The organism is Bradyrhizobium sp. WSM2793, from assembly GCF_000379585.1.
GTDB lineage: Bacteria > Pseudomonadota > Alphaproteobacteria > Rhizobiales > Xanthobacteraceae > Bradyrhizobium.
The window spans coordinates 56,396-166,797 of sequence record NZ_KB902851.1 but is presented as its reverse complement, the minus strand read 5'-3'; the positions used below and the strand labels follow the sequence as shown (position 1 = coordinate 166,797).

115 protein-coding genes and 1 tRNA gene (2 of these 116 running past the window's edge) are annotated in these 110,402 nt (G+C 64.1%); 53 read left to right on the top strand and 63 right to left on the bottom strand.

Translation table 11 applies throughout. The annotated features are described in order from the left end of the window. The 7 genes from A3AS_RS0142815 to A3AS_RS0142785 form a co-directional block, all read right to left on the bottom strand. Nucleotides 1-266, bottom strand: the 5' end (the start) of a protein-coding gene (locus tag A3AS_RS0142815; RefSeq protein WP_018323546.1) for a ParA family protein. 613 nt of this gene lie to the left of the window's left edge; 266 of the gene's 879 nt are visible here — the first part of the coding sequence; its start codon is at nt 264-266; the stop codon falls past the left edge of the window. A 31-nt stretch (nt 267-297) separates the two neighbouring features. Then, nucleotides 298-930: a 16S rRNA (guanine(527)-N(7))-methyltransferase RsmG gene (rsmG, locus tag A3AS_RS0142810; RefSeq protein WP_245283418.1), complete on the bottom strand. Its 633-nt coding sequence runs from the start codon at nt 928-930 to the stop codon at nt 298-300. Between the two features lie 150 nt (nt 931-1,080). Continuing rightward, nucleotides 1,081-2,961 carry a tRNA uridine-5-carboxymethylaminomethyl(34) synthesis enzyme MnmG gene (gene mnmG / locus A3AS_RS0142805; protein ID WP_018323544.1) on the bottom strand — a complete coding sequence of 627 codons (1,881 nt, stop codon included), beginning with the start codon at nt 2,959-2,961 and terminating at the stop codon, nt 1,081-1,083. Nucleotides 2,962-3,460: 499 nt separating this feature from the next. Further along, on the bottom strand, nt 3,461-4,810 hold the full coding sequence (gene mnmE, locus A3AS_RS0142800; RefSeq protein WP_018323543.1) for a tRNA uridine-5-carboxymethylaminomethyl(34) synthesis GTPase MnmE: 1,350 nt from the start codon (nt 4,808-4,810) through the stop codon (nt 3,461-3,463). A 313-nt stretch (nt 4,811-5,123) separates the two neighbouring features. Continuing rightward, nucleotides 5,124-6,389, bottom strand: a complete 1,266-nt coding sequence (rho, locus tag A3AS_RS0142795; RefSeq protein WP_008133567.1) for a transcription termination factor Rho — start codon at nt 6,387-6,389, stop codon at nt 5,124-5,126. Between the two features lie 247 nt (nt 6,390-6,636). Further along, nucleotides 6,637-7,071 (bottom strand): protoporphyrinogen oxidase HemJ, encoded by a 435-nt coding sequence (hemJ, locus tag A3AS_RS0142790; RefSeq protein WP_018323542.1) that lies wholly within the window; start codon nt 7,069-7,071, stop codon nt 6,637-6,639. Nucleotides 7,072-7,248: 177 nt separating this feature from the next. Then, entirely contained in the window at nt 7,249-7,557 is a 309-nt protein-coding gene (locus tag A3AS_RS0142785) for a hypothetical protein (protein ID WP_245283417.1), read from the bottom strand. Here A3AS_RS0142785 and A3AS_RS0142780 point away from each other — a divergent pair. From A3AS_RS0142780 to dnaQ, 4 genes are read left to right on the top strand one after another with little or no spacing between them, the layout of a single operon-like run. Continuing rightward, complete coding sequence (locus tag A3AS_RS0142780) at nt 7,531-8,370, top strand: pyruvate, water dikinase regulatory protein (protein WP_018323540.1); 840 nt, start codon at nt 7,531-7,533, stop codon at nt 8,368-8,370. The genes A3AS_RS0142785 and A3AS_RS0142780 overlap by 27 nt on opposite strands. A gap of 8 nt (nt 8,371-8,378) precedes the next feature. Then, nucleotides 8,379-8,987: a nucleoside triphosphate pyrophosphatase gene (locus A3AS_RS0142775; protein ID WP_018323539.1), complete on the top strand. Its 609-nt coding sequence runs from the start codon at nt 8,379-8,381 to the stop codon at nt 8,985-8,987. A 23-nt stretch (nt 8,988-9,010) separates the two neighbouring features. Continuing rightward, complete coding sequence (gene coaE / locus A3AS_RS0142770) at nt 9,011-9,610, top strand: dephospho-CoA kinase (RefSeq protein ID WP_018323538.1); 600 nt, start codon at nt 9,011-9,013, stop codon at nt 9,608-9,610. Between the two features lie 55 nt (nt 9,611-9,665). Then, on the top strand, nt 9,666-10,379 hold the full coding sequence (gene dnaQ, locus A3AS_RS0142765) for a DNA polymerase III subunit epsilon (RefSeq protein ID WP_018323537.1): 714 nt from the start codon (nt 9,666-9,668) through the stop codon (nt 10,377-10,379). On the opposite strand, the gene secB is transcribed toward dnaQ, so the two are convergent. Then, a complete protein-coding gene (secB, locus tag A3AS_RS0142760) occupies nt 10,376-10,858 on the bottom strand; it encodes a protein-export chaperone SecB (protein ID WP_018323536.1) in 483 nt (160 codons plus the stop codon). The genes dnaQ and secB overlap by 4 nt on opposite strands. 411 nt (nt 10,859-11,269) lie before the next feature. On the opposite strand from secB, the gene A3AS_RS0142755 reads away from it, so the two are divergent. The 3 genes from A3AS_RS0142755 to A3AS_RS0142745 are packed head-to-tail and all read left to right on the top strand — an operon-like array spanning nt 11,270 to nt 14,080. Next, nucleotides 11,270-11,977, top strand: a complete 708-nt coding sequence (locus A3AS_RS0142755; RefSeq protein ID WP_018323535.1) for a Tim44/TimA family putative adaptor protein — start codon at nt 11,270-11,272, stop codon at nt 11,975-11,977. Then, entirely contained in the window at nt 11,955-13,493 is a 1,539-nt protein-coding gene (locus A3AS_RS0142750; protein ID WP_018323534.1) for a murein transglycosylase A, read from the top strand. The genes A3AS_RS0142755 and A3AS_RS0142750 overlap by 23 nt, the downstream gene beginning before the upstream one ends. Then, on the top strand, nt 13,490-14,080 hold the full coding sequence (locus A3AS_RS0142745) for a Smr/MutS family protein (protein WP_018323533.1): 591 nt from the start codon (nt 13,490-13,492) through the stop codon (nt 14,078-14,080). Before A3AS_RS0142750 ends, A3AS_RS0142745 begins: the two co-directional genes overlap by 4 nt. On the opposite strand, the gene A3AS_RS0142740 is transcribed toward A3AS_RS0142745, so the two are convergent. The 5 genes from A3AS_RS0142740 to hslV form a co-directional block, all read right to left on the bottom strand. After that, a complete protein-coding gene (locus tag A3AS_RS0142740; RefSeq protein WP_018323532.1) occupies nt 14,077-15,201 on the bottom strand; it encodes a hypothetical protein in 1,125 nt (374 codons plus the stop codon). The two genes, A3AS_RS0142745 and A3AS_RS0142740, sit on opposite strands and share 4 nt — an antisense overlap. 192 nt (nt 15,202-15,393) lie before the next feature. Continuing rightward, on the bottom strand, nt 15,394-16,698 hold the full coding sequence (hslU, locus tag A3AS_RS0142735) for an ATP-dependent protease ATPase subunit HslU (protein WP_018323531.1): 1,305 nt from the start codon (nt 16,696-16,698) through the stop codon (nt 15,394-15,396). 49 nt (nt 16,699-16,747) lie between these two features. After that, the gene (locus A3AS_RS0142730; RefSeq protein ID WP_018323530.1) at nt 16,748-17,365 is read right to left on the bottom strand and encodes a DUF2585 domain-containing protein; all 618 of its coding nucleotides are present in this window, start codon (nt 17,363-17,365) and stop codon (nt 16,748-16,750) included. Continuing rightward, entirely contained in the window at nt 17,362-17,844 is a 483-nt protein-coding gene (locus tag A3AS_RS0142725) for a GNAT family N-acetyltransferase (protein ID WP_018323529.1), read from the bottom strand. Before A3AS_RS0142725 ends, A3AS_RS0142730 begins: the two co-directional genes overlap by 4 nt. Nucleotides 17,845-17,847: 3 nt before the next feature. Next, the gene (hslV, locus tag A3AS_RS0142720) at nt 17,848-18,408 is read right to left on the bottom strand and encodes an ATP-dependent protease subunit HslV (RefSeq protein WP_018323528.1); all 561 of its coding nucleotides are present in this window, start codon (nt 18,406-18,408) and stop codon (nt 17,848-17,850) included. Between the two features lie 191 nt (nt 18,409-18,599). Between hslV and hisB the strand changes: the two genes are divergently transcribed. The 8 genes from hisB to A3AS_RS0142680 all read left to right on the top strand — a co-directional run bounded on the left by hisB (nt 18,600) and on the right by A3AS_RS0142680 (nt 23,852). Beyond that, nucleotides 18,600-19,193: an imidazoleglycerol-phosphate dehydratase HisB gene (gene hisB / locus A3AS_RS0142715; protein WP_018323527.1), complete on the top strand. Its 594-nt coding sequence runs from the start codon at nt 18,600-18,602 to the stop codon at nt 19,191-19,193. A 65-nt stretch (nt 19,194-19,258) separates the two neighbouring features. Then, a complete protein-coding gene (locus tag A3AS_RS0142710; RefSeq protein ID WP_018323526.1) occupies nt 19,259-19,789 on the top strand; it encodes a DUF2628 domain-containing protein in 531 nt (176 codons plus the stop codon). Then, nucleotides 19,786-20,436, top strand: coding sequence for an imidazole glycerol phosphate synthase subunit HisH (hisH, locus tag A3AS_RS0142705; protein ID WP_018323525.1), 651 nt, complete (start codon nt 19,786-19,788; stop codon nt 20,434-20,436). Before A3AS_RS0142710 ends, hisH begins: the two co-directional genes overlap by 4 nt. Nucleotides 20,437-20,602: 166 nt before the next feature. Further along, a complete protein-coding gene (hisA, locus tag A3AS_RS0142700; protein WP_018323524.1) occupies nt 20,603-21,340 on the top strand; it encodes a 1-(5-phosphoribosyl)-5-[(5-phosphoribosylamino)methylideneamino]imidazole-4-carboxamide isomerase in 738 nt (245 codons plus the stop codon). Nucleotides 21,341-21,343: 3 nt separating this feature from the next. Further along, complete coding sequence (hisF, locus tag A3AS_RS0142695) at nt 21,344-22,117, top strand: imidazole glycerol phosphate synthase subunit HisF (protein ID WP_018323523.1); 774 nt, start codon at nt 21,344-21,346, stop codon at nt 22,115-22,117. Between the two features lie 90 nt (nt 22,118-22,207). Continuing rightward, nucleotides 22,208-22,528, top strand: coding sequence for a phosphoribosyl-ATP diphosphatase (locus A3AS_RS0142690; RefSeq protein ID WP_018323522.1), 321 nt, complete (start codon nt 22,208-22,210; stop codon nt 22,526-22,528). 27 nt (nt 22,529-22,555) lie between these two features. Continuing rightward, the gene (gene coaA, locus A3AS_RS0142685) at nt 22,556-23,512 is read left to right on the top strand and encodes a type I pantothenate kinase (RefSeq protein ID WP_018323521.1); all 957 of its coding nucleotides are present in this window, start codon (nt 22,556-22,558) and stop codon (nt 23,510-23,512) included. Between the two features lie 100 nt (nt 23,513-23,612). Further along, on the top strand, nt 23,613-23,852 hold the full coding sequence (locus A3AS_RS0142680; RefSeq protein WP_026202945.1) for a hypothetical protein: 240 nt from the start codon (nt 23,613-23,615) through the stop codon (nt 23,850-23,852). Nucleotides 23,853-23,856: 4 nt separating this feature from the next. Here the strand turns inward: A3AS_RS0142680 and A3AS_RS0142675 are convergent, their stop codons facing one another. The 5 genes from A3AS_RS0142675 to A3AS_RS0142655 all read right to left on the bottom strand — a co-directional run bounded on the left by A3AS_RS0142675 (nt 23,857) and on the right by A3AS_RS0142655 (nt 30,371). Further along, nucleotides 23,857-24,915 (bottom strand): AI-2E family transporter, encoded by a 1,059-nt coding sequence (locus A3AS_RS0142675; RefSeq protein ID WP_026202944.1) that lies wholly within the window; start codon nt 24,913-24,915, stop codon nt 23,857-23,859. A 226-nt stretch (nt 24,916-25,141) separates the two neighbouring features. Beyond that, nucleotides 25,142-25,771: a histidine phosphatase family protein gene (locus tag A3AS_RS0142670; protein ID WP_018323519.1), complete on the bottom strand. Its 630-nt coding sequence runs from the start codon at nt 25,769-25,771 to the stop codon at nt 25,142-25,144. Nucleotides 25,772-25,875: 104 nt separating this feature from the next. Beyond that, complete coding sequence (locus tag A3AS_RS0142665; RefSeq protein WP_026202943.1) at nt 25,876-28,125, bottom strand: PAS domain-containing hybrid sensor histidine kinase/response regulator; 2,250 nt, start codon at nt 28,123-28,125, stop codon at nt 25,876-25,878. 124 nt (nt 28,126-28,249) lie between these two features. Continuing rightward, nucleotides 28,250-28,723 (bottom strand): hypothetical protein, encoded by a 474-nt coding sequence (locus A3AS_RS0142660; protein ID WP_018323517.1) that lies wholly within the window; start codon nt 28,721-28,723, stop codon nt 28,250-28,252. A 109-nt stretch (nt 28,724-28,832) separates the two neighbouring features. Further along, nucleotides 28,833-30,371 carry a YifB family Mg chelatase-like AAA ATPase gene (locus A3AS_RS0142655; RefSeq protein WP_018323516.1) on the bottom strand — a complete coding sequence of 513 codons (1,539 nt, stop codon included), beginning with the start codon at nt 30,369-30,371 and terminating at the stop codon, nt 28,833-28,835. Nucleotides 30,372-30,599: 228 nt separating this feature from the next. On the opposite strand from A3AS_RS0142655, the gene A3AS_RS0142650 reads away from it, so the two are divergent. Together A3AS_RS0142650 and A3AS_RS0142645 are read left to right on the top strand one after the other, a co-directional pair. Beyond that, the gene (locus tag A3AS_RS0142650) at nt 30,600-30,845 is read left to right on the top strand and encodes a PilZ domain-containing protein (protein WP_011083489.1); all 246 of its coding nucleotides are present in this window, start codon (nt 30,600-30,602) and stop codon (nt 30,843-30,845) included. 179 nt (nt 30,846-31,024) lie between these two features. Further along, nucleotides 31,025-31,798: a tetratricopeptide repeat protein gene (locus A3AS_RS0142645; protein ID WP_018323515.1), complete on the top strand. Its 774-nt coding sequence runs from the start codon at nt 31,025-31,027 to the stop codon at nt 31,796-31,798. A gap of 21 nt (nt 31,799-31,819) precedes the next feature. On the opposite strand, the gene A3AS_RS0142640 is transcribed toward A3AS_RS0142645, so the two are convergent. From A3AS_RS0142640 to rsmI, 7 genes are all read right to left on the bottom strand, one after another. Then, nucleotides 31,820-33,109 (bottom strand): AAA family ATPase, encoded by a 1,290-nt coding sequence (locus A3AS_RS0142640; RefSeq protein WP_018323514.1) that lies wholly within the window; start codon nt 33,107-33,109, stop codon nt 31,820-31,822. Further along, entirely contained in the window at nt 33,106-33,840 is a 735-nt protein-coding gene (locus A3AS_RS0142635) for a CpaD family pilus assembly protein (RefSeq protein ID WP_018323513.1), read from the bottom strand. The genes A3AS_RS0142640 and A3AS_RS0142635 overlap by 4 nt, the downstream gene beginning before the upstream one ends. A gap of 55 nt (nt 33,841-33,895) precedes the next feature. Further along, the gene (locus A3AS_RS0142630) at nt 33,896-35,413 is read right to left on the bottom strand and encodes a type II and III secretion system protein family protein (protein WP_018323512.1); all 1,518 of its coding nucleotides are present in this window, start codon (nt 35,411-35,413) and stop codon (nt 33,896-33,898) included. A gap of 13 nt (nt 35,414-35,426) precedes the next feature. Then, nucleotides 35,427-36,248, bottom strand: coding sequence for a Flp pilus assembly protein CpaB (gene cpaB, locus A3AS_RS0142625; protein ID WP_018323511.1), 822 nt, complete (start codon nt 36,246-36,248; stop codon nt 35,427-35,429). A 467-nt stretch (nt 36,249-36,715) separates the two neighbouring features. Beyond that, a complete protein-coding gene (gene gshB / locus A3AS_RS0142615; RefSeq protein ID WP_018323509.1) occupies nt 36,716-37,660 on the bottom strand; it encodes a glutathione synthase in 945 nt (314 codons plus the stop codon). A 10-nt stretch (nt 37,661-37,670) separates the two neighbouring features. Beyond that, on the bottom strand, nt 37,671-38,072 hold the full coding sequence (locus A3AS_RS0142610; RefSeq protein ID WP_018323508.1) for a YraN family protein: 402 nt from the start codon (nt 38,070-38,072) through the stop codon (nt 37,671-37,673). After that, the gene (rsmI, locus tag A3AS_RS0142605) at nt 38,059-39,009 is read right to left on the bottom strand and encodes a 16S rRNA (cytidine(1402)-2'-O)-methyltransferase (protein ID WP_018323507.1); all 951 of its coding nucleotides are present in this window, start codon (nt 39,007-39,009) and stop codon (nt 38,059-38,061) included. The genes A3AS_RS0142610 and rsmI overlap by 14 nt, the downstream gene beginning before the upstream one ends. Nucleotides 39,010-39,347: 338 nt before the next feature. On the opposite strand from rsmI, the gene A3AS_RS0142600 reads away from it, so the two are divergent. Then, entirely contained in the window at nt 39,348-40,580 is a 1,233-nt protein-coding gene (locus tag A3AS_RS0142600) for a penicillin-binding protein activator (protein WP_018323506.1), read from the top strand. 117 nt (nt 40,581-40,697) lie between these two features. On the opposite strand, the gene hemW is transcribed toward A3AS_RS0142600, so the two are convergent. From hemW to rph, 3 genes are read right to left on the bottom strand one after another with little or no spacing between them, the layout of a single operon-like run. Beyond that, a complete protein-coding gene (hemW, locus tag A3AS_RS0142595) occupies nt 40,698-41,882 on the bottom strand; it encodes a radical SAM family heme chaperone HemW (protein ID WP_018323505.1) in 1,185 nt (394 codons plus the stop codon). Between the two features lie 16 nt (nt 41,883-41,898). After that, entirely contained in the window at nt 41,899-42,534 is a 636-nt protein-coding gene (gene rdgB, locus A3AS_RS0142590) for an RdgB/HAM1 family non-canonical purine NTP pyrophosphatase (RefSeq protein WP_018323504.1), read from the bottom strand. Nucleotides 42,535-42,545: 11 nt separating this feature from the next. Further along, the gene (rph, locus tag A3AS_RS0142585) at nt 42,546-43,259 is read right to left on the bottom strand and encodes a ribonuclease PH (RefSeq protein ID WP_018323503.1); all 714 of its coding nucleotides are present in this window, start codon (nt 43,257-43,259) and stop codon (nt 42,546-42,548) included. 182 nt (nt 43,260-43,441) lie between these two features. On the opposite strand from rph, the gene hrcA reads away from it, so the two are divergent. Together hrcA and grpE are read left to right on the top strand one after the other, a co-directional pair. Beyond that, a complete protein-coding gene (hrcA, locus tag A3AS_RS0142580; protein WP_018323502.1) occupies nt 43,442-44,530 on the top strand; it encodes a heat-inducible transcriptional repressor HrcA in 1,089 nt (362 codons plus the stop codon). A gap of 96 nt (nt 44,531-44,626) precedes the next feature. Further along, the gene (grpE, locus tag A3AS_RS0142575) at nt 44,627-45,244 is read left to right on the top strand and encodes a nucleotide exchange factor GrpE (RefSeq protein WP_018323501.1); all 618 of its coding nucleotides are present in this window, start codon (nt 44,627-44,629) and stop codon (nt 45,242-45,244) included. Between the two features lie 148 nt (nt 45,245-45,392). Here grpE and pncA read toward each other — a convergent pair whose 3' ends face one another. Both pncA and A3AS_RS0142565 read right to left on the bottom strand, forming a co-directional pair. Continuing rightward, a complete protein-coding gene (gene pncA / locus A3AS_RS0142570; protein WP_018323500.1) occupies nt 45,393-46,115 on the bottom strand; it encodes a bifunctional nicotinamidase/pyrazinamidase in 723 nt (240 codons plus the stop codon). A gap of 266 nt (nt 46,116-46,381) precedes the next feature. Then, nucleotides 46,382-47,323 carry a hypothetical protein gene (locus A3AS_RS0142565; RefSeq protein WP_026202941.1) on the bottom strand — a complete coding sequence of 314 codons (942 nt, stop codon included), beginning with the start codon at nt 47,321-47,323 and terminating at the stop codon, nt 46,382-46,384. A 394-nt stretch (nt 47,324-47,717) separates the two neighbouring features. Here A3AS_RS0142565 and dnaK point away from each other — a divergent pair, with 394 nt between their 5' ends. The 8 genes from dnaK (at nt 47,718) to A3AS_RS0142525 (ending at nt 55,121) form a co-directional block, all read left to right on the top strand. After that, nucleotides 47,718-49,619 carry a molecular chaperone DnaK gene (dnaK, locus tag A3AS_RS0142560; RefSeq protein WP_018323498.1) on the top strand — a complete coding sequence of 634 codons (1,902 nt, stop codon included), beginning with the start codon at nt 47,718-47,720 and terminating at the stop codon, nt 49,617-49,619. A 245-nt stretch (nt 49,620-49,864) separates the two neighbouring features. After that, entirely contained in the window at nt 49,865-50,992 is a 1,128-nt protein-coding gene (gene dnaJ, locus A3AS_RS0142555; protein WP_018323497.1) for a molecular chaperone DnaJ, read from the top strand. Between the two features lie 85 nt (nt 50,993-51,077). Continuing rightward, on the top strand, nt 51,078-51,677 hold the full coding sequence (locus tag A3AS_RS0142550; RefSeq protein ID WP_018323496.1) for a class I SAM-dependent methyltransferase: 600 nt from the start codon (nt 51,078-51,080) through the stop codon (nt 51,675-51,677). 57 nt (nt 51,678-51,734) lie between these two features. Further along, nucleotides 51,735-52,313 (top strand): NADPH-dependent FMN reductase, encoded by a 579-nt coding sequence (locus tag A3AS_RS0142545; RefSeq protein WP_018323495.1) that lies wholly within the window; start codon nt 51,735-51,737, stop codon nt 52,311-52,313. Nucleotides 52,314-52,319: 6 nt separating this feature from the next. Then, the gene (gene pyrF / locus A3AS_RS0142540) at nt 52,320-53,030 is read left to right on the top strand and encodes an orotidine-5'-phosphate decarboxylase (protein ID WP_018323494.1); all 711 of its coding nucleotides are present in this window, start codon (nt 52,320-52,322) and stop codon (nt 53,028-53,030) included. A 23-nt stretch (nt 53,031-53,053) separates the two neighbouring features. Then, the gene (locus A3AS_RS0142535; RefSeq protein ID WP_018323493.1) at nt 53,054-53,365 is read left to right on the top strand and encodes a DUF1330 domain-containing protein; all 312 of its coding nucleotides are present in this window, start codon (nt 53,054-53,056) and stop codon (nt 53,363-53,365) included. 293 nt (nt 53,366-53,658) lie between these two features. Further along, nucleotides 53,659-54,474 carry a 4-hydroxy-tetrahydrodipicolinate reductase gene (gene dapB / locus A3AS_RS0142530; protein WP_026202940.1) on the top strand — a complete coding sequence of 272 codons (816 nt, stop codon included), beginning with the start codon at nt 53,659-53,661 and terminating at the stop codon, nt 54,472-54,474. A gap of 23 nt (nt 54,475-54,497) precedes the next feature. Then, nucleotides 54,498-55,121, top strand: a complete 624-nt coding sequence (locus tag A3AS_RS0142525) for a 2,3-bisphosphoglycerate-dependent phosphoglycerate mutase (RefSeq protein WP_018323491.1) — start codon at nt 54,498-54,500, stop codon at nt 55,119-55,121. 119 nt (nt 55,122-55,240) lie between these two features. On the opposite strand, the gene A3AS_RS0142520 is transcribed toward A3AS_RS0142525, so the two are convergent. Both A3AS_RS0142520 and A3AS_RS0142515 read right to left on the bottom strand, forming a co-directional pair. Next, nucleotides 55,241-56,137 carry a bifunctional helix-turn-helix domain-containing protein/methylated-DNA--[protein]-cysteine S-methyltransferase gene (locus A3AS_RS0142520; RefSeq protein WP_018323490.1) on the bottom strand — a complete coding sequence of 299 codons (897 nt, stop codon included), beginning with the start codon at nt 56,135-56,137 and terminating at the stop codon, nt 55,241-55,243. A 54-nt stretch (nt 56,138-56,191) separates the two neighbouring features. Further along, nucleotides 56,192-56,722, bottom strand: a complete 531-nt coding sequence (locus A3AS_RS0142515) for a DUF2244 domain-containing protein (RefSeq protein WP_026202939.1) — start codon at nt 56,720-56,722, stop codon at nt 56,192-56,194. A 22-nt stretch (nt 56,723-56,744) separates the two neighbouring features. Between A3AS_RS0142515 and nth the strand changes: the two genes are divergently transcribed. Genes nth through A3AS_RS0142500 form a run of 3 tightly spaced genes read left to right on the top strand, consistent with a single transcriptional unit; the run spans nt 56,745 to nt 60,280 of the window. Beyond that, nucleotides 56,745-57,494: an endonuclease III gene (gene nth, locus A3AS_RS0142510; RefSeq protein ID WP_026202938.1), complete on the top strand. Its 750-nt coding sequence runs from the start codon at nt 56,745-56,747 to the stop codon at nt 57,492-57,494. Nucleotides 57,495-57,528: 34 nt separating this feature from the next. After that, on the top strand, nt 57,529-58,665 hold the full coding sequence (locus A3AS_RS0142505; protein WP_018323488.1) for an HlyD family secretion protein: 1,137 nt from the start codon (nt 57,529-57,531) through the stop codon (nt 58,663-58,665). Next, entirely contained in the window at nt 58,652-60,280 is a 1,629-nt protein-coding gene (locus A3AS_RS0142500; protein ID WP_018323487.1) for an MFS transporter, read from the top strand. Before A3AS_RS0142505 ends, A3AS_RS0142500 begins: the two co-directional genes overlap by 14 nt. A 6-nt stretch (nt 60,281-60,286) precedes the next feature. On the opposite strand, the gene A3AS_RS0142495 is transcribed toward A3AS_RS0142500, so the two are convergent. The 3 genes from A3AS_RS0142495 to A3AS_RS0142485 form a co-directional block, all read right to left on the bottom strand. Continuing rightward, entirely contained in the window at nt 60,287-61,027 is a 741-nt protein-coding gene (locus tag A3AS_RS0142495; RefSeq protein WP_018323486.1) for a sulfate transporter family protein, read from the bottom strand. 301 nt (nt 61,028-61,328) lie between these two features. Beyond that, a complete protein-coding gene (gene nikR / locus A3AS_RS0142490) occupies nt 61,329-61,775 on the bottom strand; it encodes a nickel-responsive transcriptional regulator NikR (RefSeq protein ID WP_018323485.1) in 447 nt (148 codons plus the stop codon). Nucleotides 61,776-61,911: 136 nt separating this feature from the next. Continuing rightward, nucleotides 61,912-64,389: a heavy metal translocating P-type ATPase gene (locus A3AS_RS0142485; RefSeq protein WP_018323484.1), complete on the bottom strand. Its 2,478-nt coding sequence runs from the start codon at nt 64,387-64,389 to the stop codon at nt 61,912-61,914. 62 nt (nt 64,390-64,451) lie between these two features. On the opposite strand from A3AS_RS0142485, the gene A3AS_RS0142480 reads away from it, so the two are divergent. Continuing rightward, the gene (locus A3AS_RS0142480; protein WP_007598521.1) at nt 64,452-64,727 is read left to right on the top strand and encodes a metal-sensitive transcriptional regulator; all 276 of its coding nucleotides are present in this window, start codon (nt 64,452-64,454) and stop codon (nt 64,725-64,727) included. A 252-nt stretch (nt 64,728-64,979) separates the two neighbouring features. Here the strand turns inward: A3AS_RS0142480 and A3AS_RS0142475 are convergent, their stop codons facing one another. Then, a complete protein-coding gene (locus A3AS_RS0142475) occupies nt 64,980-65,957 on the bottom strand; it encodes a YiiX/YebB-like N1pC/P60 family cysteine hydrolase (protein WP_018323483.1) in 978 nt (325 codons plus the stop codon). 192 nt (nt 65,958-66,149) lie between these two features. On the opposite strand from A3AS_RS0142475, the gene A3AS_RS0142470 reads away from it, so the two are divergent. Continuing rightward, on the top strand, nt 66,150-67,538 hold the full coding sequence (locus A3AS_RS0142470) for an NAD(P)/FAD-dependent oxidoreductase (RefSeq protein ID WP_018323482.1): 1,389 nt from the start codon (nt 66,150-66,152) through the stop codon (nt 67,536-67,538). A 178-nt stretch (nt 67,539-67,716) separates the two neighbouring features. Here A3AS_RS0142470 and A3AS_RS0142465 read toward each other — a convergent pair whose 3' ends face one another. From A3AS_RS0142465 to pheS, 4 genes are all read right to left on the bottom strand, one after another. Next, complete coding sequence (locus A3AS_RS0142465) at nt 67,717-68,487, bottom strand: sulfite exporter TauE/SafE family protein (RefSeq protein WP_018323481.1); 771 nt, start codon at nt 68,485-68,487, stop codon at nt 67,717-67,719. 53 nt (nt 68,488-68,540) lie between these two features. Further along, nucleotides 68,541-70,949, bottom strand: a complete 2,409-nt coding sequence (gene pheT / locus A3AS_RS0142460; protein ID WP_018323480.1) for a phenylalanine--tRNA ligase subunit beta — start codon at nt 70,947-70,949, stop codon at nt 68,541-68,543. Beyond that, entirely contained in the window at nt 70,946-71,392 is a 447-nt protein-coding gene (locus tag A3AS_RS0142455; protein ID WP_026202937.1) for an endonuclease domain-containing protein, read from the bottom strand. The genes pheT and A3AS_RS0142455 overlap by 4 nt, the downstream gene beginning before the upstream one ends. A 221-nt stretch (nt 71,393-71,613) precedes the next feature. Next, complete coding sequence (gene pheS / locus A3AS_RS0142450; RefSeq protein WP_018323478.1) at nt 71,614-72,696, bottom strand: phenylalanine--tRNA ligase subunit alpha; 1,083 nt, start codon at nt 72,694-72,696, stop codon at nt 71,614-71,616. 142 nt (nt 72,697-72,838) lie between these two features. Between pheS and A3AS_RS0142445 the strand changes: the two genes are divergently transcribed. Next, nucleotides 72,839-73,258 carry a hypothetical protein gene (locus A3AS_RS0142445; protein ID WP_018323477.1) on the top strand — a complete coding sequence of 140 codons (420 nt, stop codon included), beginning with the start codon at nt 72,839-72,841 and terminating at the stop codon, nt 73,256-73,258. An 11-nt stretch (nt 73,259-73,269) separates the two neighbouring features. Here A3AS_RS0142445 and rplT read toward each other — a convergent pair whose 3' ends face one another. Together rplT and rpmI are read right to left on the bottom strand one after the other, a co-directional pair. Then, complete coding sequence (gene rplT, locus A3AS_RS0142440; RefSeq protein WP_018323476.1) at nt 73,270-73,629, bottom strand: 50S ribosomal protein L20; 360 nt, start codon at nt 73,627-73,629, stop codon at nt 73,270-73,272. Nucleotides 73,630-73,709: 80 nt separating this feature from the next. Next, nucleotides 73,710-73,910: a 50S ribosomal protein L35 gene (rpmI, locus tag A3AS_RS0142435; protein WP_008143958.1), complete on the bottom strand. Its 201-nt coding sequence runs from the start codon at nt 73,908-73,910 to the stop codon at nt 73,710-73,712. Between the two features lie 270 nt (nt 73,911-74,180). On the opposite strand from rpmI, the gene A3AS_RS0142430 reads away from it, so the two are divergent. After that, entirely contained in the window at nt 74,181-74,579 is a 399-nt protein-coding gene (locus tag A3AS_RS0142430) for a hypothetical protein (protein WP_026202936.1), read from the top strand. Between the two features lie 112 nt (nt 74,580-74,691). Here A3AS_RS0142430 and infC read toward each other — a convergent pair whose 3' ends face one another. After that, nucleotides 74,692-75,231 (bottom strand): translation initiation factor IF-3, encoded by a 540-nt coding sequence (infC, locus tag A3AS_RS0142425; protein ID WP_080670072.1) that lies wholly within the window; start codon nt 75,229-75,231, stop codon nt 74,692-74,694. Nucleotides 75,232-75,477: 246 nt separating this feature from the next. On the opposite strand from infC, the gene A3AS_RS0142420 reads away from it, so the two are divergent. After that, nucleotides 75,478-76,266 carry a carboxylesterase gene (locus A3AS_RS0142420; protein WP_018323474.1) on the top strand — a complete coding sequence of 263 codons (789 nt, stop codon included), beginning with the start codon at nt 75,478-75,480 and terminating at the stop codon, nt 76,264-76,266. Between the two features lie 28 nt (nt 76,267-76,294). Continuing rightward, the gene (locus A3AS_RS0142415) at nt 76,295-76,762 is read left to right on the top strand and encodes a nuclear transport factor 2 family protein (RefSeq protein ID WP_018323473.1); all 468 of its coding nucleotides are present in this window, start codon (nt 76,295-76,297) and stop codon (nt 76,760-76,762) included. Between the two features lie 102 nt (nt 76,763-76,864). Here the strand turns inward: A3AS_RS0142415 and A3AS_RS0142410 are convergent, their stop codons facing one another. The 3 genes from A3AS_RS0142410 to A3AS_RS0142400 form a co-directional block, all read right to left on the bottom strand. Then, nucleotides 76,865-77,662 (bottom strand): acyl-CoA thioesterase domain-containing protein, encoded by a 798-nt coding sequence (locus tag A3AS_RS0142410; RefSeq protein ID WP_026202934.1) that lies wholly within the window; start codon nt 77,660-77,662, stop codon nt 76,865-76,867. A gap of 200 nt (nt 77,663-77,862) precedes the next feature. Further along, on the bottom strand, nt 77,863-79,038 hold the full coding sequence (gene queG, locus A3AS_RS0142405; protein WP_018323472.1) for a tRNA epoxyqueuosine(34) reductase QueG: 1,176 nt from the start codon (nt 79,036-79,038) through the stop codon (nt 77,863-77,865). Beyond that, nucleotides 78,987-79,679, bottom strand: a complete 693-nt coding sequence (locus A3AS_RS0142400) for a glutathione S-transferase family protein (RefSeq protein WP_018323471.1) — start codon at nt 79,677-79,679, stop codon at nt 78,987-78,989. Before A3AS_RS0142400 ends, queG begins: the two co-directional genes overlap by 52 nt. A 169-nt stretch (nt 79,680-79,848) precedes the next feature. Here A3AS_RS0142400 and A3AS_RS0142395 point away from each other — a divergent pair, with 169 nt between their 5' ends. The 3 genes from A3AS_RS0142395 (at nt 79,849) to A3AS_RS0142385 (ending at nt 82,911) form a co-directional block, all read left to right on the top strand. Continuing rightward, the gene (locus A3AS_RS0142395) at nt 79,849-80,655 is read left to right on the top strand and encodes an undecaprenyl-diphosphate phosphatase (protein WP_018323470.1); all 807 of its coding nucleotides are present in this window, start codon (nt 79,849-79,851) and stop codon (nt 80,653-80,655) included. Nucleotides 80,656-80,841: 186 nt separating this feature from the next. Beyond that, nucleotides 80,842-82,167: an FAD-binding oxidoreductase gene (locus tag A3AS_RS0142390; RefSeq protein ID WP_018323469.1), complete on the top strand. Its 1,326-nt coding sequence runs from the start codon at nt 80,842-80,844 to the stop codon at nt 82,165-82,167. A gap of 3 nt (nt 82,168-82,170) precedes the next feature. After that, on the top strand, nt 82,171-82,911 hold the full coding sequence (locus A3AS_RS0142385) for an SDR family oxidoreductase (protein ID WP_018323468.1): 741 nt from the start codon (nt 82,171-82,173) through the stop codon (nt 82,909-82,911). 137 nt (nt 82,912-83,048) lie between these two features. On the opposite strand, the gene A3AS_RS0142380 is transcribed toward A3AS_RS0142385, so the two are convergent. After that, nucleotides 83,049-84,014, bottom strand: coding sequence for a complex I NDUFA9 subunit family protein (locus A3AS_RS0142380; RefSeq protein ID WP_018323467.1), 966 nt, complete (start codon nt 84,012-84,014; stop codon nt 83,049-83,051). A gap of 151 nt (nt 84,015-84,165) precedes the next feature. Between A3AS_RS0142380 and A3AS_RS0142375 the strand changes: the two genes are divergently transcribed. Both A3AS_RS0142375 and A3AS_RS0142370 read left to right on the top strand, forming a co-directional pair. Next, nucleotides 84,166-84,252, top strand: a tRNA-Leu gene (locus tag A3AS_RS0142375). 88 nt (nt 84,253-84,340) lie between these two features. Further along, complete coding sequence (locus tag A3AS_RS0142370) at nt 84,341-85,999, top strand: tyrosine-type recombinase/integrase (RefSeq protein WP_245283416.1); 1,659 nt, start codon at nt 84,341-84,343, stop codon at nt 85,997-85,999. Between the two features lie 275 nt (nt 86,000-86,274). Here the strand turns inward: A3AS_RS0142370 and A3AS_RS0142365 are convergent, their stop codons facing one another. The 3 genes from A3AS_RS0142365 to A3AS_RS0142355 form a co-directional block, all read right to left on the bottom strand. Continuing rightward, on the bottom strand, nt 86,275-86,532 hold the full coding sequence (locus tag A3AS_RS0142365) for a hypothetical protein (RefSeq protein WP_018323465.1): 258 nt from the start codon (nt 86,530-86,532) through the stop codon (nt 86,275-86,277). 381 nt (nt 86,533-86,913) lie between these two features. Next, nucleotides 86,914-87,099: a hypothetical protein gene (locus A3AS_RS0142360; RefSeq protein WP_018323464.1), complete on the bottom strand. Its 186-nt coding sequence runs from the start codon at nt 87,097-87,099 to the stop codon at nt 86,914-86,916. 328 nt (nt 87,100-87,427) lie between these two features. After that, complete coding sequence (locus tag A3AS_RS0142355; RefSeq protein ID WP_026202932.1) at nt 87,428-87,856, bottom strand: hypothetical protein; 429 nt, start codon at nt 87,854-87,856, stop codon at nt 87,428-87,430. Between the two features lie 110 nt (nt 87,857-87,966). Between A3AS_RS0142355 and A3AS_RS0142350 the strand changes: the two genes are divergently transcribed. Then, the gene (locus A3AS_RS0142350) at nt 87,967-88,209 is read left to right on the top strand and encodes a helix-turn-helix domain-containing protein (RefSeq protein WP_018323462.1); all 243 of its coding nucleotides are present in this window, start codon (nt 87,967-87,969) and stop codon (nt 88,207-88,209) included. Between the two features lie 465 nt (nt 88,210-88,674). Here the strand turns inward: A3AS_RS0142350 and A3AS_RS0142345 are convergent, their stop codons facing one another. From A3AS_RS0142345 to A3AS_RS0142310, 8 genes are all read right to left on the bottom strand, one after another. After that, on the bottom strand, nt 88,675-89,928 hold the full coding sequence (locus A3AS_RS0142345) for a hypothetical protein (protein WP_245283415.1): 1,254 nt from the start codon (nt 89,926-89,928) through the stop codon (nt 88,675-88,677). Between the two features lie 130 nt (nt 89,929-90,058). Beyond that, a complete protein-coding gene (locus A3AS_RS0142340) occupies nt 90,059-90,685 on the bottom strand; it encodes a hypothetical protein (protein ID WP_245283414.1) in 627 nt (208 codons plus the stop codon). A gap of 97 nt (nt 90,686-90,782) precedes the next feature. After that, a complete protein-coding gene (locus A3AS_RS0142335; protein ID WP_157644530.1) occupies nt 90,783-91,679 on the bottom strand; it encodes a hypothetical protein in 897 nt (298 codons plus the stop codon). Then, complete coding sequence (locus A3AS_RS0142330) at nt 91,628-92,317, bottom strand: recombinase family protein (protein WP_018323458.1); 690 nt, start codon at nt 92,315-92,317, stop codon at nt 91,628-91,630. The genes A3AS_RS0142335 and A3AS_RS0142330 overlap by 52 nt, the downstream gene beginning before the upstream one ends. A 380-nt stretch (nt 92,318-92,697) precedes the next feature. Further along, nucleotides 92,698-93,288, bottom strand: a complete 591-nt coding sequence (locus tag A3AS_RS0142325; RefSeq protein ID WP_018323457.1) for a hypothetical protein — start codon at nt 93,286-93,288, stop codon at nt 92,698-92,700. Nucleotides 93,289-93,296: 8 nt separating this feature from the next. Then, the gene (locus A3AS_RS0142320; protein WP_018323456.1) at nt 93,297-93,821 is read right to left on the bottom strand and encodes a hypothetical protein; all 525 of its coding nucleotides are present in this window, start codon (nt 93,819-93,821) and stop codon (nt 93,297-93,299) included. Next, on the bottom strand, nt 93,808-94,644 hold the full coding sequence (locus A3AS_RS0142315; RefSeq protein ID WP_018323455.1) for a TIGR04255 family protein: 837 nt from the start codon (nt 94,642-94,644) through the stop codon (nt 93,808-93,810). The genes A3AS_RS0142320 and A3AS_RS0142315 overlap by 14 nt, the downstream gene beginning before the upstream one ends. Before the next feature lie 424 nt (nt 94,645-95,068). Then, nucleotides 95,069-96,340, bottom strand: a complete 1,272-nt coding sequence (locus A3AS_RS0142310) for an MFS transporter (protein WP_018323454.1) — start codon at nt 96,338-96,340, stop codon at nt 95,069-95,071. 296 nt (nt 96,341-96,636) lie between these two features. Between A3AS_RS0142310 and A3AS_RS0142305 the strand changes: the two genes are divergently transcribed. The 10 genes from A3AS_RS0142305 (at nt 96,637) to A3AS_RS0142260 (ending at nt 107,596) form a co-directional block, all read left to right on the top strand. After that, nucleotides 96,637-97,941, top strand: coding sequence for a UbiA family prenyltransferase (locus A3AS_RS0142305; protein ID WP_063707658.1), 1,305 nt, complete (start codon nt 96,637-96,639; stop codon nt 97,939-97,941). Nucleotides 97,942-98,044: 103 nt separating this feature from the next. After that, complete coding sequence (locus tag A3AS_RS0142300) at nt 98,045-98,659, top strand: ribonuclease D (protein WP_018323452.1); 615 nt, start codon at nt 98,045-98,047, stop codon at nt 98,657-98,659. A 174-nt stretch (nt 98,660-98,833) separates the two neighbouring features. Further along, nucleotides 98,834-99,568, top strand: a complete 735-nt coding sequence (gene lptC, locus A3AS_RS0142295; protein ID WP_018323451.1) for an LPS export ABC transporter periplasmic protein LptC — start codon at nt 98,834-98,836, stop codon at nt 99,566-99,568. Nucleotides 99,569-99,572: 4 nt separating this feature from the next. Then, nucleotides 99,573-100,283 carry an LptA/OstA family protein gene (locus A3AS_RS0142290; protein WP_018323450.1) on the top strand — a complete coding sequence of 237 codons (711 nt, stop codon included), beginning with the start codon at nt 99,573-99,575 and terminating at the stop codon, nt 100,281-100,283. 223 nt (nt 100,284-100,506) lie between these two features. Beyond that, nucleotides 100,507-101,514, top strand: coding sequence for an LPS export ABC transporter ATP-binding protein (gene lptB / locus A3AS_RS0142285; protein ID WP_018323449.1), 1,008 nt, complete (start codon nt 100,507-100,509; stop codon nt 101,512-101,514). Nucleotides 101,515-101,603: 89 nt separating this feature from the next. Continuing rightward, the gene (gene rpoN, locus A3AS_RS0142280; protein ID WP_018323448.1) at nt 101,604-103,232 is read left to right on the top strand and encodes an RNA polymerase factor sigma-54; all 1,629 of its coding nucleotides are present in this window, start codon (nt 101,604-101,606) and stop codon (nt 103,230-103,232) included. A gap of 201 nt (nt 103,233-103,433) precedes the next feature. Beyond that, nucleotides 103,434-104,060: a ribosome hibernation-promoting factor, HPF/YfiA family gene (hpf, locus tag A3AS_RS0142275; protein ID WP_018323447.1), complete on the top strand. Its 627-nt coding sequence runs from the start codon at nt 103,434-103,436 to the stop codon at nt 104,058-104,060. Between the two features lie 231 nt (nt 104,061-104,291). Continuing rightward, nucleotides 104,292-104,753, top strand: coding sequence for a PTS IIA-like nitrogen regulatory protein PtsN (gene ptsN, locus A3AS_RS0142270; protein ID WP_008141251.1), 462 nt, complete (start codon nt 104,292-104,294; stop codon nt 104,751-104,753). 490 nt (nt 104,754-105,243) lie between these two features. Beyond that, nucleotides 105,244-106,560 (top strand): O-antigen ligase, encoded by a 1,317-nt coding sequence (locus A3AS_RS0142265; RefSeq protein ID WP_018323446.1) that lies wholly within the window; start codon nt 105,244-105,246, stop codon nt 106,558-106,560. A gap of 13 nt (nt 106,561-106,573) precedes the next feature. Further along, nucleotides 106,574-107,596, top strand: coding sequence for a glycoside hydrolase family 5 protein (locus A3AS_RS0142260; RefSeq protein WP_018323445.1), 1,023 nt, complete (start codon nt 106,574-106,576; stop codon nt 107,594-107,596). A 233-nt stretch (nt 107,597-107,829) separates the two neighbouring features. Here the strand turns inward: A3AS_RS0142260 and A3AS_RS0142255 are convergent, their stop codons facing one another. From A3AS_RS0142255 to A3AS_RS0142235, 5 genes are all read right to left on the bottom strand, one after another. Further along, nucleotides 107,830-108,324, bottom strand: coding sequence for a type II toxin-antitoxin system VapC family toxin (locus A3AS_RS0142255; RefSeq protein ID WP_018323444.1), 495 nt, complete (start codon nt 108,322-108,324; stop codon nt 107,830-107,832). After that, nucleotides 108,321-108,614 (bottom strand): type II toxin-antitoxin system Phd/YefM family antitoxin, encoded by a 294-nt coding sequence (locus A3AS_RS0142250; protein WP_018323443.1) that lies wholly within the window; start codon nt 108,612-108,614, stop codon nt 108,321-108,323. Before A3AS_RS0142250 ends, A3AS_RS0142255 begins: the two co-directional genes overlap by 4 nt. Before the next feature lie 119 nt (nt 108,615-108,733). Further along, nucleotides 108,734-109,006, bottom strand: coding sequence for a DUF1150 domain-containing protein (locus A3AS_RS0142245; RefSeq protein ID WP_007598581.1), 273 nt, complete (start codon nt 109,004-109,006; stop codon nt 108,734-108,736). 50 nt (nt 109,007-109,056) lie between these two features. Next, entirely contained in the window at nt 109,057-109,482 is a 426-nt protein-coding gene (locus tag A3AS_RS0142240; RefSeq protein ID WP_018323442.1) for an Hsp20 family protein, read from the bottom strand. 261 nt (nt 109,483-109,743) lie between these two features. Continuing rightward, nucleotides 109,744-110,402, bottom strand: partial view of a sn-glycerol-3-phosphate import ATP-binding protein UgpC gene (locus A3AS_RS0142235; protein WP_018323441.1) — the 3' portion only. Its footprint extends 427 nt past the window's final position; the window shows 659 of its 1,086 coding nt (coding positions 428-1,086); the start codon falls outside the window, past its right edge — the gene reads right to left on this strand; its stop codon occupies nt 109,744-109,746.

Genomic DNA, 110,402 nt, shown 5'->3' with positions numbered 1-110,402 from the left:
ACGTCATAGGTCGAGCATGAGCGGTTGCGGCGATCGATGCCGAGGCCGGTCGAGGCGTTGCCCTGCGGATCGAGATCGACGATCAGGACGCGCTCGCCGATCGCAGCGAGCGCCGTGCCGAGGTTGATCGCTGTGGTTGTTTTTCCCACACCGCCCTTCTGATTCGCCAGCGCCAGGATGCGCGGATGGCCGTGCGGCACCTCGCTGGTCGGTTCCTGGGTCGGTTCCTGGGTCTGCTCTTGCTGCGGCTCGTCAATCACGGTCATCGAAATTTTCCCCACTCAACCCCTGAGCGCCTCAGCTGCGCCGTTCGGCGGCATCGAGCTCCACGATCCAGCCGTCACCCGTGCGGCTTGGGTGGAGCCGAGGCTCGATATTCCAATATTTAGCGGCTTCGGTCAATTCAGCCTCTACATCTTGACCCTTAGGAAATAACGCCTTTGCGCCCTGGCGCATCAGCGGCTCCGCAAAGCCGATGAGTTGATGTAGCGGAGCCAGCGCACGCGCGGTGACGCAATCGACGGGGCCGGTGATTCTATCCACATTATCCCCGATCTCAGCGAGATGTACGACTCCTGGAGATGTGGTGACGCGAATTGCTTCGCGCAGAAACGCCGCCTTCTTGGCGATTCGCTCAACGAGATGAACTTTCGCGCCCGGCGACGCCGCCATGGCGCAGGCCAGGACGACGCCGGGAAAACCGCCGCCACTGCCGAGATCGGCCCAGCGCTTTGCGGCGGGCGCGAGATCGACGAGCTGGAGCGAATCGGCGATGTGCCGGGTCCAGAGGTTTGGCAGGGTCGAGGGCGCGACGAGATTGGTCTTGGCCTGCCACTCCCGGAGCAGCGCGATGTAGCGATCAAGTCGGGCTTCCGTTTCATGTGAAACGGACGCAAGCTTGAGCGCCGCGACCTTGTCAGCGGCGATGATCGCATCGAGTGCTTGATCGTTGGCGCTGGCCTTGTCGATCTTTGATTGGGGCTGTGACGGCGCGGCTTGCCGTCCTGCCCCCTCGCCCGCCTCAGGTCGTTGCGATGAAGATCTGCCGCCTGCCGGCCCGCGTTGTTTCACGTGAAACGCCTATGCAATCGCTTTCGAGGTCTTGCGGGCCTCACGGCGGAGATAGGCCGCGAGGATGCCAAGCGCGGCCGGCGTCATGCCGTCGATCCGGCCTGCCTGCCCCACGGTGAACGGCCGTGCCTTCTCCAGCTTGGCACGCACCTCGTTGGAGAGCCCGGGCACCTGCTGGTAATCGACCTCCGACAGCACCAGCCTCTCGTCGCGCCGGAAGGCCTCGACGTCGGCGCTCTGGCGCTCGAGGTAGACATCGTACTTGGCGTCGATCTCGAGATGGGTGGCGATGACGGGATCGATGGCCGACAGCTCCGGCCAGATTGCGCGGACCTGGCTCCAGCCGATATCCGGATAGGCCATCAGCGAGAACGCCGATCGGCGCTGGCCATCCCGGTTCAAGGACAGTCCGTGCTTGATCGCCTCGTTCGGGGTTATCGCCAGCGACTTCGAGAGCGCCCTGGCCGCGTTCAGGGCGTCCATCTTGGCGCGATGATGCTGGGTCCGGGCACTGCCGACGCACCCCAAAGCGATCCCCTTCTCGGTCAGACGCTGATCGGCATTGTCCGCCCGCAAGGTCAGACGATACTCGGCCCTGGAGGTGAACATCCGATAAGGTTCGCTGATCCCGCGGGTCACGAGGTCGTCGATCATCACGCCGAGATAGCCGTCTGCGCGGTCGAACACGGTCAGTGCGGCCCCGCTCGCAGCCAGTGCCGCGTTCAGGCCGGCCACGATGCCCTGCCCGGCGGCCTCTTCGTATCCGGTGGTGCCGTTGATCTGTCCGGCCAGGAACAGGCCGCGCAGACGCTTGGTCTGCAGGGTCGGATCGAGCTCCCTGGGATCGATGTGGTCGTATTCGATGGCATAGCCGGGGCGGACCATCTTCACCCGCTCCAAGCCGGGAATGCTGGCGAGGATCGCGAGCTGGACTTCCTCCGGCAGCGAAGTCGAGATGCCGTTGGGATAGACCGTGCTGTCGTCGAGCCCTTCGGGCTCCAGGAAGATCTGATGACCGTCGCGATCGCCAAAGCGGACGATCTTGTCCTCGATCGAGGGGCAATAGCGGGGACCAGAGCTCTTGATCTGGCCGGAGTACATCGGCGAGCGATGGACATTGGCCCGGATCACCTCATGGGTCGCGGGCGTGGTCCGGGTGATCCCGCACTGGATCTGCGGGGTCGTGATCCGCTCGGTCATCACCGAGAACGGCTCCGGCGGCTCGTCTCCGGGCTGCATTTCGACCGCCGACCAGTCGATCGTGGTGCCGTCCAGACGCGGCGGAGTGCCGGTTTTGAGCCGTCCCAGGGTGAAGCCGGCGCGCTCAAACGAGCCGGAAAGACCCATCGCGGGCGCCTCATCGACGCGGCCGGCCGGCCAGTTCTTCTCGCCGAGATGAATGAGACCGCGGAGGAAGGTGCCCGTGGTGACAACCACAGCCCCTGCCCGGAGCTCACGGCCATCGGCCAGGCGCAGACCGGTGACGCGGCCATCGGCCACGGTCAGCTCGTCAGCCTCGCCCTCGATGACCGAGAGACCCTCGGTCTGCCGGATCGCGGCCTGCATCGCGGCGGCATAGAGCTTCCGGTCTGCCTGGGCCCGAGGACCGCGGACGGCGGGACCTTTGCGGCGATTGAGCACGCGAAACTGGATGCCGCCGGCATCGCCCACGCGACCCATCAGACCGTCCAGCGCATCGACCTCCCGAACCAGATGACCCTTGCCGAGGCCGCCGATCGCGGGATTGCAGGACATCGCACCGATGGTGGAGAAACGATGCGTCACCAGAGCGGTCGTCGCGCCCATCCGGGCGGCCGCAGCCGCGGCTTCACAGCCGGCGTGGCCGCCGCCAATCACGATGACGTCGAAGCTCTCTCGCTCTGTTCGCATGGCGGACTTCTAGCTCAGTGTCGGGAAAGCCGGAAGAAGAAACTGGGGAGCTGGATGTTTCACGTGAAACACGAACCAAGGGGGCCCAAGCGATTTCGCGAAAACAACCCCATGCACAGTAGAATGACAGTGGGATTCTCGTGTTTCACGTGAAACGAAATCGGCATTCCCCCGGACAAGGTGCCGACCGGTGGATGCTGGATCCGCTAGCCGCCACACTCGTCATTGCGAGCAAAGCGAAGCAATCCAGAAACCCTCCTCGGAAGCCAGTCTGGATCGCTTCGTCGCGAGGGCTCCTCGCAATGACTGGGAGCGAGCGTAGCGCCGCCGAAGCGGTCCTTTGGACGCAGAGAGAGGGAACTTCCATTCGCCGTGCTTCGCGCTGTGCCCATCCGAACTCCGAAGCGGATCCAGATATCGAGCGACGACGAGCCGTAGAATGTTTCACGTGAAACACAAGGAATGGAATAAGGGCTAGTTCTACAATGAAGAACTAGACTTACTTTCCAATGCAGAACTTTTGGAAGATGGCTTCGAGGACGTCTTCGACATCCACCCGGCCCAGCAATCGGCCCAAGGCGTAAGCGGCAGCGCGCAGCTCTTCGGCCGCAAGCTCCTCGCCGTCTTCTACAAGGTCCAGACTCCGGCGCAAGCTTTCTGACGTCCGGACCAACAGATCCCGCTGGCGAGCCCGGGTCACCAGCGCGCCCTCGGTGGCTCCGAAAAACTCAGAAGCGAATTTAACCAGCGCGTCCACAAGGTCCGGGACACCATCCCCCCGACTCGCCGAGATCCCGAACTCGGCCCGCGGTACGACGCCCTCGCTCAGGTCGACCTTGTTGCGGACGATCCAGACCGGTCCACCGGACGGATCGCCCTCATCAGACGTCCGCGGCGACCGCATCGCACTGGGATCGACGGCCTGCTCCCCCTCCACCAGCCACAGCACGAGGTCGGCGTCTTCGGCCCGCGCTCTCGCCCGGCGCACGCCCTCCTGCTCGACCGGATCATCGGTCTCGCGAATGCCGGCAGTGTCGATCACCGTGACGGGATAACCATCGAGATCGAGCTGGACCTCGATCACGTCGCGCGTCGTGCCGGCATACGGCGAGACGATCGCGACCTCGCGGCGCGCGAGCTGATTCATCAGGGTCGACTTGCCGACATTCGGCTCGCCTGCGATCGCAACCACGAGGCCCTCGCGCAGACGTTCAGAATGTCCCTGTGCTGCAAGGACTTCTGCAATTTCATCGTGCAGCGCTTTGATCGCTTGCACCGCCGGCGCCCTCAGCTCCGCCGGCACATCGCCCTCATCGGAAAAATCGATGCCGGCCTCGATCAGCGCCGACGCCTCGATGATGCGCTCGCGCCAGTCGCGCGCACGGTCCCCGAGCAGGCCCTGCAGCTGGCGCAGCGCCTGACGGCGCTGGCGGTCGGTGTCCGCGTGGATGAGATCGTCGAGGCCCTCGGCTTCGGTGAGGTCGAGCTTGCCATTCTCGAAGGCGCGCCGCGTGAACTCGCCGGGCTCGGCCGCACGCGTATTCGGAATTACAGAAATAGCAGCAAACAGCGCGGCCAGGACCGCGCGGCCGCCATGCACGTGGAATTCGGCGACATCCTCGCCGGTCGTGCTGGCCGGTCCCGGAAACCACAGCACGACCGCATCGTCGATCGGCTGGCCCGCGCCGTCACGAAGCAGCCGGCGGCTGGCCTGCCTCGGCGCCGGCAGCTTCCCCGCCAGGGTCGTCAACGCCAAGCCGGCCTGTGGACCCGAAATGCGCACCACGGCGATCGCACTCGGCGCCCGGCCGGACGACAGCGCAAAGATGGTCTGGTCTCGCGGATGCATGGCCTATTTGTCCGGCTCGCGACGAAAAGGCAAACGGGGCCATTCCCTAGACCGCGGCGGGTCGGTTTTGCTGCGCCTTTGCCGCACCAAAGATCATATTGCATCGCAGCAACGACCCGGCAATTTGCTGCAAAAATCTCGACAGTTGGAAGGTCCGCCCAACGAGCGTCAAGTATTGCGTAGATATATCAACATCTTCCGAGAAACCAGGATCTGCGCTTCGATACAGCTCCATGCTGCACCTTCGCTGCAGCAAAGCTGCACAACGAAAAGGGCGCCCGAAGGCGCCCTCAAATTTCATACTGCACTGCAATCAGGTGTTCATAGAGTCGAAGAACTCCGAATTGCTCTTGGTCGAGCGCAGCTTGTCGAGCAGGAAGTCGATCGCGTCCATCGTGCCCATCGGGTTGAGGATGCGGCGGAGCACGTACATCTTCTTGAGCACCTGCGGATCGGTGATGAGCTCTTCCTTGCGGGTGCCGGAGCGCGAGATGTCGATCGCCGGGAAGGTGCGCTTGTCCGAGACCTTGCGGTCCAGGATCAGCTCCGAGTTACCGGTGCCCTTGAACTCTTCGAAGATGACTTCGTCCATGCGGCTGCCGGTATCGACCAGCGCGGTCGCGATGATGGTCAGCGAGCCGCCCTCCTCGATGTTGCGGGCGGCACCGAAGAAGCGCTTCGGGCGCTGCAGCGCGTTGGCGTCGACACCGCCGGTCAGCACCTTGCCGGATGACGGCACCACGGTGTTGTAGGCGCGACCGAGCCGCGTGATCGAATCGAGCAGGATCACGACGTCGCGGCCATGCTCGACCAGACGTTTTGCTTTTTCGATCACCATCTCGGCGACCTGGACGTGACGCACCGCCGGTTCGTCGAAGGTCGATGACACGACCTCGCCCTTCACCGAGCGCTGCATGTCCGTGACTTCTTCCGGACGCTCGTCGATCAACAGCACGATCAGATAGCATTCGGGATGATTGTGCGTGATCGAGTGCGCGATGTTCTGCATCAGCACGGTTTTACCCGTGCGCGGCGGCGCGACGATCAAGGCGCGCTGGCCCTTGCCGATCGGCGCGACGATGTCGATCACGCGTGCAGACAAGTCTTTCCGCGTCGGATCGTCGATCTCCATGCGGAAACGCTGATTCGGAAACAGCGGCGTGAGGTTGTCGAAATTGACCTTGTGCTTGGCCTTTTCCGGGTCCTCGAAATTGAGCGTATTGACCTTCAGCAGCGCGAAATAGCGCTCGCCCTCTTTCGGGCTGCGGATGTGGCCTTCGATGGTATCGCCGGTGCGCAGGCCGAAACGGCGGATCTGCGACGGCGAAACGTAGATGTCGTCCGGGCCCGGCAGATAATTCGCATCGGGCGAGCGGAGGAAGCCGAAGCCGTCGGAGAGAACCTCGACGACGCCCTGGCCGACAATATCGGTCTCGGCGAGCGCGAGCTGCTTGAGGATGGCGAACAGCAGCTCCTGCTTGCGCATGGTGCTGGCATTCTCGACCCCATTCTCCTCCGCGAACGAGACGAGCTCGGCCGGCGTTTTGGACTTGAGGTCTTCGAGTTTAATTTCCCGCATTGGGGTGGTCCTGTGGGGTAACCTTGGGAGGGGTGCGAGGAGGCTCTGAAATGCGGACGTGAGAAGATAAGGTCCGCAGGTCTGGCAAGGTTAAGTGCCGATGAGGCTTCAAACCTGATGCGGTGTCCGGCCTCTGGAAAGCTCAGACACAACCACATCCGCCTGCGTTGGGTGGGATATCGATAATATAGAAAATCGCTCCCCGCTCCGCAAGCCGAAGCGCTGAGCTAATCGTCGCGCGTCTTGCCTAGAACGGCTTCACGATCACCATGATGATGATGAAAATCATCAAAACGGTCGGCACCTCATTGATAATTCTATAGAATTTCTGGGTCCGGGGGCGCCGGTCGGCAGCGAAATCCTTCAGCCAGCGGGAAAAAAAGCCGTGGACCGCCGACATCGCCAGGACCAGTGCCAGTTTTACGTGCAACCAGCCGAATGAGAACCAATGGCCGGACCAGGCAAGATAGAGGCCGGCGAGCCAGGTGACGGTCATGGCGGGGTTGATGATGGCCTTGAGCAGCCGGCGTTCCATGATCTTGAACGTCTCGGACTGCTTCGAGCCGATTTCGGCCTCGCTGTGATAGACGAACAGCCGCGGCAGATAGAGCATGCCCGCCATCCAGGCGATGACGGCAATCACGTGCAGCGCCTTGATCCAGAGATAGACGTCTTCAAACATTTTCTGCTTCCGGATTTCCGACCCAGCCGAGGGAACGCTGGGGATAGTAAGAACTCGTTAAGGTCTTGCCTGCACACATATCCGTCCGTAGCGCCTTCCTCAAATCTAGAATCTTAGATTCTTAAGGTTTGAGTCTATGTGACCGTGGATTGGACTCACACAATTCCGTCCGCGTGTTCACGCGCGCTTGTTCACATCCATCAACATATCCCTGATCGCTCTGGCGACTTGCGATAAGTCGGCCAGCTTCAAAGGCTTGCGCCTTTCTGTCGGCAGCTTATCAAGGGGGTTGTCCGCGCAATCCCGTTTCCCTGCAGCGAGGGCGCCGGACTTGTCCTGACGGGCAGCGGTGTGAAGAAAATTGGCACTTGTCCCGCCCCTGGTGTCGCGCAACCCTTTCCAAGGGGTTAAGCTCCACAGAAATCCACAAATCACCCCGCCTTCATCCAAAGAGTTTTCGTGCCAACCTCGAACAATTATTTCCATCTGCACCTCGTGTCCGACTCCACCGGCGAGACGCTGATCACCGTGGCGCGGGCGGTTGCGGCCCAATACGCCAACGTCACCCCGGTCGAGCACGTCTATCCGCTGGTGCGCAGCCAGAAGCAGCTCGACCGCGTGCTCGACGAAATCGAGGAAGCGCCGGGGATCGTGCTGTTCACGCTGCTGGAGAAGGATCTGGTCTCCAGGCTCGAGGACAAGTGCAAGGAGATCAACGTTCCGAGCCTGTCGATCATCGGTCCGGTGATGCAGCTGTTCGAAGCCTATCTCGGGGCTGCGACCACCGGCCGCGTCGGCGCCCAGCACGTCCTCAACGCGGAATATTTCAAGCGCATCGATGCGCTGAACTACACCATGATCCATGACGATGGTCAGCATGTCGAAGGCCTCGACGATGCCGACGTCGTCCTGGTCGGCGTGTCCCGCACTTCCAAGACGCCGACGTCGATTTATCTGGCCAATCGCGGCATCCGCACCGCCAACGTGCCACTGGTTCCCGGCATTCCGGTGCCTTCGCAACTGGAGACGCTGACGCGGCCGCTGGTCGTCAGCCTGCACGCGACGCCGGAACGCCTGATCCAGATCCGTCAGAATCGCCTGCTCTCGATGGGGACCGATTCCGGCAACGACACCTATACCGACAGGCAGTCGGTCACCGAGGAAGTTGCGTTTGCGCGCAAGCTCAGCGCCAAGCATGATTGGCCGCTGCTGGACGTCACGCGACGCTCGATTGAGGAAACCGCGGCGGCGATCATGAAGCTCTACAGCGATCGCCAGCGCAACCGGCCTTCCGGATAGCTTTCGCGATGGGTCTGTGGCTCGGCAAATCTCCGTTGATCCTGGCCTCGCAGAGCAGCGCGCGAAAAATGCTGCTGGCCAATGCCGGGCTGGAGTTCAAGGCTGTTACCGCCGATATCGACGAGCGCGGTATTCAAGCCGCTTCAGCGCTTTCAAATCCGCGCGAGATCGCTCTGCTGCTGGCGCGCGAAAAGGCCAAGGCGATCTCGGCCAATCATCCCGGAAGCTACGTGATCGGGGCCGATCAGACACTGGCTCTTGGCAACCGTCTTTTCAACAAGCCTGCAGGCCGTCCGCAGGCATTGGCGCAATTGCGCGATCTCGCCGGCAACAGCCATGAGCTGAATTCCGCCGTGGCCGTGGCACATGACGGCCAGATTGTTTTCGAAGACGTCGCGGTCGCCCGCATGACCATGCGCGAGATGACCGAGGACGAGCTTTCAGCCTATCTGGACGCTGCCGGTGACGCCGTCACCACCAGCGTCGGGGCCTATCAGCTTGAAAGCCTGGGCATCCATCTGTTCGAGCGGATCGAAGGCGATCATTTCACCATTCTCGGTCTGCCGCTGCTGCCGCTGCTTGCGTTCCTGCGAGGCGAGCGGCTAGTTGCGGTGTGAATGACAGACAGGGCTGAGCGCTGATGCGGATCCTGGGACTGACCGGCTCGATCGGGATGGGAAAATCCACCACCGCGAAACTGTTCGCGGAGGCCGGCGTGCCCGTCTACGATGCCGATGCAGCCGTGCATCAGCTCTATGAGGGGGAAGCGGCGCCCGCCATCGAGGCAGCTTTTCCCGGCACCACCGCGAACGGCAAGGTGGACCGGCCAAAACTGTCGGCGCGCGTCGTGCACGATCCGGCCGCAATCAAGCAGCTCGAGCAGATCGTCCATCCGATGCTCGGTGCGTCCCGGCAAAAGTTCTTCGCCGCGGCGGAAGCCGCCAAGGCGCCGGTCGTGGTGCTGGACATCCCGCTGCTGTTCGAGACCGGCGGCGAGAAGCGGGTCGACGCCGTGGTCGTGGTCTCGACCTCGCCGGAACTCCAGCGCGAGCGAGTGCTGGCCCGCGGCACGATGGACGAGGCCAAGCTCGACGCGATCATCGCCAAGCAGACGCCGGACGCGGAGAAGCGCAAGCGGGCCGATTTCGTGGTGGATACGTCACATGGACTTGACCCGGTGCGCGCGCAAATCGCCCACATCCTGGCCGAGGTCGTTAAGATGCCGCAGCGGCGGGCCTGATTCGCCGCCGCACACGGCTCTCAAGACGCTGCTCTCACGCCACTGATCTCAAGACATGCGCGAAATCGTTCTCGATACCGAAACCACCGGCCTCGATCCGCTTCGCGGCGATCGTTTGGTCGAAATCGGCTGCGTCGAGATCCTCAATCGCATGCCGACCGGGCAGACGTACCACGTCTATATCAATCCTGAACGGGACATGCCGGCGGAAGCCTTTGCGGTGCATGGGCTGTCGGCCGAATTTCTGTCGACCAAGCCGCTGTTCCACGAGGTCGTCGATGCGTTTCTGGAGTTCATCGGCGATGCGCCGCTGGTGATCCACAACGCCTCGTTCGACATCGGCTTCATCAATGCCGAGCTCGACAAGATCAAGCGCGCGGCGATCCCGCGCGAGCGGCTGGTCGATACGCTGCTTCTGGCGCGGCGCAAGCATCCCGGCGTGTCCAACCGGCTCGACGATCTTTGCTCGCGCTATGCGATCGACAATTCACACCGCACCAAGCACGGCGCGCTGCTGGATGCCGAGCTGCTGGCCGAGGTCTATGTCGATCTGGTCGGGGCGCGGCAGTCGCAGCTGCTCCTGGCGTCGGACGCTCAGGAGATTCGCGTCAATGCGGCGGGTGATGCGCCGCGGCGGCAACGGCTGGTGCCGCTCGCGCCGCGGGTTTCCGATGCCGAGCGCGAGGCCCACAAGGCCTTCATTGCAACGCTCGGCGACAAGGCGATCTGGAACGAGTTTTTGCCCGCTCCAGCTCCTCCGGCTGGTTAGGCCTGGCCGCTCGGCTGAGCGGCCATTTGCCGCTCCATGTTCTGGCGATAGAGACCGACGAAGTCGACCGGATCCAGCATCAGGGGCGGGAACCCGCCGTCGCGCACCGCGGTCGCGATGATCTCGCGGGCGAACGGGAACAGCAGGCGCGGGCACTCGATCATGACCAGCGGATGCAGATTCTCCTTCGGCACGTTGGCGATGCGGAACACGCCGGCATAGGCGAGCTCGAACGAGAACATGATCTTGCCCGCGGTCTCGGCCTTGCCTTCGACCGACAACGTCACCTCGAACTCCTGTTCGCTGAGATTGTTGGCGCTGACATTGATCTGGATGTTGATCTGGGGGGGCTGGCTCTGCTGCTGGAGCGAGCTGGGCGCGTTCGGATTTTCGAACGAAAGGTCCTTGGTATATTGCGCCAGCACGTTGAGCTGGGGAGCCTGGGCCGCCTCGGGAGGGGTGCCGTTACCGTTGGTCATGAGAGTCTCTCCTTACCCGATTTGGGCTGAATTTCGCGGCGGTTGGCTAACATAGGGCCGCCTCGTTCCACAAGGACGAACGGTCCCGGAGGCGGGATTCCGGCCGCGCCGCAACTGCCGCGTTCATCCTGCCTTTTCCGCAAATCTGCGCCTTAAATGATTGAAGATGCGCGATTTCCGGGCAGGATCGGGTTTCCCCTTAAGCATAAAACGCGCTACACTCGGTGCTGTGCCAAAAGGCGCCATTGGCCGGGCAAGATTTCGTGCCTACATCCCACGGACCTGACGCGGACCTAAAATGGTGATGTAGACTTGCCGTTCCCGTATGGAACGGTCTACTGGCCGGATTGATTTTCCCGGCGACGACCCCAAAGCAAAGACCCAAAGCAAAGACCAGAAAGCGAATCCGACGTGGACATCTACACCATCATCTTCCTGGCGCTGGCGGTCTTCATCTTTCTGCGGCTGCGCAGCGTGCTCGGGCAGCGCACCGGCAACGAGCGGCCGCCGTTCGATCGGACTGCCGCCCGCAATGCGCTCGGGGGTACCCAGGACAACAACGTCGTGACCATGCCGGGCAAGGTGATCGACCAGGCCCCGCTGGCGCCGACGGCCGAGCCGACCCCACCCTCCGATCGCTGGAAGGGCCTGACCGAGCCGGGCACCGCGCTGGCGCAGGGCCTCGATGCCATCGTCGAAAAGGATTCCACCTTCGACCCGCGGCATTTCATCTCGGGCGCCCGCGGTGCCTACGAGATGATCGTGCTGGCCTTTGCCAATGGCGACCGCCGCGCGCTGCGCGACCTGTTGTCGTCGGACGTCTATGACAGCTTCGAGGCCGCGATCAAGGAGCGCGAGAAGAACGAGCATAAGACCGAGACCCGCTTCGTCTCGATCGACAAGGCCGAGCTCGTCGGCGCCGAGCTGCGCGACCGTACCGCCCAGCTCACGATCCGCTTCGTCTCGCAGATGATCTCGGCCACCCGGGACAAGGCCGGCAACATCGTCGACGGCAGCGCCGACACGGTCGCCGACATCACCGACATCTGGACTTTCGCCCGCGACGTCACCTCTCGCGATCCGAACTGGAAGCTGGTTGGCACCGGAAGCGCGAATTAAGGTCTATCTGAAGACCGGCGCGACGGCGCTTTGCGCAGGTGTCGTCGTGCTGTCGTCGTTTTCGCTCGGCGCCGAGGCGGCGCGGCGCCACTATCGCAGCCATCACCATCATGCTCCAGCGTTGCCTGCCGCTCCGCCGCGGGCCTTGCCCTATCCGCAGCTCCCGCTGCCGTTCGAAATTCCCGGCGCGCAATATCTGCCGCTGGCCTGGGCGGACGTGAAGGGCTGGAGCGATGACAATCATCTCGCGGCGTACAAGACGTTCCGCGCCAGCTGCAAGACGATCAATGCACAAACCGGCGCGGCTGAACCGAAGGCGCTGGCAGGCTCGCTGAACGAACCTTGCCGCGCGGCGAAATCGCTTGAGCTCACCGACGACGCCAAGGCAAAGACCTTCTTCGAGGAGAACTTCGCACCGCTGCGGATCTCGCGCCTCGGCGAGCCCGACGGTTTCGTCACCGGCTATTACGAGCCGGTGCTGGAGGGATCGCGCACGCAGACCGACGTCTACAATGTTCCGGTCTACCGCCGTCCGTCGAATCTGTTCGTGCGCGGCTACAAGCAGGATTCGGTGAGCCTGCCCAACAAGGGCCCGGTCTATCGCAAGATCGGCCGCCGCAAGCTGGTGCCCTATTACGACCGCGGCGAGATCGAGGACGGCAAGATCGCCGGCCGCGGGCTCGAGATCGCCTGGCTGAAGGATCCGACCGATCTGCTGTTCGCGCAGATCCAGGGTTCGGCGCGGATCAAGTTCGACGACGGCAGCTCGGTTCGGCTCAATTACGACGCTTATAACGGTTATCCCTACACCGCCGTCGGGCGCATCCTGATCGAGCGCGGCATCATTCCGAAGGAAGAGATGTCGATGCAGAAGATCAGGGAGTGGATGACGCAAAACCCTGATGGCGCCAAGGAGCTGCGGCGCGCGAACCGCGCCTACATCTTCTTCCGCGAGGTCAATCTCTCCGACAAGGACGAGGCTGTGGGCGCACAAGGCATTCCGCTGACGGCGGGACGCTCGATCGCGGTCGACAAGGCGCTGCATGTCTACGGCACGCCGTTCTTCATCGAGGGCGAGCTGCCGATCGATTCCGAGCGCTCCAAGACACCGTTCCATCGGCTGATGATCGCGCAGGACACCGGCTCGGCCATCATCGGACCCGCGCGCGCCGATCTGTTTTTCGGCGCGGGCCAAGAGGCCGGCCGCGTCTCCGGCCGGCTGCGCCATCCCATGCATTTCGTGATGCTGGTGCCGAAGGGCCTCGATCCCTCGGCGCGGGCTGTGCGGCTGCCGGTGCCCGATCCGCGGCCCTCGGAGAAGATCGCAAAGCTGTTTCCACAGACCGATCCTGGGAAGGTGACGGCCAAGCCCGCTGCTGCCGCCGGTCCTGTGGAAGCCAAGACCGACACGGTCGCTATCGCGGGTCCAGTCCCGCTGCCCACGCCGCGTCCCGTGATCGAGCCCGCTTCCGAACCGCAGCGGCCGGCGAAGAAACGTCCCCATCGGCAGCAATGAAGCGATCGTCCCGTCCGCCCGTGCTGGAGCCTCGCCCCTCGCCGCGCCGCCGCGCGCTGAGCGAGGAGGAGCGCGCGCTGTGGGAGGTCGTTGCCAAGCAGGTCAAGCCGCTGCGGAAGCACCGCGCGGCGAAGGCGCATGCCGCTCCGCGCACAGAGCCTTTGCCCGCAGCCCTCGTCACGCGGCCTGCGTCATCGCCACGGCCGGTCGCTGCTGCACCGGCGCCGCGCGCCGCAAAACCGGCCGTCCCGCCTCTGGCGCCGCTCGGCAAGCGCGAGCGTACAAAACTGTCGCGCGGCCGCAGCGAGATCGAGGCGCGGCTCGATCTGCACGGCATGACCCAGAGCCGCGCGCATCGCGCCCTGACCGGCTTCCTGCACCGCGCTCATCACGACGGCATGACCTTCGTGCTCGTCATCACCGGCAAGGGCCGCAGCGGCGGCGAAAGCGGCGTTCTGCGCCGCCTGGTGCCGGAATGGCTGAGCCTGCCGGAATTCCGCGCCTTCGTCGTCGGCTTCGAGACCGCGCATATCGGCCATGGCGGCGAGGGCGCGCTGTATGTCCGGATCAGGCGGGCGAGGTTTTAGAACGGCCGGATGATGCCGACGCGTGGGATCAGCGTGAGGATCAGGCCGAAGATATTCGTCTTCTGATCCTCTGCCGGAATCAGCGGCGCCTCACGCGCGGCCGGCAGCATCTTCACCGCATGTAGGATCAGGAACATGCAGACCGCCCAGTTCGAGATCCAGCGCGAATAGTCGAACACCATCGCGAACATCACGAGATACGCGAGGCTGACGCCGATCAACGCCGCGAGCACCAGGCGGCGGTGCGTCTCGCTTGCGAGCGCGGCGATCAGCCTGGCAAAATAGCGCCACAGCGGCGTGTGCAGCCAGATCAGCAGCGCGAACACGGGCACGCCGAGGATGTTGTGCGGCAGGCGCCCCCAGGTATCGGAGACCTCCTTCGCCAGCGGCTGGTACCAGATGTAAGCGAATTGCAGCAGGTCGGTTCGCGACGGGTCGGCCATCCGCGTTTTCAGATACGCGACGAAATCCGCTTCGGGAATCGACATCGTTCCAAAAAATTGCGCCGCAAAGAACAGCACCGCGACGATGAGCAGGGCGACGATGCCGAAGGCGACGTTGCCGCGATTGAGCCCGCAAGCGAGATAGTGCCTGATCACGACGATGGTGACGATCGTCGGCACATACATCAGCAGGTGAATGTGGTGGATCAGCACGAGAACGATCGCGAACAGCGCAGCCGTCGCCACGAACAGCAGCGATCCCGCCGGCATCAGCAGCAGGACGATCGCCAGCGCACAACCATAGACGTCGAAATGGCCGAGCGTGTGCATGAAATTCTTCAGGAAGAACGGCGAGCCCGCGATGAAGACGAACAGCGGCAGCGTCTTCGCGGTGAAGCCAAAGCTCTTCTGAAACAGCCTTGCGTAGAGGGCCAGCGTCACCAGCCACGTCACCCCGCCGATCGCGAACACCGACCAGACCGGCACCTTGTCCGTGAACAGCGCGACGATGGCCCCGATCAGCGCGCGCTTGATGAAGCCGAAATGGTAGTCGACCACGAGATGGATGTAGGGGACGTAAGGCGGCAGCTGGATCTTGTGAACGAACACGCCGACGAGGATGGCGGCGTTGACCACAAGCAGAAGGCGCCAGGGATTTTTCTGAATTTGCGCGATCACGCCGCACCTGAGCTGGCGCGACCGACCTCCGCTGTCGTCCCGGGCAAGCGAAGCGCGACCCGGGACCCATAACCACAGGACGCTGTTTGAGGCAGGGCTGGAGCTACTATCTGTTTCAACAAGGACCGCTGGTGGTTATGGGTCCCTGCTTTCGCAGGGACGACAACCGATTGATAGCGTGACCGCCCAAAATTACAAAATAAACCGGCTCAGATCGGCGTTCTTGGCGAGATCACCCACGCGCTTCTGCACGAAATCCGCATCGACCTTGACGGTCTCGCCGCTGCGGTCGGGGGCGGTGAAGGAGATCTCGTCCAGCACCCGCTCCATCACGGTCTGCAGCCGCCGCGCGCCGATGTTCTCGACGGTGGAGTTGACGGCGACCGCGACGTCGGCGAGTGCGTCGATGGCGCCGTCGGTGATGTCGAGCGTCACGCCCTCGGTCTGCATCAAGGCGACATATTGCTTGATCAGCGAGGCCTCGGGCTCGGTCAGGATGCGGCGCATGTCGTCGCGGGTCAGCGCCTGCAATTCGACGCGGATCGGCAGGCGGCCCTGCAATTCCGGCAGCAGGTCCGACGGCTTTGCGACGTGGAAGGCGCCGGAGGCGATGAACAGGATGTGGTCGGTCTTGACCGCGCCGTGCTTGGTCGAGACCGTGGTGCCCTCGATCAAGGGCAACAGATCGCGCTGCACGCCCTCGCGCGAGACGTCGCCGGCGGCACGGCCTTCACGCGCGCAGATCTTGTCGATCTCGTCGAGGAACACGATGCCATTGTTCTCGACCGCATTGATCGCCTCCAGCGTCAGCTGATCGGTGTCCAGCAGCTTGTCGGATTCCTCGTTGACGAGGATCTCGTGCGAGCCCTCGACCGTCAGCCGCCGCGTCTTGCTGCGCCCGCCCAGCTTGCCGAAGATATCGCCGATCGAGATCGCCCCCATCTGCGCGCCCGGCATGCCCGGGATCTCGAACATCGGCATGCCGCTGCCGCCGCCTTGCGTCTCGATCTCGATTTCCTTGTCGTTGAGCTCGCCGGCACGCAGCTTCTTGCGGAAGGATTCACGCGTCGCGGAAGAGGCATTGGCGCCGACCAGCGCGTCGAGCACGCGCTCCTCGGCGGCGAGCTGCGCGCGGGCGTGCACGTCCTTGCGCTTCTTCTCGCGGACCTGGGCGATCGCGACCTCGACGAGATCGCGCACGATCTGCTCGACGTCGCGGCCGACATAGCCGACCTCGGTGAATTTGGTCGCTTCCACCTTCAGGAACGGCGCATTCGCCAGCTTGGCGAGCCGCCGCGCGATTTCCGTCTTGCCGACGCCGGTGGGGCCGATCATCAGGATGTTCTTCGGCAGCACCTCCTCGCGCAAGGAGCCTTCCAGCTGCTGCCGGCGCCAGCGGTTGCGCAGCGCGATCGAGACGGCGCGCTTGGCGTCGGCCTGGCCGACGATGAAGCGGTCGAGTTCGGAAACGATTTCGCGGGGAGAGAAGTCTGTCATGTCTGTCTAGCTAGGGCGGGAAGCGGTTAAGGACAAGTCGCTTTTTAGCTCAGATGATGGGCGGACCCGATTGCCATTGCTTCACGGCTTCGATCGGATGGATCAGCATCAGGATATTGAGCGTCAGATTGTCGCGAATGTGCAGCGCCAGCATGATCTCGAAGGCGAGCCCGAGCAGGACCGTCGCACTGACAGGCAGCGCGCGTGCAGCGAGGAACCCCAGCATCATGGCCAGATTGTCGGAGACCGAATTGACGATGCTGTCGCCGAAATAATCCAGCGAAATCGTGCCGGCGCGGTAGCGTTCGATGATGAAGGGCGAGTTCTCGACGATCTCCCAGGCGCCTTCGATCAGCATGGCGATGATGAGGCGGGCCGGCCAGGACAGAGACAGCAGGGGCAATCGCGCAAACAGCAGCCAGGTCAGGCCGTAGAACAGGAAGCCGTGGAGGACATGCGAGAAGCTGTACCAGTCGGCGATATGCTGGGAATTCTCCGAGCTGTTCACCACGCCGTGCCACAGCTTGACATAGCCGCAGGTGCAGATCGGCACCCGCCCCATCGCAAACAGGATCGCGGCCTGCAGCGCCAGCAGCAGCAGCGCGATGCCGGCCCAGGCGAGCGGCGGAAACGCCGTCTTGACGGTGGTGGTTGCGGCAAGCGTCATGGCTCTCGGATCATCAGGAGGGCGGGACCATCGGGCGTAACGATCTCGTGCTGCGGCACGAATCCAGCCTTCTCATAGGCACGAATTGCGCGCGGATTGGCGGGGCTGGGATCGATCACGATGCGCGGCACGCCGCCGGCAAAGAGTTGGTCGATGAAGGCGCGGATGAAAGCGGAGCCGTGGCCGCATCCGAGCATGTCGGCCTCGCCGATGAACTGATCGAGGCCGCGGGTCCCTACGGGCTGCGGACCGAAGCTGACATGCCAATCGCTCATCTGGTAGCACTGCAGATAGGCGAAAGACCGGCCGTCAAGGCTGACGATGAACTGCGCCAAGTCGGGATGCTCGAGGTCGCCGCCGACGAACTCGAGCGTCTCCGGATCATGCCACCATTCGGCAACGTGCGGCGCGTCCAGCCAGCGCCGGATCATCGGTAGATCGGCCGCGGTCATCGGGCGGAAGGTGTAGGCGGGCGCCATGGCCTATCCCGCTGCCAGGCTCTCGATCGTCAAATTCCGGTTGGTGTAGACGCAGATGTCGGCGGCGATGTCGAGGGAGCGGCGGACGATGGTCTCGGCGTCCTTGTCGGTGTCGAGCAGGGCCCGTGCCGCCGCCAGCGCGTAATTGCCGCCGGAGCCGATCGCCATCACGCCGGCCTCGGGTTCGAGCACGTCGCCGGTGCCTGTCAGCACCAGGGAGACGTCCTTGTCGGCCACGATCATCATGGCCTCCAGCCGCCGCAAATAACGGTCGGTGCGCCAGTCCTTGGCCAGCTCGACCGCGGCCCGGGTCAGCTGCCCCGGATATTGCTCGAGCTTGGCTTCCAGCCGCTCAAACAGGGTAAAGGCGTCGGCGGTGGCCCCGGCAAAGCCGCCGATCACGTCGCCCTTGCCCAGTTTTCGGACCTTCTTGGCGTTGGACTTGATCACGGTCTGGCCGATCGAGACCTGGCCGTCGCCGCCGACCACCACCTTGCCGCCCTTGCGGACGGTCAAGATCGTGGTGCCGTGCCAGCCTGGCGAGCTGTTCTGGGAATCCTGCATGAATGATCCTCGTTGTTCGGCCTGATTTAGGCGGTCGGGGGCGGGGGCACAACGGGCCGTTCCGGGCCGAATTTCGCTCACCATAGGTGGAAGTGCCGGCCTGCCAAGGCGATCCCGCGGTAGCGAAGGCGTCATTTGGCTGTTAAAAGACCGGCGTTTTCGGCCCCGAGCCAGGATGAGAGCTAGTTTCAATGCGCACCGCGACGATCAAGCGCAAGACCAAGGAAACCGACATCGAGGTTTCCGTGAACCTCGATGGCACCGGCGTGGCCAATATCGCGACCGGCATCGGCTTTTTCGACCATATGCTCGATCTCCTCGCCCGCCATTCCCGTATCGACCTCACGGTCAAGGCGGTGGGCGATTTGCACATTGATTACCACCATACCACCGAAGACACCGGCATCGCGCTCGGCCAGGCGGTCAAGCAGGCGCTCGGCAACATGGCGGGCATCACCCGCTATGCCGGCGTGCACATGCCGATGGACGAGACGCTGTCGCGCGTGGTCATCGACATCTCGGGCCGCCCGTTCCTGGTGTTCAAGGCCGACTTCCCCCGCGACAAGATCGGCGAGTTCGACACCGAGCTGGTGCGCGAGTGGTTCCAGGCCTTCGCCATGAACGCCGGCGTGACTCTCCACGTCGAGACCCTATATGGCGATAACAGCCACCATATCGCCGAGTCCTGCTTCAAGGGCCTGGCGCGGGCGCTGCGCACCGCGGTCGCGATCGATCCGAAAGCGGCGGGAGAAATCCCGTCCACCAAGGGCTCGCTCGGCGGCTGACCTCTTTCGGCTAGCGGCACGCGCCGCTTGCGGCATCACTGAATCCTTAAGAACGGGGCATTACCATGCCTGTCTACACAGTTCATGCTCCCTCCCCTGCCGGAGCCGATCTGCGCGCGACCGACAAGTTTGTGTTCGTGCGCGACGGATTCCATTTCTGGGCGATGATCCTCGGTCCGTTCTGGCTGCTGTGGAATCGGCTGTGGCTGGCGCTGATCGGCTGGGTGGTTTTCGTCGCGGCGTTCAATGCGGGACTGTCGAGCCTCGGCGTCGGACGCGGCTCGATCTTCTTCGCCGATCTCATCGTCGCGCTGCTGATGGGCTTCGAGGCCTCGAGCCTGCGTCGCTGGACGCTGTCGCGCGGCAAGTGGCGGCAGCTCGACGTGGTGGTTGGCGATGACGAGGACACCGCCGAGCGCCGCTTCTTCGAGCGCTGGAGCCAGAAGCAGCACGGCATCGTCAACGATCAATGGGCCGTCGATCGCGGCGGCCCGCCGCCGACCCGCAGCGTGCCGGGTCAGCAATTCTCGAATCCGCCGCCGCTTCCGGCCGGCGGCATCATCGGGTTGTTTCCAGAACCGGGAGGGTCAAGATGAGCGTCGCCATCATCGATTACGGTTCCGGCAATCTGCATTCCGCCGCCAAGGCGTTCGAGCGCGCCGCGCGCAGCCTCGAAAATCCGCAGAAGGTCTTCGTTACCAGTGATCCCGATCAGGCTTATGAGGCCGACCGTCTGGTGCTGCCGGGCGTCGGCGCCTTTGCCGATTGCCGGCGCGGGCTCGACGCCGTCAACGGCATGGTCGAGGCGATCACGGAGGCGGTGCGCGTCAAGGCGCGGCCGTTCTTCGGCATCTGCGTCGGCATGCAGCTGATGGCGACCCGTGGCAAGGAGCATGTCACGACCGATGGCCTGAACTGGATCGGCGGCGATGTCGAGAAGATCACGCCGCGCGACGAAAGCCTGAAGATCCCGCACATGGGCTGGAACACGCTCGACGTGCTGCAGGAGCATCCGGTGCTGAACAAGCTGCCGCTCGGTCCGAAGGGCCAGCACGCTTATTTCGTGCACTCCTACCACCTCAACGCCGCCAACGAGGCGGACGTGCTCGCGCGCGCCGATTATGGCGGGCCTGTCACCGCGATCGTCGGCAAGGACACCGCCATCGGCACCCAATTCCACCCCGAGAAGAGCCAGCGCTTTGGCCTCGCTCTGATCTTGAACTTTTTGCGATGGAAACCGTGATGCCTACCGCTCTTGTTACCTCCCCCCTTGTGGGGGAGGTCGAATGCGCAGCATTCGGGAGGGGGGTAGCGGCAACGGCGGTGCCCGTGGCTTACCCCTCTCCCCAACCCTCCCCCACAAGGGGGGAGGGAGCGCACCCTGTGCGCGGAAAAATTCTGGCTCAATCATGATTCTCTTTCCCGCGATCGATCTCAAGAACGGCCAATGCGTGCGCCTCGAGCAAGGCGACATGGCGCGTGCGACGGTGTTCAACCTCAATCCTGCCGCGCAGGCGCAGAGCTTTGCCGAGCAGGGCTTTGAGTATCTCCACGTCGTCGACCTCGACGGTGCCTTCGCCGGCAAGCCGGTGAATGCCGAGGCCGTCGAGGCGATGCTGAAGACGATCAAGATTCCGGCGCAGCTTGGCGGCGGCATTCGCGATCTCGCCACCGTCGAAGCCTGGCTCGACAAGGGCATCACCCGCGTCATCATCGGCACCGCCGCGGTGCGCGATCCGGAGCTGGTGAAGGCTGCCGCGAAGAAATTCCCCGGCCGTGTTGCGGTCGGGCTCGACGCCCGCGACGGCAAGGTCGCGGTCGAAGGCTGGGCCGAAACCTCGCAAGTGACCGTGCTGGAGATCGCAAAGCGCTTCGAGGATGCCGGCGTTGCCGCCATCATCTTCACCGACATCGCGCGTGACGGCCTGCTCAAGGGCCTTAACCTCGATGCGACCATTGCGCTGGCCGACGCCATCTCGATTCCCGTGATCGCCTCCGGTGGCCTCGCCTCGATCGAAGATGTGAAAGCCATGCTGACGCCGCGCGCCAGGAAGCTCGCCGGCGCGATTGCCGGCCGGGCGCTCTATGACGGCCGGCTCGATCCAGCTGCGGCCCTCACCTTGATCCGCGACGCGCGCAGGAGCTGACACATGTTCAAGGTGCGCGTGATCCCCTGCCTCGACGTCAAGGACGGCCGCGTCGTCAAGGGCGTCAACTTCGTCGATCTCAGAGATGCCGGCGACCCCGTCGAAGCCGCCATCGCCTATGACGCCGCCGGCGCTGACGAGCTCACTTTCCTCGACATCACCGCGACCCATGAGAATCGCGGCATCATGCTGGACGTGGTCCGGCGCACGGCGGAAGCCTGCTTCATGCCTGTGACCGTCGGCGGCGGCGTGCGTGAGGTCAACGACATCAAGACGCTGCTGCGCGCCGGTGCGGACAAGGTCTCGATCAACAGCGCCGCTGTATCCCGGCGCGAGTTCGTCAAGGAAGCGGCCGAAAAATTCGGCGAGCAGTGCGTGGTGGTTGCGATCGATGCCAAGCGCGTCAAGCGCCCCGGCGGGGACCGCTGGGAGATTTTCACCCATGGCGGGCGCAACTCGACCGGCATCGACGCGATCGAATATGCCCAGGAAGTGGTCTCGCTCGGTGCCGGTGAAATTCTGCTGACGTCGATGGACCGCGACGGCACGAGGCAGGGATTCGACATCCCGCTGACCCGGGCGATCGCCGACAGCGTTGCCGTCCCCGTGATCGCCTCGGGCGGCGTCGGCAATCTCGACCATCTCGTTGACGGTATCCGCGACGGCCACGCCACGGCCGTGCTGGCCGCCTCGATCTTCCATTTCGGGGAATTCACCATCCGCGAAGCCAAGGAGCACATGGCCCGGCGCGGACTGGCCATGCGCCTCGATGCATGACGACTCCCGTTCATAAAAGTGCTACATGAGGTAGCGGGGAATGGCCTCCGTGGCCAAGTGTGTTGCCAAGCGTGTTTCCGAGTAATTCCGATGCCGCGTTTCACGATCCACGATCTGGCCGAGACCATCGACGCCCGCGCGGCGGCGGGCGGCGAAGCGTCCTATACCCGCAAGCTCCTCGACAAGGGCGCCGAGCATTGCGCCAAGAAGTTCGGTGAGGAAGCAGTTGAAACCGTAATCGCAGCAGTCGAAAACGATCGCGCGCATCTGATCGCGGAGAGCGCCGACCTGCTCTATCACTTCCTTGTCTTGCTCAAGGCCCGCGGCGTAAAGCTGGAAGAGGTGGAAGCGGCGCTCGACAAGCGTACGAATATGTCAGGGTTGGAAGAGAAAGCGTCGCGTAAGGGCTAGTATAAGCCGCAACGGAAAGGTCGCGTTATGGATATCCGCGCACCCGAGCAGCAGTATAATCCGTACCGCATCTATTCGCGCGAGGAGTGGGCGCGTCTGCGCGACGATACGCCGATGACGCTGGAGCCGGGCGAGTTCGACCGGCTGCGCTCGCTGCACGATCGCCTCGATCTCAAGGAAGTCGAGGATATTTATCTTCCGTTGTCACGCCTGCTCTCGATCTATGTCGATGCGATGCAGCGCCTGTATTATGCGGAGCGCCAGTTCCTCAACATCCGCGACCGCAAGGTGCCCTACATCATCGGCGTCGCCGGCTCGGTCGCGGTCGGAAAATCCACCACGGCCCGCGTGCTCCAGGCCCTGCTGGCGCGCTGGTCGCCGCGTCCGAAGGTCGAACTCATCACCACCGACGGATTCCTCTATCCGAACGCCGTGCTCGACCGGCAGGGCATCATGCAGAAGAAGGGCTTTCCGGAAAGCTACGACCTGCCGCTGCTGCTCAGCTTCCTGTCCGACATCAAGTCCGGACGCCGCCATGTGCGTGCGCCGGTCTACTCGCATCTGACCTACGACATCGTGCCGAACCAGTGGGCCGAGATCGACCAGCCCGACATCCTGATTGTCGAGGGCGTCAACGTGCTGCAGACCGGCAAGCTGCCGCGCGACGGCAAGGCGGTGCCCGTGGTCTCCGACTTCTTCGATTTCTCGGTCTATATCGACGCCGACGAAGCCGCGCTGCGGCAATGGTACATCAAGCGCTTCCTGGCGCTGCGCGACACCGCATTTACCAATCCAAAGTCCTACTTCAACCGCTACGCGCTGTTGTCGGACGAGGAAGCCACTGCCACCGCGATCGCGATCTGGGAACGCACCAACCTCGCCAATCTCGAGGACAATATCCTGCCGACCCGCCCTCGCGCGACGCTGATCCTGAAGAAGGGCGCCGACCACACCGTGGAGAGCGTGGCGCTCAGGCGTCTGTAATCGCGGCGGTCGGCGGATCCTGCGCGTTCGTCCAGCGGTGTCTTTTGTTGCAGACCGACAAGAGGTATTGGGCTAAGACCTTGGAAAACGCGAGGTCTCGATGGTTGATCGTCTCAGAAGTGCTGCGGAACAACTCGAAGCACCGACCTGTCCGGATTGCCATGTCGAGATGAGGTGGTTCCGCTCGGAACTGCTCGCGGACGAGCCGGTTCCGGTGATCGCGCATCTCTTCGTATGCCCGCATTGCAAGCGGGCGGCAAAGACGGACACCGTCTTCCAGGGCACTTCGGGGCCGCCCGACAAGCTCTCCGCGCCGCGCTTCATCGCTTACGCCGCGTAGCAGGTCATTTCCGGGCTTCCTGTTGCTCTTTCGAGCGGACGTAGACCTGCCAGGCCGTCAGGAACATGGCCGCGACGAGTGGGCCGATGACGAAGCCGTTTGCACCGAAAGCCGCAAGGCCGCCCAGGGTGGCGAGCAACACAATGTAGCTTGGCATCCGGATCGACTGCCCGACCAGGATGGGGCGAAGAAAGTTGTCCGCAAGGCCAATCACGAAGGTGCCAAAAGCGAGCAGGATGATTCCCTTCGTGACTGAGCCTGCCACGAGCAGATAGAGCCCGGCCGGAAACCACACCAGCGCGGAGCCGAGCACGGGCAGAAGCGAGAGCAGCGCCATCAGCGCGCCCGCCAGGAGCGGTGCGGTCAGTCCGAGCAACCAGAAGATCACCCCGCCAAGCGCGCCCTGAATCAGGGCAACGAGGATGATTCCCTTGATCGTCCCGCGTACCGCCAGGGTGAACGCAGTCAGAATCTCGGCGCTGTGGCTCGCACGCAGCGGCAGGGCGTCGCGGATGCGCGCGTTCAGCTCGTCACCGTCGCGCAGCAGAAAGAACAGCAGGTACAACATCACGAGCAAGCTTGCGACGAATTCGAGGGTCAACTGACCGATGTTGATCGCGTGCCCGGCCAGCTGTTGGCCGGCCGGGACGAGCAGACCCGACAGGCGTTCCTTCAGGGCCGAAAAATCGATGCTGGCGAGGCGATCCGCCATGGGGGCAGCCCAGTCGGGCAGCGCGGATTTCAGCTGCTGAAGCGGGTGAGCAAAGCTGATCTCCCCCGACTGAACGCGCTGATACAGCTCCCCTCCCTGGTCGATGAGCGAGGCGATGACGATTGCGACAGGGATCAAGACGATCACCACCACGACGACGACGGTGGAGAATGCGACAAGGTTGCGCTTTCCCGGCAGAGTTTCCAGGAAGCGTCGATAGAGCGGGGCGAAGATGATGGCCAGCAGCGTGGCCCACAGCAATGCTCCGGAGAAAGGCCAAAGCACCCAGCCAAACGCGACCGTGATTGCAGCAAGCAATACGAGAAATGAGCGGTCTTCCGATGTTCTCACGTGTTCGCCAGCCTTTCAGTCGGAACTCGCAAGACGTGGGTATCACAAGACGATCGTGCGGGGGCAAGTCGGACAACGTCAATCTGTCCGCGGCGTTTCGGCAATGTCCCGGCAAATCTCAGTTGCCGAGACATTGGCCGGATACCCTCCACGTGAGCCGGCTCGTCGAGGCCGGGGAAATCCGGCCCCTCCATCACACCAGCGAACAGGGTCGAATGCGGGCGCTTCACTTGCCGGCTTTGGCGCTCCAATCTGCAGGCTTGATGCGTCCGGCAAAGGTGGCGGGGCCGGAGATGCCGGCCTTGTAAACGAAGGCCTCGCCTTCCCCGACGTCACCGGCCTCCTTGCCGAAGGCATCGGCGATGTTCGTCTTGTGGGTGACCAGGAAATTGTTGGTACCAGCTTTCGGCGGCGCGTCGACGAGCTGGCGCACCGCCTGTCCGGCCTTTGCATTGGCGCCGGTCGGGTTTGCCATTCCCGATGCGCTGGCGTTGCTGCTGTCCGTCAACGCGTCAACCGGCTTGACTTCGCGGCCGGAGATCAGCTTGCCGGCCTCGATCGCACGGTTGAGTCGGCTGGTGTAGACATCGCCGATCGGGATCTCGAGGTCCTTGACCGCTGCCCCGATCTGGCGCGCCATGTCCCTGCCCTTTTCGCTGAGCTGACGCTGGGCGCTCATGTCGTCGAACTTGAAGGGGTAGACGTCCTTTTGACTGTCGTCGGTGGCGGTGTGCCGAAAGATCAGCACGTAGCCGCCTTGCTTGAGCGAGGCGATGAGCTCCGGCGTATCGGCCGCGGCGTGTCGGGAAAATCCAGCGAGAAAAACAATGAATACGAGGCGGCAAAGCACGTTCATGCGCGAAACCCTCCTGCAAAGGCCCCCGGAGGATGGTGGCGCGCAACGCGGTCGATTTCAATTATCGATTGCTGATGCGATGAGGTTCCCGTGAGGTTTTCGGATCAGACTGCCAGCCGCCGTGACGCCGCCAGCCCTGCCAGCGCTTCGTCCAGCTTGTCGCGATCGAGCGGCTTGATCAGGAATCCGTTCATGCCCGCCTCGAAGCAGGCATAACGGTCCTCCACCAGCGTATTGGCGGTGAGCGCGAGGATCGGCGTGTGGTGGCCGCCGGTCGCGGCCTCATGCGCGCGGATGCGCTTCGTCGCCTCGATGCCGTCGAGCTGCGGCATCTGGATGTCCATCAGCACGAGATCATAGGGCGTGCCGGCCGATGAAGCGGCGAGCCAGGACTCCAGCGCGGCCTCGCCGTGGACGGCGATGACGACGCGATGGCCGAGCTTCGTCAGCAGCGAGCGCATCAACAGCGCGTTGATCTCATTGTCCTCGGCGACGAGGATCGATAGGCCCTTTGCAGGTTCCTTGCCCGCTCCCTTGGCCGGTGTCGCGCCGGCAGCTTCCGCCGGCGGTTCCGGCGCCAGATCGGGCGAGGCCACCTCCGGCGTCATCGCAAGGCGCGCGGCAAGCGAGGCCGCCCGCAGCGGCTTCACCAGAAAACCGGTGAAGGCCGGCGACAGCTTTTCGTGGCGCGAGCTGGAGGTCAGCAGCACGAGGCGCTGCAGCGCATGCGCTCGGGCCAGTTCGCCCAGCTGGTCGGCCGCGGCAGGGCCGATCGCACGATCGATCAGCACCGCGTGCCATGAGCGTTCCGGCAGCAGCGCTTCGGCGACCGCGGCATCCGCAACCATGCAGGTCTGGCCACCCCAGCGCTCGAGGCGCCGCGCGATCAGCGAGGCCTCGATGCCGTCGGCGACGAGGAGCATCGACTTGCCGGTGAGGTCGGGGCTCGGGAAGGCCGTCTGTCCGGCGCTGGCTTGCGAGGGCGGAAGAGGCACCGCGATCTCGAAGGTCGAGCCTTTGCCCGGCTCGCTCGCGAGCGTGATCCGGCCGCCCATGCGCTTGATGATGCGCTCGCTGATGGCAAGGCCAAGCCCGGTGCCGCCATAGGTGCGGGCGACACGCTCGTCGGCCTGCTCGAATTCGCGGAAGATGCGCTGCTGCGCCTCCGGCGCAATGCCGATACCGGAGTCGCGGACCAGGAAGCTGATCTCGTTCGGCCAGATACCGGGCTCGACGATCAGCGCGACGCCACCGCTCCCGGTGAACTTGATGGCGTTGCCGGCGAGATTGAGCAGCACCTGGCGCAGCCGCGCCGCATCGCCGACCACCTCCAGCGGCAGGCGCTCGTCGACATAGGCGGCGATCTCCAGCGTCTTGGCCTGCGCGCGGGGCGCGAGCAGCTCGGTGATCTCCTCGACCAGGGTCGAAAGCGCGAAGGGACGCTGCTCCAGATCAAGCTTGCCGGCCTCGATCTTGGAATAGTCGAGCAGTTCCTCGATCAGCGCCATCAAGGCTTCGCCCGAGGTTTTCACCGCCCTGGCGTACGTCCCCTGCTCCGGAGTCAGATTGGTGTCGAGCAGGAGGCCGCCCATGCCGATGATGCCGTTCAGCGGCGTGCGGATTTCGTGCGAAGCCATCGCGAGGAAGCGCGATTTGGCGCGGTTGGCAGCATCGGCCTGGTCGCGCGCGTCGGACAGAGCGCGTTCGGTCTCGGTGCGGTCGGTGACGTCGCGCCCCACGCTCTGCAATTCGGCGGGCTGTCCGGCATCGAGGCGGACATAGCCTTCGCGCCAGGCGATCCAGCGCGCGCCGAGCGGGGTTGCGATCTTCTGGTCGTGGATGCGTGTGCCGCTGCTCTCGCGGGCGCTGTCGCCCTGCTCCAGCACGTCGAAATCGAAACGCGTGCCGACCAGCGCGCTGCGCGCCTGTCCTGCGAGCGCGCAATAGGCTTCGTTGGCAAAGGTGATGCGGCCATCGGTAGCGCGCAGCACGATGAGGTCGCCCTGTTGCTCGAACAGGCTGCGGGCGCGTTCTTCCGCTTCCTTCAGCTCCCAATTGCGGTCGATCAGCGCCTCGTTGTGGGCGGCGAGGGTGCGCAGCCGCTTGTTCACGAAACGCAGGCGCATGCTCAGCGTCGCAAGGCCGAGGCAGGCGAGCGCGAACAGGAAGCTCGCGCCGATCGCAAAGGTGTGGGGATCGTAGCCGGAGCTTTCGGACCGGCTGCCGGACACGAAACCATAGGCGCCGCCGAACGTCGCCGAGAAGATCATGAAAGAGCGGATCGCGAAGGCGATGCGGGGATGCTGTCGCCTGAAACGGCGCATGCGCACCTTGATCCGGAACGTCCGACCCATCGCACCGACCCCGACTCTTTTTCGAATCCCGCCACCCGCCGTCTGCGACGATGTCGCGCCGACCTTGCGAACAGCTTGAGGCTTTGGCGCTGCCTCCAAACAGGACTAACGAGGTGTTAACGCTTCAGAGCGAGGCGGCCTGGAGCGGGAGCGGGCGATGGCCACCATGGGCGCCGACGATCAGCGCCGCGGCCTCGCGCTGCGAGAACGACTTCGAGCGCACATAGATGCGGTAATCCGCCGGCCCTTCGGTGGAGAGATAGATCACCTGGCCGCCATCGACAGGCTGAGCGGCAATCGAGACGAGGCGCGTCGAGGGATTGGCCTGACAGGAATCCGGCTCGGAACCGAGACCGTCGTCGACCACGGCGAAGTCCGCAGTATCGGCATCGTCGGTGATCTGAACCCGCACCGTGGCGCGGGCGGGATCTTCGGTGAAGGCGACATGGACGGCGGCCGTCCAGAACAGGGAGGTGAGCTCGACCGAGGTTTCGCCGAGGGCGATGCAGGGATGCGAGACCGAACCGATCTCCGCGCGGGCGAACACCGCAGCCGCCAACAAGGGAACAACCGAGGTCAGGATCTTGAAACGCAACATGACACTCTACTCGCCGGGGCCCCGGGAACTCGTAATCGAAACTTAGCGGGCCTTATGGTTTGCAGAGCGTAAAGGAAACTCGTTACCGCCGGGTTGATGCGCGGAATGATCAAGCCATCTGCCGCACATCCTCCGCGAGTGCGCGGTAGGACAAGGCTTCGGCGAGATGCAGCCGGCCGATCTTGTCGGCGCGATCGAGGTCGGCCAGCGTGCGCGCCACCCGCAGCACGCGGTGATAGCCGCGCGCCGACAGCCGCATGGTCTCGGCGGCGTCGCGCAGCAGCTTCTGGCCCTGCGCGTCCGGCTTTGCGATCTCCTCCAGCACGGAGGCTGGGGCCTCGGCATTGGTCCGAACCTTGGGCAGGCCGGCATCGGCATAACGCGCGAGCTGAATGTCGCGCGCCGCGGCCACGCGGGCGGCGACCTCGGCGGAGCCTTCCGCCGGCGGTGGCAGGATCAGATCCGCCGCGGTCACGGCCGGCACTTCGATGCGCAGGTCGATGCGGTCCATCAGCGGGCCGGAGATGCGCGCCTGATAGTCGCCGGTGCAGCGGTCGACGCGGCCGCGCTTGCAGGCATAGCCCGGCTCGAACGCGTTGCCGCAGCGGCACGGATTCATCGCCGCGACCAGCATGAAGCGGGCAGGGTAGGTGACGCGGTGATTGGCGCGCGACACCGCGACTTCGCCGTTCTCCAGCGGCTGCCGCAGTGAATCCAGCACGCGCGGATCGAACTCCGGCAATTCGTCGAGGAACAGCACGCCCTGATGCGCCAGCGAGATCTCGCCGGGCTTTGCGCGCATGCCGCCGCCGGTGAGCGCGGCCATGCTGGCGGAATGATGCGGCGAGCGGAACGGCCGCCGCGCGGTCAGCGCGCCGCCCTCGATCTCGCCGGCGACGGAGGCGATCATCGAGACCTCGAGCAGTTCGCTCGGTGACAGCGGCGGCAGGATCGAGGGCAGGCGCGCCGCCAGCATCGACTTGCCGGCGCCGGGCGCGCCGATCATGAGCAGATGATGCCCGCCGGCGGCGGCGATCTCCAGCGCGCGCTTGGCGCTTTCCTGACCCTTGATGTCGCGCAGGTCGAGCGTCGAGGCGGCGGGCTCATGCACCTTCGGTGATGGCCGCGACAGCACCTGCGTGCCCTTGAAGTGGTTGGCGATCTGGATCAACGAGCTTGCCGCGATGATCTGGATGTCCGGGCTCGCCCACGCCGCTTCGGAGCCGCACGAGACCGGGCAGATCAGCCCTTCCTCGCGCATATTGGCGCCGAACGCGGCGGGAAGAACGCCGGCCACGGGCGCGATCGAGCCGTCGAGGCCGAGCTCGCCGAGCACGGTGAAGCCGGTCAGCGCATCCGGCGGGATCGCGCCGATCGCCGCCATCAGGCCGAGTGCGATCGGCAGGTCGTAATGACTGCCTTCCTTCGGCAGGTCGGCCGGCGCCAGATTGACGATGATCCGCCGCGCCGGCAGCGCCAGGCCGGAGGCGATCAGCGCCGAGCGCACCCGCTCGCGCGCCTCCGACACCGCCTTGTCCGGCAGGCCGACGATGGCGAAGGCCGGCAGGCCCGGCGCGACCTGCACCTGCACGTCGACCGCACGGGCCTCGATCCCCTCAAAGGCGACGGTGGAAACCCGCTGAACCATGCTCAAACCAGCCTGCCCCTCTCGCACAATTAGGGGTAGCAGAGGCGGGCCGTTTCCGCAAGAACAATACGGGAACGATCTGGGACGGGGAGCAAGCCCTAACCAAACGTAAACACCACGCCGACACTAAGCCTCGAATGCCAGCTTCTGTCCTCAGCACATTCCAACGAATGTCCGCTACTCCTAAGGCTGCGGGATGGGCCGTGGTCTAACGGGTGAACAATTCAAATGCTTGCAAATCGCCGGAGAAGCGAACGTCGGGTATGCAGCCGGCTCGCCAAGATCCATTTTGGCGCGGGCTCGCTGCCGCGGGACTGCACGATCACCGATATTTCGGATGGCGGCGTGAAAGTGGTGGCGGAATTCCTGGAAGTGCCGCCGCAATTCACCATCATCTTCGCACCCGATTATTCCCGCCAGTGCCGCCTGCGCTGGCGCATCGGCTGCGAATTCGGTGCCGAGTTCACCGACTAAAGCGCGACGCGATGAGGATGAATCGCATCGCGCTTTAGGTTGTTGTTCAAGCATGATCTTTTCGGAAAACCGCTGCGCACTTTTCCGGATCATGCTTTGAGATCTCCCAAGCTGCGTCCTTAACGGGAATTTAGCGTTAATCGGTAAGCATCTCTGATCAGTTGCCGAGTGATCAGAGTATGTCCAAGCGTTCGTCCCTCGCCTCTCCCCCGGCGAGATTGCTGCTTCCCGCACTTCTGGTGCTCGCCTTGGGTGGCTGTCAGACCGCCGGCATCGAGGATGTGACCGGCGCGCTCGGTGTCAGATCGGAAACGGCCGTCAAGGCCGATGCCAAGCCGGAAATGGATGCGTTGCGCGAGCGCTATCGCGCCAAGCCCAGTGATCCCAACGTTGCGCTCGCCTACGGCAAGGCGCTGCGCGAGTCCGGCCAGCGCGCGCAGGCGGTTGCGGTCATGGAGCAGGCGGTGCTCGCCCATCCCAGCAACAAGGCGCTGCTCGCCGGCTATGGCCGCGCGCTCGCCGACAGCGGCAATTTCCAGCAGGCCTTCGACGTCCTCAGCCGCGCGCATACGCCGGAGGATCCGGACTGGCGCATCCTGTCGGCGCAGGGTGCCGCGCTCGATCAGCTCGGCCGCAACGAGGAGGCGCAGCAATATTATGCCGCGGCGTTGAAGATCGTGCCGGACGAGCCGACCGTGCTGTCCAATCTCGGCCTGTCCTATATGCTGCAAAACAATTTGCCGAAGGCCGAACAGGTGCTCGGCCGCGCTTATCAGCGCAATCAGAACGATGCGCGGGTCCGCGCCAATCTCGCGCTCGTGCTGGGGTTGCAGGGCCGCGAGGCCGAGGCCGAAATCCTCGTGAAGGCAGATTTGCCGCCGGACCAGGCCACGGCCAAGGTCGCGGCGCTGCGGCAGCTGCTGGCGAAGAAGCAGCAGCGGGCGGACAAGTAATCCGCCCCTCTTGGTGTACGCTTACGACGCCTTGCGATGCGGCGCCGAGTTGCGGCTTGACTTGCCCTTCAGCTTCTTCAGCAGCGGTCCGAGCAGCGAGCGCTTCGGCTTCTTCACCTCGCCGCGCCCGGCGAGGCGGTTCGCCATGTTCTGGAACAGCTCGGTGGTGCGGTGGCTCTTGGAGACCTCCGCGATCATCTGGCCGTTATTGGCTGCGGTGGAGAACAGTTTCGAATCGAACGGGATCACCGCGATCGGCTGGCTTTCCATCGTCTTGGCGAACGCCTTGACCTCGATCTCCGCGCGCTTGTGCATGCCGACCTGGTTGAGGCAGTACAACGGCGGCCGGTCGTTCGGCCGCGCCGCCTTCAGCACGCTCAGCATGTTCTTGGTGTTGCGCAAATTGGCGAGATCGGGCTCGGCCACGATGACGATGTCGTCGGCGTTCACCAGTGCGCGCCGCGTCCAGCCGGACCATTGGTGGGGAACGTCGAGCACGATGCAGGGCGTGGTCATGCGCAGCGTGTCGAACACGGCGTCGAAAGCTTCGGCGCCGAAATCATAGACGCGGTCGAGGGTGGCAGGCGCCGCGAGCAGGCTGAGGCGCTCGGTGCATTTGGAGAGCAGGCGCTCCATCAGCGCCGTGTCCGGCCGGTCCTGCGACAGCACCGCGTTGGCGATGCCCTGCACGGGGTCCTGGTTGTAGTCGAGGCCCGCGGTGCCAAAGGCGAGGTCGAGGTCGATCACGACGGAATCGAGCGCGAGGTCACGCGCGATGGTCCAGGCCACATTGTGCGCGACCGTGGAGGCGCCGACGCCGCCCTTGGCGCCGACCACCGCGATGACCCGGCCGGTGATGATGGCCTCGGAGGCCGAGAACAGGCTGCAGATCGAGCGGACGACATCGAGGGTCTCGACCGGTCCCACCACATAGTCGTTGACGCCGCGACGCACCAGCTCGCGATAGGGCGCGGTGTCGTTGGGATTGCCGATCACGACCACGCGGGTGCCGGGGTCGCAGACGCCGGCGAGGTCGTCCAGTCCCTCGAGGATGTCGCGCGTACCGTCGGATTCGATCACGATCACGTTCGGCGTCGGCATCGATTCATAGACTTCGATCGCCGCGGCAAGGCCACCGTCCTTGGCGGTGAGGTGCGCCTTGGCGAGCCGGCGGTCCTGCCCTGCCGCGGTCACCGCGGCGAGCGTCTTCTCGGTCTCGCAAAAAGCCTGCACCGAGATGCGGGGAACCGGCGCAATGTGTTCCTCGGGGTGCTGCGGATCGTCCGCTTCTTCGTCGTGAATGCCCGTCATTTGCCTGTGTCGCTGAGCTTGGCCTTGTCGGCCTCGGAATTGGGAGTCGAGATCGCAGTGCCCTTGCGATAGCGATCAAAGGCGATGTCGCGCCGCGCGGTATAGGCCGGCGTCTCGGATCGAGGCTGCTCGAGGTCGGCCGGATTGTCGATCATCGCGGCGAGATTACGCTGGCTGGCGCAGCCCAGATTGAAGTAGGGCCGATTCTCGTTGTAGCCGGGATCGAGGATGTTGGGACCGAGGTCTTCCGGCCACAGCCCGCAAGGGCCGGCGACCGCGGCGATCTTCGAATAGCTCAGACGGATGGTGGGCAGCAGCCCGGGATCCTCAGGGCGATAGGGGTGCTGGACGATGGCACGCGACGGCACGCCGCCGGATGCGAGCACGGAACGGATTTCCCGATAGGTCGCAGCCGCCGCGCGCGAATTCGCGCTGTCGACGGGAACGTCGACGACGACGGAGCCGGTGCCTTCTCGCACCCAGTCCCGGGCGATGCCCGCGACGTCCGAATGCTGTGCGGCCGACAGGCCACCCCTCGCCTTGCCGACGAAGATCACGATCGATTTCTTGCCTTCCTGCACCGCGATCGGGTGGCGCTGGCGATAGTCGGTCGGCACCGTCTGGGTGACGATCTCGCCGGTGGTGTTGCAGGCGCCCAGCATGACGGAGAGTCCCGTCAGTGCCAGCGCGACGCCCAGATTGCGACGTCGATCGGCTATCGTCTTCGTCATCGCTTCATCCCCTCTTGCCCCAAATCCCGCCCCGTTCCCCAGCCGTCCGTTCGTCTCAGTCGATGATGAAGCCGAAATCGCCGGGCGCGCCGGCGATCGGATCGACGCGACGCGCGATGCCATAGAGGCGGTTCATGCGGCCGAGCAGCGCGGTCTGCGCGTCCGAGGCCGGGGCGAAGCCGTCGTCGGGCCGCGCCAATTCCTTCTGGGCAACCGCGCGCACCACATAGGGCGTCACGATTACCATCAGCTCGGTCTCGTTGTTGACGAAGTCCTGGCTGCGGAACAGCGCGCCGATGATCGGCACCTGGTCGACGCCGGGCAGGCCGTTGATCGCCTGCTTGGTCTGTTGCTGGATCAGGCCGGCCATCGCCATCGAGCCGCCGGAGGGAATCTCCAGCGTCGTCTCGGCGCGGCGGGTCTGGATCGAGGGGATGGTGATCGAGTTGCTCGAGGTCGAGGACACCGCCTGCGTCAACGTGATCGAATTCGTATTCGACAGCTCCGAGACCTCGGTCATCACGCGCAGGCTGATGCGGCCTTCGCTGAGCACGACCGGGGTGAAGTTCAGGGAGATGCCGAACTTCTTGTAGGTGACCTGGGTGGTGCAGACGTGGGTGACCGGATCGCAGGAATAGCCTGCCGGAATCGGGAATTCGCCGCCGGCAATGAAGGTGGCGGATTCGCCGGAGATCGCGGTCAGGCTCGGTTCGGCGAGCGTGCGCATGACGCCGGCGCTTTCCATTGCGCGCATGGTGGCGCTGACGGTGGCGACGCCCTTGGCGAGGCCGGCAACGCCGAGCCCGTTGCTGCCGACGATCGGTCCGCCCGAGACCGAGAACGGGTTGGAATTGTTGAAATTCACCACCGCGGTGCCGGCGTTCAGGCTGGCGCTGAGATCAACGCCGAGCTGCTTGACGATGTCGCGGCGCACTTCGCCGACGACGACCTTGAGCATCACCTGGTCGCGGCCGCGCACGACGATGCTGTTGACGACCTTGTCCGAGCCGCCGACCAGCTTTGCGGCGACCTCGCCGGCCTGCTGGGCCTCGACCGGGCTCGACACCGATCCGGTCAGCATCACGCTGTCGCCGACGCCTTCGATCTGGACGCCCGGCAGCGACTGGCGCAGGGCCGCGCGCATGCCGTTGAGGTCGCGCTTCACTGCGATGTCATAGGAGGCGACCTGCTGGCCGTCGGCGGTGAAGAACACGACGTTGGTCTGGCCGACCTGACCGCCGATGATATAGGCGCGCTGGGCCGAGCGGATCACTGCATTGGCGATCTTGGGATCGGCCACCAGCACGTCCTTGACCTCGCGCGGCAGGTCGATGACGACGGATTTGCCGACGCCAAGCGAGAGAAAACGCGTCTTCGCCGGTGCGATGGTCGCGACCGACGACACGCCGAAATCCGGTGCCTGCATCGGCGCCTGGTCGCCGACCGGCGCATCCGTCGCGCTGACGAGGTCGGGGGCTGCGAGCAGCCCCAGCATCAGCATCGTCCCCGTCCAGAACGAGCGCGTGCGCTTCCCCCGAAGGCGCACGCCCGTCCGATCATCCCCGTAGTTCATGCTATCCCCATCATCACTTCTGTGACGTCAATTGCCGTGCCTGCACCCCGTAACGGATCACGTTCACGCCGCCCGCACGCTTGATCCCCTGGTCCTCAGGCGTGCCGTCGACTGCGTTGGCATCGACGATGCTCCGCAGCGCGAGCTGGAGCGTGCCGCCCTGGCGCGCGGCTGCGAGCACTGCGACCTGGTCGGGCCGGAGCTCGAGCGTGACGGTCTTGCCGACGACGGCGTTCTGGCCGTCCTTCTCCTTCGGCGCCTGGTCGATCGCGAGCACGCGGATATTGGTCAGGATGACCTCGGACAGGACGAGATCGTTGCCGCCGGTCGGACCGTTATTGTTGGCGCCGTCGGGGTTCTTCAGGCGGCGGGTCAGGACGATGTCGACGCGGTCATTTGGAAGGATGAAGCCGCCAGCGGCGGTCTCGGCTGAAATCTCGGTGGAAACGGCGCGCATCCCGGCGGGCAGGATCGCGGCCATGAAGCCGGAGCCGTCGGCCTTGACCAGCTTCTGCTCGCGGATCGGCTCGCCCTGCATCAGGGGGACGCGGGCGATCGAGCCGGCGATCTGGGTTTGCGCCTCGGGCCTGCTGTCGCGGCGGATGAAGGCGCTGCTCGCGGTCGCTGCCGGCCAGGCCTGCCATTGCAGGTCCTCGGGCTTCACGGCCTGGCCGAGCCCGATGTCGGACTTTGCGACGAGGACCTCGACGGTCGGCAGCTTCTCGGCGGCGGGCAGAACGGTTGCGGGCTTGTTGTCGAAGCCGCTCGCCAGATACGCCGCGACGCCGCCGGCGCCCAGCGCGATGACGAGAACGACAATGCGTGCGGTATTCATACGCTTTTACTCATACGCGGGGCACTCGAACCGCACCTGGCGTGTTCCCCCGCGTCGATGAGTAGGGAGTAAAAGTATAAGGGGTGTTGCGAGGCCGAATGCGATGGCCGGCCACGATGCTGGTTTTCGGCAGATGGTGAACGCGGCGTTATCCGGTCGGCCAGCGGCCCCGTAGATTCACGCAGTACGGAACGTCCGTTCGAATGACATGCGCGGCGTCATGGTGAATGGGTGGTTAGGGGTGGGTGGGTGCGATCATGCCAATGGGATCGCAACAGCGCTCCACAACATCGGTGTCGTCCCGGCGAACGCCGGGACCCATAACCCCAGGGAGCAGTTTGACGAAGATTGAGCGCCCGGTACCGCGACCAAGCTCCCCGGATAGATTCCGCAGTATGGGTCCCGGCGTTCGCCGGGACGACGTTGAGGAGAGTTCGCGCGCTCCCCAACGTCATCATTGCAGAGTGCTACTTCGCCCGCTTCTGCTCGATCACGTCCCACACCTTCGCCGCCACATCCGGCCCGCCAAGCCGCGCGATCGCGCGGATGCCGGTCGGCGAGGTCACGTTGATCTCGGTGAGGTTGCCGTTGATGACGTCGATGCCGACGAACAGCAGGCCGCGCTCACGCAGCGCCGGGCCGACGGTGGCGCAGATCTCGCGCTCGCGCGGGGTGAGCTCGGTCTCCTGCGCAGCGCCGCCGCGCACCATGTTGGAGCGGAGGTCGTCGGTGGCCGGCACGCGGTTCACTGCGCCAGCGAACTCGCCGTTGACCAGGATGATGCGCTTGTCGCCGTGCTTCACCTCGGGGATGAATTGCTGGATCACCCAGGGCTCCCGGAACGTCACCGAGAACATGTCGAACAGCGAGCCGAAATTCATGTCCTGCGGCATCACGCGGAATACCGCCGCGCCGCCATGGCCGTGCAGCGGCTTCATCACGACGGCGCCGTGCTTGTCGCGGAAGGCGTTGATCTCATCTAAGTCGCGCGAGATCAGGGTCGGCGGCATCAGCTGCGGAAAATTCATCACGAACAGCTTTTCCGGCGCGTTGCGCACGGAAGCTGGATCGTTGACCACCAGCGTCTTCGGATGGATGCGCTCCAGAAGATGCGTCGAGGTGATGTAGGCGAGGTCGAACGGCGGGTCCTGGCGCAGCAGCACCACGTCGAAGCCGTTCAGCGCCTCGCGCCTGGGTTCGCCGAGCGTGAAATGGTCGCCGGACTCGTCGCGCACGGTCAGGAGCTGAACCGGCGCCACGATCTCCTCGCCGACCATCGAGAGCTTGTCGGGCGTATAATAGGACAGGCCGTGGCCGCGCTTCTGCGCCTCCAGAAGCAGCGCAAAGGTGGAATCGCCCTTGATGTTGATGCGGGCGATGGGGTCCATCTGGACGGCGACGTTCAGTTTCATGGTCTGCCTTTCAGGTCGAGGCGTCGAATGCCGCCAACACATGGCGCGGAAGTGAGCGCGGCGCAATCAGCATGGCGTCGAATCGCAATTCGAATTCGGCATGCTCGGGATGCGCCACGAGCCAGCCTTGCGCGGCGGCGATGATGCGATGCTGCTGGCGCGGCGTCACGGCGAAGGCGGCGTCATCCAGCGTGGCGCGCGCCTTGACCTCGACGAAGGCGATCAGATTGCGGCGGCGTGCCACGATGTCGATCTCGCCATGCGGGGTGCGGTAGCGCTTGGCCAGGATGCGATAGCCCTTGGCCATCAGATAGGCCGCTGCGCGGCTCTCCGCGGAGATGCCGGTGTGGAACGCGGCGACGCGCTCGGGCGAGGCGACCTTCGGTTCCACCGGGACCTCAGTCTTCGCCATCGCCGCCCCTTAAGTCTTTGGCGAGCTCGAGCGCGCGGGAATAGACCTCGCGGCGCGGCCGGCCCGAGAGTGCGACCGCATGCGCCACGGCGTCCTTGACGCTGTGCGCGGCAAGCTGCTCGCGCAACAGATCGTCCAGCGCACCCGATGTCAGCATTTCGGCGTCGGCCGCTGGCGGAGCGATCACCAGCACGAACTCGCCGCGCGTCTCCAGCGTATCGGCCTCGCGCGCCAGCTGGCTCAACGGTGCGCGCGAAATCTCCTCGTGCAGCTTGGTCAGCTCGCGGCAGATCGCGGCCTCGCGCGCCCCCATGATCTCGGCGAGCTCTGCGAGTGTGTCCTGCACGCGGTTGCCGGACTCGAACATCACCAGCGTGGCGTCGATGCGCGCGAGCTCGGTCAAGCGCGCCTTTCGCGCGGCTGACTTCGCCGGCAAAAAGCCTTCGAAAAAGAAGCGGTCGGTCGGCAGTGCCGCGACCGACAGCGCCGCCAGCACCGAGGACGGGCCGGGCAGGGCATACACCGCATGGCCGGCGGCGCAGACCTCGCGCACCAGCTTGAAGCCGGGATCGGAGATCAACGGCGTGCCGGCGTCGGAGACCAGTGCAATCGAGCCGCCCTGCCCCAACGCCTCCAGGATTTTCGGGCGCGCGGCTTCCGCATTGTGCTCGTGATATTGCTTGAGCTGCGCGGCGATGGCGTAGCGCTCGGTCAGGCGCCGGGTGATGCGGGTGTCCTCGCAGGCGATGACGTCGACGCCGGCGAGGGTCTGCAGCGCCCGCAGCGTGATGTCGCCGAGATTGCCGATCGGGGTTGCGACCAGATGGAGGCCCGGTGCCGCCTTCGGCGCCGCAAGCCGATGGGCATCGATGGAGAAACCGCGCGAGGCGGCGTCTTGAGCTTCAAGCGTATTTATCGGGGCCGGCTTTGCGCGCATAATGAAAGCAACTTAGGCACGATCCGCAGGGCTGGGAACCGGCTCGCCGAAAAAGATCGTGCCGAGGTGAGGGGCGAGGAACGGACGGGAATGTGATCGATCCAGGATCACGTCGAGGGGGAGTGAGGGCTCTCACGCCATATTCGCGACCGAAACGCCGCCTTGATGCTGAATGAGCGAGGGCAAACAGCTGCCGGGACAGCAAGGCGGCCGCGTTAAGCGGCTATTATCCTTTTGTTTCGGTTAACTATTTGCCGACAATATGCCTGAATCCGCGACTTGTGTCGTGGAAGGAATGTCGTGACCGGCCGGCGCCGGCGGGTCAGAAGAGAAGCTGCATGGTGGGCCCGCGTTATCCAAAATCTCCCGTTCCGGGGTCCCTGATGTCAGGGGCGACCCGCCGGAGCGCGCTCGGCCTGTTGCTCGGCACGCCCCTGCTGTCGGCCTGCGCCGGCGTGCAGCAGAGCCTGAGCCAGTTCTCCAACCCGTTCTCGAGCTCGACGCCGCCGGCTCAGCCCGCAGGTCCCCCGCAACAGGCGACGACCGCCGGCACCGGCGGCGTGAAGGTCGCCGTAATCCTGCCGCTCTCGGCCGCCGGCAATGCCGGCTTGGCCGCGCAATCCATGCGCAACGCCGCCGAGATGGCGCTGGCCGAGTTCCAGAACCCGAACATCCAGCTGCTGATCAAGGACGACAATGGCAGCCCGCAGGGCGCGCAGGCGTCCGCGCAGCAGGCCGTCGACGAAGGCGCCGAGATCATTCTGGGGCCGCTGTTCGCGCAATCGGTGCCGGCGGTGGCGCAGGTCGCGCGCACGCGCGGCATCTCGGTGATCGCGTTCTCGACCGATTCCAGCATCGCTGGCCGCGGCGTCTATCTGCTCTCCTTCCTGCCGGAGTCCGACGTCAACCGCATCGTCGAATATTCCGCCAGCATCGGAAAGCGTTCCGTCGCCGTGCTGGTGCCCGACAATGCCTATGGCAATGTCGTCGAGGCCGCGGTGAAGGCGGCCGTGCCGCGGCGGGGCGGGCGCATCGTCGCGTTCGAGAAATACGGCGCCGATCGCGCCACGCCGGCACGCACCGTGGCGCAGCAGCTCGGCAGCGCGGATGCGTTGTTCATTGCCGATGACGGCGATGCCGTGGTGACGGTCGCAGATGCGATGACCGCGGCGGGCGCGAACTTGCGCAACATCCAGCTGCTCGGCACCGGCCTGTGGGACAATCCGCGGGTCTATGCCAATGCGAACCTGCAAGGCGGCCTCTATGCCGCGCCCGACCCGGCCGGCTTCCGCGCCTTCTCCGGTCGCTACCGCACCAAATACGGCGCGGAGCCGATTCGCACCGCAACGCTGGCCTATGACGCGGTCGCTCTGGTCGCCGCGCTGGCGCGTACGCAAGGCACCACGCGCTTCTCGCCCGACGTGCTCACCAACCCCTCCGGCTTTGCCGGCATCGACGGCCTGTTCCGTTTCCGCGCGGATGGCACCAATGAGCGCGGGCTTGCGGTGATGAAAGTGACGAACGGCGGCGGCGTTGCGGTCGCGGGCTCGCCGAAGAGTTTTGGGGCGTAGTCGGGACGACGGTGCCGTAGGGTGGGCAAAGCGAAGCGTGCCCACGAACTTCATGCGAATTGCTGAGAGAAGGTGGGCACGGCGCAAGTGCGCCTTTGCCCGCCCTACGAGATCTCGCTACGCCGCGAGATCCGCGACCACCGCATCCAGCACCGGAAAACCGCTGCTGGTCACGCGCAGCCGGCCCGTCGCATCCACCGTGATCGCGCCTTCCTCGCGCAGCAGCGCGATGCGCTTGGGATCGAGCGGGCGACCGGAGAGGGCTTTGTAGCGCTCGGGGTCGATGCCTTCGGCGAGACGCAATCCCATCAGCAGGAATTCGTCGGCGCGCTCTTCGCTGTTGAGGAGATCGTCGGTGACGACACCATGGCCGTTGGTCTCGACCCGCATCAGCCAGGCCTCGGGACGCTTCTCGGTGGCGGTCGCATGCCTGACGCCGTCGATGTCGAGCCGGCCATGCGCGCCGGGGCCGATGCCGGCATATTCCTCACCGCGCCAGTAGACCAGATTGTGCCGGCACTCGGCGCCGCGCCGCGCGTGATTGGAGATCTCGTAGGCGGGCAGGCCGAGCTTGTCGCAGGTCTCCTGCGTGACGTCGTAGAGCGCGCGCGAGACCGCTTCGTCCGGCGTCTTCAATTTGCCGGCCTGGTGCAGGCCGAAGAACGGCGTGCCCTCCTCGATCGTCAATTGATAGAGCGACAGATGCTCGGCCGCTTCGTCGATGGCGAGACGCAGTTCATCGGCCCACATCGCCGGCGTCTGGTCGGGACGGGCGTAGATCAGATCGAACGAATAGCGATCGAACGAGCGGCGTGCGATCGCGACCGCATCGAGCGCCTCGCGCGCGCTGTGCAGGCGGCCCAGCGCTTTCAGCGAGGCATCATCGAGCGCTTGTACGCCGAGCGAAACGCGGTTGACGCCGGCGGTGCGATAGCCGGCAAAGCGGGTAGCTTCGACGCTGGTCGGATTCGCCTCCAGCGTCACCTCGACATCGCCGGCGACGGTCCAGTGCTTGCCGATCGCGTCGAGCACCGCGCCGACGGTTGCGGGCTGCATCAGCGAGGGCGTGCCGCCGCCGAGAAAGATCGAGGTGACTTCACGGCCGGGCGAGCGCTCGGCGGTGGCCGCGATCTCCTGCGCGAAGGCGGATGCGAAGCGCGCCTCGTCGATCGCGGCGTGACGGACATGGCTGTTGAAGTCGCAATAGGGACACTTCGACAGGCAGAACGGCCAGTGCACGTAGACGCCGAAGGCTGCGGATTCTTGTTTTGACGCGTTTTTCTGGCGCGAACCGGTATCCACTTCGCTCGAAAACGCTCTATCGCGGCTCAAGGCAGATCTCCGCCAGTTTCACGAAGGCGCGGGCGCGATGCGACAGGCCGAGGCCAAGCGGCGGCAGGCCGTGCTTCTCGATGCTCTCCATCTCGCCGAAGGTGCGATCATATCCGTCAGGCAGGAACATCGGATCGTAACCAAAACCGGCGGTGCCGCGCGGCGGCCAGACCAGCGTGCCGTCGACGCGCGCCTCGACCTCATCGAGATGATCGTCGGGCCAGGCGACGCAGAGCGCGGAGACGAAATGCGCCTTGCGCTTCTCCGGGGTCGTCGCGCCACGCTCCTGCAGCAGGCGTTCGATCTGTGCCATCGCCGCGTTGAAGTCTTTGCCTGGGCCGGCCCAGCGCGCGCTGTAGATGCCGGGCGCACCATCCAGTGCGTCGACCACGATGCCGGAATCGTCGGCAAAGGCAGGAAGCCTGGTCGCCTGCGCCGCCGCGATCGCCTTGATCGCGGCATTGCTGCGGAAATCATTGCCGGTCTCGTCCGGTTCGGCGAGGCCGAGCTCACCGGCCGACACCGCCTCGATGCCGTACGGCGCGAGCAGCTCCTTCATCTCGGCCAGCTTGCCGGGATTATGGGTGGCGATGACGAGCTTTCCGGTGATTCGGCGGTGCATGGGCCTATTGACTACGCCACAGCCAGTTTCTGCAAGTCCACGAGACGCGCGATACCTTTTTGCGCCAGGGCGATCAGCTTCAGGAACTCGTCCTGCGTGAACGGCTCGCGTTCCGCGGTGCCCTGCACCTCGATGATGCGGCCATCGCCGGTCATGACGAAATTGGCGTCGGTCTGGGCTTCCGAATCCTCGGCGTAGTCGAGATCGAGCACCGGCGTGCCGTTGTAGATGCCGCAGGAGATCGCGGCGACGTTGTCGCGCATCACGTTGGCCTTGATCATGTTGCGCGCCTTCATCCAGTTGATGCAATCGGCGAGCGCGACCCAGGCACCGGTGATCGAGGCCGTGCGCGTGCCGCCGTCGGCCTGGAGCACGTCGCAATCGACCGTGATCTGGCGCTCGCCGAGCGCTTCGAGATCGACGATGGTGCGAAGCGAGCGGCCGATCAGGCGCTGGATCTCGACGGTGCGGCCGCTCTGCTTGCCGGCGGAAGCCTCGCGGCGGGTGCGCTCGGAGGTCGCGCGCGGCAGCATGCCGTATTCAGCGGTGACCCAGCCGCGGCCCTGGCCCTTCAGCCACGGCGGCAGGCGATCTTCCAGCGTGGCGGTGACCAGCACATGGGTGTCGCCGAACTTCACCAGGCAGGAGCCTTCCGCATATTTGACCACGCCGCGCTCCAGCGTCACGGGGCGCAATTCGTCGGGCGCACGGCGGCTTGGCCGCATGGGAAATCCTCCAAAACTCGTCAGTATAGGGCTGTTCGCGGTGCTTGTAGGTGGGGTGAGTGTATGCGGCAAGGGGAAAGGACAAGGCTTTTTCACCCTCGGTTTTCCACCCTGCAAACGCGACGCTTGTCAGAACCCTCCTGGATGGACAAATTATGAGCATCTGAGAGGAGTTACCGTCTGTGGCCCATCACGATCCGATCCATCTGATCGCGCCGCGCGCAGGCCTCGCCCAGCTCAACGAGCGTTCTCGCGACATCTTTCGTCAAATTGTCGAAAGTTATCTCGCGACCGGCGAGCCGGTGGGCTCGCGCAATATCTCGCGCCTCATCGCCATGCCGCTATCGCCGGCCTCGGTCCGCAACGTCATGGCCGATCTGGAACAGCTCGGTCTGATCTACGCCCCGCACACCTCCGCCGGCCGGCTGCCGACGGAACTCGGGCTGCGTTTCTTTGTCGATGCCCTGATGCAGGTCGGCGACCTCAACGAGGCCGAGCGTCAATCGATCCAGAGCCAACTCACCTCCGTCGGCCAGGCCCAATCGGTCGAGGCAGCGCTGGACCAGGCGCTGACGCGGCTGTCCGGCCTGACGCGGGCCGCCGCGGTGGTGCTGACGCCGAAATCCAATGCGCGGCTGAAGCATATCGAATTCGTCCGGCTGGAACCCGAGAGGGCGCTGGTGATCCTGGTCGGTGAGGACGGCCAGGTTGAAAACCGCGTGCTGTCGCTACCCCCCGGAGTTCCCTCCTCGGCAATCACCGAGGCCGGCAATTTCCTCAATGCGCGCATCCGTGGCCGCACCCTGGCCGAGGCGCGGCTCGAGCTCGAGACGGCACTTGGACAGGCCCGCGCCGAGCTCGATCAGCTTGCACAGAAGGTGATTTCCGCCGGCATCGCCAGCTGGTCCGGCGGCGAGAACGAGGATCGCCAGCTCATCGTCCGCGGCCACGCCAATCTGCTCGAAGACCTGCACGCGCTGGAGGATCTGGAACGGGTGCGCCTGCTGTTCGACGATCTCGAGACCAAGCGCGGCGTGATCGACCTGCTGGGGCGCGCCGAGACCGCCGAGGGCGTGCGCATCTTCATCGGCAGCGAGAACAAGCTGTTTTCGCTCTCGGGGTCCTCCACCATCATCTCGCCGTATCGGGATGCCGCCGGCCATATCGTCGGCGTTCTGGGCGTGATCGGGCCGACACGGCTGAATTATGCCCGTGTGATCCCGACCGTGGACTACGCCGCCCGCATCGTCAGCCGCCTTTTGGGAGGCTGACCGGCGTTTCCGCCGATCACGGGCGCTTGATTTTCGGCGCTTTAGGCACGATATCCGGGCCAACAATCCCTGGAAACGAGTTCGAGATTAGAGCCGATGACCGAGCAAGACCGGCAACCAGAAGACACGACTGCAGCGACCGGCGAGCCCGTGGTGTCAAAACCCTACATCATGCCCGACGATCCCGAGCCCGGCTCGGTGGAGTTGTTGCAAAAGGAAGCCGCCGAGGCGCGCGACCGCATGTTGCGGACGCTGGCCGAGATGGAGAATCTGCGCAAGCGCACCACCAAGGAGGTCGCTGACGCCCGGCTCTACGGCATCACCGGCTTTGCCCGCGACGTGCTCGACATCGCGGACAATCTCCAGCGCGCGCTCGATGCCGTCCCGGCCGAGGCCCGCGCCGCGGCCGATCCCGGCCTGATCGCGCTGATCGAGGGCGTCGAGCTCACCGAGCGTTCGCTGCTCAACGCGCTGGAAAAGCACGGCGTCAAGAAGCTCGATCCGCAGGGCCAGAAGTTCGACCCGAACTTCCACCAGGCGATGTACGAAGTGCCCGATGCGTCGGTGCCGTCGGGCACCGTGGTGCAGATCATGCAGGCCGGCTACACCATCGGCGAGCGCGTGCTGCGCCCGGCCTTGGTCGGTGTCGCCAAGGGCGGCGCGAAGGCGGCGGCCGCGGCGAACAACAACGAGTCGAGCGGCGCGGCGAATTGAGTTTCAGACCCTCATGGTGAGGAGCCGCGCGTTTGCGCGGCGTCTCGAACCATGAAGGCCAAGATGTAACGGCGGGGCCTGCATCCTTCGAGACGCGCGCGAAGAAGCGTGCTCCTCAGGATGAGGGTCTGACAGTGTCGCGCGTGTCCTACGCGCTCACCGCGATATCCGCGGACTGAATCCGCTTCACGCCGGCCTTGGCCATATCGGCCCAGGCTTTTGCCAGCGAGCCCTGATTGTCGATGCCGCGGCAGGCGTCTTCCACCACATAGACCTCGAAGCCAGCCTTGCGCGCGTCGAGCGCGGTCCAGGCAACGCAGAAATCCGTCGCCAGCCCTGCGACGAAGACGCGCTTGATCTTGCGCCCCTTGAGATAGCCGGCAAGTCCGGTCGAGGTCTTGCCGTCGGCTTCGAGGAAGGCCGAATAGCTGTCGACGTCCTTGTGAAAGCCCTTGCGGATGATCAGCTCGGCGTGCGGGATTGCAAGGTCCTTCGAGAGCGAAGCGCCGTCGGTGCCCTGCACACAATGGTCGGGCCACAGCACCTGCTTGCCGTAGGGAAGGTCGACGGTCTCGAACGGCTTCTTGCCGGAATGCACCGACGCAAACGAGATGTGGCCCGGCGTGTGCCAGTCCTGCGTCATCACCACGTTGGCAAACGCCTTCGAGATCTTGTTGATGACGGGCACCACGTGCTCGCCTTCCTTCACGGCGAGGCTGCCGCCCGGCAGGAAGCAGTTCTGCACGTCGATCACGAGCAGCGCGGAGGCATCGTCCGGCTTGATCGATGCCGCTGCAAAGAGCGCGTTGGGCGCGAGAGTCGCCAGCGCCGTCGTTCCAAGCATTGCCAAGACTTGTCGCCGATCCAGCATCGTTCGCCTCCCTCCAGGATGATCCAACGGGGGGAAGCCTAGTTCCGTTCGTATACGAACAGAAGCCCGAAAATGCGGCCGGTACTGGCGAGGGGGTGGGCTGTTGCCGCGTGCTCGGTGCAACCTCTCCCGCTTGCGGGGGCGGTCGGCGCGAAGCGCCGGGTGGGGGCCCTCTCCACATCGGGAGTGCCCCTATGCGGAAGCACCCTCTCCCCAACCCTCCCCCGCAAGCGGGGGAGGGAGCGCATTTCGTTCGGAGATGTAGCCTAGCCCTTCGGCTGAATCCCGTCGCGCACGGCGCGGAAGCGGGTGAAGGCGGCCAACCACTGGTCGCGCGGCGCGCTGGCGATGATGCGCAGCGAGGCGCCGCCGCTCGAGAAGCGGATCCACTGCACCACGGTCACCGGGACCTTGTCCTTGCCGCTGACGCCGTCGATCCGGGTCTCGAAGCCTTGCTGGCCGTTGATGCGGATCGGCTCGGACATGGTGACGCGCGATTCGCGAACGCCGGGGATCTGCAGCGCCGCCTCCTGGGCGAAGCGGGCGCGGTCGTCGGCGGCTTGCGGCGTGGCGCCGATCAGACCGAGGATCATGAATGGCTTCGACTCATAGCCTGCGCTCTCATTGCCGTCGGCGAGGATGATGCTGCTGCCCGGCGCGAGGGTCCGGATGTCCTTGAATTCGGCGAGATCGGTGATCCTGAACGGCATCAGCGCGATCTGCTCCTCGACCGAGACCTGCTTGCGGGTGACGGTGCTGGCGAACATCTGCCGCACCGCTTCATCCGTGTAGATCTTGGTCGCATTCTCCGGGACCTGCACCGCGACATAGCCGGAGAAGCCGGCGCCCGGCACGATCATCGAATAGCGCTTCACCGGGGTATCGCCGGCCTTGCCGCTTTCGGTGGTGAAATAGGCGAGGCCCGCCGGCGTCTCGATCTTGTCCTGCTTGACGCCGCCAGCGCCAGCCGGATTGGAATTGAAGGCGCTCACGACCTCGCCATAGGCCGCCGGCGGCAGCTCGGTGATCAACACCTTGACGCTGCCGTCCTCGCTCTCGAAGCCCGGAAAGGTTTTTGCCGTGCTGAGACCGACCAGCGGCACCATGCCGAGGCGCAAGCCGGGCGGAAACACGGCATCGGCGGCGAGGGCCGGAAACGCGGAGGCGATCAGGAGGGCGAGCGCGGCGAGGGGGCGGATCAGCTTCATGGGCACTCTGATTGGTTCACATTGAGGCCGTTCGATGGTCGGCCACCGGGCCGCATTGTCGCGCGAAGCAGCTGTGGCGGCTGACCGGCCGGTCCGCCTTTTACCGGGTTTGGGCGTGCGGCAACAGGGCGGGCGGACTTGCGGTAGCGGGGGGCTTGCTGAAGCCTGAACCTGTTAATAATTCCTCACCCGCAAGGGCGGTTGAGCCCGGATATCATCGTCCAAAACCCAATGTTTTCACGGCAGAAACGTAGCTTCGGTCCTTGCGGGCCCCTCCCCCCCTCCTATATGAGCCTCAATCATCGCAATATCGCGGATGTTTGATCTTAGGGGGTTTCGGTCGGGTGCCTTCTGGGCCCAGCCAACCTGCCGCAAAAACAAGGATATCAGGACCATGGGAAAGGTCATTGGGATCGACCTCGGCACCACGAATTCGTGCGTCGCCGTGATGGATGGCAAGAACGCCAAAGTCATCGAGAATTCCGAAGGCATGCGCACGACGCCTTCGATCGTCGCCGTGACGGACGACGGTGAGCGCCTCGTCGGCCAGCCGGCCAAGCGCCAGGCCGTCACCAATCCCGAGCGCACCTTCTTCGCAGTGAAGCGCCTCATCGGCCGCCGCTACGACGACCCGATGGTCGAGAAGGACAAGAAGCTCGTCCCCTACAAGATCGTGAAGGCTTCAAACGGCGACGCCTGGGTCGAGGCCGACGGCCAGACCTACTCGCCCTCGCAGGTCTCGGCGTTCATCCTGCAGAAGATGAAGGAGACCGCGGAAGCCCATCTCGGCCAGAAGGTCGACCAGGCCGTCATCACCGTTCCCGCCTACTTCAACGACGCCCAGCGCCAGGCGACCAAGGACGCCGGCAAGATCGCGGGCCTCGAAGTGCTGCGCATCATCAACGAGCCGACCGCGGCCGCGCTCGCCTATGGCCTCGACAAGACCAAGACCGGCACGATCGCCGTGTACGATCTCGGCGGCGGCACGTTCGATATTTCGATCCTCGAGATCGGCGACGGCGTGTTCGAGGTGAAGTCGACCAACGGCGACACCTTCCTCGGCGGCGAAGACTTCGACATGCGCCTGGTCGGCTATCTCGCCGACGAATTCCAGAAGGAGCAGGGCATCAACCTGCGCAACGACAAGCTCGCCTTGCAGCGCCTGAAGGAAGCCGCTGAAAAGGCCAAGATCGAGCTGTCCTCGACGACGCAGACCGAGATCAACCTGCCCTTCATCACCGCGGACCAGACCGGCCCGAAGCATCTGACGATGAAGCTGACCCGCGCCAAGTTCGAAGCGCTGGTCGACGACCTCGTCCAGAAGACCGTCGAGCCCTGCCGCAAGGCGCTGAAGGACGCCGGCGTCACCGCCGGTGAGATCGGCGAAGTGGTTCTGGTCGGCGGCATGTCGCGCATGCCGAAGGTCCAGGAAGTCGTGAAGCAACTGTTCGGCAAGGAGCCGCACAAGGGCGTCAATCCGGACGAAGTCGTGGCGATCGGCGCTGCGATCCAGGCCGGCGTGCTCCAGGGCGACGTCAAGGACGTGCTGCTGCTCGACGTCACCCCGCTGTCGCTGGGCATCGAGACGCTGGGCGGCGTGTTCACCCGCATCATCGACCGCAACACCACGATCCCGACCAAGAAGAGCCAGGTGTTCTCGACCGCCGAGGACAACCAGAACGCGGTCACCATCCGCGTCTTCCAGGGCGAGCGTGAAATGGCGGCCGACAACAAGATGCTCGGCCAGTTCGACCTGATGGGCATTCCGCCGGCTCCGCGCGGCATGCCGCAGATCGAGGTGACCTTCGACATCGACGCCAATGGCATCGTCAACGTCTCGGCCAAGGACAAGGCCACCGGCAAGGAGCAGCAGATCCGCATCCAGGCCTCCGGCGGCCTGTCGGAAGCCGACATCGAGAAGATGGTCAAGGACGCCGAGGCCAATGCCGAGGCCGACAAGAAGCGCCGCGAGGCCGTCATCGCCAAGAACGAGGCGGATGGCCTAGTGCATTCGACCGAGAAGGCTTTGGCCGAGCACGGTTCGAAGGTCGGCGAGACCGAGCGCCGCGCCATCGAGGATGCCGTCGGCGACCTCAAGGAAGCGCTGAAGGGCGACGATGCCGAGGCGATCAAGGCCAAGACCCAGACGCTGGCCCAGGCTTCGATGAAGCTCGGCGAGGCCATGTACAAGCAGCAGGCCGAGGCCGACGCCAAGAAGGACGCGGCCAAGGACGACGTCGTCGACGCGGAATTCACCGAAGTCGACGACGACAAGAACAACAAGAAGTCCGCCTGAACCCCAAGAGGGTCATGATGCGGACGGCTTGGACCCCACACGCTCTACCGGCCTCCTCCTTCGCGGGGGAGGCCGCCGTGTCGGGACGGACGGGCGGGTCGCCCGTTACGATCGATCAATTCCCCGCCGTTATGCTGAACGCCGCCACGCCGCCCTCTGCCGCCAAGCAGAAGGCTGCCTATATCGTCGTGTGGCGACGTCGTTTCGCTCCGACTTGAATCGCGATTGGATAGACCGAGTCCCACATGTCCACGTCCACCAAGCGCTGCTATTACGAAACCCTCGAAGTCGAACGCGATGCCGACGAATCCGTCTTGAAATCGTCGTTCCGCAAGCTGGCGATGAAGTTCCACCCGGACCGCAATCCCGGGGACGACACCAGCGAAGTCAAGTTCAAGGAAATCAACGAGGCCTACGAGGTCCTGAAGGACAAGGACAAGCGCGCGGCCTATGACCGCTACGGCCATGCCGCCTTCGAGCAGGGCGGCGGTGGCGCCGGCTTCGGCGCGGGTTTCGCCTCTTCCTTCTCCGACATTTTCGAAGATCTGTTCGGCATGGCCGGGCAGCGCGGCCGCGGCGGCCGCGAGCGCGGCGCCGACCTGCGCTACAACATGGAAATCACGCTGGAGGAAGCCTTCGGCGGCAAGACTGCGCAGATCGAGATCCCGGTCTCGGTCACCTGCGAGGCCTGCTCGGGCATCGGCGCCAAGGCGGGAACCAAGCCGAAGACCTGTTCGAGCTGCGGCGGCGCCGGCCGCGTGCGGCAGTCGCAGGGCTTCTTCACGCTGGAGCGGACCTGTCCGGGCTGCCAGGGCCGCGGCCAGATGATCGAGGATGCCTGCCCGTCCTGCTCGGGCCAGGGCCGCGTCACCCGCGAGCGGAATCTTTCGGTCAACATTCCCCCGGGTGTCGAGGACGGCACAAGGATCAGGCTCGCCGGCGAGGGCGAGGCCGGGGTCCGCGGCGGTCCGCCCGGCGACCTCTATATCTTCCTGTCGCTGGCCCAGCACCAGTTCTTCCAGCGCGATGGCGCCGATCTGCATTGCCGTGTGCCGATTTCGATGGTCACGGCCGCGCTCGGCGGCGAATTCGAGGTGCCGACCATTGAGAAGAGCAAGGCCAAGGTGAAGGTGCCGGCCGGGACCCAGTCGAACCGCCGGTTCCGCATTGCATCAAAAGGCATGCCGGTGCTGCGGTCGCGCCAGATGGGCGACATGTATGTTCAGGTCGTGGTCGAGACCCCGCAGAACCTCACCAAGAAACAGCAGGAATTGCTGGCCGAGTTCGAAAAGCTGTCAAGCGGCAACACCCAACCGGAATCCGAGGGCTTCTTCGCCAAGGTCAAGGATTTCTTCGGTAATCGGGCGAGTTGACCCGGCTTGACCATACCGCTTTCGGCCTATACGTCTTTATGACCATTTTCTGACACGCGGTCCCGCGGTCCCGTCCGGTCCTGACATGCCATTGCCATCGTCCGCGCGTGCGTTGAAGAAGCCTCGTCTCGATGACGAGGTGCGCTTTCTCAGATCATGGATCGAAAAGCCCCTGCACATGGGCGCCGTGATGCCGTCGGGCAAGCTGCTGGCCCGGACCATGGCCCATTATGTCGATGTCGATTCAGACGCGCCCGTGGTCGAGCTCGGGCCGGGCACCGGCGCCATCACCTCAGCCCTGATCGAACGCGGCGTCGACCAGAAACGTCTCGTCCTCGTCGAATACAATCCCGGCTTCTGCGCGCTGCTGCGCGACCGCTATCCGCAGGCCAAGGTTGTGCAGGGCGACGCCTATCGCCTGCGTGACACGCTCTGGAACGTCCTGAGCGCGCCGGCCTCCGCGGTCGTCTCCGGCCTGCCGCTGGTGACGAAACCGATGCTGACGCGGCTGCGGCTGATCCGCGACGCCTTCACGGCGCTCGCGCCCGGCGCGCCCTTCGTCCAGTTCACCTATGCGGTGGTGCCGCCGATCCCGAAATCGCTGCCCGGCGTGTCCACAGAGGCGTCGGAACGGATCTGGATGAACCTTCCGCCCGCCCGCGTCTGGGTGTATCGCAAGGACTAATTCCGCCGGCTTGGTTCTTTGCGCGGCGGGCTCGTTTCGCCGAACGCATTGGATTGAATGTCAGCTCCCAAGATCCTGATCATTCCCGGCTCGCTGCGCACCGGCTCGCACAATGCGAAGCTGGCGGCCGTCATAGCCTATGAATTCGCCCGGGCCGGCGTCGACGTCACCCGCATCTCGCTCGCCGATTTTCCGCTGCCGATCTATGACGGCGATCTCCAGGCCAAGTCCGGCCTGCCCAAGCACGCGATCAACCTCAAGCGCATGATCGGCGCGCATCATGGCGTGCTGATCGTCTCGCCCGAATACAATGCTTCGGTGCCGCCGCTTCTCAAGAACGCGATCGACTGGGTCAGCCGCGTGCATGATCTGCATGAGGCGCGCGGCGATGTGTTTCGCAACCGCGCCTTCGCGCTCGCCGGCGCCTCGCAGAGCCGGCTCGGTGCGGCTCGCGCGCTGCAGGCGTTGCGGCTGATCCTGACCTCCTGCCACGCCAATGTGATTGCCAGCCAGCTCACGCTCGCCTTTGCCGACCAGGCCTATGACGATATGGACAGGCTCAAGAACGAGGGTGATATCGCCGCGTTGAAGGAGCTGGTCGCGCAGTTGATCGACATTTCCCAACGCATGATGTGAGGTGACATGACGCCAGCCGAGATCGCTCCCAAGGACCGCCTGATCGTCGCGCTCGATCTGCCCAGCGTCGATGCTGCGGAGGCGACGATCAACCGCCTCGGCGACAGCGTCAGCTTCTACAAGATCGGCTACCGACTCGCTTATGCCGGCGGATTGCCGCTGGTCGGCAGGCTCGCCGACAAGGGCAAGAAGGTCTTTCTCGATCTCAAGCTGCACGACATCGGCAACACCGTGATGCAAGGCGTCGAAAGCATCACCAGGCTTGGCGCCACATTCCTCACCGTGCACGCCTATCCGCAGACCATGAAGGGCGCCGTCGAAGGCCGCGGCAATTCCAGCCTGAAGATCCTCGCCGTCACGGTGCTGACCTCCTACAACGAGGACGATCTGCACGCGGCCGGCTATCGGCTCGGCGTCTCCGAGCTGGTCGAGGCCCGCGCGCAGCAGGCCCAGGTGCTTGGCATCGACGGACTGGTGTCCTCGCCTGAGGAGGTTGGGGCCTTGCGCAAGATCGTCGGGCACCAGATGCATCTCGTCACCCCCGGCATCCGGCCGGTCGGTTCGGCGACCGGCGACCAGAAGCGCATCATGACGCCGGGCCGCGCGATCGCGGCCGGCGCCGATTATCTTGTCGTCGGACGCCCGGTCGTCGAAGCCGCCGATCCGAAGGCGATTGCGGAAGCCATCCAGGCCGAGATCGCGCAAGCGCTCGGCTAATCAACAAACAAGGGAGAAGAACAATGGCAAAAGGCTACTGGATCGGGCGCGTCGATGTGAGCAGTGACGAGGGCTACAAGCCCTATGCCGTCGCCAATGGTCCGATCTTCAAGAAGTGGGGTGGCCACTTCGTTGTCCGCGCCGGCAAGTTCACCACCGTCGAAGGCGCCAGCCGCACCCGCAACGTCGTGATCGAATTCCCGGACTACGAGACCGCGATCGCCTGCTACAATTCGCCGGAATACCAGGCCAACATCAAGGTGCGCCAGCCCCACTCGGTCGCCGATCTCATCATCATCGAGGGCTATGACGGCCCGCAGCCGTCTGACTCGTAGATTCGACTGCGGCGCTCTCTTACCCTCCCCTGGAGGGGGAGGGTCGATCGCGCGCAGCGCGAGCGGGGTGGGGTGATCTCTCCACTCGGGCACTGTGCGCCGGGGGGAGACCGTCACCCCACCCCGCTGTGCATTCCGCTTCGCTGCATGCCCAGCGCCCACGAGCGAGCTACGCTCGTCTCGGACCCCTCCAGGGGAGGGTAAGAGGCGGCGCGTCGCTGCGATCTAGGTAAATCCCCCTCGGTTGCCGGAACTGCGTCCCCCCGCTACAACGGCCGTGAGAGGATCACACCATGTCCGACATGCGCCTGATTGTTGCTGGAGCCGGTGGCCGGATGGGCCGCGCGCTGGTGCGGGCGATTGCCGAGAGCAAAGGCGCGGTGCTGGCCGGCGCGCTCGAGGCCCCCGGCTCGGAGCTGCTCGGCAAGGATGCCGGTGTGCTCGCAGGACTGCCGGCCAACGACATCAAGCTCTCCGCTGACCTCTGGGCGATGTCGAAGGAGGCCGACGGCATCCTCGACTTCACCGTTCCGGCGGCGACCATTGCAAATGTCGCGATCGCCGCACAGCGCGGGATCGTGCATGTCGTCGGCACGACCGGATTGTCCGGCTCCGACAACGCCGTGATCAAGAGCGTCACCAACCGCGCCGTCGTGGTGCAATCAGGCAATATGAGCCTCGGCGTCAATCTACTGGCCGCCGTGGTCAAGCGCGTCGCCAAGGCGCTCGACCAGAGTTTTGATATCGAGATCGTCGAGACCCATCATCGCATGAAGGTCGATGCGCCGTCCGGCACCGCGCTGATGCTTGGGCAGGCCGCAGCCAGCGGCCGCGGCGTCACCCTCGATGACCATTCCGAGCGCGGCCGTGACGGCATCACCGGCGCGCGCAGGCCGGGCAATATCGGCTTCGCCTCGTTGCGCGGCGGCACCGTCGCCGGCGATCACAGCGTCACCTTCCTCGGCCCGTTCGAGCGCCTGACGCTGTCGCATCAGGCCGAGGACCGCATGCTGTTCGCCCATGGCGCGCTGAAGGCGGCGCTCTGGGCACACGGCAAGAAGCCCGGGCACTACTCCATGGCCGATGTGCTCGGCCTGTCCGACATCTAATCGAACCTAACGGAAAGCAGTCAATGAGCGAACGTCTTCTCGTGCTCGTGCGCCACGGCCAGAGCGAATGGAATCTGAAGAACCTGTTCACGGGCTGGAAGGACCCTGACCTCACCGAGCTCGGCGTCAAGGAAGCCACGGACGCCGGCCGCAAGCTGAAGGCGCAGGGCCTCGTGTTCGACGTCGCCTACACTTCGGTGCTCACGCGCGCGCAGCACACGCTCGACCTCATTCTCGGCGAGCTCGGCCAGGAGGGCCTGCCGACGGCGAAGAACCTCGCGTTGAACGAGCGCGACTACGGCGATCTCTCCGGCCTCAACAAGGACGACGCGCGCAAGAAATGGGGTGAGGACCAGGTGCTGATCTGGCGCCGCTCCTACGACGTGCCGCCGCCCGGCGGCGAAAGCCTGAAGGATACGCTCGCGCGCGCGCTGCCGTATTACGTGCAGGAGATCCTGCCCGGCGTGCTCAACGGCAAGCGTACCCTCGTCGCCGCCCACGGCAATTCGCTGCGCGCGCTGATCATGGTGCTGGAAAAGCTCTCGCCCGAAGGCATCTTGAAGCGCGAGCTGGCGACGGGTGTGCCGATCATCTACCGCCTCAACGCGGATTCGACCGTGGCCTCGAAGCTCGATCTGGCGGGTTAAGGACGGTCCGGTAGGGTGGGCAAAGGCGCACAGCGCCGTGCCCACGATCTTTCCATGATAGCTGACGTAAGGTGGGCACGCTTCGCTTTGCCCACCCTACGGCAGTGTGCTTGCGGTGCCTACTGCATCCCCAGCTGTCCGGCCTCCCAGCCCAGCATCGCCTGTTTGCGGGTGATGCCCCAGTGATAGCCGGTGAGCGTGCCGCTCTTGCCGAGCGCGCGGTGGCAGGGCACGACGAACGAGACCGGGTTCTTGCCAACCGCCGCGCCGACGGCACGCGAGGCCTTCGGGCTGTTGATGTTGCAGGCGATGTCGGAATAGGACACCGCGCGTCCCATCGGGATCTTCAGCAGCGTCTCCCACACCCGCACCTCGAAATCGGTGCCGATCATCACCACGCGCAGCGGCTGGTCCGGCCGCCACAGCTTCGTATCGAAGATGCGCGCAGCCAGCGGCGCGGTGCCTTCGTGATCCTCGACATAGGTGGCGTTCGGCCAGCGCCGGGTCATGTCAGCGAGCGCAACCTTCTCCTCGCCGTGATCGGCGAAGGCAAGCCCCGACAGGCCGCGGTCGGTCGCGATCACGATCGCGGTGCCGAACGGCGAGGGGTGAAAGCCGTAACGCAGGGTCAGGCCAGCGCCGCCGTTCTTCCATTCGCCTGGCGACATCGCTTCGTGGGTCACGAAGAGATCGTGCAGCCGTCCCGGGCCTGACAGCCCGGAATCGAGCGCGGCGTCGAGAATGCTCGCGGAATCACGCAAGAGGCCTTTGGCGTGATCGAGCGTCAGCGCTTGCATGAAAGCCTTCGGTGTGATCGAGGCCCAGCGGCGGAACAGATGGTGCAGCTCATCCGGCGTGACCCCGGCCGCATCCGCCATCGCCTCGATGGTCGGCTGCGCGCGCCAGTTCTCCGAGATGAAGGCGATCGCCCGGCGTACCGAATCATAGTCGCGCAGCGCGGCGTTCTGGGTGCCCGGCCTGGCCAGGCGCTGGTCATGTATGGCGAGTGTCATCATGACTGGAAATGTAGGAGAGGGACGGGTGGGAAACCACCCGATTTCTGACTGCGCTCAGGTCACCGGATTGTAGGTCGGGCCGCGCCGGGCGGCATTCAGGGCGCCGACCAAGGCATTGTAAAAACTCGCTTTTTCCTCTGGCCCGAGAAAGCCGGCAATGAGAATCCGGCGGCCGCGCGAGATCAGATAGAGGTGCTCGATGCCGTATTCCTCGTCGACCTCCTGGTCGATCCGGACCCAGAGCGGATTGAATGTCCATTCCGAGACCTGGCCGCGATGGCTGACGCGGCGCACGCGCAGCTCCGACGGCGTGACCACGATCTCCTCGCTGGCCCGCGCCGCGCGGAAATTGGCCTTGAAGGCCCACCAGATCACGAGAACGTCGAGGCCGAAGAAACCGAACACCGGCCAGGCACCCATCATCAGGAAGGCGAGGCCCGTGACGAAGCTGACCACGCTCAGGAACAGCATCACGGCGAGGAAGCCGGTGCGGTTCAGCGAGCGGTGCGGCGTCAGCCGCGCGGAGAAGATCTGCGCGTCGCGCGGATCAGGACCGCTGCCGTCAATTTCGTTGCCTGTGCTCATCGTCCCTCAGTATATCCCGATCATGGCGAAAATCACCCGCAAGCCGGCTCCGCGCAAAGCGCCGGTGCCGAAGAAGGCAAAGGCGGTCGTCGCAAAGCCGAACGCGCCCGCCAAAAAGACGCTCAAGGCGATCAAGCGCTGGACGCCCGCCGAGGTCCATGAGGTCTTCAGCCGTTTCCGCAAGGCCAATCCGGAGCCGAAGGGCGAGCTCGAGCACGTCAATCCGTTCACGCTGCTGGTCGCCGTGGTGCTGTCGGCCCAGGCAACCGACGCCGGCGTCAACAAGGCGACGCGCGCCTTGTTCGAGGTCGCCGACACTCCGCAGAAGATGCTCGATCTCGGCGAGGAGTCTTTACGCGAGTACATCAAGACGATCGGCCTCTACCGCACCAAGGCCAGGAATGTGATCGCGCTGTCGGCCAAGGTGCTCAGCGAGTTCGGCGGCGAGGTGCCGCGCACGCGCGCCGGGATCGAGTCGTTGCCCGGTGCGGGACGCAAGACCGCCAACGTCGTGCTCAACATGGCCTTCGGCGAGCACACCATGGCGGTCGACACGCATGTCTTCCGCGTCGGCAATCGCACAGGACTTGCGCCCGGCAAGACGCCGCTCGAGGTCGAGCTTGGTCTCGAAAAGGTGATCCCGGCCGAGTTCATGCTGCATGCCCATCATTGGCTGATCCTGCATGGCCGCTATACTTGCCTCGCACGCAAGCCGCGCTGCGAGGTCTGTCTGATCAACGATCTGTGCCGGTGGCCGGAGAAGACGGTGTGATGGCGGTGAGAGCAGAGCGTCTTGGGGTAAAATCGTGAGTCAACAGGAACAAGTCCCGCCCCCGGCTGCCGCTGCAACGCCTGTCCTACCACCGAAGCCGACGCAGCGGCCGGCGACTTCGCTGTGGAGCCGGTTCGCGATCCCGCTATTCGCTGTGATCGTCGCGCTCGGCTTCGTCGCGCTGGCGACGCTGCGCTTCGACGAATGGGTCGGCAATGCCGTGATCCAGACCACGAATGATGCCTATGTGCGCGCCGAGCTGACACGGCTTTCGAGCCGCGTCTCGGGTGAAGTGCTGACCGTCGCCGTCACCGACTTCCAGCGGGTCAAGGCCGGTGATCTCCTGATCCAGATCGATCCCGCCGATTACGAGGCCCAGGTCGCGCAGTCGGAAGCTTCGGTCGCCGCCGCTCAGGCAGCGCTCGACAATCTGGCCAACCAGGTCGAGCTGCAATATGCGACGATCGCGCAGGCGCAGGCGGCGCGGCTTTCCGCGGAAGCCATGGAAGTCGAGGCACGGCAGGAGCAGGAGCGTCAGCAATCGCTGTCGCAGACCGAATCCGGCACGCGGCAGCGGCTCGAGCAGGCGGTGGCTGCTTACGCCAAGGCGCAGGCCGATGTGCGTGCGAGCCGCGCCGTGATCGCCGCCCAGCAGCACCAGCTCGAAGTCCTGCAAGGCACCCGGAAGCAGCGCGCCGCCGATGTCGCAGCGGCCAAGGCAACGCTGGCGGGTGCGAAGCTCAAGCTCGGCTACACCAGAATATCGGCGCCGTTCGACGGCGTCGTCGGCGAGCGCCAGGTGCAACCTGGCGACTACGTCAATATCGGCACCAACCTCATCAACGTGGTGCCGCTGCCGCAGGTCTATGTGATCGCGAATTACAAGGAGACCCAGCTCACTCATGTGCAGCCGGGCCAGCCGGTCGAGATCACCGTCGACAGCTTTCCGCGCGAGACGCTGCGCGGCAAGGTCGAGCGCATCGCGCCGGCGACGGGATCACAGGTCGCGCTGCTGCCGCCTGATAACGCCACCGGCAATTTCACCAAGGTCGTGCAGCGCATTCCCGTGCGGATTCAGCTCGACGACGGCCAGCCGCTGCTGGCGCGGCTGGTGCCGGGCATGTCGGTCGTCACCAGCATCGACACCAAGGCCGGCAATGGCGGAAAATGACGACACAGACCGCGGACCGCTCTCGCGCGGCGGCGTTGCGCCGCAGCCGCTGTTCGCCGTGGCCGCGGTGCTGCTCGGCTCCTTCCTCGCCAATTTCGACAGCCGCCTGACCACGGTCGGCCTGCCCGATTTGCGCGGCGCGTTCTCGCTCAGCTTCGACGAAGGCGCCTGGCTCTCCACCGCCGGCATCGGCTCGCAAATCTTCATCGCGCCCGCAGTGGCATGGCTCGCGACCGTGTTCGGGCTGCGCCGCGTGCTTGGCATTCCGAGCCTGATCTATGCCGTCGTCTCGCTGATCCTTCCCTTCGTGCACGATTATCCAACGCTGCTCGCGCTCAGCGTCGTGCATGGCCTCCTGCTCGGCACCTTCGTGCCGGCGACGCTGATGATCGTGTTCCGCAATCTGCCGATCCGCTGGTGGCTGCCGGCGATCTCGATCTATTCGATCCGCGTCGGCTTCGCATTGGATACCTCGACCTCGCTGGTCGGCTTCTATGTCGACCATCTCGGCTGGCAATGGCTGTACTGGCAGAGCGTCGTGATCGCGCCGCTGATGGGGCTGATGGTCTATCTCGGCACGCCGAACGAGCCCGTGAACCGCGCGCTGCTGCGCGAGGCCGATTGGGGCGGCATGCTGCTGCTCGGCGCATCCGTTTCGATGATTTATGCCGGGCTCGATCAGGGCAATCGATTGGACTGGCTCGGCTCGGGGACGGTGATGGCGCTGCTCGCCAGTGGCGCGGTGCTGTTCGCAGGCTTCCTCCTCAACGAGTCGCTGGTGCGGCAGCCCTGGGCGCATGTGAACGTCTTGTTTTCACGCAATATCGGATTGGGGCTGGTGCTGATCCTGCTCTACACCTTGACGAGCCTGTCCAACGCCTCGCTGGTGCCGAATTTCCTCGCCGCCATCGCCCTGCTCAGGCCCGAGCAGAGCGGCATGCTGCTGCTCACCTATGGCGCATTGCCGATGCTCGTGCTGGTGCCGCTCTCGATCTGGCTGCTCAGGCATTTCGATACGCGTACCGTGATTGTCGTGGGTTTTGCCTGCTTCGCCGCCGCCAATCTCTGGGGCACGCAGCTCACCCATGACTGGGCGCGCGAGGACTTTGTCGGCATCGTGCTGCTCCAGGCGATCGGGCAGTCGCTGACCTTGCTGCCGCTGATCATCACGCTGCTGTCGAACTCCGATCCGAGCCGCGCCACTTCCTTTGCCGCCTATATCCAGATCATGCGGCTCGGCGGCGCCGAGATCGGTGTGGCGCTGATGGGGACATGGCTGCGCGTGCGCGAGCAGGTCCATTCCTTCTATCTCGGCCAGAACCTCGGCGTCGGCGACGTCGATGTGGTCCGCGTCCTGAAGCAGCTTGCCGACCACTTCACTGCCCACGGTACCGGGCTGGCGCAGCCGCGCGCGCTCGGCACGCTGGCGGGCATCGTGCAGCGCGAGGCCAATGTGCTCGCCTATATCGACGGATTCTGGCTGTGCTTCTGGCTCGCGATAGCCGCGCTCGGCGTTGTCGCACTCATCACCCGCGCCCCGCCCGGGCCGTTCACGCCAGCGCCGTTCGGCTTCGCCAAGACAGTGCTGCGGAAGTGCGGCGTGCAGGTGACGTGAAACGCGTTACCGCATCTGCCGCGCCGGCTCGATCAGCTCGGGCCTCGAGCCCGACAGCCGCTTGTGCATGTGGACCATGAAGGCCATGCCGAAGATCGGCGTCGCCAGATTCACGATCGGGATCGAGACGAAGGCGGCGATGAAGAGGCCGGCGGTGAAGATGGTGGCGGCATTGTCGCGCCGCATCGCCTTGGCCTCTTCCGGCGAGCGGAAGCGCATCGCGGCGAGCTCGAAATATTCGCGGCCGAGCAGCCAGGCGGCGGCGATGAAGAAGATCAGGAAGCCTGCGCCGGCGAAAAGCACCAACGGCAACGCGATCAGATAGACCAGGATGGTCAGGAGCGCGGTCTTGATGCCCTCGAAGATGGCCTGGCTGAACGGCAGCGCGAGCCCCGGCTGCTCGGCGGGATAATGCTCGCGCTCGACGATGTCGGCGACGTCGTCGACGAACAGGCTCGCCACCAGCGAGGTGATCGCGGGCATCAGGAAGACGCCGCCGAACACGACGCCGAGGCCCGCCGCGATCGAGACGATCCAGGACAAGACCTCGAGAGAGGTGTGCCAGCCCGGCCCGAGCAGGCCCTCCAACCAGACCTCGCCATGGGTCGCAAACCAGCTGAGCAGCCGCTGCAAGCCGATCGCCAGCGCGGTGATCAGCACGAGTGCAAGCCCGATCGACCGCCACAGGATCGAGCGCATCGGCGGCGAGATCATTTGCGACAGCGCCTTCACGGCGGCATCCAGCATCGGAGGGGCCCTCTGAGGTAAACACTGCGCGAGAGGTAGACACCCAATGCGGCTTCGGCAAGGGAGGGCTTGCCGCGCTGCTGACGGCCGCAAACGCGGCGCGAGCCCTTGCTTACCCTCCCCTGGAGGGGGAGGGTCGGCTCACATTGAGCGCAGCGAAATGTGAGACGGGGTGGGGTGATCCCTCCCCACGGGCACTGTTCGACGCGGAGAGACCGTCACCCCACCCCGCTCGCGCTACGCGCGATCGACCCTCCCCCTCCAGGGGAGGGTAAGAGCCGCTACGCTTTCCTAGAATAGCCTACTCGTGCCGGTGCCCATGCTTTCGCGCCTTCACCGCCTTGCCTTCGCCGGTCGGGATCATCACCACGCGGCCGTAGCGGACGCCGCGTTCGGCGATGATATGGTCGGCGAAATGCTTGACCTCATCCGCCGACCCCCGCAGCGCCGTCATCTCCATGCAATTGTTGTCGTCGAGATGGACGTGCAGCGTTGCCAGCGCGAGGTCGTGATGGCCGTGGAATTCCTGCACCAAGCGTTTTGACAGATCGCGGGCGGCGTGGTCGTAGACATAGACGAGACCGGCCACGCATTGGCCGGTCTGCGCGGTGTCCTCGGTGCTCTGCTGCAGGCCGGCGCGGGCGAGGTCGCGGATGATCTCGGAGCGGTTCTGGTAGCCGCGCGCTTCCGCCGCCGCGTCGATCTCCGCCAACAGATCGTCCTCGATCGTGATGGTAATTCGCTGCATCAGATATTCCCCGCGTGCCTCGCCTGTGTTCCGTGAACCGTAGCCCGGATGGAGCGAAGCGCAATCCGGGACGGTACCAATTTGCGGGCAAGACCCCCGGATTTCGCTTGCGCTCCATCCGGGCTACGCAGTGTCCTCACAGCCGCGTCGCCCGCAGCCGCAGCGCATTTCCGACCACGCTCACCGAGGACAGCGCCATCGCCGCCGCGGCGATGATCGGCGAGAGCAGCACGCCGAAGGCGGGATAGAGGATGCCGGCCGCGATCGGAATGCCGGCGGCGTTGTAGATGAAGGCGAAGAACAGGTTTTGCCGGATGTTGCTCATCGTCGCCTGCGACAGCTTTCGCGCCCGGACGATGCCGACGAGGTCGCCCTTGAGCAAGGTCACGCCGGCGCTCTCCATCGCCACATCCGTGCCGGTGCCCATGGCGATGCCGACTTCCGCGGCGGCCAGCGCCGGCGCGTCGTTGACGCCGTCACCGGCCATGGCGACGCTGCGGCCGGCCTTTTGCAGCTTGGTGACCACTGCGCTCTTCTGATCCGGCAGCACCTCGGCCTCGACTTTGGCGATGCCGAGCCGGCGCGCCACCGCTTCCGCCGTGGTGCGGTTGTCGCCTGTCAGCATGATGACCTTGATGCCTTCGGCAGCTAACGCCTTCAGTGCGTCCGGGGTCGAGGCCTTGACCGGATCGGCGATCGCGAACAGGCCGGCGAGCCGGCCGTCGACGGCCATGTTGATCACGGTGGCGCCATCGCCGCGCAGCCGCTCGGCCTCGGCGTCGAGCGTTTTGGTGTCGATCCCGATCGACGTCAGATACCTGGCATTGCCGAGCACGATGGTCTTGCCGTCGACTTTGCCGGTGGCGCCCTTGCCGGTCGGCGAGTCGAAGTGCTCGACCTGGCCGAGGGCGAGCTGCTTCTCCTTGGCTGCGCGCACGATCGCGTCGGCCAAAGGATGTTCGCTGGCGCGCTCGACGCTGGCGGCAAGCTTGAGGATGTCATCCTCCGCAAAGCCTGACGCCGGCACGATCGCGACCACCTTGGGCTTGCCCTCGGTCAGGGTGCCCGTCTTGTCGACCACCAGCGTGTCGATCTTCTCCATCCGCTCCAGCGCCTCGGCGTTCTTGATCAGAACGCCGCCTTGGGCACCGCGGCCGACGCCGACCATGATCGACATCGGGGTTGCGAGGCCCAGTGCGCAGGGGCAGGCGATGATCAGCACGCTGACGGCGGCGACGAGACCGAAGGCCAGCCGCGGTTCCGGACCAAACCAGGCCCAGGCGCCGAAGGCGGCGAGGGCGACGACGATCACCATCGGCACGAACCAGCCCGCGACCTGATCGGCCAGCCGCTGGATCGGCGCGCGCGAGCGCTGCGCGTCCGCGACCATCTGCACGATCTGCGACAGCAGCGTCTCGCGTCCGACCTTGTCGGCGCGCATGATGAAGCTGCCCGACTGGTTCAGCGTGCCGGCGATCACCTTCGCGCCGCTCTCCTTGGTGACGGGCATGGATTCGCCGGTGACGAGCGATTCGTCGAGCGAGGAGCGGCCCTCGAGGATCACGCCGTCGACCGGCACCTTTTCGCCGGGGCGGACGCGCAGACGTTCGCCGGCATGGAGCGCGTCGATTTCGACCTCGTGCTCGCTGCCGTCGTCATCGACGCGGCGCGCGGTCTTCGGCGCGAGCTGAAGCAGCGCCTTGATCGCGCCGGAGGTTGCGTCACGGGCCCGCAGCTCCAGCACCTGGCCGAGCAGCACCAGCACGGTGATGACGGCAGCCGCTTCGAAATAGACGGCGACCGCACCCTCATGGCCGCGGAAATTTGCGGGGAAGATCTGCGGCACGACGGTGCCGATGATGCTGTAGACATAGGCAACGCCCGTGCCCATCGCGATCAGCGTGAACATGTTGAGGTTGCGCGTCAGCAGCGACTGCCAGCCGCGAACGAAGAACGGCCAGCCGGCCCACAGCACCACGGGGGTGGCGAAAGCGAGCTGGATCCAGTTCGACAGCGTCTGATCGATCCAATTATGCGGGCCCGCGAGATGGCCGCCCATCTCCAGCACCACGGCCGGTAGCGCCAGCGCGGCGCCGATCCAGAACCGCCGCGTCATGTCGGCGAGCTCGGGGTTGGGGCCGGTCTCCAGGCTTGCCACTTCCGGCTCCAGCGCCATGCCGCAGATCGGGCAGCTGCCAGGTCCGACCTGGCGGATCTCCGGATGCATCGGGCAGGTGTAGATCGTGCCCGCGGGCATCTCCGGCTCGGGCGCCTTGTCCTTGGCGAGATATTTTGCGGGATCGGCGGCGAACTTGGTGCGGCAGCCGGCTGAGCAGAAATGGAAGGTCTCGCCGTGATGGTCGAAGCGGTGCTTCGAGGTCGTGGGATCGACAATCATGCCGCAGACGGGATCGCGCACCTTGCTGGCCGCATCGCCATGGTCATGCGCGTGATGATGGCCGTGGCCGGCATCGCCATGCCCGCCGCAGCAGGAGGACGCCGCCGGCTTGGTCGCTTCAGACTCGGTCGCTTCAGACTTGGCCGCTTCCGTCTTGGCGGAACAACCGCATCCGGAATGTCCGTCCGTGCCCTGATGATGCCTGTGTTCGTTCATTGCCTTGCTCCGGCCTTGTACCGGGTCTTGCAACCCATACCCGGTAGGGGTATATAGACCTCATGCGCAAGGACATCAAGGCATCTGTCGGAAAACGCCTCGGCCGGATCGAGGGCCAGGTTCGCGGCCTCTCGAAAATGGTAGAGGAGGACCGCTACTGCATCGACATCGTGACGCAGATCTCGGCGGTGCGAGCCGCACTGCGCCGGGTCGAGGAAGAGGTCCTGAAGGACCACGTCGCCCATTGCGTCGAGCACGCGATCGCGAGCGGCGACAAGGCCGACCAACGCGAGAAGATCGCAGAGCTGATGGCGGTGATCGGGCGGGCGGAGCGGTAGGTCTTTACTCCCGTCATTGCGAGCGAAGCAATCCAGACTGTCCCCGAGGAAGTAGTCTGGATTGCTTCGTCGCAAGAGCTCCTCGCAATGACGGAGTTTGCTCGCGCCACACTCACAGGCGTCGTCCCCGCGAACGCAACGACCCATAACCCCAGGAAAGGGTTTGACGAAGACTGGGAGTTCCGGATTTCTACCGTGCGCAGCCGATAGATCACGCGGTATGGGTCCCTGCGTTCGCAGGGACGACAGCCGTTACGCCGCCCTCTCGCGCACCCGGCCACGGCGCCTCGGGCGGTACATCGCCAGCTTCTTCAGCAGCGGGACATGCCCGGGAACGCTTTCAGCCGTCACCGCAAGGCACTCACTCATTTGCGCAGCCGGAATTTCAGCCGGCGCTTCTTGGTCAACCGCCTCAGGAACGAGCGGCGGCGCACTGATCGTTTCTGGAAACACACTGAATGTGCCCGCTACCTCCTCGAGCGGCTTCTGCTTGTCGGCCCAGTGCAGGGCGGTGTAGTCGAACCCGTGCACGATGGTGGGTTTGACGACTTCGAAATAGGGCGAGATGTCGAAGTCGCGGGGCATGTAGAGCGAGGAATCGCGGATGTGCAGGATCTCGCGGCGGGCCGCGCGGCTGCCGGCCTTGGTGATCTTCGGCAGGATCGGATAGCGCACCGCGTCGAACGCCTGTGCGATCAGCGCCGAGCAGATGATCTTGGTGGGATCGCCCGAGCCGATCGCGATCATGCGTCGCCGCCAGCGCTGCGGCACCGGCAACGGGAACAGAAAGCGCATGAGGTCGACGATGTTCTTGGTGTCGTAGCCGAAGCCGATGCGGTTGATCGCATAGCGGCAGACGGTGGTGCGGTCCTCGTAGGACAGCCCGACCGGGCGGCAGAGGCGGGTGTGATAGGGGAAATATTTCGACAGCGGCGCAGAGGTGACGCCTTCGCCGATATTGGCCTCGATCAGCACATGCGGTTCGCCGTCGGGCTCCGTGGCGCCCTCGACCGGGCCGACATAGAGCGCGGCATGCGACCAGGTCGACTGCGTCAGATATTTGATGATGCCGGAGATGCGGTTGTTGCCCTCGACCAGCAGCACGTCGCCGGGTTCGATCACGCCGCGCAGGTGCTCCGGGTCGCTCGGCGTGAACGGCTCGTAGCCCGGCACCTCCTTGGAGAGGTACGCGGCAATCAGCTTGCCGACTGAATCTAGGACCGTCCCCATTTCCAACTCCCCCCACGGCCTTTTGCGGCCGTCTTTTTCCCTTCTCTATCATGGTCGAAACGTGTTGCAATTCGGTTCATCACTCCGTGACATCAAGCACGATTGATTCACCATGATGGTTGCCGTGCAACATCAGATGCGGCAAGGTTCGCTGACTGTTCCCGTTCGCCGCAAGTCCTCGGAAACCATGACATGACAATCACGCGCCGCGGTTTCCTTGTCGCGTCGGCGGGCCTTGCCGCAATGCCGGTCCTGCGCGCAACCGCCGCGCCCCTGCCGCGCGAGGCCGACATCGTCGTGATCGGTGCGGGAGCCGCGGGAATCGCTGCGGCGCGGCGCATCATGGCGACGGGCCGCAAGGTCCTCGTGATGGAAGCGGCATCGCAAGTCGGGGGCCGCTGTATCACCGACAGCACAACCTTCGAGGTGCCGTTCGACCGCGGCGCACGCTGGATGCACAATCCCGACACCAATCCGATGATCCGGCTGGCGCGCAGTGTCGGGCTGGACGTGCTGCCGGCGCCATCGGGCCAGAAGATGCGCATCGGCCGCCGTAACGCGCGCGCGGGCGAGACCGAGCAATTCCTGGCGGCGCTGGTGCGCGCCAACCGCGCCATCGACGATGCCTCGCGGGCTAAGCTGGATACCTCTTGCGCCTCCGTGCTGCCGAAGGATCTCGGCGACTGGGCGGGCGCGGCCGAGTTCATGCTGGGCGCGGGCTTTGCCGGCAAGGACCTGAAGGAGCTGTCCGCGATCGACAAGGGACGCGCGCAGGATCGCAACGCGGCGATCGCCTGCCGTCAGGGTCTGGGCACGCTGATCACCAAACTCGGGGAGCAGGCGCCGGTGGCGCTGTCGACGCCGGCGAGCCGCATCAGCTGGAGCAACCGCGACGTCAGCGTGGAAACGCAAGCCGGCAAGATCGCCGCACGCGCCGTCATCGTCACGGTCTCGACCAACGTGCTGACATCGGGCGCGATCAAGTTCACGCCCGACATTCCCAAACGCACGCTGGACGCGGCGTCGAAGCTCGGCCTCGGCAGCTATGATCGCATCGTGCTGCAATTGCCCGGCAATCCGCTCGGCCTGTCGCGCGACGATATCCTCATCGAGCAAAGCAATTCGACACGCACGGCGTTGATGTTCGCCAATATCGGCGGCTCCTCGCTGTGCTCGATCGACGTCGGCGGCGCATTCGGCCGCGATCTCTCCGAGCAGGGTGAGAAGGCGATGGTCGCCTTCGCCAGGGAATGGATCACGAAATTGTTCGGTAGCGAAGCTGCGGCTACCGTCGGGAAGACCAGCGCGACGCGCTGGAACGCCTCGCCCTACGTTCTGGGTGCGATGTCCGCGGCTTCCCCTGGCGGTCAGCTGTCGCGCAAAACCCTGAGCGAGCCGATTGGCAATGTGTTCCTCGCCGGCGAAGCTACGCACGAGACGCTGTGGGGCACCGTCGACGGCGCCTGGGAAAGCGGCGAACGCGCCGCGGACGCAGCCTTGCGCAAGATCGGTGCGCTCAAGGACGATTCGGCGGATGTGCCGACGCAGTCGACGAAGAAGCGCCGCGTGCCGCGGCAGTAAGCAGTCAAGCCGCCAAACACTCCGCCGTCGTCCCTGCGAACGCAGGGACCCATAACCACAGGGAGACGTTTGACGATGCCTCGCAGTTGAGAGATCGTCGTCGGGACTGTCACTTGTGTCTTATCGATAGATCACGCGGTATGGGTCCCTGCGTTCGCAGGGACGACAGCGGAGATAATCAGCGCAACACCCGGTCCAGCACCGGCAGCCCGGCAATTACCGCCATCGCGATCAGACCATAGCAAATCGCGCGAAACACCCGCTCGCTGGCGCGGCCGAACAGCGAGGCGCCGAATGCGACGCCGATCGCATAGACCGGGCCGACGATCAGCGAGAGCGCGAGCGATTCGCGGCTGATCAGCCCCGTGGCCGCGTAGCTGATCATCGAGAAGAAGTCAGACGCGCCGAAGAACAGCACGATGTTGGCGCGCGCGACGATCGGCGCGATCGGGCGGCCGAGCCAGTAGCCGACGATCGGCGGGCCGCCGGTCTGCGCGAGACCGCTGCAGAAGCCGGAGAGGCCGCCGATGCCGACCGAAAGCCAGGTGTGGTCCTTGCCACGATAGCGCCAACCTGACAGCAGCAGGAGCAACAGCGCCGCGACGAAGCAGGAGATGATCCAGCGCGTGGTGACGGGTTCGAGTACGCTGAGAAAGTATGTGCCGACGGGCACGCCGACCAGCGCGCCCAGCACAATCACCGCGGTCGCCTTGCGGTCCGCCTTCCGCCACGCGTCCGGCAGCAGCGGCGCCGCCGCGACGAAATCGATCACCAGAAGCAAGGCGGCGACGAGCCGCGGCGCAGCAATGCTGCTCGCCAGCGGCATGAAGATCAGCGCCGAGCCGAAGCCCGAGAAGCCGCGTGCAGTGCCGGAAACGAAGGCGACGGCGCAGAGCGCCATCGCAATGGTGAGGCTGACGTCCTTCGGAAGGAAGTCCGCAAGGGTCATGCTTTATTTCCGGAGCATGATGTTGTCCGAAAACCGCTTCGCACTTTTCGGCATCATGCTCTCAGCGTGCCGCCGGTCTTCTTCGTGACCTCGGCCACGACCTTCGCCGCGACAGCCTCGATCTCCTGATCGGTCAGCGTCTTCTCGCGCGGCTGGATCGTCACCGCGATTGCGATCGACTTCTTGTCGTCGTCGATGCCCTTGCCCTCGTAGACGTCGAACACGTTCACGCCGGTGATCAGCTTCTTGTCGACACCCTGCGCGGCGCGCACGATGTCGCCCGCCTTCACGGTGCGATCGACAATGAAGGCGAAGTCACGCGAGACTGGCTGGAACGCCGAGAGCTCGATCAGTGGCTTGGCGCGGGTCGGCTTCTTCTTCGCTTCCGGAATACGGTCGAGGATCACCTCGAACACCATCAGCGGGCCGTCGGCGCCGAGCGCCTCGAGCGCTCTGGGATGTACCTCGCCGAAATGGCAGAGCACGTTCTGCGGTCCGATCTGGATCGTGCCGGAACGGCCCGGATGCAACCATGCCGGACCGCCGGCGACGATCTGCAGCGCCTGCATCGGCGCACCGGCGGCCGCCAGCACGGCCAGCGCATCGGCCTTGGCGTCGAACACATCAGCCTGCGCCGAGCCCGACCAGTGTCGTCCCAGACCTTCCGAGGAGGCAAAGCCGCGGCGCACGCCGCTCGCGGCGATGAACTGATCCTGCGGGCGATCGCCCTTGAAAATTTGGCCGACTTCAAACAGCGCGACATCGCTGACGCCGCGATTGGCGTTGGCCTGTGCGGCCGCGATCAGGCCCGCGAGCAGCGTCGGGCGCATGTCGGAGAGATCAGACGCGATCGGGTTGGCGACTTCGAGCTCGCGCTGGCCGCCGCCGAACAATTTTGCCGCGGACTTCGTGATGAAGGACCAGGTCACCGCTTCGATGATGCCGCGGCTCGCGAGCGCGCGCCTGGCGCGGCGGGTGCGCAGCTGCAGTGGCGTCAGCACCGGTTTGCGCGCGTCCTCGCCGCGCTCGAACGGCGTCATCGGCACCTTGTCGACGCCGAAGATGCGGACGATCTCCTCGACGATGTCGGCCTTGCCGTGGACATCCGAGCGCCACGAGGGCACCGCGACCTTCACCACCGGGCCGGGGCCCGCCATCATGAAGCCGAGATGGGTCAGGATGCGCTTCATCTCGACCTGCGGCACCTCGATGCCGGAGAGACGCTTGACCTCGGTCACGGGGAAATCGATCACCCGGTCGTCGCCAAAGGCCTTGCCGACCACGACGGTCTCGGACGGCGTGCCGCCGCACATCTCCATCACCAGCTTGGTCGCCAGCTCCAGCCCCGGCACCATGAAGGCCGGATCGACGCCACGCTCGAAGCGGTAGCGCGCGTCTGAATTGATGCCGAGCTTGCGGCCGGTCTGGGCGATGTTGATCTCGTTCCACAGCGCCGATTCGATCAGCACGTCGGTGGTGTCATCGTCGCAGCCGGAGGCTTCGCCGCCCATAATGCCGGCGAGCGATTCGACGCCGTGCTCATCCGCGATCACGCAAATGGCGGGATCGAGATTGTAGGTGCGGCCGTCGAGCGCGAGCAGGGTTTCGCCCTCACGCGCGCGGCGCACGACCAGATTGCCCTTCACCTTCCTGGCGTCGAACACGTGTAGCGGCCGCGCGCGGTCGTAGGTCATGAAGTTGGTGATGTCGACCAGCGCGTTGATCGGGCGCAGCCCGATCGCGGTCAGCCGCTTCTGCAGCCATTCCGGCGACGGACCGTTCTTGACGCCGCGAACGAGGCGCAGCGCGAAGCCCGGACACAGCGTGGAATCCTCGACCGTGACCTTCACGGGACAAGGGAATTCGCCCTTGATCGGCTTGATGGTCGGGTCCTTGAACTTGCCCATGTCGGCGGCGGCGAGATCGCGCGCGATGCCGTGCACGCCGGTGCAGTCCTGCCGGTTCGGCGTCAGATTGATCTCGACCACGGGATCGCCAAGCGCGGCCCATTCGGCATAGCCGGCGCCAACAGGCGCATCCGCCGGCAATTCCATGATGCCGTCATGGTCGTTGGAGATCTGCAGCTCGGCCGCCGAGCACAGCATGCCGCGGCTCTCGACGCCGCGGATGGTGCCGACGCCCAGCGTGATGTCCTTGCCGGGAATGTAGGTGCCGGGCGGCGAGAACACGCTGACGAGACCCGCACGCGCATTCGGCGCGCCGCAGACGACCTGCACCGGCGCGCCGCCGTCACCGGTATCGACCATGCAGACGCGCAGGCGATCCGCATTCGGATGCTGCTCGGCCGAGATCACCTTCGCAATCGTGAAAGGCTTCAGCGCCTTCGCCTTGTCCTCGATGTTCTCGACCTCGAGCCCGATCATGGTGAGCTTCTCGGCGAGCTTGTCCAAGGGCTCGTCGGTCTCGAGATGATCCTTCAGCCAGGAGAGGGTGAATTTCATGGCTGTTTCTTCTCCACGGAGACGGTCTGCTCCCTCTCCCGCTTGCGGGGGAGGGTTGGGGTGGGGGCTCTCTCCGCGACGGTGGTCGCGATTATTTCAAGAACGCCGCCACGATTGGTCATGACATCGAGGTTGCTGAAGCGGAGCACCTTGAAGCCCATCGCTTCGATTGCGCTAGAGCGACGCGCGTCGGCGCGCTCGCCATCATTCGAGAAGTGTTGGCCGCCGTCGAGCTCGATGACGAGCTTGGCTGCGTGGCAGATGAAATCGGCGATGTAATTCTCGATCGGCACTTGGCGGCGAAAGCTCACGCCATTCAGCCGGTTGCCACGTAGCTCCGACCAGAGGATTCGCTCTGCATCGGTTGAGTCGCGCCTGAGCGCACGAGCATTGGTTCGCAGCTTGGCCGAGATCTTCCAGTCCGGATGCTTGGGATCAACCATCGGCAGCCCCATTGCGGAGAAACCCTCTCCCCAACCCTCCCCCGCAAGCGGGGGAGGGAGCTCGACCTGTCGAGCGGCAGGAGAATACAATCCCATACGACGAACGCCACACACTCGCTCTATCCATTCCCTCCCCCGCTTGCGGGGGAGGGGCAGGGAGAGGGCTGTCTCCGCAGAGGGAACGGAGAGAGTCTTCGCAAGCTCTGGCGCGAGGGCGAGCATCACGAGCTCAGCCCCCCAGCCAGCGTCGGCACCTCCAGCGGCTTGAAGCCGTAGTGGCTCAGCCAGCGGACGTCGCTGTCGAACAGCTGACGGAGGTCGGCGATGCCGTATTTCAGCATGGCGATGCGGTCGATGCCCATGCCCCAGGCGAAGCCCTGGTACTCGTCGGGGTCGATGCCGCAGGCGCGCAGCACGTTCGGATGCACCATGCCGCAGCCGAGAATCTCGAGCCAGTCCTCGCCCTCGCCGAAGCGGATCTCGCCCTTGTCGCGGCGGCACTGGATGTCGACTTCCAGCGACGGCTCGGTGAACGGGAAGAACGACGGGCGGAAGCGCATGTTGATGTGGTCGACCTCGAAGAACGCCTTGCAGAACTCGTGCAGGATCCATTTGAGGTGGCCGAGATGCGAATGCTTGTCGATGACGAGGCCTTCGACCTGGTGGAATTGCGGCGTGTGGGTCGCGTCGGAATCGATGCGGTAGGTGCGGCCCGGGCAGATCACGCGGATCGGCGGCTTCTGGCTCAGCATCGTGCGCACCTGCACCGGAGAGGTGTGGGTTCGAAGCAGCATGCGCGAGCCATCCTCCTTCGGATGGAAGAAGAACGTGTCGTGCATCTCGCGCGCCGGATGGCCTTCCGGAAAATTCAGCTTGGTGAAGTTGTAATCGTCGGTCTCGATGTCGGGACCTTCGGCGACCGAGAATCCCATGTCGGCGAAGATGGTGGTCAGCTCGTCCCAGACCTGGCTCAGCGGATGAATGCGGCCGGTTTCCGTCGGCGCATCGCGCAGCGGCAGCGTGACGTCGACGGTCTCGGACGCGAGCCGCGCATCGAGCGCCGCCGATTTCAGCACGTCGCGACGGGCGGCGAGCGCCTGGGTGACCTCGTCCTTCGCCTGGTTGATCGCTGCGCCTTGCGTCTTGCGCTCGTCCGGCGACATCTTGCCGAGCGTTGCCAGCAAGGCTGAGATCGAGCCCTTCTTGCCGAGCGAGGCAACGCGGACGGCTTCGAGGGCCGCTTCGTCGCCGGCAGCACTGATCTGCGCGAGGATGGATTGAACGAGACTGGCGAGGTCGGACACGGTCGGATCCCTCAAACTTGCAAAAGGCTGCCGGGTTGTGGCCGCAGCCGGGGCGGAACGTCAAGCCGATTGGACGTCGTAAATGCGGGCATTTGAACCGTAAAGGCATGGCTGGCACCAACCTGAACGCGAAGGAGGGACGATGCGTTTGCGACCCTGCGTGGCCGGCCTGGCCCTGGTTCTCTTGGAAGGCTTTCTGGGAGGCGCGGCTCTCGCCGCCGAAGAATGCCAGGCCAAATCCACGTCGATGGATGACATCATCGTGGCCCTGAACGCGGCGCCGGGCTGCGAGCGTGCCATGAAGCAGTTCGAAGCCTGCGCATACGGCGCCAGCGGCGACGTACAGTTCGGTGAGGTGGTCGAGAAGAAGTGCGAGGCCGATTTCATCGGTCAGCTGCAGCCGCCACAGAAGCTCAGCTACCAACGCGAGTTGCGGGTCTGCGACCAGAAGTACCGGAGCAAGTCCGGCACCATGTATATCTCGGCCACGGCCTTCTGCCGGGCGGAGGTCGCCCAGCGCTACTCGCAACATGCGCTGAAGGCCGGCAAAGCCGGCCGCTAGCGCCGCAGGGCTCAGGCGGCGAGCGCAGCCTTGGCCTTCTCGGCGATCGCCTGGAACGCCGCGGGCTCGCTGATCGCGAGATCCGACAGCACCTTGCGGTCCACGGTGATCCCAGACTTGGCCATGCCGTCGATAAATCGGCTGTAGGTCAGGCCGAACGGACGGACGGCAGCGTTGATGCGCTGGATCCAGAGCGAGCGGAAGGTCCGCTTCTTGCGCTTGCGATCACGGAACGCGTACTGCTGGGCCTTTTCCACGGCCGGCTTGGCGGCGCGGATGGTGTTCTTGCGGCGGCCGTAGAAACCCTTGGCGGCCTTGTAGACTTTCTTGTGCTTGGCGTGGGCGGTCACACCGCGTTTGACGCGAGACATGACAAAATCCTTCAGAGATGACTTTGGTTATCGGATTGCCGCGCAAGACGCGGCACGGTTGGCAATGATCGTGGACGCGATCAGGCGTTCGGCAAGAAGTACTTCTTGACGTTGTCGCCGTCGGTCTTGAACAGCACCGCGGTGCCGCGCAGCTGACGGATCTGCTTCTTCGTCCGCTTGATCATGCCGTGACGCTTGCCGCGATGGGCGAACATCACTTTGCCGGTGGCAGTCACCTTGAAGCGCTTTTTAGCGCCCGATTTGGTCTTCAGCTTGGGCATTTGGCTCTCCTAATGGCCACAGAGTTCCGCCCGCGAAGGCGGCTGGCCGTCAAAATGCTCGTTAGAGCGTTGATTGTGCTCAGGTTTTACGAACAAGCGCGAAACCCGCACGAAACACCGCCACGGCAGCCCTTAATCAGCCGGGCGATGAAGGCTGGGCTTATGACAGAGGACAGGCCGATTGGCAACGATGAACCGGCAGAACCAGCCCGGCGACTATTCGGAATTGCGACCCTCATGTCCAAGCCTGTCGCCTGGAGCAGGACCAAAATGGCCCATTTTTCCCGATCGCTTCCCTCTTTGACTGCTTTCGCCCGTCCTCTGGCGCTTCTGGCCGTGCTCGCCACGACCGCGCTGCCGTCGACGGCCGATGCCCGCGTCGGCGGCTATGACGGCGTCTGGAATGTCACCTTCGCCACCACGCGGGGCAATTGCAGCTCCGGCTACAGCGTCCCCTTCACGGTGACCGGCAGCCGGGTGTCATCCGCCGGCGGCGGCCGGGTCTCCGGCAAGGTCAATCGCGGCGGTGCCGTCGCGGTGCAGGTCTCGGTCGGCGCGTCCCATGCCAGCGGCGGCGGCCGGCTCGCCGGCGTGAACGGAGCCGGCTCGTGGAGAGGTGTCATTTCCGGTGACCAGTGCAGCGGCACCTGGCAGGCGACACGGACGTAGCCGTCGCCGGGAAAGCTGCTGCGCACCTCCCTGCCTGCAGGGAGGTGAAAACAAAACGGCCCGCCGGAGATCCGGACGGGCCGTCGAACTCTTGAGTTCCAAACAACCGGCGTCAGCGCGGCGCCAGAACCATGACGACCTGGCGTCCCTCGAACCTGGCGTCCTGCTCGACCTTGGCGAGCTCGGCGACGTCGGTCTTGATCTTGTCGAGCAACTTGGTGCCGATCTCCTGGTGCGCCATTTCGCGGCCGCGATAGCGCAGCGTGATCTTGACCTTGTCGCCCTCTTCGAAGAACCGCTGCATCGCGCGCATCTTCACATCGTAATCGTGGTCGTCGATCATCGGGCGGAGCTTGATCTCCTTGATCTCGACGATCTTCTGCCGCTTGCGGGCTTCGGCGGCTTTTTTCTGGGCCGAATACTTATACTTCCCGTAGTCCATGATCTTGCAGACGGGAGGGCTGACGTTCGGCGAGATCTCGACCAGATCCATGCCGGCTTCCTGGGCCATCCGGATGGCCATGACGGTCTCGACCGTGCCTTTGTTGTCACCGGCCTGATCGATCAGCTGGATCTGCGCATTGCGAATATCATCATTGATGCGCGGCCCATCTTTGCTGGCGACGGGCGGGGCTTTATTGGGACGGCGAATGGGTGGTTCTCCAAAGTTGTGAAAGAGGCTGCTATTTTGCAGGAAGATGCGTTTGCCGGCAAGCAATTCGCTCCTGCGCGAAACGAAAAACCCTCAAATGCGAGGTATTTCGGCCACGCCTGGGCACGCTGACCGACATAGACACCTTGCTTCCGTTCCGCAAGCGTCCCAAAGGGACAATGCCGGTCTCCGGCGCTGCGGAAGACGACCCGACAGCTCAAACCGCGCAGCCAGGTTAAACGTTCCATGAGCCATGCAATTCCCGATGCCGTACTCGATACCATCGACGTGGGTGAGGGCCCGTCAGCACGCAGGATCGCGGTGCGCAGCCGGCGCGGGCAGGGGCCCGGGCTGGTCTGGCTCGGCGGATTCAAATCGGACATGCAGGGCGGCAAGGCCCTGGCACTGGACGCCTGGGCCCGAGACCACGGCCGCGCCATGGTCCGGTTCGACTATTCCGGTCACGGCGAATCCGGCGGCGATTTCGCCGATGGAACCATCGGACGCTGGCTGGAGGAGTGCGTGGCGGTGTTCGAACGGTTCTGCGATGGCCCGCAGGTCCTGATCGGCTCCTCCATGGGCGGCTGGATGGCGCTGCTGCTCGCGCGCGAGATCAGGAAGCGATCCGGCGCGGCCTCGCTCGCGGGCTTGGTGCTGATCGCGCCAGCGCCGGACTTCACCGAGGAGCTGATGTGGAAGAATTTTTCGCCGGCGGTGAAGCAGGAGATCGAGACCAAGGGTCTCTGGCTGCGGCCATCCGAATATGCCGACGGCTCGCCCTATCCGATCACGCGGAACCTGATCGAGGAAGGCCGCAATCATCTCGTGCTCGGCAGCGCCATCGATCTCGGCTGCCCGGTCCGCATCTTGCAAGGTGCGAAGGATCCTGATGTCCCCTGGCAGCACGCTTTTGCGCTGACGCATCGCCTGCCGGCCGACGACGTCGTGCTGACCATGATCCAGGACGGCGATCACCGCCTCTCGCGCCCGCAAGACATCGCGCGCATTCTTGCCGCGGTGGCTGAGATCGGGTGAACTGCCTTCTTCCTTCAGGAGGCAATCAATGACCACCACCGCCATGCTGCGCGCCTTCTGCGATGCGGTCGAGCAGCGCAACGGCAAAGCGTTCGCCGAGCTGTTCACCGAGGACGGCGTCTATCACGACGTGTTCTACGGCGCTTTCGCAGGCCGCGAGAAGATCGCCGCGATGATCGACGACTGGTTCTATCGCACGGCGACCGATTTCCGCTGGGACATGCACGATCCCGTCACCGACGGCACCACGCTCTATGCGCGCTACACCTTCAGCTATCGCTCGATCTTGCCGGAAGCTGGCGGTGCGCGGGCGATGTTCGAGGGCGTTGCGATCATGACGCTGAACGGCGGCAAGATCGTGAGCTATCACGAGGTCGCCAATACCGCGCCGGCATTCATCGACCTGAAGTTCGCACCCGAGCGGATTGCCAAGATCGTCGCCAAGCAGGGCGCGGCGCTGAAGGCGCGGCCGGAGATGCAGCGGCATCTCGCCTAGTCGTCATTCCGGGGCGCGCGGAGCGCGAACCCGGAATCTCGAGCTTGCTGCGCGAGATTCCGGGTTCAGCCCTGCGGGCTGCCCCGGAATGACGGCAAGCTCCTATCGCTTCGAAGGATTGGCCATCGGCTTGCGCTGCGCCAGCGCGGCCACCGTCGCGGTGCCGATCGGACCCTGTTCGTCATAAAGCCAGCATTCGCCGATCGCGACGCCGTCGGTGGCGTGATGGTTCACCACCTCAAAGCCGATCCAGTTCGTCACCGGCAGGCGGTGCAGATAGATCGTCACGTCGCTGTTGATGTAGCCGAGCCCGTTGTCGCCGGCGTTGGCAAGGGGGCTGGCGAAATCGGCGCCGGTGGCAACGTGGACGAACGGCGTCATCGGCACGCCCGCGACGAGCTCGCGCACCTCGCTCATCCAGAGTTTTCGCGGACCGAGCGAGCCCATATGACCGACAATGGGGCGCGTCGTCCATTTGCCGTTCATGCCGAGCCTGGGATCGGTGGGTTTTGGAATGTCGGCCGGCTTCGGCACGTCCCAGTTCGGCGGCGACCAGACATTGCCATCAGGATTTTGCGTCTTGCGCAGCAGCTGGCACGAGGCCCGCGCCATGCTGACGCCGCCGGAGACGAATTCCGCCTCGACCACGCGGATGCGCAAGCCGTCGCGAACGAGGCGCGTCGTTACCTCGATCGGCTTGTCGATGGTCGGCAGCCGAAACATGTCGACGGTGAGCCGCGCCGGCACCAATTCGGGACCCGAATGGCGCTCCTCGATGGCGAAGCCGAGCAGCCCGACGACGACGCGTCCATGCAGCGATTTCGGATCCCATGGGCCGTTGGCGGCTTCCGTCGGATGGAATGTATCGCTGTTGCGGGTGAAGAAAGGCAGGTTTGTCATGCGCGCGAGATTGAAGAAACGCGCGGGGAAATCAAGGGTGGTGGTGCCGTCGTGAGAGTCAGGCCGCGCAAGCTATCGCCACAACAACAGGTGTCTTCGCCCGCGAAGGCGGGCGATCCAGTACTCCGAGACGGTCGTGATTGAGTCGAGAAGCCGCGGCGTACTGGATTCCCCGCCTTCGCGGGGAATGACACCGAGGGTTAGGCGACGGTCTGCCACTCCTCACGCACGCTGTCGTCGCGTTCGTGATCTAATGCAGCGCCCTTCATCGCCTCAAACTCTTCCCGTCCTAGCAACTGCCCCAGCGCCCACACCGCAGCGCCACGCACCAGCGGGCTCGCATCCTCCAGCAACCGTCGCGCTTCCTCGGCCAGCGCCGCCTCGCCCGAGTTGCCAATCGCGATCAGCACGTTCCGTAAGAACCGATTGCGACCAATCCGCTTCACTGGCGACTTCGTGAACAGCGCGCGGAACGCGGCGTCGTCGAGGCGTGCGAGCTCCGCAAGACCCGGCGCGCGCAATTCGCTGCGCGCGGCGAGCTTGGCCTCGCGCCCCTCCTGCGCGAACTTGTTCCAGGGACACGCCGCGAGGCAATCGTCGCAGCCATAGATGCGGTTGCCGATGGCTTTGCGAAACTCGTGCGGGATCGGTCCCTTGTTCTCGATGGTGAGATAGGAAATGCAGCGCCGCGCATCGAGCTTGTAGGGCGCGGGAAACGCCGCCGTCGGGCAGATGTCGAGACAGGCCCGGCACGAGCCGCAATGATCGATCTCGGCAGCGTCGCGCGGCAGCTCCAGCGTGGTGTAGATCGCGCCGAGGAACAGCCACGAACCGAACTCGCGCGAGACGAGGTTGGTGTGCTTGCCCTGCCAGCCGAGACCCGCGGTCTGCGCCAGCGGCTTCTCCATCACCGCGGCGGTGTCGACGAACACCTTCACTTCTGACGGCGCGGTCGCGACCAGCCAGCGCGCCAGCGCCTTCAGCCGCTTCTTGATGAGATCGTGATAGTCGTCGCCCTGCGCATAAACCGAGATCGCCGCGCGCGCGCGCTGCTCGAGAATCGCGAGCGGATCCTGGTCCGGGCCGTAATTGACCCCGAGCATGATCACCGAGCGCACGTCAGCCCACAGCCCGCGCGGATCGACACGACGCTCCGGCTGCGCGGCGAGCCAGTCCATGTCGCCATGACCGCCGGAGGCAATGAATTCCAGAAAGTATTTGCCGGCGCTCTCGATCGTGCCTGGCATCGTGATGCCGATGCAGTCGAAGCCGAGTGCCCGCGCCTCGCGCGTGAGCGCCGCCTTCAGTTCAGTCGGATCGGAGTTCAGAAATCCAGGTCCACGTAGGTCCGCGATGCCGGCACGCCGGCCAGCCATTCGCTCAGCAGCGGACGGAACGACGGGCGGGACTTCACCCGCGCGTACCACGCCTTTGCTGCGTCGTCCTCGCTCCATGGCACGTCGCCCAGATAGTCGATCGCCGAGAGATGCGCCGCGGCGGCGAGATCCGCGTAAGTGAGCCGGTCGCCGGCGAGGAAATTACGGGTCTGCGCCAGCCAGCCGATATAGGCCAGATGATAGCGCACATTGGCCTTGGCGGCGCGCATTACGTCGGCCGAGGGCGGCCCGCCGCCGTTCTCCTCGCTCATGAAGCGCTTGTAGATGCGCTCGGTGACGAGAGGATGCGAGACCTCCTCGAAAAATTTTTCGTTGAACCAGGCCATCAGCCGGCGAACCTCGACGCGCTCGCCGATGGATTCCGGCATCAGGCGCTTGGGTCCCATCTCGGCGCCATAGGCCTCGTCGACATATTCGGCGATGATCGCAGCGCCGGGGATCGGCGGCTGCTCGTCGTCCACCATCACAGGCGTCGTGCCTGCCGCATTGAGCAACAGAAACGCCTCGCGCCGCTCCCAGCTGCGCTCCTCGACCAGCTTGAGGTCGAGCCCGTATTCGCCCGCGATCAGGCGGATGAAACGCGAATGCGGACAGAACGGATGATGAAACAGCGTAAACATGAAGCCTTTGACTATTTGATGGTGCTTAAGATTCCATCAATGTTTGTGCGGCGCCACACTAGTCCTTCAAAACCGCGAGGCAAGGGCGTGATTTCGCATTTTGCGATTGCGGCATGGGGACGAATAGGCGAGAAGGGCCCCGCTTTTCCAGCCGAAATGGACCGTAAATATGTCAGACGCAATACGGGCAGTGATCCTCGGCATCATCGAGGGTGTGACCGAGTTCCTTCCCGTATCCTCGACCGGCCATTTGCTGCTCGCGGAACGCTTCTTCCATCTCGGCGAAGGCGCCTTCTGGGATTCGTTTACGGTTTTGATCCAGCTGGGTGCGATCCTCGCGATCGTCGGGCTGTACTTCAAGAAGCTCTGGGATGTCGTGATCGGCTTCTTCACGGGCGACCCCTATTCGCGCCGCTTCGTGCTCGGCGTGCTGGTCGCGTTCCTGCCCGCTGTGATCGTCGGCCTCGTCGCCGGCAAATACATCAAGAGCGTGCTGTTCAATCCCTGGGTCGTGTGCTTCACGCTGATCGTCGGCGGCGCCATCCTGCTCTGGGTCGACAAGCTCGATCTCAAGCCGCGCGAGCATGACGCCACGAGGTTTCCGCTGCTGATGTATCTCTATATCGGCATCGCGCAGTGCGTGGCGATGATCCCGGGCGTGTCGCGTTCCGGCGCCAGCATCGTAGCCGCGATGTTCCTCGGCGCCGACAAGCGCGCAGCGGCGGAGTTCTCGTTCTTCCTCGCCATCCCCACCATGATCGGTGCGTTCGCCTACGACTTCTACAAGAGCCGCTCCGAGATGACGATGGACCATATGGGCATCGTCGCGATCGGCTTCGTGGTGTCGTTCATCACCGCGATCATCGTGGTCAAGACGTTCCTGGAATATGTCACCCGCCACGGCTTCGTGGTGTTCGCCTGGTGGCGCGTCATCGTCGGCACGCTCGGCCTGATCGCGCTGGCGCTGGGGCGGTAGGTGTAGGCCTGTAGCCCGGATGAAGCGCAGCGTAATCCGGGGCCAGCGTTCCTTGTGGCAGGATCCCCGGATTGCGCTGCGCTCCATCCGGGCTACGACTCCACCAGGCCTTCAACGCAAAATAAGCTTTTGATCGGTAGTCAGTTCCAACGCCGGGCGGCGCGCGCCCGGCACAGGAGCTGAGCCATGACCCTCGTCAGCGGCTGGGGCCGTTTCCCGGTCGTCGATAGCGACGTGCTGCGCCCGCGCTCGTTCGCGGCGGTCGGCGAGGCTGTCTCGGCCGGCACCGTCGCGCGCGGCAATGGCCGCGCCTATGGCGATGCCGCGATCGGCGCCACGAGAACCGTCACGATGACCGGCTTCGACCGGGTCAGGTCGTTCGATCCGGCAACCGGGCGCATCCGCCTCGAAGCCGGGGTTCTCCTGTCGGACCTGATCGACACCTTTGGCCCGCGCGGCTTTTTGCCCTTCGTCGTGCCCGGCACCCGCTTCGTCTCGATCGGCGGCGCCATTGCCGCCGACGTCCACGGCAAGAACCATCATTGCGAGGGCGGCTTCGGCCGCTACGTCGACAGCCTCCTGCTGCGCACCGGGCAGGGCGAAGTCATCGAGGCCTCGCGCGAGCAGAACTCCGACGCCTTCTTCGCGACCGTCGGCGGCATGGGCCTGACCGGCATCATCCTCGAAGCGACGATGCGGCTGCGCCGAGCCGAGACCGGATGGATCCGCGAGCGGGTGATCTCCGCGTCCGATCTCGATGCAGCGATGCGCGCGCTCGAGGCGGGCGATGCCGCGACCTATTCGGTGGCCTGGATCGATTGCGCTGCACGCGGGCGCGATCTCGGCCGTTCGCTGATCTATCTCGGCGAGCACGCGGGCAGGGGCGAACTGGCGGAAGGCGTCGATGCATTTCCGGTCGGCAAGGAGTCTCGCCTCAGCGTGCCGGTCGACCTGCCGTCGATGGCACTGAACCGCACCAGCGTCCGCGCCTTCAACGAGCTTTACTATCGCATGGGCGCGCGGCGCGCCGGCGGCAGCCACGTGGTCTCGCTCTATCCGTATTTCTTTCCGCTCGACAGCGTCGGTGAGTGGAATCGCATCTATGGCAAGCGCGGCTTCCTGCAGCATCAATGCGTGATCCCGCAAGCCGGCGCGCGCGCCGTGCTCGGCGAGATACTCGATCGCGTCGCACGGCGCGGCGATGCCTCCTTCCTCGCCGTGCTCAAGAAGCTCGGACAGGGCGACGGCATCCTGTCGTTCCCGCTGCCCGGCTACACGCTCGCGCTGGATTTCCCGGTGAAGGGCGACATCCTGAATTTCCTCGACGAGATTGATCGCCTGGTCGTCGCCGCCGGCGGCCGGCTGTATCTGGCGAAAGACGCACGCCAATCGCGCGCGACCTTCGCGGCGGGTTATCCTGCCGTGCCGCGTTTCAACGCAATCCGCAAATCGCTCGATCCCGCCGGCAACATCCGCTCGAAACTTTCACAGCGTCTGTTTGATGAGGTCTAGGCCGTGACGTCACGCAAATCTGTATTGGTGCTCGGCGGCTCCTCCGACATGGGCCGCGCCGCCGCGCGCGCCTTTGCCAAAGCCGGCTACGATGTCGGCCTCGCAGGCCGCGACGTCACCGCGCTGGAGCCTGACGCCGCCGATCTGCGCGCGCGCTACGCGATCGACGTCGGTCTCTACAAATTCGATGTGCTCGACACCGCCGCATTCGAGGGCTTTGTGAGCGGCCTGCCGGCATTGCCCGATGTCGTCATCTCGATCATCGGCCTGCTCGGTATGCAGCAAGATGCCGAGAGCGATCTCGCTCACGCCACCGCGATCATGCGCTCGAACTACGAAGGGCCCGCGCTGATCCTCGGCCTGTTCGCCGAAAAATTCTTAGGCCGCGGCAGCGGCACGCTTGTCGGCGTGTCGTCCGTCGCCGGCGACCGCGGCCGGGCCTCGAACTATGTCTATGGCTCGGCCAAGGCTGGCTTCTCCGCTTTCCTCTCCGGCCTGCGCGCCCGCGCGAGCCGTGGCGGCGTGCATGTCGTCACCGTCAAGCCTGGCTTCGTCCGCACCAAGATGACTGATGGCATGAAGCTGATCGGCCCGCTCACCGTCGAAGCGCCGGTCGTCGGCGATGCCATTCTCCGGGCGGTCGAGAACAAGACCGACGTCGTCTATGTCAGCGGCAAATGGCGCCTCGTGATGCTGATCATCAAGACGCTGCCGGAAGCGGTATTCAAGAAGCTGAAGTTCTAAGTCGCCGGCCGCGCCGGTGGTGCACTGAGGGTTAGTGAGGGGGTCTCTCCGCGGCCGAGAACCCCCAAGAGGAGAGAGCCCTCACCCGATCGCTTCGCGATCGACCTCTCCCGCTTGCGGGAGAGGTCGATCCACCCTCACACGCTCATACGCTGGAACTGACCGGCGGCGCGGAAGCGCCAGAGATATTGCGGGGCGATCGCTTCCAGCGAATCGGCGGTGATGCCGAGCCCTTCCAGCGTGAGCCCGGCGGCCTTGGCCGCGTCCGACACCACATTGTCGCGCTCGAGCATCGTGACCTGGTCCGGCGTCAGCTTGAAGGCGCCCGGCGCGAATTGCAGGAAGTTCGCCTGGAAGCGGGCGAGGCCGAACGGCAGCGGGATCAGCGCCGGCTTGCGCGCGGTGATCTCGAGGATGGCCTCGATGATCTCGCGCATGGTCAGCACTTCCGGCCCGCCAAGCTCGTAGGTCGCGCCCGCCTTGGCCTTGCCGTCGACGGCGTCCGCGATCGCGGTGGCGACGTCGCCAACATAGACCGGCTGCATCCTGGTCTCGCCGCCGATCAGCGGCAGCACCGGCGACATCCGGGCCAGCGCGGCAAAACGGTTGGTGAACTGGTCCTCGGGGCCGAACATCAGGGAGGGGCGGAAGATCGTCGCCGACGGCACCGCTGCCCTCACCGCGGCTTCGCCGGCCGCCTTGGCCTTGGCATATCGCGAGGGCGATTCGGCATCGGCCCCGATCGCCGAGACATGCACCAGGCTGGCGCCGGCCGCAGCCGCCGCCTTGGCGACGGTTTCGGCGCCCTTGGCCTGGACCGCGTCAAAGGTCTGCGCGCCGCTCTCGGTCAGGACGCCTACGAGGTTGATGACGACGTGCGAATCACGCAGCGCCGCCTCGACCGAGGCCGGATAGCGTAAATTCGCCTGCACGGTATGGACCTGCCCGACCTTGCCGGAGGGCTGGAGGTATCCGGCGAGTTCCGGCCGCCGCACCGCGACCCGGACCCGGTAATCCCGCTTGCACAGCGCGCGGACGACATTCCGGCCCAAAAACCCCGATCCGCCGAAAACCGTGACGAGCGTGTCCAGATTCGATGCCATGGGAGCCGTTCCTGCGGAAAAGAGTGCGTCTTGTCAGGCTTGTATCGGGCCGGTTTGCGATGCGCAATCGGCATCCCCAAACCCGGGTCACGCATGAATTGACAACGGCGTCACCGAACCGTAGTAACCGCCTCCGTGCCCCAAACGGCATGCCCAGGTGGTGGAATTGGTAGACGCGCTGGCTTCAGGTGCCAGTGGCTTAACGGCCGTGAAGGTTCGAGTCCTTTCCTGGGCACCATACAATTCTGGATCGCAAACAAATCCAGATAGATAAGCCCTATCAGAGTGTTGCGTTGGCCCCGACTGTGTAACAATGGGGTGTAACATTGCTGTTCAGGGTTGTTCGGCCGATGCGCCGTGTTGGGTCTCGCTTTCCTGTTTTCGTGCAGCGCATTCCGGCGGATGTCCGGCGCAAAGCAGTCGGTTTCAAGCTGGCAATTCCTCTCGGTGACAGCTTCGTTTTCGTGACGCTTAGCGATGGCGCTCAGGCCGTCCGATTCTCCCTTCGCACCTCGGAGCCCAGCGAGATCAAGAGGCGTCAGGCAAGCGCAGCGGCCTATTTGGAGACCGTCTGGGAGGCCCTCCGCAATGATGCCCCCGTGCATCTCACCCACCGGCAGGCGACGGCCTTGGCAGGCGAACTCTATCGGGTTTGGGCGGACAGCGAGAGCCGCGCCCGGAGTGTTGCCATGGTGCACACGCCCGGTGTCGGCTGGTCGCCTGACACTGAGAGCCATGAGGAGCAGGAAGCTCACTGGGCTGCCGTAGCGGAGATGTGGGAGCGAGTCGGCGGAGACGGTGAGGCCAAGAAATTAGAGAAGGCGCTCGGGCCCATCGTGAATCGCCTCTTGCTGACCAAGGGCATCCGCCGCGTGGATAGCGAATCACGCGCCCTCTTGCTCACTGCCTTTTGGATGGCCCTGCGTGACGCTTTCGCGAGCCGTCAACGGAATGCTGCGGGAGACTATTCGCTCGACCCCAAGGCCGCTCGCTTTCCCGAGTGGCAAGCGCCAGAGGACGCGCCAAAAGAGAAGCCAAAGCGGGGTGCCTATAACAATTCTCTCACCGGGCTGGTCGAGGACTGGTGGAAGGAAGCCCAGCGGGCGGGCCGCAAGCAGAGCACCTATGAGAGCTATCGCAACTCGATGGGCCGCCTCGTGACGTTCCTTAAGCACGACACCGCGAGCCGGGTGATGCCGGAGGACATCGTTCGCTTCAAGGACTATCGCGTGCAAAGCGGCGTGAGCCCGAAGACGGTGAAGGATAGCGATCTCGCGGGCATGAAGACGGTGTTCGGTTGGGCGGTGGTCAATCGCCGGCTGCCCAGCAATCCGGCCGAAGGGATCACCATCAAGGTCGGCAAGTCGCGCAAACTCCGGTCCAAGGGGTTCTATGATTCGGAGGCCATCGCCATCCTCAAGCACGCCCGCGAGTTCGTGCCCGGCCGGGAAGCTCCGAAGCTGGCGGCGGCCAAGCGGTGGGTGCCGTGGCTGTGTGCCGTCACGGGTGCCCGCGTGGGCGAGATGATCCAGATTCGCAAGGAGGACATCAGGCGCGAAGGCAAGCTCTGGGTGCTGCATGTGACGCCCGAGGCGGGGCCGGTGAAGACGGACGAAGCGCGTGATGTCGTGCTCCATCGGCAGGTCATCGAGGAAGGGTTCTTGGAGTTCTATGAGAAATCGAAGGGCGGCTATCTGTTCATTGACCCTAAGGCCGGTGAACTGGGGGTGCGCAACGCGGTGAAGACGGCGCGGAACAAGGTCAATGAGTTTGTGCGCGAGGTGGTGAAAGACAAGAACGTTGATCCAAGCCATGGCTGGCGGCATCGCTTCAAGACCGTGGGCATTGATCAGGGCGTCGAGATGCGAGTGCTGGATGCCATTCAGGGGCATGCGCCCCGCAACGTCTCGGAAGGCTACGGTGACGTGACCGTTAAGGCAAAGGCCAACGCCATTGCTCTGTTTCCGACCATTGACGTCGCATAGGCTGCCTTTAGCCGACACAATTTCAGCGCCGGCAAGGTCCGCTAAGGGCCAACGTTCAGTCGCCTTCACTCCTCTCGGGACTGCGAGCGCGCTATTAACGCATCTTCCTCTTCCCAGCCCCGCCGCCATAGGTCATGACGAGCTGAGTAGGATGAAAAGGGATTGTCGTCTATATGCGCACCATTCCGCCGAGCATCTCTGCCGAGTTCAAAGGCAATCCGAGCGGATACGCTCCTCGATCTTGGCATGTTGACTTTCAAAATGCTGAAGAGGTGTTAGGACAATTTGTCGGTTCTGCTGCGGGGCGACGCAGCTACAACCTCGATCGTTGCTGACACGATCATGATAGACGATTCTTTCGTCCTCACGTTGACGGAGAGCTTGTCGGTAAGTCCGGAAGGACTGTGGTCCCGTATTCCCTCAGCCAGGTATCGCATCGCGGCATCACGAGCGGCGGCGAGATCAGGAAGCTCCTCGCCGTCGTCGTCTAGGATCGTGCCAGCGAGGTCTTGGTAATCAAAATAGAAGCGCATGCAAGCCAACGCTGCCCTTGTTCGGGCGTTCCTGACGCCAAGATCCGGCACTCTGGCTGAGCGTTTTGAGCCGATTACTCAAAGTTAGTGAGAACGATCCACTCGCTCAGGGACACCGCATTCACCGAACGACGGAATTTCCGCGAGACTCAATCCGCTAAGGTCGGCTATGGGCCAGCAAAGGAAGTGGCGATTGTAATGAAAGAGGCCGCCACCTAGGCAGCCTCTTTACTGGAGGAGTTTAGTGAGAAGCTACGATTGCAGCCATACCGAACGCCATGACGCAGGCGACGGCTAATGAGCAGAGTGTTATGATGATCTCCCTAGGCATGAGGCTATAACGGCGCCCAAAATCATCAGTTCCTACCAACTGAGGCGGCCCTACTGCGCCAGTCCGCGGCGCTCTTCATCAGCAATGGCGGTCAGCATCTCGTATTGACTGGCGAGACCGCTAAGGCTGTTCGCGATGTTTCGAAGCACGTTGGCTTTCCTTGGTGAAACTCCGATTTCCGCCGCCTCGCTACGGTAGTCCGTCGCCAGCTTCCGGCATTCTTCAGCGGTCCGCATTCGCAATCTCCTGAGTAAACAACACCAGCTCAAAAGCGACCACTGTATGGCCCCGGCAATCGCGGCCTATCGAGAACATGCCATCGCGCATAGGGGCGCTCCAATAGCGGAGACCATGTTACCGCAGTTGGCGAACTCGGAGAGTCCAAAAATGAACTTAGGAGATCGGTGTTCGGTTTGCATAGCACCGTCTGTTGCATGGGGAGCAAACCATGACACCAGCACGGATTGAGAAGGACCAGACGGTCCGCTTAGGTCACGAGCGGCCTTGTCACATTGACTGTGATGGTCCGGTTTGTGCCCGTCGCAGCCGAAGCCTGGCTTCGCTCTAGCGCGTGTTCGCATAGCCCGTTGCTGCCGCTTTGCAGGACGCTATCTTCAGGCAGGTCAGCACGGCGCCATCGCGCAAGGCGTTCTCGTAAGAATCGTCTTTGTGGTTCGCGTGAAGATAGGCCCCGAGCAGGGCCGCAGCGACCAGAATCACGACGTAGCGGGCTCGCTCTAGTATTAAAAGCGCTTTGGGGCTCTTCTGAATGCGAGTGACTGTGGCCAAGAATATGGCCGGTGTGCTCACGAGGAGAATGGCAACTCGAACGCTGGACGACTCGATATCCAGCCGCTTGAGAACCTCATGTTCGAACCAGAGGCAGAGCGCGATGAGGCTCCAGATGGTGGCCCAGTAGCTGGCCATATCGAAGAGAACCTTTATGGGGTCGTCCTCCCGCAACTTTGGGGCGGTGCTCTCCGGGCCGGTCATTGTGCGTTCCTTCATGCTGCTCGCAGCCGATTGTAGACGATAGTCATCACTTCTCAACGGAGAAATGGGACTCATAGTCCGTAGACCCAAAGTCATCATGGCGGCCTGCTATGGGCATGGATGACGAGACAGGGATCGTTGATGTGGTGGCAGGGGCCGTGCGGAAGGCCCGCAAGGGTCTCGGGCTGTCCCAAGAGGATTTGGCCTTAGAGGCGGGGCTAGATCGGACCTACGTCAGTCAGGTAGAGCGGGGCACCCGCAACTGCACCATCATCGTCCTGGCCCGCTTGGCTCGCGCCTTGAAGACCACCCCTGATCGGTTGCTTGTCCCCCAGCGGAAGGGGCGGGCCTAGTCTCTATCTCGTCCGGTGTCAGCCGTGAGTGGTCACTTTTAACACCTAACCCATCTCGCGCGGCAGCGCGGGAGGCCGAGAGTCGTGCAACGAACACAGCGCAGAGGAAGATGACTGCAAGGAGGAGCGCCCAAAGGTTCCACGCGAACAGAAGCCAGTCGTGCTTGCTCATGACCATCTCGCTGGCCAGCATCAGAAGGACCGGCAAGAGAGCGTGCTTGATGTAGCTCAAACGATGGTTGCTAAGTGGCGACCTCATGGGAGGGAGTGGTGGTTACCCTAGCTTAGAGGTGACCATTCAGGCCGGTGAGGGGGACCCTCTAGAGGCCGCGCTTAGGAGGAGGGGTGGTGTCACCCTCCCCAACTGAAGGCAACCCTTAGGGGCCCCCCTTAGACCCCTCTGAGTTTCGTCCCCCCCTAGCTTCCTCCTCCATTAGCGGAGGCGTAAGACTTAAGTTGCTGGAATTACGTATGAAATTTGACAGAGACAATCGCGCAGGGCGAGCGGCTCCAGCGTCGAAAAACGGCCCTCATCGTCTCCTGCGCCACACCCGCGTGGGATTTCGCGACGAGCACCGCGTCGTGGAGAGGCAGGGCGATGACCCCAGCAGCCGATAATTCAGTGAGAACCTCGATGAGCATGTCGCTTTCGATGCGCATCAGCTGGAAACCAAGACCCTTCCCAAACAGGTGAGCGATAGGCGCGTGCTTTGCGGCGAGCATCTCGATTGCCGTCCGGAGATTGATGCCATCCGGAAAATGCCGGTGCGTGTCCTCGGGCCAATTCCTCAGCGGCCCCTGCGAGAACAGCAGTGCGTTCATCAGTTTCTTGCAGCCATCCCGGCCGGTGCCATTCCTGAAAACATTATAAAGGTCGCCCTCGGGCTGCGGCGCTCGGGCCCGCACGTAGGCGAGGCGCGGGAAAAGTTGCCCATAATCGACCTCCGCCACGGGTTGGCCATTGATACGAATGTGCTGGCGTTCCGTTCGCGCCATCGACATCCAGAAGCCGCCCGCAAGACGGCCGCCGTGCTGCCACGTCCCGTTATTGAAGATGCGCCTTAGCGAGCGACGATAGGGCGCGATGATTTGGCCATCCCCTCCTAAAGAGAGGCCGAAGTCGTCTTGGCCCGCGATCTCGATATCAGCCTCGCGTAAGAGTCGATTTATGCTCCGAACTTGGTTCTCGAACTTTTTAGATTGTGAAGTCTTGCGATAAGCGATGGCGGCGGCGTTTCCGTCCTCGTCCTTTCCTTCCTTCAGAATGACCAACACGGGATCATCAATTTGACCGATTGCCCGCCATTCGGGAGGGGACAACGGGAGATGATCCGCGAGGCGTTCTTGGGGCTCGATAAGCGACGGCATTTTTGACTTAGCGGAGATCCTGTAGCCCCGCCGTCCTTCCGCGATTAAGCCAACGGCGGATAGAAGGTCGATGACGCTTAGGAAATGTTGACCGAGAACAGGATTCCCTTGCCAGAGGACGGCATGGGACCGGGGCACGGCGAGCTTAGCGTTGCTCCCCGTGGCCTTTAGCAAAATGAGATTGCAGGCCAACGCTTCCACGGCCAAGCAGAACTTCGTCGCGTCCGCCTCCTTTCGCGCTCGCTTGCGCGTGCCGCTCGCGGCCTCATGGGTCAGCAATATGTCTGCCAGCCCTCTAACAGCGGCCTGAAGCTCCGCGCTATTCGCGCGAAGCTGGGGATCGAACATCATGGGCTGCTGTTGGGAGGACATGTGATTAGGTGCTGAAAGTGACCGCCTCTAACATCGATTATTGACGCACCCGACTAGTCTGACCTGATCTCACGCTAACGATCGGAGCCGTCAAATATCGGCCGGGGCGTCAGTTGGACCCCTTTCGGGGGCCCCGCCCGTAGCGCTGTTTGTGGGCGAGCACGCCCTTCAGGTGCTTCTCGATGACCCACTCGCTGGGTTCCTCCAAAAGACGTCCCATCAAGCGCAGCACTGGGCCGGATGATCTCGGATAGGCCCGCCTCCTAGAACGGTGCTCCCGGCCCTGAGCGTCATAGCTGACCCACCCCGTGCCACTGGCAAGCCTGTGCACGGCTTTGCACGCCTGCACCGTCCGAAATTCCTTTGGTCGGTGACCCCGCTCTTCGGCGATCGCATGCACAGCAACGACGATGGAAACGATACGCTCCGGCTTGACCTTGGCGACCCGTAGTCGGGCCAGCCCTATCTTTGCCCGCTTGGCGGCGGTGAGGCCTTTCAAACGAGTCGCGATCTCTACGGGCCCAGCCTCCTCCAGAGCGAACCGCGTGGCCTCTACAGCTGCCTTAATGAACTTGTCGTTTGCTGCCCGAAGCCCGACGTAAGCGGCCGCAGCGGTCAGATAAGGCTTCAGTTCGGCGGCGGTGTAGCTGTTGAGCCAATAGCTTCCGTGCCGCGCCCGGTGCTCGACGTGCGTGCGACAATGATGCGGTGCCAGACCTATATTGGCAGCCTTCATGGTCGGCCGCCCGCAGCCCGGGATGAGACAGGTCGCGGCAGCGGTGAGCGGACCTAGCCGTATGCGTTCCTTCAGGTCCTTCGTGTGTTGCGAGCGACTAGGCATTGCGTGCCCTCAGGCGAAGATATTTCTCGTGCATGGCGTCGGCGATGAAGAGCGCAACCCATAGAAGCTCTTCGTAATCGAGTGCCGTCAAATCGAGGCCGGGGAGTTTGTCTGGATGGCCCAGTCCGGGGCCGCCGTGGTGGGCCGCAAGTTGCTCCTTGAAGAGTTCAACTGCGAACTTCACCGCAGCTTCCCGATTGCTGGACTTCCGGCGGGTGAGCCTGCCAAGCTTCCTGACGGCATCCTTGCTGATCCAGTGCAATGTCACACGTCGATAGTCGTAATGCGCGCCATCGACATGCTTCCCCTCCTTCGTGTCTGCCCAGATTGGCGTGTTGACCACGATGCGGCGCAGATAGAAGTTCGGAACAACCGTCCTACCGGCATAGGCCGCATAGGCATATTCTTGATTCTTCGACTTAGCGAGAATGACCCGTCCGCCCGGCAACTCCAGCAACAGCATCACCACGAAATACCAAGGGTCGAAAAAGCGAGGCTTCTTCGCAACCGCATCTACGATCTTTGCAGAGATAGTGGGCCAAGAGAGCCCCTTGGTTCGCTCGATTGCGTGGCCCGGCAATATTGAACTCGTTGGAAAGCGGGCCTCTAGCAGAGGCGTCGGGTCGGGCAGCAAATTCCTTTTGTCGTGAATGTAATCCTCAGCCTGTTCGAGATACGTCTTGCAGGCCGCTAACGCGTCGATGGCCGATTGATCATACACGATGGTAGTTACAGGTCGGCTTGGCATTTTCTTTCTCATTGTGGTGATGCGCAGTTTCTTTATGTGGGGATTGCGCGGTGATGAAGGAATAAAGGTGAGGAAGAATTTTCGGCGGATCAGCTTTCGCTTAGCCTCGCTTCGATAAGCGCGACGGCCGGTGCTGACCATGTGGTGCGGCCCCTCGCTGTAGGGATACCCATTGCGGTCAACGCCCGTGCGACCTCGGTGGGTGACTGCACGCCCTGCGCTCGTAGCTGCCTCAGGATGGGTGCGAGATCGTTGGCTCGCCTCTGGGCTTGCGTGGCCTGCTCTGCCCGGCCCATGGCTCGCGTCTGCTTGTTCAGCCCGCCGCCTCGGAATCCCCCCAGCCGTTGGCCCCGTGCTTTCGCTGCCGCAAGGGCCGCCTTCGTGCGTGCCGAGATCATGCCGGCCTCTAGCTCCGCTACGGCTGCCATCTGTTGAAGCATGAAGCGCCCGGTGGGTCCCTCAATGGAGGGGAGGTCAGCGAAGCGCACGTCCACCCCCGCCTCTAGCAGCCGCTCTAGGAAGCCCACTGAGCGGGTCAGCCGGTCCACCTTCGCTACAACTAAGGTTGCCCGGTGTAGTCGCGCTGCGGTGAGTGCTTCCTCCAGGGCGGGCCTGTTGTTGCGCCTTCCGCTCTCGACCTCGGTGAACTCAGCGATGATGTTCGCAGGTCCGTCCGCGATTGACTTGGCTACGGCGGCTCTCTGGGCGTCGAGGCCCAATCCAGAGCGGCCCTGCTTTGGGGTGGATACGCGATAATAGGCAACGAACTTGCGCTTCACGGCAATTTCCCTCCCGATGGTCGCTCGCGAAAAACTTAGTCAACGAGCGTTGACACCATATTTTTCGGAGGAATCGTTCGGCAAGGGGTGCCACATGAGTCAAAAAGACTCAGGCGAGCAGGCGGTGATGGCGCGCGTCAGGGGCGAACTCCAATCAGAGCGTCCGCGATGTCTCTGAAGATTCGCCGGAGAGTTGGGCTGCCGTCTCTAGTTCGAATGAAGAGCGTGCAGAGACCTAAGGGAGGGATCGGAAGGCGGGCACGGGGGAGATTGAGCCGCTGCGTCTACGAGGTCACGTTTCAGATCTGCGACCCTAGAAATGATTCCGTCCGGGTAGCGCGGGGCCTCATTGACGAGGGCGAATGCTCCCCTAGGCCGCGTTATGTGTGCTTCGCGAAAGCGCCATCGCGGAAGGAGTGTGCTGGATCGAAGCAGCGCCCGACAAGGTCGATTATTTGCTTGATGCGCCTACGCTGTGCCTTCTCGTGTTGAGAATTTGACATTGGCGTAAGTCGGTTGAGTGGAGGGGCGAGCACGTCCGCATGATGCGGCTTGCCGGGAAGGGCAGTATCGTAGACTCCTAGAAAGCGATTACCGTTTTGCTGTCGGAGCGTGTGAGCTGAGAAAAGACAGACCCCGATAAACGATCGTGGCTTGTTCGCGGCTGCCGATCGCGCTTTCAGCTCGGTGATGGTTAAGTCAAACTCATCATTGTGAGCGGCATCCCGCAGCACGCTCACTCCGCTAGTATCCACGCGGATCAGTGAGGTGGGGCTGAGCCGGCCATCTTGGATATCTGTTGGATCGCTAATTATCAGGCAGAGGCCTTCATGATCGGCCACCACGCCAGGAGACTCATCAGCCATGCTGAACTGCTCGCAGCCACAGAGAGCCTGTGTCGCGTCATATACACGACCGGCAAGCTGCTTGTCCGGCTGGGCGAAGGCTGCCCGACATTGCTGAAGGGTCATGCTTCGGCTTACAGGATAATCGAAAGCTGATCCGGGGCTTTGCGACCGTTGAATTCGATCTGGTCAGCGAAGTGCTCAACGCCATCGATTTCCGCGAACAGGGTCAACTGTCCCGGATCATCAATAGTCAGGTGGACATAGAAATCGGGTGCGTTAGACGAGAACGTTGGCCGACCATATGCATCGACCGAAAAGACTGGCTTGAACGGGGCATTGTTCAAATAGGTCGCCAGCATCTCGGCAGTGTCGAGCGAGCCCTGAGAAGGTGGAAGCGCGTCCGCGCCATCCCAGCCCTCTTTTACGGCTCTGAACTCGGAGATCGAGGTGAGGACAGACTTTAGCCAAGGAGTGTAATGAGAAATGAATAGAACGCGGTCGCTCTTCTCCGCAGAGCCAGTTAGCCGGGCGATGTGATTCCCGATCTCGCAAACCGGCATATGAATGTCAGCACCGGAGCGAGTCACGGTGACCTGTTCGCGTTCAGCCTCAAGCGGCTTGCGCTGATAGGTTACATCGACATCAAGGGCGAGCATTTTGGGAAGTCCGAGAGAAAAGGCCGATGCGATTCGACATTTCGTCCGTGATTATATGGCCAAGTATTTCCTTCAACGCAAGATGCTGCGCTTCAAGGCGTTCAATTACAAAGCGCTCGTTGAGGGCTTGTTCCGGGGTCTCCCCATAGGCGGGAACGTTCGCTTGGTCGGTCAGGCTGGAATAAATGCCGATGCTTGGACGCGGCACTATATCGGGGCTCGTGGTCATTTCCACGACGTCTATGTTCACATTGACCAGTCGGCGATAGGCTTCGATGGCCTCAAACCAGCCGACGTGGGAATGCCACTCTCTAGGGCGGCTTAGCAGGCCGGAGGCATAGTCCGATTTTTTGAGGAGCCTAGTCGCGTCGAAGTTGGTCCAATCTCCGGACCAATAGAAACGGTCCCAATATTCAAGTTTCACGGCGCTGACGGAGACGGTCTCCAGCGCCTTCGAAAGGTAAGGCAATACAATCTGTTCAAAGCCGCCAATAAATGGCTGCCATCGGACATAGCTCGTGCTTGTCCAATTGAACCCAGCGGGGCTTATCGTGAGATGCTCGCTTTGTGTAGACGAGACAAAGACTTGCGGCATGTCCGGTGACGGCGCGAGCGTCTTGAACTGACCATCAGGGCCGACTTCCACCCCAAATGAACTTACCGCCTGCCTCCTAAACCCACGAGTTTCAAGGTCTTTCGCGGCAGCCTCGATCAACCGGACGAACGCCTTTTCCGGCAGAGCGGGCTTCAGACCAACAGCCGCAGAGCACCGTTCAATTGCGTGCTGCGACAACACCGGGGCGAAATGCGGATCAGGCGACATGGCGGAGACCGTGCAATCGCAATGAAAACCCCGATACTTTCATCGATCAATGATGAAGGCGGCGTTAACCATACAGGCAAGCCCGCCGATTTGCGATCAGAGCAAGAGCCCATCCAGATAGAAATGGCAATACACGGTTCGTCCAGCGGTAAGGCCGAAGTTAACGGCATACTTTGGCTGGCAGCTTTCAAGGCTCCCGAGGCTCAGTCGGTAACTGCACTGTGTAACAAGCTTATGGGCCAATTGAATTTTACCAATGAAACCAATATAGTATCGACAGGCCTATGCAATCCTTTCCTGGGCACCATTTTGCGGAATTCGGACGCAAATTAAGACGGCTCCCGATCCGCGAAGATAGCGGAGCGGCGATTGCTGCATCGCCGTCGCGACGGTCCCCTGGTACGCCAGTTCGTCCCGTTTCCCCTCACACCACCCTTTTCCCCGTCCGCTCCGCCACCGCCTTCTGCACAAAATACATCGCGACCAGCGAGACGATCGAGGTTGCGACGACGACGTAGCCGATCCGGTCGAAATGGAGCAGCGCGCCATCTGGTCCTTCCGCGATGATCGCGCCCGCGAGCACCGAGCCGAGGCCGCCGGAGAGCTGTTGCAGCGAGGCGCTGACCGCGCTGAACGAGCCGCGCTGGTCGGGATCCGGGATTGCGGACATCAGGGCCTGCGACGGGATCATGCGCGAGAAGATGCCGACGAACATCAGCACATTGACGAGGATCGCGGTCACCAGCGTGACGTGGCCGAGATGGGTGTAGATCAGCACCATGATGACGGACACCACGCTGCCGAACACGAAGGTCGGGTATTTGCCGAACGCATCGCTTGCCCTTCCGACCAGCGGCCCCGTGACGATGCTGAACAGGCCTGAGACGAGATAGATCGTCGGCAGATGCGTGATGTCGATGCCGAGATTGTGCACGGTGAAGGCGCTGGAGAACGGCATCAGCATGTAGCCGCCGGTCGCCAGCAGCGTCGTGACGAAGAAGGCCAGCGTGTAGCGCGGCTGCCCGACGGTCGAGATCAGATGGTGGAACGGGTTCTTGTCCTGCTTCCGCTTCAGATGCGCGTCGACCGGCTCCATGGCGAAGGCGATGATGGCGATCGCCGCGATCGACACCACGACGATCGCAATGAAGCAGACGTGCCAGCTCCAGTGATTGGCGAGAAACAGGCCGGCGGGAATGCCGAGCACCTGGCTTGCTGCAAACGCGGTCTGGATGAAGCCCATCACGCGGCCGCGCAGATGCAGCGCGAACAAATCGGTGACGATGGCGAGCACCACCGAGCCGATCACGCCGCCGAACAATCCGGTCACGATCCGGCCGAGCAGCAGCACATGATAATTCGGCGCGATCGCGCAGAGCAGGGTCCCGAGCGTGAAGCCGACATAGAAGAACAGCAGCAGGCGCTTGCGATCGAAGCGATCGGCAAAGCCGGCGGCCAGCACCCCCGAAATGCCCGCGCTGAACGCGTAGGCCGACACCGCGACGCCGAATTGGCCGGCCGTGATGTCGAGCGCGGGCATCAGGATGGCGCCGAGCGGCGACATGATGATGAAGTCGAGGATGATGGTGAACTGCGTGAACGCGAGCAGCGCGATGAGCAGGGACTGGTAGCGCGAGAAGCCGCGCTGGCGTCCTGATGGATCGTCGATCGGCGCGGCGAGCGTCTGTTCGGTCATGGATCTCGATTCGAGGGTCGCGGGGAGAGAAACTGGGAGATGGGGTGGGCCCGCACGATTTCCACGGGCCGCGCGCCACAGGCTCCGCCGAAACGGGCAGTTCGTGCGCCGTTGTGGGTTCCATGCAACAGCCCTGTTCTCGCGGCTCCCGGCAGCCCCGATTAAGCCGCCTTTAGCGAATGCTCCCCTAGTGTCCTGACCGTCCATTTCCCTGCTCCCCGGCGCTGAGCCGGTCAGTTTGCGGCAAGTCAGAGCGTATTCGGATGGAGCAGCCTGCCCGGCAGTATGATCCTGGCGTGCCCGAGCCGTTGGTCACGGCGGCGGCCACGCGGACGCTCGTCATCGATCTCGAAGGCGGCCTGCTGCGATCTGAGCTGCTGATGGAGGCGCTGTTCTCCAGCCCCGGCCGCATGCTCGCCCGCTTTGGCGCTGGCGGACGCCCGGGCATGGCGGCGCTCACGGATATCCTGGGGCGCGCCGAGATCGACTACGCCCATCTGCCCTACGAGCCCGACGTGCTGAACCGGGCGCTCGCAGCGCGGGCGCGGGGCGCGAAGATCTATCTGGTGGCCGGCCGCTTCGCCCGCCACGCCGCCGCCATTGCCGCGCATCTCGGCTTTGACGGCGTCGTTGCGCCGGCTGATCTGGCTGCGGGAGAAAACCTGCCGTTCGATCGCGGCGCCATCGAGCGCATCGAAAATCCCGGCAGCCGCAACGCCAGCCTCAGGACCAGCCTCAGGATCTGGGCCAAGGCGCTGCGCGTCTATCAATACGCCAAGAACACGCTGGTGTTCGTGCCTGTCATCACCGCGCATCAGTTGAATTTTGCCAGCTTCGGCTCCGCGCTTCTGGCGTTCCTGGCGTTCTCGGCCTGCGCGTCCGGCGCCTATCTGATGAATGATCTGCTGGATCTCGCCGCCGACCGGCAGCATCCGACCAAGCGCCATCGCGCGCTGGCGGCCGGAGATCTGCCGATCTCGTCCGCGCTATCAGCGATCCCTGCGTTGTGGCTGTTCGCGGTCGTGGCCGGCCTCTGCATTTCGCCGCTGTTTCTCGGCGTGCTCGGCGCCTATCTCGTCACCACGATTGCCTATTCGCTCGCGCTCAAGCGCAAGATGCTGGTCGACATCGTCACGCTCGCCGGTCTCTACACGCTTCGCATCGTCGCCGGCGCGGTCGGCGTCGGCGTGGTGCTGTCGGAATGGCTGCTGATCTTCTCGCTGTTCGTGTTCACCTCGCTGGCGCTGATCAAGCGCTTCAGCGAGCTCAGCATGCGCGAGAGCGCCGGCCTTGCCGATCCCTCCAACCGCGACTATCGCATCACCGACCTGCAAATCATCGCCGCGATGGCGGCGGCGAGCGCGATGAACGCGGTGACCGTGTTCTCGCTCTACGTCTCCTCGACCGCGGTGACGCCGCTGTACAGCCGTCCCTGGCTGCTGTGGCTGCTCAATCCGCTGCTGCTCTACTGGTTCGGCCGCGCCCTGATGATGGCGCATCGCCGCGAGATGCCCGATGACCCGATTCTGTACGCCTTCCGCGACCGCCCCAGCCGCATTGCGGTTGCTGCGATGATCTGCATCATGCTGGCGGCGATCTGAGCGAAGCCCGTGCTTGCGCGGCCCGCCGGCAATGGCTACATCGCGGGCAATCCGAATTAGCTATTGTGCCGACGCACCGATTAGACCCGAGGTTTTGAACGCCATGACCGTACGCCTGCATCGCGGCGACCTGCCCGACCTGTCCCGCTACACCGGAGCGGTTGCGATCGACACCGAGACCATGGGGCTGAATCCGCACCGCGACCGGCTCTGCGTGGTGCAGCTCTCGCCCGGCGACGGCAGCGCCGACGTGGTCCAGATACCCAAGGGCCACACCGACGCGCCGAACCTGAAGGCGCTGCTGGCCAATCCCGCCATCACCAAGATCTTCCACTTCGCGCGGTTCGACGTCGCGGTGCTGTACCAGACCTTCGGCGTCATGACTGGCCCGATTTATTGCACCAAGATTGCCTCGCGCCTGACCCGCACCTACACCGATCGCCACGGCTTGAAAGACCTCGTGCGCGAGGTGCTCAATGTCGATCTCTCCAAGCAGCAGCAATCCAGCGATTGGGGTTCCGACAGCCTGACCGAGCCGCAGCTCGCTTATGCCGCCTCGGACGTGCTGCACCTGCATGCCTTGCGCGAACGGTTGGATGCCATGCTGGTGCGGGAGGGCCGCACCGCGCTGGCCAAAGCCTGTTTCGACTTCCTGCCGACCCGCGCCCTGCTCGACCTTCAGGGCTGGGCGGAGGAGGACATTTTCGCGCATTCCTGAGCCTTCGACCGCCGGTTAGACTTCGGGCTGCGCCCCGTTTCGGACACTTTCGTGCGGCCTGTCCGAGCCTGATATGTCCAAGGCTGATATGTACAAGGCTGCATATTGCGGCGCTGACGGGTACAATGGAGCGGCCTGCAACCCGGCCTGGCGAGCGGCACCTCAGGAGCTCAGGTGAATTCGGCCCACAATCCCACCTACGACGCCGCGCTTGCGGCGAAGTTTGCCAGCGCGGCGCGCCACAGCCGTCTGGTGCGGATTCTGCGCCTCGCGGTGCCGGCTGCAGTGCTGTTGTCGATGGCCGCCATCGTCGGCGTCTCGGTCTTCAATCCGTTCCGCATGCTGATGCCGAAGCTGCCGCTCGATTCTGGAAACCTGGTGGTGTCGGGCACCAAGATCACGATGGAATCGCCGCATCTGGCGGGCTACACGCCGGACCAGCGGCCCTACGAGCTCTGGGCCAAGACCGCGACGCAGGACATCACCGATCCCGATCATGTCGATCTCTCCGACCTGCGCGCGAAAGTGCTGATGGAGGATCAATCGACCCTGTTCCTCGATGCCCGCACCGGCCGCTTCGACAACAAGCAGCAGCAGCTCGATCTGCACAAGGATATCTTCCTGCGCACCTCGACCGGCTACGAGGCGCGACTGAACTCGGCCTTCGTCGACATGGGCAAGGGCACGGTCTCCTCGGACGAGCGTGTCGACGTCAAGCTGACCAACGGCACGCTGTCCGCGGACAAGCTGCGCATTACGGAAGGCGGCGACGTCATCCGTTTCGAGGGCAATGTGGTGATGCATCTGGACAAGCTGGATGACCCCGCCGCCGCTCAGCCTGCGCCAGCCGAGCCGGCGCCGGCGGCGCCGCCGGCCAAGTCAAAGAACAAGTCTGCCAATTCAAAGTGATTTCATGATCAGGTCTTTTTCGCGCAACCACACGCGCAATGCCATCGTCAGTGCAGCTGCGCTCGCCGCCACTGTCGTGCTTGCTGCAACCGGCGCCGCTTTTGCGCAGAGCACGATGCAAGGCGTGCCGAACGCGATGCAGGGCTTCTCGCAGAACCGCGATCAGCCGATCCAGATCGAGGCGGCCTCGCTCGAGATGCGCGACAAGAAGAAGGAGGCGACCTTCGCCGGCAATGTGAAGGTCATCCAGGGCGACACCACCATGACCTCGAAGACGCTGGTGGTGTTCTACGAGTCGGGCGGCGACAAGCCCGCCACGCCGCAGCCTGCGGCCAAGGCGACCAAGGGCGCGCCGATGCAGTCGGCGCAGCCGGGCCCCGGCGGCAGTTCCTCGATCAAACGGCTGGAGGCGCGCGGCAATGTCGTGGTCACCCAGAAGGACCAGGTGGTGACCGGCGAGACCGCCGTGTTCGACACCAGGACCAATCTCATCACCATGCTGGGCGGTGGCGGCCAGGTCGTCCTGACGCAGTGCAAGAACGTGCTGCGCGGCGACCGTTTGATGGTCGACATGACGACGGGCGTGTCGCGGGTGGAATCCGACAACGGCCGGGTTCAGGCCCTGCTGCCGCAGGGCGGCGGCAATGATTGCGGTTCGGGTAAGCCCGGCGGGGCGCCGCCTTTGCAATTGCCCGGCGGAACTAAATCGAAATGAATTCAACGACTTGGATCGGTTGCTCCCGAACCGAGGTTGAAGCTTGGCCGGTGAGACTGTATCTAGCGCGCAGGGCTTTCGAAGCGGGGTCCGCCGCTTTTCGGGCGTGTTTCACTGGGCATGAGACATCCCTTCACTCATGCTGCATCGGCCAGTCGAACGGCCGGTGCGGCAGATCGCGCGAATTCGCGCAGGATCGTCGCGAAAGGCTTAGAAGGCGGGGATGGTCGATCTCTTCAGCATGTTCCGTCGGCGCCCCGCCAAGCGCGGCCGGCCAGGATTTGCGCGTCAGGACATCACCGCGCTTGGTGACGGCGTCGGCGGGCTCGTGACGAGCCCGATCCGGGACGCGCCGATGGCCCGCGACCAGGCGATCCATGCGCCCGATCAGTTCCAGGGTGACTATCAAGGCGACTATCAAGCCGAGGCACCGCGTCAGCCGGCAGTTCACCCCGTCAGGGCCGCCGCCAAGCCGAATGGCGGCGGCGGGCCCCAGCTCCTGAAGCGGCCGGGCTTCTTGGCTGTGCATAGCGTGGAAAAGGCGTTCGGCAGCCGCCAGGTGGTGCGCGGCGTCAGCATCTATGTGCGCCGCGGCGAAGCCGTCGGCCTGCTCGGTCCGAACGGCGCCGGCAAGACCACCGTGTTCTACATGATCACCGGCCTGATCAAGGCCGACCGCGGCGCCATCGAGCTCGACGGCCACGACGTCACCAAGCTCCCGATGTATCAGCGCGCGCGGCTCGGCATCGGCTATTTGCCGCAGGAAGCCTCGATCTTCCGCGGCCTCACCGTCGAGCAGAACATCCGCGCCGTGCTCGAAGTGGTGGAGCCCTCGCGCAAGAAGCGCGAGCAGCAGCTCGATTCGCTGCTCGACGAATTCAACATCACGCGGCTCAGGAAATCGCCGTCAATCGCTCTGTCGGGCGGCGAGCGCCGCCGCGTCGAGATCGCGCGCGCGCTGGCGACGCGGCCGAATTACATGCTGCTCGACGAGCCCTTCGCCGGCATCGACCCGATCGCGGTCGGCGACATCCAGGACCTCGTCCGCCATCTCACCAATCGCGGCATCGGCGTCCTCATCACCGACCACAATGTCCGCGAGACGCTCGGCCTCACCGACCGCGCCTACATCGTCTATGCCGGCGAAATCTTGACCGAGGGGAGCCCGGATGAGATCGTCGCCGATCCGGACGTGCGCCGCCTTTACCTTGGCGAGGAATTCCGCCTCTAGCCCGTTTTTGCGTTCGTCAAGACGTGTACATCGGGCCTGGACTAGGATAAGCAAAAATCGGACCAATTTTTGGGAACGGTTCTTGCTTCATGGCGCTCACGCAGAGATTAGAGTTCCGGCAATCGCAGTCGCTGGTCATGACGCCGCAGTTGATGCAGGCGATCAAGCTGCTGCAATTGTCCAATCTCGATCTCACGACCTTCGTGGAAGAGGAGCTCGAGCGTAACCCCCTGCTGGAACGGGCCAATGACGAGGCCCCCGCGGGCGAGGCCCCGGCCGAGGCCGGCCAGTACAGCGATGGCGAGGAGTCCGGCGGCCAAGGCGACGGCCAGGGCGATGACGGCTTTGGCGGCGGCGACGCCTTCGAGCCGGGCCAGGAAGAATGGATGAGCAAGGATCTCGGCACCCGCGCCGAGATCGAGCAGACCCTCGACACGGGCCTCGACAACGTCTTCTCCGAGGAACCGGCCGAGGCCGCGGCGCGCAACGCCCAGGACGCCGCGCCGACGACCTATACGGAATGGGGCGGCGGCGCCTCCGGCGACGAGGACTACAATCTCGAGGCCTTTGTCGCGGCCGAGTTGACGCTCTCGGACCATCTCGCCGAGCAGCTCTCGGTGGCCTTCACCGCACCTGCCCAGCGCATGATCGGCCAGTATTTGATCGACCTCGTCGACGAAGCCGGCTATCTGCCGGGCGATCTCGGCCAGGCCGCCGAGCGCCTTGGCGCGACGCAAGCCGACGTCGAGGGCGTCCTTGCCGTGCTGCAAAAATTCGATCCGCCCGGCGTCTGTGCGCGCAATTTGAGCGAATGCCTGGCGATCCAGCTCCGCGAGCTCGACCGCTACGACCCCGCGATGCAGGCTCTGGTCGAGCATCTCGATCTCCTGGCCAAGCGCGACATCGTGGCCCTGCGCAAGATCTGCGGCGTCGATGACGAGGACATCGCCGACATGATCGGCGAGATCCGCCGTCTCAATCCCAAGCCCGGCATGAAGTTCGGCTCGGCGCGTCTGCAGACCATGGTGCCCGACGTCTATGTCCGCCCGGGTCCCGACGGCGGCTGGCATGTCGAGCTCAACAGCGACACCTTGCCGCGCGTGCTGGTCAACCAGACCTACTATTCCGAGCTGTCGAAGAAGATCGGCAAGGACGGCGACAAGTCCTATTTCACCGACGCGCTGCAGAACGCGACCTGGCTGGTGCGCGCGCTCGACCAGCGCGCCCGTACCATCCTGAAAGTTGCAACCGAGATCGTGCGCCAGCAGGACGGCTTCTTCACCCACGGCGTGGCGCATTTGCGGCCGCTCAATCTGAAGGCCGTGGCCGACGCCATCCAGATGCATGAATCCACGGTGTCGCGTGTCACCGCCAACAAGTACATGGCGACCAATCGCGGCACTTTCGAGCTGAAATATTTCTTCACGGCCTCGATCGCCTCGGCCGACGGCGGCGAGGCGCATTCCGCCGAAGCCGTCCGCCACCACATCAAGCAGCTGATCGATTCGGAGGAGCCCGCGGCGATCCTGTCGGACGACACCATCGTGGAACGCTTGCGCGCCTCGGGCATTGATATTGCCCGCCGCACGGTCGCGAAGTACCGCGAAGCCATGCGCATTCCTTCCTCGGTGCAACGTCGCCGCGACAAGCAGAGCGCTCTTGGTAACGTCCTCACCACCGCCTTGTCCGATCGCTCCCGCAACACCGAACCGGCCTGATTGCGCTGGCGCGAAATCGCGCTACTCTCGACCCCCCGTCGAGACGGATCCAAGCACACGCATGATCCGGAAAAGTGTCCAGCGGTTTTCCTTCCCGACAAACGCCGAAGGCGTTTGCGGGGAGAGCATGCGCAGGAAATCTTCCAGAGGTGCGATGACGTGGCATCGCACCGCGAGCACGTGAACCAAGCGAGGCATCACATGACTCTCAGAATCTCGGGAAAGAGCATCAGCGTCGGCGAGGCCCTGCGTGGCCGCGTTTCCGACCGCACCGACGAGGTGCTGCGCAAATATTTCGACGGCAATTATTCCGGCCACATCACGCTCAGCAAGGACGGCTTCGGCTTCCGCACCGATTGCGCCCTGCATCTCGATTCCGGAATCACGCTGGAGGCCGATTCGAACGCGCCGGATGCCTATGCCAGCGCCGACCAGGCGCTGCTGATGATCGAGAAGCGGCTGCGCCGCTACAAGAACCGGCTCAAGGACCGCTCCGCCCGCAAGGCCCATGTCGCCTCCGAAGCAATGGCTGCGCTCGATGCCACCAGCTACGTGCTCGAGGCGCCGGAGGGTGAGGACGAGGTCACCGGCTACAGCCCCGTCATCATCGCCGAGGCCACCACTTCGCTGAAGCCGCTGTCGGTCAGCGAGGCCGTCATGGAACTCGACCTGAGCGGGGCTCCCTGCCTGGTCTTCCAGCATGGCTCCAGCGGCCGGGTGAACATCATTTACCGCCGGGCCGACGGCAATGTGGGCTGGATCGACCCGCCCGGAGCCAAAACGGATGCCGGCGCGGATGGCAAGGGGAACAGCGCGGCCGGGGGATAGGCAAAAGCCCGGCCCCGTACCATCCGCAGGCCTTAACAATGACCGGGGCAAAGCCGCACGCGGGAGTTGGCACCGGGATTGCGTTGGAGTAGAAGCGCCCCACATCAGGACTTAACGGGATTTGGGCTAAGTCCTCCTCCTGCTTGACCTTCTTGACGCCGGCCCGGCGTGGTTTCTCTCCAAGCCGGCCAATTCGGAACCTGACGGTTTAATTCACCTCGGAAACCCTCCATGCCGATTACCGATCTGGTCGCACCCGAGGCGATTCTCCCGGCATTGAAGGTCAACAGCAAGAAGCAGGCCCTGCAGGAGCTCGCGGCCAAGGCCGCCGAGCTGACCGGGCAGAACGAGCGCTCCGTGTTCGAGGTGCTGCTGCAGCGGGAGAAGCTCGGCACCACCGCGGTCGGCTATGGCGTTGCCATTCCGCACGGCAAGCTGCCCAAGCTCGAAAAGATTTTTGGCCTGTTCGCACGTCTCGACCGTCCGATCGATTTCGAGGCGATGGACGGCCAGCCGGTCGATCTCGTCTTCCTGCTGCTCGCCCCCGAAGGCGCCGGCGCCGATCACCTCAAGGCCCTCGCCCGCATCGCCCGCTTGTTGCGCGACCAGGACATCGCCAAGAAACTGCGCGCTTCGCGCGATGCCCAGGCGATTTACTCTGTGCTGGCACTGCCGCCGGCAACGGCGGCGTAACTTCGCCGTCAAAGGCCGGATCGACTCTGGCCTCCTGGATCGCCCGGCATTGCCGGCGTCGCGCCCTGACCAAGGGGATCTGCGGGTAGACGCTCCGAAAATTTTCCCGCTTGAGACGCACGGCATATTGGGCGGCGCCAAAATCCGCTAACAGTCGTTCGAAGCTGTGGACTGAGCGGACGTGATTTGGAATGGAAATGCGTCGTTGCGCATTGGCGCGGCGGGGGGAGAACGGCGCGGGGAACCGGGCCTCGGCCGGCGGATGCCCGGCCTATCGTCCAAAAGCTACCCGCCTGGCAAGACGCCCAGGCGATCCCCTCGGTGCCGGTGTTGGAGCCGGCGACAAACCGCCAATCATCGATATCGTTGGGTTCAGGCTGCGCTTTTGCTCGAACTGATGTCCGGGCCAATCGAGGCCCGCTCGCGGCGCAAGTCCCGGGAATGTCGACCGCGCGAAGGCGGTCGCGACGCGCGGTAGGGGACATCGGCCGTGCTTCAGGAAGGTCAGCTCAGGGCCAGCCCACGAATCGCTCCGGATTCCGAGGCATACGAGAGCGCGATCTGGAAAGCGCGCAGCGTCGGTGTGGAGAAGCTTGCCAGAAACGTGATCCGCGGTTCGATCACCGTCAACGTGGTCGCGTCGATGGGGGTCTTCCAACCCGCGCTGCTTCCCGCAGAGTGGAGCAATCTGCAACAGGCCGTTGCGCTCGTGATGTGGATCATCCTGATCTACGCCAGTGTCTTCGTGCGTCCACGCGTACGCGTGCAGCCGAATCCCGATCTCATCGCGCTGGTGGCATTCTATTCCCTCGCTGCCATTTCCGTTCTCTGGACCAGTCTCGCCGTTGCGGCGATCATGAAGAGCGCGGCTCTTGTGGTGACGACCTTCGGTGCGTACTGCCTCATTACCCGTATCGACGTGAACGAGATCGTCGGATCGACGGCACTCGGGTTCTTCATTCTGGTCGCCGCCTCGGCCTTGTGTGCCGTCTTCGTGCCCGAGATCGGCGTCGACCAGAGCTGGATGCACAATGGCCAGTGGCAAGGAATCTACGAATCGAAGCAGACGCTCGGCTTCATCAGCGCATATCTGATGTTCTTTGCCTGCTATCAGAAGATGACCGGGCACGGATGGATCGCTTTTCTCGCGACGTTTCTCCTGGCGTCGACGTGCGTCATTGCCTCGGAATCCCGTGGTGCCGGCGCCGTTGCCGTTGCCGCGTGTGGGCTGCTCGTCACCTCGATGTGGTCGATCCGCTGCATGAGAGTCTATGCGGTGCTGCCATTCATCATGTGCATTCTGGCCGCGCTGCTGTTCCTGTATTTCTATCTGACGGGGTACGATTCCTTTCATCTCGGCGGCGAATCGACCATCGACTTGACCGAGCGGACTTTCATTTGGCAGTACGCCATCAGCCATTTCAACGACGCGCCCCTGCTGGGCTTTGGCATCAACGGATTCTGGACGCGCCCCGCGATTTACGACTATTTCAACCAGAACCATGGCTGGGTGCTCGACAATTATCATAGCGGTTACATCGCGGTGGCGATTGAAACGGGGTTTCTGGGATATTTGCTGTTTGGCGCGAGCGTCTATCTGTTTTCGGAAAAGGTCCTGTACTTGATCGCCACCCGGTCGATCGATCGTTCGCATTGCGCTCTCATCATCGGATTCGTCGTCCTGAGCTTTCAATCGAACTTCACGGAGACGATGTTTCTCCGCTCGACGATGTTCACGTCGGTGCTTCTCGTCGCGTTCTTCTTCGCGGTGTGCAGGCCGGTGCCGCAGCAATCCCTGCTGCCATGATGGAGAAAGCGGCATGAATGCCATCTGCGCCCGCCGGTCGGTGACCTTCCGTCTCACCTTGGCGATCGCCATGCTCGCGATCTGCTCTCAGGCCGACGCAGCCAAGCAGGGCACCGCGCGCACCCCCGGAGAATTGGGGCGCGGCATCAACATCCTCGGCTACGACGGCATCTGGGAGGGAGGTCGGAACGCGCCATTTCGTCTGGACAACCTCGCCGCCATCAGACGCGCCGGGTTCTCGCACGTTCGCATCAATTTCTTCGGCTTCAAGTTCATGGACCCGGGGAATTCGCTGAACGAGATCGTCTTGAGGCGGCTCGATGCCGTCATCGAGGAGGTGCTCGCCCGAAATCTCATCCCCGTCCTGGACGAGCACGACACCCATGTCTGTCAGCGCGCCGTCTCCGAGTGTGCCGAGAAGCTGAAAGCATTCTGGACGCAAATCGCCGCGCGTTATGCCGGAAAATATCCGACCCTCGTCTTCGAGGTGCTCAATGAGCCGGGCGGACAGATGACGTCCGCCGCCTGGAACGTCCTTTTGAACGAGTGTCTCGGCATCATCCGCGCCACCAACCCCCGGCGGACTTTGATCGCTGCGGTTCTCAACGTCGATGAGATGCCCATCGAGGACCTGGTGCTGCCGTCAGATGACCGAAACCTCATCGTCACGTTTCACTATTACGCACCGCTCCGTTTCACCCATCAGGGCGCACCGTGGTCGCCGACATTCTCGCAGATAGGCCCGCTCGATTGGGGCACGGCGGAGGACGAGCAGAAGGCGCGCACCGATTTCGAGAAGGTCAGGTCCTGGTCCGAACGGGAAAAGCGCCCGATCTTTCTCGGCGAGTTCGGTGTGTACGAGGCCGCACCAGCCGAAGCACGGACGAGATACCTGTCGTTCGTGGCACGAAACGCGGAGCGCCTCGGCTGGGCCTGGGCCTACTGGCAGTTCGACCACGATTTCGCGGCCTTCGACAGCGCGCGTCAAACCTGGAAGCCGGACATCCTGCGGGCGTTGATCCCGGCGGCGCGTTGAAGCGAGAAAGTTCCGCAATCCGAGTTCGGCAAGCCGAATCTGCGAACCTCGCTGCGCAAGGCGGACCTCGAGCGGTCGGATTATTTCCGCCGCCGCTTTGCCCTGAGCCAGGTAGTTACACGACGCAAAACGGGCACGCTCTCGCGTGAAGGCGCCCCACGATCGCGTAAGACCAAGCGATCGACTCGTGCTGCCGCGGCTGCTCGCGAGATCGGCAACAACGACGGCTTGCGCTATGTCATAGAGAGTACTTCGAGCGTCACTGGTGGCCGCATGAGCGTCGCTTTGCCGCGACGATGAAACCTGTGTGTCCACGGATCAAACACTGGGACGCGCGCCTCGACGAATTCGTCGACATCCCGTGTAACCACGATCAGGTCCTGTAAAGCGGCGATGGCCGCGATGAACAAATCCGGTTGTCCGAACGTGTGGGGGCGCTTGCGCCCCTCGGCGACCATCGTTCTCCACCGAACGATCACCTCCTCTGTGATGCCAAGAACTCGCCCCACGAACAATGGCCGAAGCGTGTTATCCAGCCACGATTGAAGATCCGCACGCCTGGCGGGGTCGGTGAGTTGCTCGATGCCGTAGACGATTTCGGCAAATGTGACCTCCGTGACATAGAGGTCGTCGCCGCTTTGGTCGGCAACAAAATTCGCGACGTCAGGATTGGGTTTAGGCCTGCGTAGTTCCGAAACCAGGTTGGTATCGAGCAGCCATCCCCTCAAAGCTCGACATCCCGAACCTTGGACTTGATCGTCAGGCGTTCGAACTCCAGGTCGCGTAACGGAGACCTGGCAAGGGCGACAACGATATCGCGACCGCTTGCGGGCCGCTGAAGGCGGTCAAATTCCTCTGCTGCGACAATAACTGCGGCATCCTTCCCGTGCAGCGTCACGCGCTGTGGTCCGGAGCGATGGGCCTCTCTGACAATCTGGCTCAGGTGCGTTTTCGCATCCTGAAGGCTCCATCGCCTCGATTGAAGGCCCTTCTTCGAAGAGAGACGCTTTGCCGCCATGTGCTTCTTTCTGGTCGGATCAACCAGATTTTAGAGTATCCGAATTCATCGTCAAAATAAAACGGGCACGCCTTCCTGCGAAGGCGTGCCCGTTGAAACTCTGTTCGTGCGACGTGCGCTCAGTGCACGCTGACGGCTTGCAGCTCGTTGCTCCAGGCGTTCGCGATCGCGGCTTCGCGGCTGTCGGTCAGCATGATCGGCGTGCCGTCGGCAGCGTGGAGCGCGAAGAGTTTTAAGCCCGGCGCGATTTTCGGCGCTTCGGGAAACAGGCCCGGCACGTCCTCGGAGCGGATCTGCTTCACATAGGCGATATGGCCTTCGCCAAGGGTTGCCAGGGTCTCGGGTGAGACGTTCTTGGCTTCATATTCGAACGCAACGTGACCTTCACTCATGGTCTCGACTCCTCTGGAACACTAAGCGGTCGAGTCCGCTACTCGTTCCATTATTCGTGCTCATTGATAGCGATTGTCTTAACGATCCTCTCCGGTTCAGGCCGGGCCAGATCGATCGACAACAACCCGTTCTTCAGATCCGCACCCAGCACCAGCATCCCCTCCGCCAGCACGAAGGTGCGCTGGAAGTGGCGCGCGGCGATGCCGCGATGGATGTATTGCCGGGACTTGTCGTCCTGCTGCCGCCCGCGGATCACGAGCTGGTTTTCCTCAATGGTTACATCGAGTTGGTCGCGCGTAAATCCGGCGACCGCCAGCGTGATACGCAACCGCTCGGGCTGGCCGTCCGCGCCGCCACACCTCTCGATATTGTAGGGAGGGTAGCCGTCGGCGCCTTTGACGACGCGATCGAGCACGCGCTCAATCTCGTCGAAGCCCAGAAGGAACGGACTGGATAACGTGGGAACACGAGACATAGTTTACAAAGTCCTCGCAGAAGCGACTTTGGTGCATCAGGGCCCGTAGAGGCGCCCCTTGATCAGCAATATGGGCATGTTCCCGTGCTGGTTCAAGCAGGTAGCCGGGGAGCTGTGGATTGGCCATCTCCAGCCGTCATGACTGAGACGAGCCCGGGCATGACGAATTCAGCTGGCGATTTATCTCAACAAAAACAGACCCCCTTCTACTGTGCATGGGGTTGTTTTTGCGTTTTGTGGTTTCCGGCCCCTCGGAACGGATCAGGCCTCCAGCCGCGTCCGCCCGTCGCCGCTGAACAAATGCAGCTTCGTCCGCACCGCCGCCACCCGGATTTTCGCGCCGATGGCGGGGGCCTCGGTTCCGGGAATGCGGACGATGATCTCGCCGGGCGGCAGCTCGCCCGGCGTGGCGGCGACACGCTGCTCTTCCTGCTCGCGCGAGCCGTAGACGAAGGTTTCGGCGCCGACGCGCTCGATCGCTTCCACGGTCAGCGGCAAAGCGACGCCGCCAGCCGGTGTCTGGTCGGTGATGACGAAGTCTTCCGGGCGGATGCCGAGAATGCCGGCGTCAGAGGCGCTGCCGCCGAGCTGTGATCTGATCTCCTCGGGGCGCGTCGACATCAAATTCATCGGCGGCGCCCCGATGAAGGAGGCGACGAAGGTGGTCGCCGGCTTCTCGTAGATCGCGAGGGGATTGCCGACCTGCTCGACCTGGCCGCCATTCATCACGACGAGAATGTCGGCGAGTGTCATGGCTTCGAGCTGGTCGTGGGTGACGTAGATCGACGTGGTGTTGAGCCGGCGCTGCAATTTGCGGATTTCGACCCGCATCGCGATGCGCAGTTTCGCATCGAGGTTCGATAGCGGCTCGTCGAATAGAAAAACCTTCGGCTGGCGTACGATGGCGCGGCCCATGGCGA

Excerpts from the sequence above, each read along its gene's own strand:
- A3AS_RS0142245 (WP_007598581.1), bottom strand. The coding sequence starts at position 109,006 with ATGAGTGAAGGTCACGTTGCGTTCGAATATGAAGCCAAGAACGTCTCA.
- A3AS_RS0142710 (WP_018323526.1), top strand. The coding sequence starts at position 19,259 with ATGCCTGTCTACACAGTTCATGCTCCCTCCCCTGCCGGAGCCGATCTG.
- A3AS_RS0142775 (WP_018323539.1), top strand. The coding sequence starts at position 8,379 with ATGGGTCTGTGGCTCGGCAAATCTCCGTTGATCCTGGCCTCGCAGAGC.
- A3AS_RS0142445 (WP_018323477.1), top strand. The coding sequence starts at position 72,839 with ATGCGTTTGCGACCCTGCGTGGCCGGCCTGGCCCTGGTTCTCTTGGAA.
- A3AS_RS0142635 (WP_018323513.1), bottom strand. The coding sequence starts at position 33,840 with ATGACGAAGACGATAGCCGATCGACGTCGCAATCTGGGCGTCGCGCTG.
- A3AS_RS0142655 (WP_018323516.1), bottom strand. The coding sequence starts at position 30,371 with ATGGTTCAGCGGGTTTCCACCGTCGCCTTTGAGGGGATCGAGGCCCGT.
- hslU (WP_018323531.1), bottom strand. The coding sequence starts at position 16,698 with ATGACAGACTTCTCTCCCCGCGAAATCGTTTCCGAACTCGACCGCTTC.
- secB (WP_018323536.1), bottom strand. The coding sequence starts at position 10,858 with ATGACCAACGGTAACGGCACCCCTCCCGAGGCGGCCCAGGCTCCCCAG.
- lptB (WP_018323449.1), top strand. The coding sequence starts at position 100,507 with ATGGTCGATCTCTTCAGCATGTTCCGTCGGCGCCCCGCCAAGCGCGGC.
- dnaJ (WP_018323497.1), top strand. The coding sequence starts at position 49,865 with ATGTCCACGTCCACCAAGCGCTGCTATTACGAAACCCTCGAAGTCGAA.
- hisF (WP_018323523.1), top strand. The coding sequence starts at position 21,344 with ATGTTCAAGGTGCGCGTGATCCCCTGCCTCGACGTCAAGGACGGCCGC.
- A3AS_RS0142600 (WP_018323506.1), top strand. The coding sequence starts at position 39,348 with ATGGTGGGCCCGCGTTATCCAAAATCTCCCGTTCCGGGGTCCCTGATG.
- A3AS_RS0142495 (WP_018323486.1), bottom strand. The coding sequence starts at position 61,027 with ATGCTGGATGCCGCCGTGAAGGCGCTGTCGCAAATGATCTCGCCGCCG.
- A3AS_RS0142485 (WP_018323484.1), bottom strand. The coding sequence starts at position 64,389 with ATGAACGAACACAGGCATCATCAGGGCACGGACGGACATTCCGGATGC.
- hisH (WP_018323525.1), top strand. The coding sequence starts at position 19,786 with ATGAGCGTCGCCATCATCGATTACGGTTCCGGCAATCTGCATTCCGCC.
- A3AS_RS0142520 (WP_018323490.1), bottom strand. The coding sequence starts at position 56,137 with ATGATGACACTCGCCATACATGACCAGCGCCTGGCCAGGCCGGGCACC.
- A3AS_RS0142420 (WP_018323474.1), top strand. The coding sequence starts at position 75,478 with ATGAGCCATGCAATTCCCGATGCCGTACTCGATACCATCGACGTGGGT.
- A3AS_RS0142395 (WP_018323470.1), top strand. The coding sequence starts at position 79,849 with ATGTCAGACGCAATACGGGCAGTGATCCTCGGCATCATCGAGGGTGTG.
- A3AS_RS0142465 (WP_018323481.1), bottom strand. The coding sequence starts at position 68,487 with ATGACCCTTGCGGACTTCCTTCCGAAGGACGTCAGCCTCACCATTGCG.
- rpoN (WP_018323448.1), top strand. The coding sequence starts at position 101,604 with ATGGCGCTCACGCAGAGATTAGAGTTCCGGCAATCGCAGTCGCTGGTC.
- grpE (WP_018323501.1), top strand. The coding sequence starts at position 44,627 with ATGACCGAGCAAGACCGGCAACCAGAAGACACGACTGCAGCGACCGGC.
- pheT (WP_018323480.1), bottom strand. The coding sequence starts at position 70,949 with ATGAAATTCACCCTCTCCTGGCTGAAGGATCATCTCGAGACCGACGAG.
- queG (WP_018323472.1), bottom strand. The coding sequence starts at position 79,038 with ATGGCTGGCCGGCGTGCCGGCATCGCGGACCTACGTGGACCTGGATTT.
- A3AS_RS0142545 (WP_018323495.1), top strand. The coding sequence starts at position 51,735 with ATGTCAGCTCCCAAGATCCTGATCATTCCCGGCTCGCTGCGCACCGGC.
- A3AS_RS0142610 (WP_018323508.1), bottom strand. The coding sequence starts at position 38,072 with ATGGCGAAGACTGAGGTCCCGGTGGAACCGAAGGTCGCCTCGCCCGAG.
- A3AS_RS0142645 (WP_018323515.1), top strand. The coding sequence starts at position 31,025 with ATGTCCAAGCGTTCGTCCCTCGCCTCTCCCCCGGCGAGATTGCTGCTT.
- gshB (WP_018323509.1), bottom strand. The coding sequence starts at position 37,660 with ATGAAACTGAACGTCGCCGTCCAGATGGACCCCATCGCCCGCATCAAC.
- A3AS_RS0142345 (WP_245283415.1), bottom strand. The coding sequence starts at position 89,928 with ATGATGTTCGATCCCCAGCTTCGCGCGAATAGCGCGGAGCTTCAGGCC.
- A3AS_RS0142725 (WP_018323529.1), bottom strand. The coding sequence starts at position 17,844 with ATGGCGCCCGCCTACACCTTCCGCCCGATGACCGCGGCCGATCTACCG.
- A3AS_RS0142415 (WP_018323473.1), top strand. The coding sequence starts at position 76,295 with ATGACCACCACCGCCATGCTGCGCGCCTTCTGCGATGCGGTCGAGCAG.
- hisB (WP_018323527.1), top strand. The coding sequence starts at position 18,600 with ATGCGCACCGCGACGATCAAGCGCAAGACCAAGGAAACCGACATCGAG.
- A3AS_RS0142320 (WP_018323456.1), bottom strand. The coding sequence starts at position 93,821 with ATGCTCGCCCTTGATGTCGATGTAACCTATCAGCGCAAGCCGCTTGAG.
- A3AS_RS0142565 (WP_026202941.1), bottom strand. The coding sequence starts at position 47,323 with ATGAAGCTGATCCGCCCCCTCGCCGCGCTCGCCCTCCTGATCGCCTCC.
- rplT (WP_018323476.1), bottom strand. The coding sequence starts at position 73,629 with ATGTCTCGCGTCAAACGCGGTGTGACCGCCCACGCCAAGCACAAGAAA.
- A3AS_RS0142430 (WP_026202936.1), top strand. The coding sequence starts at position 74,181 with ATGGCCCATTTTTCCCGATCGCTTCCCTCTTTGACTGCTTTCGCCCGT.
- hpf (WP_018323447.1), top strand. The coding sequence starts at position 103,434 with ATGACTCTCAGAATCTCGGGAAAGAGCATCAGCGTCGGCGAGGCCCTG.
- A3AS_RS0142260 (WP_018323445.1), top strand. The coding sequence starts at position 106,574 with ATGAATGCCATCTGCGCCCGCCGGTCGGTGACCTTCCGTCTCACCTTG.
- A3AS_RS0142630 (WP_018323512.1), bottom strand. The coding sequence starts at position 35,413 with ATGAACTACGGGGATGATCGGACGGGCGTGCGCCTTCGGGGGAAGCGC.
- A3AS_RS0142355 (WP_026202932.1), bottom strand. The coding sequence starts at position 87,856 with ATGACCGGCCCGGAGAGCACCGCCCCAAAGTTGCGGGAGGACGACCCC.
- mnmE (WP_018323543.1), bottom strand. The coding sequence starts at position 4,810 with ATGCATCCGCGAGACCAGACCATCTTTGCGCTGTCGTCCGGCCGGGCG.
- rdgB (WP_018323504.1), bottom strand. The coding sequence starts at position 42,534 with ATGCACCGCCGAATCACCGGAAAGCTCGTCATCGCCACCCATAATCCC.
- A3AS_RS0142650 (WP_011083489.1), top strand. The coding sequence starts at position 30,600 with ATGCTTGCAAATCGCCGGAGAAGCGAACGTCGGGTATGCAGCCGGCTC.
- A3AS_RS0142730 (WP_018323530.1), bottom strand. The coding sequence starts at position 17,365 with ATGACGCTTGCCGCAACCACCACCGTCAAGACGGCGTTTCCGCCGCTC.
- A3AS_RS0142360 (WP_018323464.1), bottom strand. The coding sequence starts at position 87,099 with ATGCGGACCGCTGAAGAATGCCGGAAGCTGGCGACGGACTACCGTAGC.
- A3AS_RS0142535 (WP_018323493.1), top strand. The coding sequence starts at position 53,054 with ATGGCAAAAGGCTACTGGATCGGGCGCGTCGATGTGAGCAGTGACGAG.
- A3AS_RS0142745 (WP_018323533.1), top strand. The coding sequence starts at position 13,490 with ATGAAGCGATCGTCCCGTCCGCCCGTGCTGGAGCCTCGCCCCTCGCCG.
- A3AS_RS0142380 (WP_018323467.1), bottom strand. The coding sequence starts at position 84,014 with ATGGCATCGAATCTGGACACGCTCGTCACGGTTTTCGGCGGATCGGGG.
- rph (WP_018323503.1), bottom strand. The coding sequence starts at position 43,259 with ATGCGGCCAAGCCGCCGTGCGCCCGACGAATTGCGCCCCGTGACGCTG.
- A3AS_RS0142340 (WP_245283414.1), bottom strand. The coding sequence starts at position 90,685 with ATGAAGGCTGCCAATATAGGTCTGGCACCGCATCATTGTCGCACGCAC.
- rpmI (WP_008143958.1), bottom strand. The coding sequence starts at position 73,910 with ATGCCCAAGCTGAAGACCAAATCGGGCGCTAAAAAGCGCTTCAAGGTG.
- A3AS_RS0142455 (WP_026202937.1), bottom strand. The coding sequence starts at position 71,392 with ATGGTTGATCCCAAGCATCCGGACTGGAAGATCTCGGCCAAGCTGCGA.
- A3AS_RS0142350 (WP_018323462.1), top strand. The coding sequence starts at position 87,967 with ATGGGCATGGATGACGAGACAGGGATCGTTGATGTGGTGGCAGGGGCC.
- cpaB (WP_018323511.1), bottom strand. The coding sequence starts at position 36,248 with ATGAATACCGCACGCATTGTCGTTCTCGTCATCGCGCTGGGCGCCGGC.
- A3AS_RS0142335 (WP_157644530.1), bottom strand. The coding sequence starts at position 91,679 with ATGGTCAGCACCGGCCGTCGCGCTTATCGAAGCGAGGCTAAGCGAAAG.
- hemJ (WP_018323542.1), bottom strand. The coding sequence starts at position 7,071 with ATGTTTGAAGACGTCTATCTCTGGATCAAGGCGCTGCACGTGATTGCC.
- hisA (WP_018323524.1), top strand. The coding sequence starts at position 20,603 with ATGATTCTCTTTCCCGCGATCGATCTCAAGAACGGCCAATGCGTGCGC.
- A3AS_RS0142410 (WP_026202934.1), bottom strand. The coding sequence starts at position 77,662 with ATGACAAACCTGCCTTTCTTCACCCGCAACAGCGATACATTCCATCCG.
- A3AS_RS0142290 (WP_018323450.1), top strand. The coding sequence starts at position 99,573 with ATGATCAGGTCTTTTTCGCGCAACCACACGCGCAATGCCATCGTCAGT.
- A3AS_RS0142665 (WP_026202943.1), bottom strand. The coding sequence starts at position 28,125 with ATGGGTCGGACGTTCCGGATCAAGGTGCGCATGCGCCGTTTCAGGCGA.
- dnaQ (WP_018323537.1), top strand. The coding sequence starts at position 9,666 with ATGCGCGAAATCGTTCTCGATACCGAAACCACCGGCCTCGATCCGCTT.
- A3AS_RS0142470 (WP_018323482.1), top strand. The coding sequence starts at position 66,150 with ATGACAATCACGCGCCGCGGTTTCCTTGTCGCGTCGGCGGGCCTTGCC.
- mnmG (WP_018323544.1), bottom strand. The coding sequence starts at position 2,961 with ATGCGAACAGAGCGAGAGAGCTTCGACGTCATCGTGATTGGCGGCGGC.
- rsmI (WP_018323507.1), bottom strand. The coding sequence starts at position 39,009 with ATGCGCGCAAAGCCGGCCCCGATAAATACGCTTGAAGCTCAAGACGCC.
- rho (WP_008133567.1), bottom strand. The coding sequence starts at position 6,389 with ATGCGGGAAATTAAACTCGAAGACCTCAAGTCCAAAACGCCGGCCGAG.
- A3AS_RS0142680 (WP_026202945.1), top strand. The coding sequence starts at position 23,613 with ATGGTTGATCGTCTCAGAAGTGCTGCGGAACAACTCGAAGCACCGACC.
- A3AS_RS0142525 (WP_018323491.1), top strand. The coding sequence starts at position 54,498 with ATGAGCGAACGTCTTCTCGTGCTCGTGCGCCACGGCCAGAGCGAATGG.
- A3AS_RS0142250 (WP_018323443.1), bottom strand. The coding sequence starts at position 108,614 with ATGGCGGCAAAGCGTCTCTCTTCGAAGAAGGGCCTTCAATCGAGGCGA.
- A3AS_RS0142240 (WP_018323442.1), bottom strand. The coding sequence starts at position 109,482 with ATGTCTCGTGTTCCCACGTTATCCAGTCCGTTCCTTCTGGGCTTCGAC.
- A3AS_RS0142480 (WP_007598521.1), top strand. The coding sequence starts at position 64,452 with ATGCGCAAGGACATCAAGGCATCTGTCGGAAAACGCCTCGGCCGGATC.
- coaE (WP_018323538.1), top strand. The coding sequence starts at position 9,011 with ATGCGGATCCTGGGACTGACCGGCTCGATCGGGATGGGAAAATCCACC.
- A3AS_RS0142390 (WP_018323469.1), top strand. The coding sequence starts at position 80,842 with ATGACCCTCGTCAGCGGCTGGGGCCGTTTCCCGGTCGTCGATAGCGAC.
- pncA (WP_018323500.1), bottom strand. The coding sequence starts at position 46,115 with ATGCTGGATCGGCGACAAGTCTTGGCAATGCTTGGAACGACGGCGCTG.
- A3AS_RS0142315 (WP_018323455.1), bottom strand. The coding sequence starts at position 94,644 with ATGTCGCCTGATCCGCATTTCGCCCCGGTGTTGTCGCAGCACGCAATT.
- A3AS_RS0142400 (WP_018323471.1), bottom strand. The coding sequence starts at position 79,679 with ATGTTTACGCTGTTTCATCATCCGTTCTGTCCGCATTCGCGTTTCATC.
- dnaK (WP_018323498.1), top strand. The coding sequence starts at position 47,718 with ATGGGAAAGGTCATTGGGATCGACCTCGGCACCACGAATTCGTGCGTC.
- nikR (WP_018323485.1), bottom strand. The coding sequence starts at position 61,775 with ATGCAGCGAATTACCATCACGATCGAGGACGATCTGTTGGCGGAGATC.
- pyrF (WP_018323494.1), top strand. The coding sequence starts at position 52,320 with ATGACGCCAGCCGAGATCGCTCCCAAGGACCGCCTGATCGTCGCGCTC.
- A3AS_RS0142690 (WP_018323522.1), top strand. The coding sequence starts at position 22,208 with ATGCCGCGTTTCACGATCCACGATCTGGCCGAGACCATCGACGCCCGC.
- A3AS_RS0142515 (WP_026202939.1), bottom strand. The coding sequence starts at position 56,722 with ATGAGCACAGGCAACGAAATTGACGGCAGCGGTCCTGATCCGCGCGAC.
- nth (WP_026202938.1), top strand. The coding sequence starts at position 56,745 with ATGGCGAAAATCACCCGCAAGCCGGCTCCGCGCAAAGCGCCGGTGCCG.
- A3AS_RS0142325 (WP_018323457.1), bottom strand. The coding sequence starts at position 93,288 with ATGACCCTTCAGCAATGTCGGGCAGCCTTCGCCCAGCCGGACAAGCAG.
- A3AS_RS0142365 (WP_018323465.1), bottom strand. The coding sequence starts at position 86,532 with ATGCGCTTCTATTTTGATTACCAAGACCTCGCTGGCACGATCCTAGAC.
- dapB (WP_026202940.1), top strand. The coding sequence starts at position 53,659 with ATGTCCGACATGCGCCTGATTGTTGCTGGAGCCGGTGGCCGGATGGGC.
- A3AS_RS0142670 (WP_018323519.1), bottom strand. The coding sequence starts at position 25,771 with ATGAACGTGCTTTGCCGCCTCGTATTCATTGTTTTTCTCGCTGGATTT.
- coaA (WP_018323521.1), top strand. The coding sequence starts at position 22,556 with ATGGATATCCGCGCACCCGAGCAGCAGTATAATCCGTACCGCATCTAT.
- A3AS_RS0142300 (WP_018323452.1), top strand. The coding sequence starts at position 98,045 with ATGACCGTACGCCTGCATCGCGGCGACCTGCCCGACCTGTCCCGCTAC.
- A3AS_RS0142500 (WP_018323487.1), top strand. The coding sequence starts at position 58,652 with ATGGCGGAAAATGACGACACAGACCGCGGACCGCTCTCGCGCGGCGGC.
- A3AS_RS0142785 (WP_245283417.1), bottom strand. The coding sequence starts at position 7,557 with ATGGAAATAATTGTTCGAGGTTGGCACGAAAACTCTTTGGATGAAGGC.
- A3AS_RS0142660 (WP_018323517.1), bottom strand. The coding sequence starts at position 28,723 with ATGTTGCGTTTCAAGATCCTGACCTCGGTTGTTCCCTTGTTGGCGGCT.
- ptsN (WP_008141251.1), top strand. The coding sequence starts at position 104,292 with ATGCCGATTACCGATCTGGTCGCACCCGAGGCGATTCTCCCGGCATTG.
- A3AS_RS0142310 (WP_018323454.1), bottom strand. The coding sequence starts at position 96,340 with ATGACCGAACAGACGCTCGCCGCGCCGATCGACGATCCATCAGGACGC.
- A3AS_RS0142550 (WP_018323496.1), top strand. The coding sequence starts at position 51,078 with ATGCCATTGCCATCGTCCGCGCGTGCGTTGAAGAAGCCTCGTCTCGAT.
- A3AS_RS0142475 (WP_018323483.1), bottom strand. The coding sequence starts at position 65,957 with ATGGGGACGGTCCTAGATTCAGTCGGCAAGCTGATTGCCGCGTACCTC.
- A3AS_RS0142640 (WP_018323514.1), bottom strand. The coding sequence starts at position 33,109 with ATGACGGGCATTCACGACGAAGAAGCGGACGATCCGCAGCACCCCGAG.
- hslV (WP_018323528.1), bottom strand. The coding sequence starts at position 18,408 with ATGCAGGATTCCCAGAACAGCTCGCCAGGCTGGCACGGCACCACGATC.